105 protein-coding genes and 4 tRNA genes are annotated in these 112,980 nt (G+C 70.0%); 48 read left to right on the top strand and 61 right to left on the bottom strand.

Annotated elements, in window-relative coordinates:
- The first annotated feature begins 131 nt into the window (after positions 1-131).
- Positions 132-1,463, top strand: coding sequence for a nucleobase:cation symporter-2 family protein (locus AB0M30_RS29420; RefSeq protein WP_364589994.1), 1,332 nt, complete (start codon positions 132-134; stop codon positions 1,461-1,463).
- Here AB0M30_RS29420 and AB0M30_RS29415 read toward each other — a convergent pair.
- Positions 1,450-1,989, bottom strand: a complete 540-nt coding sequence (locus AB0M30_RS29415) for a TetR/AcrR family transcriptional regulator (RefSeq protein ID WP_364589991.1) — start codon at positions 1,987-1,989, stop codon at positions 1,450-1,452. The genes AB0M30_RS29420 and AB0M30_RS29415 overlap by 14 nt on opposite strands.
- Before the next feature lie 87 nt (positions 1,990-2,076).
- Here AB0M30_RS29415 and AB0M30_RS29410 point away from each other — a divergent pair, with 87 nt between their 5' ends.
- The gene (locus AB0M30_RS29410; RefSeq protein ID WP_364589988.1) at positions 2,077-2,523 is read left to right on the top strand and encodes a pyridoxamine 5'-phosphate oxidase family protein; all 447 of its coding nucleotides are present in this window, start codon (positions 2,077-2,079) and stop codon (positions 2,521-2,523) included.
- On the opposite strand, the gene AB0M30_RS29405 is transcribed toward AB0M30_RS29410, so the two are convergent.
- Positions 2,524-3,081: a hypothetical protein gene (locus tag AB0M30_RS29405; RefSeq protein WP_364589985.1), complete on the bottom strand. Its 558-nt coding sequence runs from the start codon at positions 3,079-3,081 to the stop codon at positions 2,524-2,526. It lies immediately after the preceding gene.
- Between the two features lie 168 nt (positions 3,082-3,249).
- Here AB0M30_RS29405 and AB0M30_RS29400 point away from each other — a divergent pair, with 168 nt between their 5' ends.
- Both AB0M30_RS29400 and AB0M30_RS29395 read left to right on the top strand, forming a co-directional pair.
- Entirely contained in the window at positions 3,250-3,975 is a 726-nt protein-coding gene (locus AB0M30_RS29400; RefSeq protein WP_364589982.1) for a rhomboid-like protein, read from the top strand.
- Between the two features lie 65 nt (positions 3,976-4,040).
- On the top strand, positions 4,041-6,362 hold the full coding sequence (locus tag AB0M30_RS29395; RefSeq protein WP_364589979.1) for an EAL domain-containing protein: 2,322 nt from the start codon (positions 4,041-4,043) through the stop codon (positions 6,360-6,362).
- Here AB0M30_RS29395 and AB0M30_RS29390 read toward each other — a convergent pair.
- The 4 genes from AB0M30_RS29390 to AB0M30_RS29375 all read right to left on the bottom strand — a co-directional run bounded on the left by AB0M30_RS29390 (position 6,356) and on the right by AB0M30_RS29375 (position 8,691).
- Positions 6,356-7,147: an arylamine N-acetyltransferase gene (locus AB0M30_RS29390; RefSeq protein ID WP_364589977.1), complete on the bottom strand. Its 792-nt coding sequence runs from the start codon at positions 7,145-7,147 to the stop codon at positions 6,356-6,358. The genes AB0M30_RS29395 and AB0M30_RS29390 overlap by 7 nt on opposite strands.
- A gap of 33 nt (positions 7,148-7,180) precedes the next feature.
- Positions 7,181-7,531 carry a YciI family protein gene (locus AB0M30_RS29385; protein WP_364589975.1) on the bottom strand — a complete coding sequence of 117 codons (351 nt, stop codon included), beginning with the start codon at positions 7,529-7,531 and terminating at the stop codon, positions 7,181-7,183.
- A 109-nt stretch (positions 7,532-7,640) separates the two neighbouring features.
- On the bottom strand, positions 7,641-8,108 hold the full coding sequence (locus AB0M30_RS29380; RefSeq protein WP_364589973.1) for a hypothetical protein: 468 nt from the start codon (positions 8,106-8,108) through the stop codon (positions 7,641-7,643).
- A gap of 4 nt (positions 8,109-8,112) precedes the next feature.
- Entirely contained in the window at positions 8,113-8,691 is a 579-nt protein-coding gene (locus tag AB0M30_RS29375; protein WP_364589971.1) for a class I SAM-dependent methyltransferase, read from the bottom strand.
- Between the two features lie 6 nt (positions 8,692-8,697).
- On the opposite strand from AB0M30_RS29375, the gene AB0M30_RS29370 reads away from it, so the two are divergent.
- A complete protein-coding gene (locus tag AB0M30_RS29370) occupies positions 8,698-9,174 on the top strand; it encodes a hypothetical protein (protein WP_364589969.1) in 477 nt (158 codons plus the stop codon).
- Positions 9,175-9,196: 22 nt separating this feature from the next.
- Here AB0M30_RS29370 and AB0M30_RS29365 read toward each other — a convergent pair.
- The 5 genes from AB0M30_RS29365 to AB0M30_RS29345 form a co-directional block, all read right to left on the bottom strand.
- Positions 9,197-9,270: transfer RNA gene (locus AB0M30_RS29365), tRNA-Phe, on the bottom strand.
- A 31-nt stretch (positions 9,271-9,301) separates the two neighbouring features.
- A tRNA-Asp gene (locus tag AB0M30_RS29360) sits at positions 9,302-9,375 on the bottom strand.
- A gap of 21 nt (positions 9,376-9,396) precedes the next feature.
- Positions 9,397-9,469 (bottom strand) — tRNA-Glu (locus tag AB0M30_RS29355).
- A gap of 117 nt (positions 9,470-9,586) precedes the next feature.
- The gene (locus AB0M30_RS29350) at positions 9,587-10,363 is read right to left on the bottom strand and encodes a hypothetical protein (RefSeq protein ID WP_364589967.1); all 777 of its coding nucleotides are present in this window, start codon (positions 10,361-10,363) and stop codon (positions 9,587-9,589) included.
- 160 nt (positions 10,364-10,523) lie between these two features.
- Positions 10,524-10,778 (bottom strand): hypothetical protein, encoded by a 255-nt coding sequence (locus AB0M30_RS29345; RefSeq protein WP_086838175.1) that lies wholly within the window; start codon positions 10,776-10,778, stop codon positions 10,524-10,526.
- Between the two features lie 652 nt (positions 10,779-11,430).
- Between AB0M30_RS29345 and AB0M30_RS29340 the strand changes: the two genes are divergently transcribed.
- A complete protein-coding gene (locus tag AB0M30_RS29340) occupies positions 11,431-11,883 on the top strand; it encodes a hypothetical protein (RefSeq protein WP_364589964.1) in 453 nt (150 codons plus the stop codon).
- Positions 11,884-11,994: 111 nt separating this feature from the next.
- On the opposite strand, the gene AB0M30_RS29335 is transcribed toward AB0M30_RS29340, so the two are convergent.
- Entirely contained in the window at positions 11,995-12,198 is a 204-nt protein-coding gene (locus tag AB0M30_RS29335; RefSeq protein ID WP_003097368.1) for a cold-shock protein, read from the bottom strand.
- 457 nt (positions 12,199-12,655) lie between these two features.
- Here AB0M30_RS29335 and AB0M30_RS29330 point away from each other — a divergent pair, with 457 nt between their 5' ends.
- From AB0M30_RS29330 to AB0M30_RS29315, 4 genes are all read left to right on the top strand, one after another.
- The gene (locus tag AB0M30_RS29330) at positions 12,656-13,867 is read left to right on the top strand and encodes an Ig-like domain-containing protein (protein WP_364589961.1); all 1,212 of its coding nucleotides are present in this window, start codon (positions 12,656-12,658) and stop codon (positions 13,865-13,867) included.
- 184 nt (positions 13,868-14,051) lie between these two features.
- The gene (locus tag AB0M30_RS29325; RefSeq protein WP_364589958.1) at positions 14,052-14,372 is read left to right on the top strand and encodes a hypothetical protein; all 321 of its coding nucleotides are present in this window, start codon (positions 14,052-14,054) and stop codon (positions 14,370-14,372) included.
- Between the two features lie 4 nt (positions 14,373-14,376).
- Positions 14,377-14,928, top strand: a complete 552-nt coding sequence (locus tag AB0M30_RS29320) for a SigE family RNA polymerase sigma factor (protein WP_364589955.1) — start codon at positions 14,377-14,379, stop codon at positions 14,926-14,928.
- A gap of 5 nt (positions 14,929-14,933) precedes the next feature.
- The gene (locus AB0M30_RS29315) at positions 14,934-15,419 is read left to right on the top strand and encodes a hypothetical protein (RefSeq protein ID WP_364589953.1); all 486 of its coding nucleotides are present in this window, start codon (positions 14,934-14,936) and stop codon (positions 15,417-15,419) included.
- Between the two features lie 81 nt (positions 15,420-15,500).
- Here the strand turns inward: AB0M30_RS29315 and AB0M30_RS29310 are convergent, their stop codons facing one another.
- Positions 15,501-16,835, bottom strand: coding sequence for an MFS transporter (locus AB0M30_RS29310; RefSeq protein WP_364590120.1), 1,335 nt, complete (start codon positions 16,833-16,835; stop codon positions 15,501-15,503).
- Positions 16,836-17,072: 237 nt separating this feature from the next.
- Here AB0M30_RS29310 and AB0M30_RS29305 point away from each other — a divergent pair, with 237 nt between their 5' ends.
- Entirely contained in the window at positions 17,073-17,666 is a 594-nt protein-coding gene (locus AB0M30_RS29305; protein WP_199191590.1) for a PaaI family thioesterase, read from the top strand.
- Here AB0M30_RS29305 and AB0M30_RS29300 read toward each other — a convergent pair whose 3' ends face one another.
- From AB0M30_RS29300 to AB0M30_RS29250, 11 genes are all read right to left on the bottom strand, one after another.
- Positions 17,667-20,315 carry a tetratricopeptide repeat protein gene (locus AB0M30_RS29300; protein WP_364589949.1) on the bottom strand — a complete coding sequence of 883 codons (2,649 nt, stop codon included), beginning with the start codon at positions 20,313-20,315 and terminating at the stop codon, positions 17,667-17,669.
- 70 nt (positions 20,316-20,385) lie between these two features.
- Positions 20,386-21,360: a glutamate ABC transporter substrate-binding protein gene (locus tag AB0M30_RS29295; protein ID WP_364589946.1), complete on the bottom strand. Its 975-nt coding sequence runs from the start codon at positions 21,358-21,360 to the stop codon at positions 20,386-20,388.
- A complete protein-coding gene (locus tag AB0M30_RS29290) occupies positions 21,357-22,775 on the bottom strand; it encodes a hypothetical protein (RefSeq protein ID WP_364589943.1) in 1,419 nt (472 codons plus the stop codon). Before AB0M30_RS29290 ends, AB0M30_RS29295 begins: the two co-directional genes overlap by 4 nt.
- Before the next feature lie 191 nt (positions 22,776-22,966).
- Complete coding sequence (locus AB0M30_RS29285) at positions 22,967-24,115, bottom strand: histidine kinase (RefSeq protein ID WP_364589941.1); 1,149 nt, start codon at positions 24,113-24,115, stop codon at positions 22,967-22,969.
- Positions 24,116-24,129: 14 nt separating this feature from the next.
- Positions 24,130-25,392: a GAF domain-containing protein gene (locus AB0M30_RS29280; RefSeq protein ID WP_364589938.1), complete on the bottom strand. Its 1,263-nt coding sequence runs from the start codon at positions 25,390-25,392 to the stop codon at positions 24,130-24,132.
- Positions 25,393-25,488: 96 nt separating this feature from the next.
- Complete coding sequence (locus AB0M30_RS29275) at positions 25,489-26,253, bottom strand: thiamine pyrophosphate-dependent enzyme (protein ID WP_364589935.1); 765 nt, start codon at positions 26,251-26,253, stop codon at positions 25,489-25,491.
- On the bottom strand, positions 26,250-27,284 hold the full coding sequence (locus tag AB0M30_RS29270; protein ID WP_364589932.1) for an NAD(+)/NADH kinase: 1,035 nt from the start codon (positions 27,282-27,284) through the stop codon (positions 26,250-26,252). The genes AB0M30_RS29275 and AB0M30_RS29270 overlap by 4 nt, the downstream gene beginning before the upstream one ends.
- 198 nt (positions 27,285-27,482) lie before the next feature.
- Positions 27,483-27,707: a heavy-metal-associated domain-containing protein gene (locus tag AB0M30_RS29265; RefSeq protein ID WP_364589929.1), complete on the bottom strand. Its 225-nt coding sequence runs from the start codon at positions 27,705-27,707 to the stop codon at positions 27,483-27,485.
- A gap of 64 nt (positions 27,708-27,771) precedes the next feature.
- Positions 27,772-27,975, bottom strand: a complete 204-nt coding sequence (locus AB0M30_RS29260; protein WP_013222289.1) for a cold-shock protein — start codon at positions 27,973-27,975, stop codon at positions 27,772-27,774.
- Between the two features lie 209 nt (positions 27,976-28,184).
- Positions 28,185-28,358, bottom strand: a complete 174-nt coding sequence (locus AB0M30_RS29255) for a hypothetical protein (protein WP_364589926.1) — start codon at positions 28,356-28,358, stop codon at positions 28,185-28,187.
- 203 nt (positions 28,359-28,561) lie between these two features.
- The gene (locus AB0M30_RS29250; RefSeq protein ID WP_071831721.1) at positions 28,562-30,220 is read right to left on the bottom strand and encodes a thiamine pyrophosphate-dependent enzyme; all 1,659 of its coding nucleotides are present in this window, start codon (positions 30,218-30,220) and stop codon (positions 28,562-28,564) included.
- Between the two features lie 135 nt (positions 30,221-30,355).
- On the opposite strand from AB0M30_RS29250, the gene AB0M30_RS29245 reads away from it, so the two are divergent.
- Together AB0M30_RS29245 and AB0M30_RS29240 are read left to right on the top strand one after the other, a co-directional pair.
- Positions 30,356-31,636: a hydroxyacid-oxoacid transhydrogenase gene (locus tag AB0M30_RS29245; RefSeq protein ID WP_364589923.1), complete on the top strand. Its 1,281-nt coding sequence runs from the start codon at positions 30,356-30,358 to the stop codon at positions 31,634-31,636.
- A complete protein-coding gene (locus AB0M30_RS29240) occupies positions 31,630-32,043 on the top strand; it encodes a thioesterase family protein (protein ID WP_360166478.1) in 414 nt (137 codons plus the stop codon). The genes AB0M30_RS29245 and AB0M30_RS29240 overlap by 7 nt, the downstream gene beginning before the upstream one ends.
- A 907-nt stretch (positions 32,044-32,950) precedes the next feature.
- On the opposite strand, the gene lanKC is transcribed toward AB0M30_RS29240, so the two are convergent.
- A complete protein-coding gene (lanKC, locus tag AB0M30_RS29235; RefSeq protein ID WP_364589920.1) occupies positions 32,951-35,518 on the bottom strand; it encodes a class III lanthionine synthetase LanKC in 2,568 nt (855 codons plus the stop codon).
- Positions 35,519-36,170: 652 nt separating this feature from the next.
- On the opposite strand from lanKC, the gene AB0M30_RS29230 reads away from it, so the two are divergent.
- The 3 genes from AB0M30_RS29230 (at position 36,171) to AB0M30_RS29220 (ending at position 37,817) form a co-directional block, all read left to right on the top strand.
- Entirely contained in the window at positions 36,171-36,536 is a 366-nt protein-coding gene (locus AB0M30_RS29230) for a hypothetical protein (protein WP_013222284.1), read from the top strand.
- 22 nt (positions 36,537-36,558) lie between these two features.
- Complete coding sequence (locus AB0M30_RS29225; RefSeq protein ID WP_103341744.1) at positions 36,559-36,930, top strand: hypothetical protein; 372 nt, start codon at positions 36,559-36,561, stop codon at positions 36,928-36,930.
- Between the two features lie 170 nt (positions 36,931-37,100).
- The gene (locus AB0M30_RS29220; RefSeq protein ID WP_364589917.1) at positions 37,101-37,817 is read left to right on the top strand and encodes a trypsin-like serine protease; all 717 of its coding nucleotides are present in this window, start codon (positions 37,101-37,103) and stop codon (positions 37,815-37,817) included.
- Positions 37,818-37,865: 48 nt separating this feature from the next.
- On the opposite strand, the gene AB0M30_RS29215 is transcribed toward AB0M30_RS29220, so the two are convergent.
- The 3 genes from AB0M30_RS29215 to AB0M30_RS29205 all read right to left on the bottom strand — a co-directional run bounded on the left by AB0M30_RS29215 (position 37,866) and on the right by AB0M30_RS29205 (position 43,493).
- A complete protein-coding gene (locus AB0M30_RS29215; RefSeq protein ID WP_364589914.1) occupies positions 37,866-39,167 on the bottom strand; it encodes an alginate lyase family protein in 1,302 nt (433 codons plus the stop codon).
- Between the two features lie 99 nt (positions 39,168-39,266).
- Entirely contained in the window at positions 39,267-39,776 is a 510-nt protein-coding gene (locus AB0M30_RS29210) for a histidine phosphatase family protein (RefSeq protein WP_364589911.1), read from the bottom strand.
- A gap of 69 nt (positions 39,777-39,845) precedes the next feature.
- Positions 39,846-43,493 (bottom strand): hypothetical protein, encoded by a 3,648-nt coding sequence (locus tag AB0M30_RS29205; RefSeq protein ID WP_364589909.1) that lies wholly within the window; start codon positions 43,491-43,493, stop codon positions 39,846-39,848.
- Positions 43,494-44,047: 554 nt separating this feature from the next.
- Here AB0M30_RS29205 and AB0M30_RS29200 point away from each other — a divergent pair.
- Both AB0M30_RS29200 and AB0M30_RS29195 read left to right on the top strand, forming a co-directional pair.
- Positions 44,048-45,415: a glycosyltransferase family 2 protein gene (locus tag AB0M30_RS29200; RefSeq protein ID WP_364589906.1), complete on the top strand. Its 1,368-nt coding sequence runs from the start codon at positions 44,048-44,050 to the stop codon at positions 45,413-45,415.
- Positions 45,416-45,580: 165 nt separating this feature from the next.
- Positions 45,581-46,441: a hypothetical protein gene (locus AB0M30_RS29195; RefSeq protein ID WP_364589903.1), complete on the top strand. Its 861-nt coding sequence runs from the start codon at positions 45,581-45,583 to the stop codon at positions 46,439-46,441.
- A gap of 78 nt (positions 46,442-46,519) precedes the next feature.
- On the opposite strand, the gene AB0M30_RS29190 is transcribed toward AB0M30_RS29195, so the two are convergent.
- Positions 46,520-46,945: a hypothetical protein gene (locus AB0M30_RS29190; protein WP_364589900.1), complete on the bottom strand. Its 426-nt coding sequence runs from the start codon at positions 46,943-46,945 to the stop codon at positions 46,520-46,522.
- A gap of 50 nt (positions 46,946-46,995) precedes the next feature.
- Positions 46,996-51,825 carry an RHS repeat-associated core domain-containing protein gene (locus AB0M30_RS29185; protein WP_364589897.1) on the bottom strand — a complete coding sequence of 1,610 codons (4,830 nt, stop codon included), beginning with the start codon at positions 51,823-51,825 and terminating at the stop codon, positions 46,996-46,998.
- A gap of 379 nt (positions 51,826-52,204) precedes the next feature.
- Here AB0M30_RS29185 and AB0M30_RS29180 point away from each other — a divergent pair, with 379 nt between their 5' ends.
- On the top strand, positions 52,205-52,630 hold the full coding sequence (locus tag AB0M30_RS29180; protein ID WP_364589894.1) for a contact-dependent growth inhibition system immunity protein: 426 nt from the start codon (positions 52,205-52,207) through the stop codon (positions 52,628-52,630).
- 311 nt (positions 52,631-52,941) lie between these two features.
- Here AB0M30_RS29180 and AB0M30_RS29175 read toward each other — a convergent pair whose 3' ends face one another.
- Entirely contained in the window at positions 52,942-53,304 is a 363-nt protein-coding gene (locus AB0M30_RS29175; RefSeq protein ID WP_364589891.1) for a hypothetical protein, read from the bottom strand.
- A 34-nt stretch (positions 53,305-53,338) separates the two neighbouring features.
- Between AB0M30_RS29175 and AB0M30_RS29170 the strand changes: the two genes are divergently transcribed.
- From AB0M30_RS29170 to AB0M30_RS29155, 4 genes are all read left to right on the top strand, one after another.
- Positions 53,339-53,854 carry an SbcC/MukB-like Walker B domain-containing protein gene (locus tag AB0M30_RS29170; protein WP_364589888.1) on the top strand — a complete coding sequence of 172 codons (516 nt, stop codon included), beginning with the start codon at positions 53,339-53,341 and terminating at the stop codon, positions 53,852-53,854.
- The gene (locus tag AB0M30_RS29165) at positions 53,826-54,998 is read left to right on the top strand and encodes a Wadjet anti-phage system protein JetD domain-containing protein (RefSeq protein ID WP_364589885.1); all 1,173 of its coding nucleotides are present in this window, start codon (positions 53,826-53,828) and stop codon (positions 54,996-54,998) included. The genes AB0M30_RS29170 and AB0M30_RS29165 overlap by 29 nt, the downstream gene beginning before the upstream one ends.
- 10 nt (positions 54,999-55,008) lie before the next feature.
- Complete coding sequence (locus AB0M30_RS29160; protein ID WP_364589882.1) at positions 55,009-55,272, top strand: hypothetical protein; 264 nt, start codon at positions 55,009-55,011, stop codon at positions 55,270-55,272.
- Positions 55,273-55,397: 125 nt separating this feature from the next.
- Positions 55,398-56,084, top strand: a complete 687-nt coding sequence (locus tag AB0M30_RS29155) for a hypothetical protein (RefSeq protein WP_191315931.1) — start codon at positions 55,398-55,400, stop codon at positions 56,082-56,084.
- A gap of 71 nt (positions 56,085-56,155) precedes the next feature.
- On the opposite strand, the gene AB0M30_RS29150 is transcribed toward AB0M30_RS29155, so the two are convergent.
- The 4 genes from AB0M30_RS29150 to AB0M30_RS29135 all read right to left on the bottom strand — a co-directional run bounded on the left by AB0M30_RS29150 (position 56,156) and on the right by AB0M30_RS29135 (position 69,285).
- Entirely contained in the window at positions 56,156-56,803 is a 648-nt protein-coding gene (locus AB0M30_RS29150) for an SbcC/MukB-like Walker B domain-containing protein (protein WP_364589878.1), read from the bottom strand.
- A gap of 1,102 nt (positions 56,804-57,905) precedes the next feature.
- Positions 57,906-58,148 (bottom strand): hypothetical protein, encoded by a 243-nt coding sequence (locus tag AB0M30_RS29145; protein ID WP_364589875.1) that lies wholly within the window; start codon positions 58,146-58,148, stop codon positions 57,906-57,908.
- Entirely contained in the window at positions 58,145-65,023 is a 6,879-nt protein-coding gene (locus AB0M30_RS29140; RefSeq protein WP_364589872.1) for an RHS repeat-associated core domain-containing protein, read from the bottom strand. Before AB0M30_RS29140 ends, AB0M30_RS29145 begins: the two co-directional genes overlap by 4 nt.
- 116 nt (positions 65,024-65,139) lie before the next feature.
- Positions 65,140-69,285, bottom strand: coding sequence for a LamG domain-containing protein (locus AB0M30_RS29135; protein ID WP_364589869.1), 4,146 nt, complete (start codon positions 69,283-69,285; stop codon positions 65,140-65,142).
- 623 nt (positions 69,286-69,908) lie between these two features.
- On the opposite strand from AB0M30_RS29135, the gene AB0M30_RS29130 reads away from it, so the two are divergent.
- Positions 69,909-70,223 (top strand): hypothetical protein, encoded by a 315-nt coding sequence (locus AB0M30_RS29130; protein ID WP_364589866.1) that lies wholly within the window; start codon positions 69,909-69,911, stop codon positions 70,221-70,223.
- Positions 70,224-70,691: 468 nt separating this feature from the next.
- On the opposite strand, the gene AB0M30_RS29125 is transcribed toward AB0M30_RS29130, so the two are convergent.
- Positions 70,692-70,764 (bottom strand) — tRNA-Lys (locus AB0M30_RS29125).
- Positions 70,765-70,875: 111 nt separating this feature from the next.
- Here AB0M30_RS29125 and AB0M30_RS29120 point away from each other — a divergent pair.
- Complete coding sequence (locus AB0M30_RS29120) at positions 70,876-71,412, top strand: AAA family ATPase (protein ID WP_364589863.1); 537 nt, start codon at positions 70,876-70,878, stop codon at positions 71,410-71,412.
- 72 nt (positions 71,413-71,484) lie between these two features.
- Here the strand turns inward: AB0M30_RS29120 and AB0M30_RS29115 are convergent, their stop codons facing one another.
- On the bottom strand, positions 71,485-72,333 hold the full coding sequence (locus tag AB0M30_RS29115; RefSeq protein ID WP_364589860.1) for a hypothetical protein: 849 nt from the start codon (positions 72,331-72,333) through the stop codon (positions 71,485-71,487).
- Positions 72,334-72,545: 212 nt separating this feature from the next.
- Between AB0M30_RS29115 and AB0M30_RS29110 the strand changes: the two genes are divergently transcribed.
- Positions 72,546-73,088: a DinB family protein gene (locus tag AB0M30_RS29110; protein ID WP_364589857.1), complete on the top strand. Its 543-nt coding sequence runs from the start codon at positions 72,546-72,548 to the stop codon at positions 73,086-73,088.
- A gap of 4 nt (positions 73,089-73,092) precedes the next feature.
- Here the strand turns inward: AB0M30_RS29110 and AB0M30_RS29105 are convergent, their stop codons facing one another.
- Positions 73,093-73,734 (bottom strand): TMEM175 family protein, encoded by a 642-nt coding sequence (locus AB0M30_RS29105; protein ID WP_364589854.1) that lies wholly within the window; start codon positions 73,732-73,734, stop codon positions 73,093-73,095.
- Positions 73,735-73,802: 68 nt separating this feature from the next.
- Here AB0M30_RS29105 and pcaB point away from each other — a divergent pair, with 68 nt between their 5' ends.
- Both pcaB and AB0M30_RS29095 read left to right on the top strand, forming a co-directional pair.
- Positions 73,803-75,356 (top strand): 3-carboxy-cis,cis-muconate cycloisomerase, encoded by a 1,554-nt coding sequence (pcaB, locus tag AB0M30_RS29100; protein WP_364589851.1) that lies wholly within the window; start codon positions 73,803-73,805, stop codon positions 75,354-75,356.
- Positions 75,357-75,458: 102 nt separating this feature from the next.
- Positions 75,459-76,466 carry an SCO0930 family lipoprotein gene (locus AB0M30_RS29095; protein ID WP_364589848.1) on the top strand — a complete coding sequence of 336 codons (1,008 nt, stop codon included), beginning with the start codon at positions 75,459-75,461 and terminating at the stop codon, positions 76,464-76,466.
- Between the two features lie 15 nt (positions 76,467-76,481).
- Here AB0M30_RS29095 and AB0M30_RS29090 read toward each other — a convergent pair whose 3' ends face one another.
- Entirely contained in the window at positions 76,482-77,186 is a 705-nt protein-coding gene (locus AB0M30_RS29090) for a DUF4383 domain-containing protein (protein ID WP_364589845.1), read from the bottom strand.
- Between the two features lie 190 nt (positions 77,187-77,376).
- On the opposite strand from AB0M30_RS29090, the gene AB0M30_RS29085 reads away from it, so the two are divergent.
- A complete protein-coding gene (locus AB0M30_RS29085) occupies positions 77,377-78,261 on the top strand; it encodes a hypothetical protein (protein WP_364589842.1) in 885 nt (294 codons plus the stop codon).
- A 6-nt stretch (positions 78,262-78,267) separates the two neighbouring features.
- Here the strand turns inward: AB0M30_RS29085 and AB0M30_RS29080 are convergent, their stop codons facing one another.
- Together AB0M30_RS29080 and AB0M30_RS29075 are read right to left on the bottom strand one after the other, a co-directional pair.
- A complete protein-coding gene (locus tag AB0M30_RS29080; RefSeq protein WP_364589839.1) occupies positions 78,268-79,485 on the bottom strand; it encodes an alpha/beta hydrolase-fold protein in 1,218 nt (405 codons plus the stop codon).
- A 144-nt stretch (positions 79,486-79,629) separates the two neighbouring features.
- Entirely contained in the window at positions 79,630-80,592 is a 963-nt protein-coding gene (locus AB0M30_RS29075) for an alpha/beta hydrolase (RefSeq protein ID WP_364589836.1), read from the bottom strand.
- A 152-nt stretch (positions 80,593-80,744) separates the two neighbouring features.
- Here AB0M30_RS29075 and AB0M30_RS29070 point away from each other — a divergent pair, with 152 nt between their 5' ends.
- Complete coding sequence (locus AB0M30_RS29070; RefSeq protein ID WP_364589833.1) at positions 80,745-81,194, top strand: MarR family transcriptional regulator; 450 nt, start codon at positions 80,745-80,747, stop codon at positions 81,192-81,194.
- A 37-nt stretch (positions 81,195-81,231) separates the two neighbouring features.
- Positions 81,232-82,074, top strand: coding sequence for an SAM-dependent methyltransferase (locus AB0M30_RS29065; protein ID WP_364589830.1), 843 nt, complete (start codon positions 81,232-81,234; stop codon positions 82,072-82,074).
- On the opposite strand, the gene AB0M30_RS29060 is transcribed toward AB0M30_RS29065, so the two are convergent.
- Positions 82,071-83,000 (bottom strand): patatin family protein, encoded by a 930-nt coding sequence (locus tag AB0M30_RS29060; RefSeq protein ID WP_364589827.1) that lies wholly within the window; start codon positions 82,998-83,000, stop codon positions 82,071-82,073. The two genes, AB0M30_RS29065 and AB0M30_RS29060, sit on opposite strands and share 4 nt — an antisense overlap.
- Before the next feature lie 112 nt (positions 83,001-83,112).
- Here AB0M30_RS29060 and AB0M30_RS29055 point away from each other — a divergent pair, with 112 nt between their 5' ends.
- From AB0M30_RS29055 to AB0M30_RS29045, 3 genes are read left to right on the top strand one after another with little or no spacing between them, the layout of a single operon-like run.
- Positions 83,113-83,658, top strand: coding sequence for a PadR family transcriptional regulator (locus AB0M30_RS29055; protein WP_364589824.1), 546 nt, complete (start codon positions 83,113-83,115; stop codon positions 83,656-83,658).
- Complete coding sequence (locus tag AB0M30_RS29050) at positions 83,655-85,667, top strand: NADPH-dependent 2,4-dienoyl-CoA reductase (protein WP_364589821.1); 2,013 nt, start codon at positions 83,655-83,657, stop codon at positions 85,665-85,667. Before AB0M30_RS29055 ends, AB0M30_RS29050 begins: the two co-directional genes overlap by 4 nt.
- Before the next feature lie 50 nt (positions 85,668-85,717).
- Entirely contained in the window at positions 85,718-86,671 is a 954-nt protein-coding gene (locus AB0M30_RS29045; protein ID WP_364590115.1) for a prephenate dehydrogenase, read from the top strand.
- Here AB0M30_RS29045 and AB0M30_RS29040 read toward each other — a convergent pair whose 3' ends face one another.
- Complete coding sequence (locus tag AB0M30_RS29040; protein WP_103341725.1) at positions 86,672-86,881, bottom strand: antitoxin; 210 nt, start codon at positions 86,879-86,881, stop codon at positions 86,672-86,674. It lies immediately after the preceding gene.
- Positions 86,882-86,905: 24 nt separating this feature from the next.
- On the bottom strand, positions 86,906-88,873 hold the full coding sequence (locus AB0M30_RS29035) for an FUSC family protein (RefSeq protein WP_364589818.1): 1,968 nt from the start codon (positions 88,871-88,873) through the stop codon (positions 86,906-86,908).
- A gap of 68 nt (positions 88,874-88,941) precedes the next feature.
- Here AB0M30_RS29035 and AB0M30_RS29030 point away from each other — a divergent pair, with 68 nt between their 5' ends.
- Both AB0M30_RS29030 and AB0M30_RS29025 read left to right on the top strand, forming a co-directional pair.
- Positions 88,942-89,391: an SRPBCC family protein gene (locus AB0M30_RS29030; protein WP_364589815.1), complete on the top strand. Its 450-nt coding sequence runs from the start codon at positions 88,942-88,944 to the stop codon at positions 89,389-89,391.
- A 114-nt stretch (positions 89,392-89,505) separates the two neighbouring features.
- Entirely contained in the window at positions 89,506-90,255 is a 750-nt protein-coding gene (locus AB0M30_RS29025) for a polysaccharide deacetylase family protein (RefSeq protein WP_364590113.1), read from the top strand.
- Here the strand turns inward: AB0M30_RS29025 and AB0M30_RS29020 are convergent.
- The 4 genes from AB0M30_RS29020 to AB0M30_RS29005 all read right to left on the bottom strand — a co-directional run bounded on the left by AB0M30_RS29020 (position 90,252) and on the right by AB0M30_RS29005 (position 93,035).
- Positions 90,252-90,731, bottom strand: a complete 480-nt coding sequence (locus tag AB0M30_RS29020; protein ID WP_364589812.1) for a carboxypeptidase regulatory-like domain-containing protein — start codon at positions 90,729-90,731, stop codon at positions 90,252-90,254. The genes AB0M30_RS29025 and AB0M30_RS29020 overlap by 4 nt on opposite strands.
- Complete coding sequence (locus tag AB0M30_RS29015) at positions 90,728-91,333, bottom strand: sigma-70 family RNA polymerase sigma factor (RefSeq protein WP_364589809.1); 606 nt, start codon at positions 91,331-91,333, stop codon at positions 90,728-90,730. Before AB0M30_RS29015 ends, AB0M30_RS29020 begins: the two co-directional genes overlap by 4 nt.
- Before the next feature lie 417 nt (positions 91,334-91,750).
- Positions 91,751-92,416, bottom strand: coding sequence for an SGNH/GDSL hydrolase family protein (locus AB0M30_RS29010; RefSeq protein ID WP_364589806.1), 666 nt, complete (start codon positions 92,414-92,416; stop codon positions 91,751-91,753).
- Positions 92,417-92,426: 10 nt separating this feature from the next.
- Positions 92,427-93,035 (bottom strand): NAD(P)-binding oxidoreductase, encoded by a 609-nt coding sequence (locus AB0M30_RS29005; protein WP_364589803.1) that lies wholly within the window; start codon positions 93,033-93,035, stop codon positions 92,427-92,429.
- A gap of 84 nt (positions 93,036-93,119) precedes the next feature.
- On the opposite strand from AB0M30_RS29005, the gene AB0M30_RS29000 reads away from it, so the two are divergent.
- Positions 93,120-93,683 carry a helix-turn-helix domain-containing protein gene (locus AB0M30_RS29000; RefSeq protein ID WP_364589801.1) on the top strand — a complete coding sequence of 188 codons (564 nt, stop codon included), beginning with the start codon at positions 93,120-93,122 and terminating at the stop codon, positions 93,681-93,683.
- Here AB0M30_RS29000 and AB0M30_RS28995 read toward each other — a convergent pair.
- A complete protein-coding gene (locus tag AB0M30_RS28995; protein ID WP_364589798.1) occupies positions 93,680-94,168 on the bottom strand; it encodes a MarR family transcriptional regulator in 489 nt (162 codons plus the stop codon). The genes AB0M30_RS29000 and AB0M30_RS28995 overlap by 4 nt on opposite strands.
- Before the next feature lie 93 nt (positions 94,169-94,261).
- Here AB0M30_RS28995 and AB0M30_RS28990 point away from each other — a divergent pair, with 93 nt between their 5' ends.
- Both AB0M30_RS28990 and AB0M30_RS28985 read left to right on the top strand, forming a co-directional pair.
- Positions 94,262-95,158, top strand: a complete 897-nt coding sequence (locus AB0M30_RS28990; RefSeq protein ID WP_364589796.1) for an ABC transporter ATP-binding protein — start codon at positions 94,262-94,264, stop codon at positions 95,156-95,158.
- Positions 95,155-96,789, top strand: coding sequence for an ABC transporter permease (locus tag AB0M30_RS28985; RefSeq protein ID WP_364589793.1), 1,635 nt, complete (start codon positions 95,155-95,157; stop codon positions 96,787-96,789). The genes AB0M30_RS28990 and AB0M30_RS28985 overlap by 4 nt, the downstream gene beginning before the upstream one ends.
- Here the strand turns inward: AB0M30_RS28985 and AB0M30_RS28980 are convergent.
- Together AB0M30_RS28980 and AB0M30_RS28975 are read right to left on the bottom strand one after the other, a co-directional pair.
- Positions 96,786-97,253, bottom strand: coding sequence for a hypothetical protein (locus AB0M30_RS28980; protein WP_364589790.1), 468 nt, complete (start codon positions 97,251-97,253; stop codon positions 96,786-96,788). The two genes, AB0M30_RS28985 and AB0M30_RS28980, sit on opposite strands and share 4 nt — an antisense overlap.
- Before the next feature lie 39 nt (positions 97,254-97,292).
- On the bottom strand, positions 97,293-97,625 hold the full coding sequence (locus AB0M30_RS28975) for a hypothetical protein (RefSeq protein WP_364589787.1): 333 nt from the start codon (positions 97,623-97,625) through the stop codon (positions 97,293-97,295).
- A gap of 139 nt (positions 97,626-97,764) precedes the next feature.
- Here AB0M30_RS28975 and AB0M30_RS28970 point away from each other — a divergent pair, with 139 nt between their 5' ends.
- Entirely contained in the window at positions 97,765-98,991 is a 1,227-nt protein-coding gene (locus AB0M30_RS28970; RefSeq protein WP_364589784.1) for an MFS transporter, read from the top strand.
- Here AB0M30_RS28970 and AB0M30_RS28965 read toward each other — a convergent pair.
- Entirely contained in the window at positions 98,933-99,505 is a 573-nt protein-coding gene (locus AB0M30_RS28965; RefSeq protein ID WP_364589781.1) for a TetR/AcrR family transcriptional regulator, read from the bottom strand. The genes AB0M30_RS28970 and AB0M30_RS28965 overlap by 59 nt on opposite strands.
- A gap of 95 nt (positions 99,506-99,600) precedes the next feature.
- Here AB0M30_RS28965 and AB0M30_RS28960 point away from each other — a divergent pair, with 95 nt between their 5' ends.
- On the top strand, positions 99,601-100,374 hold the full coding sequence (locus AB0M30_RS28960; protein ID WP_364589778.1) for a nuclear transport factor 2 family protein: 774 nt from the start codon (positions 99,601-99,603) through the stop codon (positions 100,372-100,374).
- On the opposite strand, the gene AB0M30_RS28955 is transcribed toward AB0M30_RS28960, so the two are convergent.
- The 3 genes from AB0M30_RS28955 to AB0M30_RS28945 form a co-directional block, all read right to left on the bottom strand.
- Positions 100,337-101,125 (bottom strand): metal-dependent hydrolase, encoded by a 789-nt coding sequence (locus AB0M30_RS28955; protein ID WP_364590110.1) that lies wholly within the window; start codon positions 101,123-101,125, stop codon positions 100,337-100,339. The genes AB0M30_RS28960 and AB0M30_RS28955 overlap by 38 nt on opposite strands.
- A 57-nt stretch (positions 101,126-101,182) precedes the next feature.
- Entirely contained in the window at positions 101,183-101,536 is a 354-nt protein-coding gene (locus AB0M30_RS28950) for an STAS domain-containing protein (RefSeq protein ID WP_003078104.1), read from the bottom strand.
- Positions 101,537-101,754: 218 nt separating this feature from the next.
- The gene (locus AB0M30_RS28945; RefSeq protein ID WP_103341709.1) at positions 101,755-102,063 is read right to left on the bottom strand and encodes a WhiB family transcriptional regulator; all 309 of its coding nucleotides are present in this window, start codon (positions 102,061-102,063) and stop codon (positions 101,755-101,757) included.
- Positions 102,064-102,227: 164 nt separating this feature from the next.
- Between AB0M30_RS28945 and AB0M30_RS28940 the strand changes: the two genes are divergently transcribed.
- The 3 genes from AB0M30_RS28940 (at position 102,228) to AB0M30_RS28930 (ending at position 103,902) form a co-directional block, all read left to right on the top strand.
- The gene (locus AB0M30_RS28940; protein WP_013222240.1) at positions 102,228-102,644 is read left to right on the top strand and encodes an anti-sigma factor; all 417 of its coding nucleotides are present in this window, start codon (positions 102,228-102,230) and stop codon (positions 102,642-102,644) included.
- Complete coding sequence (locus AB0M30_RS28935) at positions 102,641-103,420, top strand: SigB/SigF/SigG family RNA polymerase sigma factor (RefSeq protein ID WP_364589774.1); 780 nt, start codon at positions 102,641-102,643, stop codon at positions 103,418-103,420. The genes AB0M30_RS28940 and AB0M30_RS28935 overlap by 4 nt, the downstream gene beginning before the upstream one ends.
- A 62-nt stretch (positions 103,421-103,482) precedes the next feature.
- A complete protein-coding gene (locus AB0M30_RS28930) occupies positions 103,483-103,902 on the top strand; it encodes an ATP-binding protein (protein WP_364589771.1) in 420 nt (139 codons plus the stop codon).
- Positions 103,903-103,946: 44 nt separating this feature from the next.
- Here the strand turns inward: AB0M30_RS28930 and AB0M30_RS28925 are convergent, their stop codons facing one another.
- A complete protein-coding gene (locus AB0M30_RS28925; RefSeq protein ID WP_364589768.1) occupies positions 103,947-104,432 on the bottom strand; it encodes a MarR family transcriptional regulator in 486 nt (161 codons plus the stop codon).
- Between the two features lie 42 nt (positions 104,433-104,474).
- Here AB0M30_RS28925 and AB0M30_RS28920 point away from each other — a divergent pair, with 42 nt between their 5' ends.
- Both AB0M30_RS28920 and AB0M30_RS28915 read left to right on the top strand, forming a co-directional pair.
- On the top strand, positions 104,475-105,452 hold the full coding sequence (locus tag AB0M30_RS28920) for an aldo/keto reductase (RefSeq protein ID WP_364589765.1): 978 nt from the start codon (positions 104,475-104,477) through the stop codon (positions 105,450-105,452).
- A gap of 18 nt (positions 105,453-105,470) precedes the next feature.
- Entirely contained in the window at positions 105,471-106,109 is a 639-nt protein-coding gene (locus AB0M30_RS28915; protein WP_103341704.1) for a nitroreductase family protein, read from the top strand.
- Between the two features lie 78 nt (positions 106,110-106,187).
- On the opposite strand, the gene AB0M30_RS28910 is transcribed toward AB0M30_RS28915, so the two are convergent.
- The 3 genes from AB0M30_RS28910 to AB0M30_RS28900 all read right to left on the bottom strand — a co-directional run bounded on the left by AB0M30_RS28910 (position 106,188) and on the right by AB0M30_RS28900 (position 108,377).
- Positions 106,188-106,931 carry a 3D domain-containing protein gene (locus AB0M30_RS28910; protein WP_364589762.1) on the bottom strand — a complete coding sequence of 248 codons (744 nt, stop codon included), beginning with the start codon at positions 106,929-106,931 and terminating at the stop codon, positions 106,188-106,190.
- 126 nt (positions 106,932-107,057) lie between these two features.
- Positions 107,058-107,696, bottom strand: a complete 639-nt coding sequence (locus AB0M30_RS28905; protein ID WP_364589759.1) for an alpha/beta fold hydrolase — start codon at positions 107,694-107,696, stop codon at positions 107,058-107,060.
- A 9-nt stretch (positions 107,697-107,705) separates the two neighbouring features.
- On the bottom strand, positions 107,706-108,377 hold the full coding sequence (locus tag AB0M30_RS28900) for an HNH endonuclease family protein (protein ID WP_360166297.1): 672 nt from the start codon (positions 108,375-108,377) through the stop codon (positions 107,706-107,708).
- Between the two features lie 178 nt (positions 108,378-108,555).
- Between AB0M30_RS28900 and AB0M30_RS28895 the strand changes: the two genes are divergently transcribed.
- Together AB0M30_RS28895 and AB0M30_RS28890 are read left to right on the top strand one after the other, a co-directional pair.
- Positions 108,556-109,599 carry a tetratricopeptide repeat protein gene (locus AB0M30_RS28895; RefSeq protein WP_364589756.1) on the top strand — a complete coding sequence of 348 codons (1,044 nt, stop codon included), beginning with the start codon at positions 108,556-108,558 and terminating at the stop codon, positions 109,597-109,599.
- A 78-nt stretch (positions 109,600-109,677) separates the two neighbouring features.
- Positions 109,678-110,145, top strand: a complete 468-nt coding sequence (locus tag AB0M30_RS28890; RefSeq protein ID WP_364589753.1) for a hydrogenase maturation protease — start codon at positions 109,678-109,680, stop codon at positions 110,143-110,145.
- A gap of 13 nt (positions 110,146-110,158) precedes the next feature.
- Here AB0M30_RS28890 and AB0M30_RS28885 read toward each other — a convergent pair whose 3' ends face one another.
- Positions 110,159-111,376 carry a hypothetical protein gene (locus tag AB0M30_RS28885; RefSeq protein ID WP_364589750.1) on the bottom strand — a complete coding sequence of 406 codons (1,218 nt, stop codon included), beginning with the start codon at positions 111,374-111,376 and terminating at the stop codon, positions 110,159-110,161.
- The gene (locus tag AB0M30_RS28880; RefSeq protein WP_364589747.1) at positions 111,373-112,839 is read right to left on the bottom strand and encodes an AAA family ATPase; all 1,467 of its coding nucleotides are present in this window, start codon (positions 112,837-112,839) and stop codon (positions 111,373-111,375) included. Before AB0M30_RS28880 ends, AB0M30_RS28885 begins: the two co-directional genes overlap by 4 nt.
- Between the last annotated feature and the right edge of the window lie 141 nt (positions 112,840-112,980).

Genomic DNA, 112,980 nt, shown 5'->3' with positions numbered 1-112,980 from the left:
TTCCCGGCCGTTGCGCCGCCCCCCGAAACATGATCATCACGGCCGGGACTTGCTACCGTCACCGGCACCGCGTTGGCTGTGACACCGGCCAGGCTGCTGCACCAGGGTCAATCCGAAAGACGGGGGCGCTCATGACGGAATCCGCGGTCCACCCGGTCGACCAGCGGCTGCCCGCCGGCCGGCTGGCGCTGCTCGGCCTGCAGCACATGTCGATCATGTACGCCGGCGCGGTCGCGGTACCGCTGATCGTCGGGAGCGCGTTGAAGCTGGACCCGGCGACGATCGGGCTGCTGGTCAACGCCGACCTGCTGGTGGCGGGCATCGCGACGCTGATCCAGGCGGTCGGCATCGGCAAGCTGCTGGGCATCCGGCTGCCGGTGGTCGCGGGTGCGACGTTCAGCGTCGTGAACCCGATGATCCTGATCGCGTCCCAGTACGGCCTGCCGGCGGTCTACGGCGCGATGCTGGCATCCGGCGTTTTCGGGCTGCTCATCGCCAAACCCTTTGCGCGGCTGATCCGGTTCTTCCCGCCGCTGGTCACCGGGACGCTGCTGCTCGTCATCGGCGTCTCGCTGCTCGGCCCGGGCGCGGGGCTGATCGCGGGCAACGACCCGACCGCGTCCGATTACGCGGCCCTGCCGCACCTCCTGCTCGCGTTCGGCGTGCTCGCGCTGCTGGTGCTGTTCACGCGGGTGCTGCGCGGGTTCGCCAACCAGATCGGGCCGCTGCTGGCGCTGGCGATCGGGCTGGTGATCGCGATCCCGATGGGGCTGGTGCACTGGGACGGTCTGGGCGCGGCGAGCTGGTTCGGGCTCGCGTCGCCGTTCCACTTCGGGGCGCCGACTTTCCCGGTCGCCGCGGTGCTGTCGATGTGCGTGGTCATGCTGGTGACGTTCACCGAGTCGACCGCCGACATGATCGCCGTCGGCGAGATCACCGGTCGCCCGCCGACGGACTCCGACCTCGCGCGCGGCCTGGCCACCGACGGCTTCTCCGCCGTGCTGGGCGGCGTGATGAACTCCTTCCCCGACACGGCGTTCGCGCAGAACGTCGGGCTGGTGCGGATGACCGGCGTGCGCAGCCGCTGGGTGGTCGCGGTGACCGGCGGCATCCTGGTGCTGATGGGCCTGGTGCCGAAGATCGGCGCGTTCATCGCGGCGATCCCGCAGCCGGTGGTCGGCGGGGTCGCGGTCGTCATGTTCGCGATGGTCGCCGCGGTCGGGGCGCAGAACCTTCGCACGGTCGAGTTTTCGGGCAACCACAACACTTTCATCGTCGCGGTCGCCCTCGGGGTCGGCCTCCTGCCGGCGTTCGCGCCGAAGATCTTCCAGCACTTCCCGGCGTGGCTGCAGACGATCTGCGGCAGCTCGATCACGGTGGCGGCAGTCCTCGCCTTCGCGCTGAACCTGCTGTTCAACCACCTCGGCCGGCGTGCGGAGCCGGATCTGCTCAACGCGCCTTGAGCAGCCGGTCGACGAGCACGGTGCCGGTGCCCGGCTCGACCGGGCGCCGGAACAGCACGCGCAGGTAGAGCGGGGCCAGGACGAAGTCGAGCACCTCGTCGACCGACGGCACCGGCTCACCGCGCGCCGCGGCCTTGTCGAGGGTGGCCTGCAGGTCGTCGCCGCGGGCCCGGAGGTACTCGATCGGCTTCTCGTCCGGGCGCAAGGTGGCGACGAGCGCGCGGAGCAGGATCTGGCCGTGCCGGTCGCGCATCGCGCGTTCGACGCCCTCGGCCCAGCCGAGCAGGTCACCGCGCAGCGAACCGGTGTCCGGGATCGGGGACGTCGAGCGCAGGCGCGTCACCGCCGCGTCGATCAGCAGCGCGTCGCGGCTGCCCCAGCGCCGGTAGATGCTGGTCGGGTTCACCCCCGCCCGCTCGGCGATCTTCGGGATCGCCGCGTCGATCTCGCCGGCGGCGAGCAGCTCGACGACGGCGTCGTGCACCGCGTCGCGGACACGGGCGCTGCGGCCGCCGGGTCGGGTCATCCGCCCATCTTAAAGCAAAGACGCTTGCCTTAGTGGCCGAGCTGTGGCTAGCCTTAAGTCAAATTCATTTGCCTTAAGGAGTTCTCGATGGCCCGGAAGATGACCAAGGACGAGCGCGAAGCGTTTCTCGCCGAGCCGCAGGTCGGCGTGCTGAGCGTCGCGGCCGAGCCCGGGCGGGCGCCGCTGACCACACCCATCTGGTACCGCTACGAGCCGGGTGGCGACATCGTCGTGATGACGTCACCCGGCCTCCGGAAGGCGCGGCTGATCGAGGCGGCCGGCCGGTTCGCGCTGTGCGTCCAGCAGCAGGACGGCGTCTACAAGTACGTCTCGGTCGAGGGACCGGTCGTGGAGTCGTGGCCGATGACGAAGGCGGAGCGGCACGAGATCGCGGCCCGCTACCTGCCGCCGGGCGTGAGCGAGGCCTACACCGACGCGACCGACGAAGCCCACGGGAACAACATCGCGATCGCGATGCGCCCGGAGCGCTGGAACACCTCGGACTTCAGCGACATCGCCGAACAGCTGGCCTGATCACCAGCAGATGATCCCCAGGATGCACGACGTCGGGGTCCGCGGCGTGGTGGTCGGGGCCGGAGTCGGTGAGTGCCCGCCGGCCGGGGGCGGGTTCCCCGTCGGCGTCACCGTCGAGGTGCCCGACGCGGAAGGGCCGGAGCCGGACGGTGTGGCGGTCGGCGTCACGGGTCCGTTTCCGGGACCGGGACCGGCGGTTTCGGTGGCCGGGTCGCGGCCCGGCACCTCGGTGACCGTGCCGCGGTGCTCGTTCGACGCCGTGACGACGTCTCCGCCGGTGCCACCACCGATCCCGCCGTCCGGCGGTGAGTCCGTGGCCTGGCCGGCGCCGCCCAGCCCGGTGGTGCGCTGCGGGAAGGGGATGACCTGGATCTGGTCGACCGGGGAGGCGTCCTCGCGCTCCTTGCCGCCGAAGGCGACCAGCGCCGCGGCGGCTCCGCAGCCCACGATGACGGCGAGCATCACCGCGACCACGCGCCAGCGTGACTGGCCCGATCCCGGACGGTCGCCCCAGCCCTCGCGCACGAGCAGCTCGGCGACCGATACCTCGTCGTTCACCCCGACTGACCTTCCCGAGGGGCCTTTCGGCCGTATCGTGGCCGTATTCTTACCGTAAAAGCCCCCCGAACGGGTGAAGGTCCGGCAAAAATTCGTCACGTAACGCAAAGTCTGACAGTGAGTGACATCCACAGCGTTTTCTAAGCTGGCACTCGTGATACTCCCAGCATGACCACCGAAGCTCAGTCCATGCTGCTGAGAGCCGAACGGCCGATCCCCTCGATCGCCGTTGCGCGCCGCAGTCCGTGGGCGTTGCTCCGGTACGTCCCCAACCCGAAGACGACGCCGTTCACCTTCGGCTACCTGGTCGTCCTGCTGGCCACGACCCTGCTGCTCGAATTCGCCGACCCGGCGGTGACGGACCGGCTGCTCCAGCTGTCCAGCACGGACGCCCACAACCTGTGGCGGCGCCCGCTCACCTCCCTGCTGAGCAGCGCGATCTGGCTGCCCGGCGAAAGCTGGCTCATCTACGCCCTGATCTTCGCGATCGCCGTCGCGCCGCTGGAACGCCGGTTCGGCGCCCGCCGCACGGCGCTGGTGTTCTTCTCCGGCCACATCGTGGCCACCCTCGCCACCGAACTGCCGGTGATGGCCCTGATCAGCGCGCACGTGCTGCCGACCTCGGCCGGGCACTGGCTCGACATCGGCGTCAGCTACGGCTTCTTCACCACCGCCGGCGCGCTGGTGTTCCTCCTGCCCGGCCGCGCGCGGCTGCTGGCGCTGGCCGCGATGGAGGCGTTCATCGCGGCGATCTGGCTCAGCGACGACCCGGCGGCCCTCGACTCGGTCGTCACGCTGCTCGGGCACGCGTTCGCCGCCCACTTCGGGCTGCTGGTCTGCGGGCCGTGGCTGCGGGAGCGCATCCGCAGGCCGAGCCCGGATTCCGCCGGGTAGGCACGGGCCGGAGTCGGTGGTGTAATCGACGAGCCACACGCCGACTTCACGGGGGACGGACGCACATGCAGGCCGACTCGCTCGCCGAACTGGTCGAGCTGAGTCCGGACGCGATCTGCGTCCACGAGCACGGGGTGCTCACCTACGCCAACCGCGCGGCCCTGGAAGCCTTCGCCGCGCGCTCCGCCGACGAGGTGGTCGGCCGCCGGTTCACCGACTTCGTCGCCGAGGACGCGCGAGCCGCGCTCGCCGGGAAGCTCGCCCAGCTGACGGCGCCGGGGCAGGCCAGCGAGCCCGTCGAAGCCCTGATGTCCCGGCTGGACGGCAGCAAGTTCGCCGTCGAGACGGTCCTGGTGTGCCTCGGGGAGGCCGCGTACCAGGTCGTCATGCGCGACATCACGGCGAAGAAGGCGGCCGCCGACGCCCTCCGCTACCAGGCCGCGCTGGTGTCGCACGTCAGCGACGCGCTGATCGCGACCACCGGCGACGGCGTCGTGACCAGCTGGAACCCGGCCGCCGAGGCGGTGTACGGCTGGACGGCGGCCGAAGCCGTCGGGCGGTGCGCGAGCGAGCTCGTCGGCGCGCCGCTGGACCTGCCGGCCATCCGGCGCGGCGGCGGCGTCGCGGAAGCGGTGCACCGGCGGCGGGACGGCGCTCCCCTGGCGGTCCGCGTCTCGGCAGCCGAGATGAACGACGGTTACGTGCTCGTCTGCGCCGACGAAACCGCGCGGCGGCGAGCCGAGCAGAACTACCGCACAGTCGTCGCGTCGCTCGACGAAGGCGTCCTCGTGATGGGCCCCGGCGGGCTCATCGAAGCGGCGAACCCGGCGGCCTGCCGCATCCTCGGCGTCGCCGAAGCCGACCTGATCGGCGTCCCGTGCCACTCGCTGACGCTGTTCACCGAGGCCGGGCAGTGGATCCCGCCGGACGAGATGCCGTCGGTGCAGACCCGGCGGACCGGGGTCACGCACAACGGCCTGGTCGTCCGCCTGCGCCGGCCGGACGGCCGCGACGTCTGGGTGTCGCTCACCTCGCGGCTGCTGGCCCCGGACGACCCGGCGGCGATGGCCGTGGTCACGTCGTTCACCGACATCACCGAGACCCGCGCGATCAGCGCGCAGCTCGCCTACGACGCCACCCACGACCCCCTGACCCGGCTGGCGAACCGGACCCTGGTGCTCGGCGGGCTCGACGCCCGCGAGCGGGGCGCCGTCACCGTGCTGTTCCTCGACCTGGACAAGTTCAAGGTCATCAACGACTCGCTCGGGCACTCGGTCGGCGACCAGGTGCTGCGGATCGTCGGGGAACGCCTGCGCCGCAGCTCGGGCCGCGACGACCTGGTCGGCCGGCTGGGCGGCGACGAGTTCGTCGTCGTCACCGCCGAGGTCACCGACCCCGCCGAGGTCCGCGCGCTGGCCGAGCACCTGCGGTCCGCGCTGGCCGAGCCGATCGGCGTGCTCGGCCGGCAGCTGCACCTCGACGCGAGCATCGGCGTCGTGCTCGTCGGCCGCGAAGACCGCCGCAGTGCCGAAGACCTGCTGCGCGACGCGGATGTCGCCATGTACCAGGCAAAAGCGCTCGGGCGGGGGCGGCACCACTTCTTCGACGTCGGCCTGCGCGAGCGGATGCAGCGGCGGCTGCGGATGGAGCAGGACCTGCGCTACGCGGTCCACGACGGCCAGCTCTGGCCCGCCTACCAGCCGGTCGTCGACCTGCGGACCGGCGAGATGGTCGCGGTGGAGGCGCTGCTGCGGTGGACGCACCCCCGGCACGGCGCGATCTCGCCGGCGGAGTTCATCCCGCTCGCCGAAGAAAGCGACCTGATCAACATCATCGGCAAGGAGATGCTGCGCGCGACGACCCGCGAGCTGGCGGCGCGGCGCGTTCAGCAGGGCCTGAACCTGACGCTGAAGGTCAACCTCTCCGCCCGCCAGCTCGACGACCCGCACCTGGTGCCCGCGGTCCAGGACGCGCTGGCGGTCACCGGGCTGCCGGCCGGCGCGCTCTGCCTGGAGGTCACCGAAAGCGCGTTGATGCGCGATCAGGAAGCGGCCGCGGAAGTGCTGGCGTCCCTGCGTGCCCTGGGCGTGCTGCTGGCGATCGACGACTTCGGCACGGGGTACTCGTCGCTGGCGCAACTGCGCCGGCTGACGCTGGACACGCTCAAGATCGACCGCTCGTTCATCACCGGGATCGCCGAGTCGCGCGACGCGGAGGCGATCGTCACGAGCATCATCGCGATGGCCCACGCGGTCGACCTGACGGTGATCGCCGAGGGCGTCGAGTCGGCGGAGCAGCTGGACCTGCTCCGCGCGCTCGGCTGCGACCAGGCGCAGGGCTACCACCTCGGCCGCCCGGTCCCGGCGGCCGAGCTGTTCGGTCAGTAGACGTTCTTCAGCCGCTCCAGTTCGTCCGCGGTCAGCTCGAGGCCGAGCTCCTTGAGGGTGGCGTCGAGCTCGTCGGGTGCGACGGTGGTGGTTTCGCTGCTGCCACCGGGTTTTTCGACGGTGAGCTCCCGGCCGAGGAGCCTGCGGCTGAGACCCGGCTCGATCGTCATGATCACCAGGCGCCCGGTGAACGGCGACTTCGGGTGGGTCGACGTGTAGTGGTGGTACACCTCGTAGTCGATGGCGTGCATCTCGTTGAGGCGGAATTCGAGAATGTCCTCGTCCCCCTTCTGCAGCGTCCACCAGCCGTTGTTTTCGGTGAGGCGATGCGGCCACCCGGCTTGGTCGACCTCGTGGCCGTCGACGAGCGGCATGGGCGCGAGGATCCCGGCCCCGAACCCGACGTCGGCGAGGAACTGCCGGCCGTCCACGTCGACGACGAGCGTCATGTGCGTGTAGGGACCGGGCCGGCGCGGCTGCACGCGCGCGGAAAGCCGGTGCACGGTGTAGCCGAGCTGCTCGAGGACGGCGGCGAAGAGGCCGCTCTGCTCGTAGCAGTAGCCGCCCCGCCGCCGTCCGACGAGTTTCGCGCTCACGACGTCGAGCGAAATCCCTTGGTGCTGCCCGAGAACGACGTCGATGTTCTCGAACGGGATGGCGTTCACGTGGGCCCGCATGAGTTCGGTGAGCGCGGCTTCGGACGGCGCCCGCCGCGGTTGCCCGACACGCGCGAGGTAGGCGCCGAGATCGACGGCGCCGATGCCCCATTCCCCTTCGGTGGTCATGAGTCCAGGATGGACCCTCGACCGCACTGGAGGTCAACCTTCGTGGACGACCTGCCGCACCTCGACGGCGGTGTACCGGGCGTCCGGGATCTTCGCGGCGAGCTCGACGGCCCGCGCTTCGCTCTCGACGTCGACGACGTAGTAGCCGCAGAGGAAGGCGTCGGACTCGACGAAACCACCGGTTTTGGTGTGTGCCACACCATCCTTGACCTGGACGGTCTTGGTCTCGCCGGGTTCGGCGAGCGCTTTGGTCTCGACCATTTCCCCGGACTCGGTGATGAGCTGGATGAAGGCCCCGTGCCCTTCGTAGACGCCGTTCTTCTGCTCGTCGGTCAGCGTGGCCCAGAGGGTCGGGTTCATGTGGAGGGTAAGGAGGTAACGCATGATCGGCTCCCCGTGTTCGGGCGGCGGCCCCTGGTGGGCTGCCTTACGCCGGTGGGTCGAGGCTGACGTCGTGGACCGGACACGCGCTCCAGCGGTTCACTCGTTCGGCCTAGTCGACCCACTCCTCAGTGCGGCGGTGGCGGCCGAGGCCCGCGGCGTCGAACTCGTCGACGTGCCGGCCACGGCGGACGCCGAGCGCGGACAGGGCCCGCGAAATCGGCCCGCCCGACGGCGGTGGACGCTCACCGACAGCCAGCAGGAGTGGACCGAGGACCACGCTGCCGCGGTCCCACACCTGAGCCGCCTGCGTCCCGGCGCCGCCGAAGTAGTCCGCTTCGACGTAGGCCACCGGGCCCAGCACCGAGCAGTTCCGGAGCGAGCTGCCGAAACCACCGGGCGCCTTCCAGAACCCTTCGAGCCCGGGGCCGCCCGGGTCGGCGACCGCGTCGAAGTACTCGTCGGTCATCAGCAGCATCGACAGGGGGCCGTGGAGCGGAACGATCCGCGCCTCCTCGACGGAGCCGGCGAGCCGCTGGAGCACGGCAGCACCGCCGATGACCGATTCCAGGCAGTACACGCCCTCAGCTCCGGCTGACGACGAGGTACCGCTCGTCCTCGATTTCGGCGCCCCACAGCGCCGGATCGGTCAGCTGCCGGACAGCCGCTTCCTCCCGGTGCGCGAGCACCAGCTCCCGGCATTCGGCCGCGGTGAGCCCGGCCCCGGTGGACCACCGGCCTTCGACGAGCAGCAGCAAGCCACCCGGTTTCAAAAGCCGCACCCACCGCCCGACGGCGGCGCCCGGGTCCGGCAGAGACCACAGCACGTGCCGCACCAGGACGACGTCACAGGAGTGGTCCGGGCAGGGCGGATCGGCGGCGTCACCCTGCCGCAGCTCGACCCGGAGGCCCGCGGTCTTCGCCCTGGCCTCGTCGAGCATCCGCGCGGAGAGGTCCACCCCGCAGACGTCGTGCCCCGCCTCGGCCAGGAGCAGGGCGAGACTGCCTGTCCCGCACCCGAGATCGGCGACCACGGCGGGCGCGGGCGGCAGCAGCGGCAGGAGCAGCTCCGCCCACGCGGCGCGGACCACGGGATCCCGCAGGCCGTGGTCGGGCTGCTCGTCGAAGGTGGCCGCCTCGGCGTCCCAGACGTTCTGCGTCATGGGGACATGGTGCCCGGGGGCGAGCCCGACACCGAGGGCCGCCACCCGGGCTTCTTCGGCTTGATCAACGGCTTGAGCAAGGCCGGCGAACTCACCGCGGACCAGGAGGAGTTCCGCCGGAGCAACCACGCGTGGTACGAGGCGCACTACACGAACCCCACCTCGGTCGACCCGGCGGTGTACGACCACACAATCAACCCGGGCGCGACGGCGTGGTTCAAGGACTCGGCCGGAGCACTCATCGCCCGAGCCGACGGTTACCTCGAAATCCTCGGCGCGCACGGCATCCGCTGCGTCAGGCTGCGTTCCGAGGAGCCACCCGGACGGATCGTCTACGAGGACGCGGACCAGATCGTCGTCGTCCCGCATCAGACCCGCCGTGCAACCCCCGTGCAACCAGCGACGGCCAACGGCGGCCCACCAAGGTCGGCAGCAGCCGCGGCCAAGACCGACCCAGGAAACGAGGAAACCGCCCTGACCTGAGTCAAGGCGGTTTCTACCAGCGTGGCCAGGGCCGGGGTCGAACCGGCGACCTTCCGCTTTTCAGGCGGACGCTCGTACCAACTGAGCTACCTGGCCGGGAACGCCGGCAAGGAGCCGAACGATCTTGCGACCCTGACGGGACTCGAACCCGCGACCTTCGCCGTGACAGGGCGACGCGCTAACCAACTGCGCCACAGGGCCTTGCGTTACTACTGTACTGCGTACTCCCAACGGGATTCGAACCCGCGTTGCCGCCTTGAAAGGGCGGAGTCCTAGGCCACTGAACGATGGGAGCCCGGTCGGTTTCGGGTGACCGACCGACCGCGCTCTCAGGTTCCCCTGGGAGCGATTACAAGCATAGGGCACGCCGCCACCCCTTTGCACAGGGGGTTCCTTAAGCCTTCGGCGAGGCTCAGACCTGCGCAAACTCCGCCAGTTCCGCCAGACGGCGAGCGAACTCGGCCCGCTCCGGCTCGGACAGCGCCGACACGAGCAGCTCGCCGATCCGGTCGTCGGTCAGGGCCTCGGCGCGGTGCCAGCGGTCGCACAGGTCCGGCTTGCGCTCCGCCGCGGCGGCCAGCTCGTCGGCCGCGTCCTCGGGCCACGCCGTGCGCAGCAGGCGCCCGCGTCCGCCCTCGGGGTCCGCGATCACCGCCTCCGGGACCGACAGACCCACCGCGCGCAGGGCCGCGAAGTGGAGGCCACCACGCAGCTCGCGAAAGACCATCAGCGCGAAGCCGAGGCGCTCGACGTCGCCCTCGGGACGCTCGGCGTTCTTCCACCCCGCGAAGAGCGCGAGCCCGCTGGCGTCCGCGGCGTCGACGACGCGGAACAGCAGCTCCGCCAAGCGGCCGGGCTCCGATACGGCCGAAAGGCTGACGCGTGACCACCGAGCCGATGACTCCGCGTAGGCGCGAACCGCGGCGGGTGCGTCGAGAGCCGCCGTTGCCGGCGGGAGGACGAACTCGAACAGCCAGTGCGGGAAGATGCCGAACAGCTCCGCGGCCACCTTCGGCGGGACATCGCCGAGCACCGCCGACCGGCCCCGCACGTACAGCGAACGCGGCGGCAGGCCGACCTCCGCCTCGACCTCGGCCAGCTCCGGCGACGTCATGAACTTCCCGCCCAGCACCTGCACCACCGGCCGGATCCGGTTCGCCAGATCCGCCACACCCTCGATCGCCGTCATGTTCGACCCCTTTCGACGCGGCAACCGTAACACCGTTATTAAACCCGCGTCAAACAGCCGTCCAGACCTTGCCAATTACTTCCCGGAAACCGGCACAACCAGCGGAGATATCACCGGACGGGCCCAGCGGAACACACCGGACCCGCCCGCCACCACACCCTCAACGCTGAACCGGCGCCTGCCCGTCCTCATCCAGGTTCAAGCCCAGCATCTCCAGCAACTGGACACAGTCCTCGACCCCCAGCGCCCCATTCGCCACCGCCAGCCGAGCCCGCCGGACCTGATCATCCGACACCCGCTGCGCATCCGCCGCCCCACTCCGCTGCGCCGGCAACGCCCCGGCAAACGGCGCACTCCCCCCATCGGCACCTTCGTACCGAAGGAGGAACTGCCGCACTTCAACAGACCCGCTCATAGCCCCTCCACACGGCTCACAACAACTTGGCCGCGAGGCTAACCAGCGCCGGCCACCACACACAGCCCCCCGGAGAGTGAACCTCAGACCACCCTCCGCTCAACGCAGCGCAATCGGCACCACCGAAGAAGAACCCCACCCGAACGAACGTCACCCCGACAGCAAAGTGACACCACACGGGGAAATTTCCCGCTCTCCACTCGCCCAACCACCCAACTCGTGCAACAATCGAGGTGCTGACACACCCCCGGTCAGCGCCTGTGGAGATCCCCTCCGACCCCCGCGTTCCTCCCCCTGGCGCGGGGGTCCTCCATTTCTTGGCCCGCTTCGGGCTTCGCCCTTCGCCTGGGCCAACATTTCGGCGTGCTGACCCGGGGGGCCGAGCCCCCCGGACCCCCACGGTGCCTCGCGCTCAGCTCCCAGCGTGGTCCGGTCTCCGCCTCGGGCGCTGTGCGCCCTGGCGGGTCTGCCGCTGGTTCGTCGGAAGTCGCGTGAGGGTCCGGGTGATCGACTCGCTGGGTTATTGGGGGGTTGCTTTGGGTTGTGGGGGGTTGGTCTTTTTGGGTGGGGGTTGGGCTGAATGGGGAATGTTTTCGGCGTGTTGTAGCTCACAGTGGTTTGTGTGGCGAGATGCAAACGTTATCGTGGCGTTGTGCCTCTTCCCTCCCTTGGCCGCTTGAGCAGCCGCACGAACCTGAAAGCCGTCGCGTCTTCCGGGCGTCATCGTGGTGCCGCGAAGCCTGCGGACGACGGTGTTGTCGAGGACACCGAGCTCACGTCGTACCTCGCCGCCCTCGCTCCCGACAACGATCTGGAGAGCACCGGGTCCGGCAAGCGGTTCGGCGAGGCTCAGGTCATTCAGCTGCGGATGAGCCTTGTCGCCAACCAGCAGCTCAAGGACATCGCCGCCGAGCGGGAGATCTCGCCGCAGGCGCTCGCGCAGGAATGGATCCTCGAGCGGCTCAACTGGGAGGGGCAGGCCTCCTCCGTGCAGGACCAGCGGCAGCAGCAGGCCGTCGCCGAGGTCAGCGACCTCAGTGACCTCACCGACGAGTTCCACTTCCCCGCCGACGCCTTCGAGGCGCCGGTCGTCGCCCGGCACTGAGCCGGCGCGCACCCACAGACGTCATGAGAAAGGGCCCCCGGCACTGCCGGGGGCCCTTCACTCAGGCCTTAAGACGCGCAAAGGGCCTGTGAGGCTTGTTCAGCCTCAGTTTCAGATCGCGCGAACCTTCTGGGCCTGCGGACCCTTCTGGCCCTGGCCGACCTCGAACTCCACTCGCTGGTTCTCCTCGAGGGTGCGGAAGCCGCGGCCCTCGATCTCCGAGTAGTGAACGAACACGTCGCCTTCGCCGCCGTCCTGCGCGATGAAGCCGAAGCCCTTCTCCGCGTTGAACCACTTCACAGTGCCTTGCGCCACCGCTGTACTCCTCGTTACACAGATCCGCTTCGAATGCCACCGAAGCGGCACCCCGACCGTCCCGGGCGGTTCCAACGAGACGAGTCAAGAGCGGGTCGGCTCCATGGCTCGCGTCAGAAGTTCCGCGAGTGTGAAGCCACGAACACGCAAAACGACGGCCTGAGAGCAGACTACCGGGATCTGGCCAAAGTTGAACCCCGTGATCGAGGCGAAAACCGGCTGTGCGCACCAAGGTCACCGGAACGTCGTAGGGCTCCGGCCCGGTTCTGTCGGACCCAACGGCTAGTCTGGCGCCGCACTGCGACACCGTGATCACCGGATACGGCTCGGAGTCGGCTGTGCCCCCTCCGTGAAAGCTTCCGCCGACCAATGTGACGCTCGTCACATCAATGTTGCTCAACGTACACGGTCCACGGCGCGTCTCGAAGAGGGGAAGCACCAAAGGGGCAAAAAGGGGATGGGTGTGACGGTGAGGATTTCCACGCGGCGCCGCGGCGCTGCCGTGGCATTGGGCTTGGTCGCCGTGCTGACGCTGGGGGCGTGCAGCAGCGAACCGACGGTCTCGGCGAGCGGGACGTCGGGCGGGGGCCCGACGAGCTCGCCGGCCCCCACCGCGCAGCCCGCGAAGCTGACGGTGACGCCGGCGGGCGGCGCCCAGGACGTCGCGCCCGGCGAACCGGTCGTCGTCCAGGTCGCCGACGGCACGATCACGTCGGTCACGCTGACCAACCCGGACGGCAAGCAGGTCCAGGGGCAGGCGTCGGCGGACAAGAAGAGCTGGACCACCACCGAGCAGCTCGGCTACGGCAAGACCTACACCTGGTCCGGCCAGGCGCAGGGCGCCGACGGCAAGAACGTGCCCATCGGCGGCGCGTTCACCACGGTCAAGCCGAAGCGTCAGCTGTCGGCCAGCCTGAACGTCGGCGACGGCCAGACGTACGGCATCGCGATGCCGATCGCCCTGTCCTTCCCCAGCCGTGTCACCGACAAGGCCTCCGTCGAGAAGGCTCTGTCGGTCGAGACCACGCCGAAGACCGAGGGCTCGTGGGCCTGGCTGGACGGCGACACCACGGTGCACTGGCGGCCGAAGGAGTACTACAAGCCCAATACGCAGGTGAAGGTCAACGCCAAGATCTACGGCGTCAAGATCGGTGACGGCGTGTACGGCAAGCAGGACGTCTCGGCCAGCTTCGCCATCGGGCGCTCGCAGATCGTCAAGGGCAACACCACGCAGCACACCATGCAGGTGATCCGCGACGGCCAGCAGATCGCCGACTACCCGGTGAGCTACGGCCTCGACTCCGACCCCGGCCGCGTCACCCACAGCGGCGTGCACGTCGTCATGGGCAAGCAGGCCACGTACGCGATGAGCAACCCGAAGTACCACTACGAAAACGTCGTCGTGCCGTGGGCGGTCCGGATCTCCAACAACGGCGAGTTCATCCACGGCCTGGCCGCGTCGGTCTGGGCGCAGGGCAAGAAGAACGTCTCGCACGGCTGCCTGAACCTCTCGCCCGCGCGCGCCAAGGAGTACTACGACGGCGTGCTCCCCGGCGACCCGGTCGAGATCACCGGCAGCACGCAGACGCTGAGCGCGAAGGACGGCGACTACAGCGACTGGACCTACGACTGGGCGAGCTGGCAGAAACTGTCGGCGCTGGCCCACTGAACCACCGGGGCTGAGACACCGGGAAACAGCCGGGCGGCCGGGAAGTCCACTGCGGGCTTCCCGGCCGTTCGCGTTTCTCCCCGGAAATCCGCGAAATCCGGTGCAACCCCGGTGATCACCCGCCGCATGACTAAGGGCAGAGGCGCGGCGATCCCCTGCCGCGCCACGAGAATGAGGAGCTGTCTTGCGTATCCGCATCGCCCTGACCCTCGGCGCGCTCGTGCTCGCCGGTGGCGCCCTGACCGGTGGCATCGCGCTGGCTTCGGAGGCGCAGGCGCCGGCCGCCCCGACCACGACCCAGGCGACCCGGCCGGGCGAGCCGACCGTGGCCCCCGTCCCGACCACCAGCCGTCCCCGTCCCCAGTCGCAGGCGCCGTCCGCCGTTCCCGCGCCGCGCGAGACGACCCGGCCCGCCCGCACGGGCCCGGCTCCGCGCGTCCCGCGCGCCGTCCCGGCCGGGCCGACCGGCGACCTGCACCTGCCGGCCGTGTGGGAGACCCGGTAACCAGGTGATCTCCCGCTCCCGTCCGTCGACCGGGCCGGGCTCGCCGTGGGACGGCGAGTTCGCCCGGTACTTCGGCGAGCGCGCGCACAGCCTGCGATCGACCGCCTTCCTGCTCTGCGGGGACTGGCACCAGGCCGAAGACCTCACGCAGGCCGCGCTGCTCAAGATCTACCTCGCCTGGCCGAGGCTGTCGCGGCACGACGCGCTGGACGCCTACGCGCGCAAGGTCGTCCTGCGCACGTTCCTCGCCGAGCACCGGCGCAGCAGGTGGAAACGGGAGCGGCTCACCGACACCCCGCCGGAACTCCCGGCGGAACCCACGAGCGACCAGGACCTGCTGGTCCGGCAGGCACTGGCGGTCCTGGCCCCGAAGCAGCGCGCCGTGCTGGTGCTGCGGTACTTCGAAGACCTGAGCGTCGAAGAGACGGCTCAGGCGCTCGGCTGCAGCGCCGGCACGGTGAAGAGCCAGGCCTCCCGCGGCCTGGCCACGCTGCGAAACCGGCTCGGCCCGCACTACGGTGCGCTGACCTTCAGCGCACCCACGGAGGGGAGGTGACGAACATGGACCACGAAGACGACGTCCGCGCGATCCTGACCGGCGCGGCCGGCGGCCCGCAGCCGGCGATGCGCCTCGAGGCCGCCGACGTGATCGAGCGTGGCGGCCGGGTCAGGCGACGACGCAAGCGTTTCGCCGTCGCGGGCACTTCGACCGCGACGGCGGTCGTCCTCGCGGTGGCCGGTTTCCTGGCCGGCCACCGCGCCGGCCCGCCGGAGCCGGTGCAGCCCGCCGGCCCCGGCCTGTCCACGATCGGCACCACTTCTCCGGCTCCTCGATCGACGTCGCCGACCGAGGTCCCGGCGACCTCGATCGCGCCGCCGACGGCCGAGCCGGGCCAGACCCGGCCCCGCAGCTCGCGGACGACCCCGCAGGCGCCGTCCGCGGGCCCGCGGACGGTCGCCCGCCCGGGGCCGGCGACCTCCCTGACCACCTCGATTCCGGTCGAGACCCGGCCGGAATCGCCGACGGTGAGAACGACGACACGCTAGCCGGTGGCGCGGATCCGGCCCACGACACGCGGGTGCCCCGCCCGGTGATCCGGACGGGGCACCCGCATTTCCGGCAACCGCTCAGCGTCGAGCGGCCGCGGAGGCCAGCTTGCCGGTGTTGTCTTCGGTGTCGATCTGCTCCATCGGCACCTGCGACGTCTCCGGGATCTTGATGATCGGAATGATCGCGATCAGCGCCGCCGCCATCAGGTAGTACGCCGGCCAGTCCTCGTTGCCGGTGCTCTTGATCAGCGCCGTCACGATGACGCCACAGGTCCCGCCGAACAGCGACGTCGAAATGTTGTAGCCGATCGCGAACGAGCCGTAGCGCACCCGGGTCGGGAACATCGCCGGGAACGTCGAGCCGATCACCGCGAGCATGAGCACCAGCAGGAGCGCCACGATCAGGAAGCCGACGAAGAGCCAGAAGATGCTGCCGGACTGCATCAGCTTGAGACTCGGCCAGCTCAGCACCAGGAACCCGATGGCCGCGGTGAGCAGCAGCGGTTTCCGGCCGATCCGGTCGGACAGGGCGCCGAGCGGGATGATGATCGCCATCTGGATGACCTCGACCGCGATGATGATCAACGTCGAGGTGTTGTCGTTGATCTTCAGCGTGTCCGTGAAGTACGTCGGCATCGTGGTCAGCAGCAGGTAGTCCGCCACGTTCAGCAGCAGCACGATGCCGATCAGGTTGAGGATCATCCGCCAGTTGCGGACGAAGATCTCCTTCAGCGGCGCCTTCGTCGGCGCCTCGCCCGCGGCCTCCAGCCGGCGGAACTCGGGGGTGTCCTCGAGCTTGTTCCGCAGGTAGAGCCCGATCAGGCCGAGCGGCAGCGCGACGAAGAACGGGATCCGCCAGCCCCAGGCGTCGACCTGGTCCGACGACAGGGACAGCGTCACCGACAGCACGACCAGGTTGCCGAGCACGTAACCGGCCAGCGTGCCGAGTTCGAGGAAGCTGCCGAAGAAGCCACGGCGTTTCGTCGGGGAGTACTCGGCGATGAACGTCGCCGCGCCGCCGTACTCACCGCCGGTGGAGAAGCCCTGGATGATCCGCAGCAGCAGGATCGCGATCGGCGCCGCGATGCCCATGCTGTAACTGCCGGCGTACGTCGGCAGGACGCCGACCAGGAACGTGCACCCGGACATCAGCAGGATCGTGATGGCGAGGACCCGCTTGCGGCCGATCTTGTCGCCGAGCGGGCCGAAGAACGCGCCGCCGAACGGCCGCACGATGAACCCGACCGCGAGCAGCGCCAGCGACTTCAGCACGGCGTTCCCCTCACCGGGGAAGAACTGCGTACCGATGCTCACCGCGATCGCGCCCGAGGTGAAGACGCCGTAGTCGTACCACTCGGTGGCGTTGCCCATCGCGGACGCCCACACCGCGCGCTTGACGGTTCTCTCGTCCACTGACGGTTTGCCCGTCGTTGCTGCTGGTTCGCTCATGCCGGCGACGACTCCTCCCGTGCAGTGCCCATCGGGCCGTTCGAGCTCATCGGCCCAGTCTCGACCGGTTGTCGCAGGTCGGCAGTCTGAGCCGCGAATTGTCTACGGTGGGGAACTTTCCGGCTACCGAGAGACGTTGTCGGCGCGCCGACGTCCCGGGTCGCGCGCGGCGGCCGGCTACCCGCCGGTTAACGTCAGCGCATGAGTCGTGTTTCTCAACCCTGGCCGCCGGTGGCGGTGGAGCCCGCGATCCCGCACCCCAAGGCGCCGGAGCCGGGCACCGAGCTCGGCGTGCACTTCGCGGAGTGCTTCGGGTGCGGCGACGAGGCCGACGCCGGGCTGCACCTGCGTTCGACCGTCGGCGAGGGCCAGGTCGTCCACTCGCGGTTCACCGTCACCGCGGCCCACCAGGGCGCGCCCGGGCTCGCCCACGGCGGCCTGCTGGCCTGCGCGTTCGACGAGGCGCTGGGCTCGACGGTCGGCAACCTGATGCGCCGCCCGGCGGTGACCGGCAAGCTCGAGACGGACTTCCGGCGGCCCGTCCCGGTCGGTTCGACGCTGTTCATCGCCGCCCGGCTGGACGGCATCGCGGGCCGCAAGATCTACGTCAGCGCGGACGGCCGCCTCGACGCCGAGGACGGCCCGATCGCGGTCAGCGCGCGGGCGTTGTTCGTCGTCGTCGGCTTCGAGCACTTCAACACCCACGGCGACCCGCAGGCGCTGGAGAAGCTGGCCGCGCAGCACGAGAAGAACCAGCGTGAGCGCAGCGAACGCGACTGGGAGATCAACCCTTGATCAGGTGAGCGTCCGGGGCCGGATCGCGTTCGCCCGGTCCACCAGCTCGATGCGCTGCTCGAGCGTGCCCGCCAGCCGGGCCATCGCCCGGTAGCACCGCTCGAGGCCGAACCGCAGTTCGCGTTCCTCGAGCCGGCACCCCAGCACGCGCGCGCCCGGCGTCGGCTTGCCCTGCCTGAGCCATTCGTGCGCGGCTTCGAGCACACCGGCGGACAGGCGCGTCTGGCGTTCGACGTCCAGCCGGAGCCGCTCGAGCCGGGCGGACGCGTCGAGCAGGTCGTGCTCGGTGACCGGGGTCTCGCGGCCCTTGGCCTTGGTCGCCGTCGTCTTGATCTTGATCGCCGCGACCTGCGCGTCGACGTAGTGGGTCGACGACGGCGGCACGGTCTCCAGCACCTCGACCGCGCTCGCCCGCGCGCCCTGCGCCAGGTACACGCGGGCGAGGCCGAAGGCGGCGCTGACGTAGGTGCGGTCGGTGCGCCAGACCAGTTCGTAGAACCGCGCGGCGGCGAAGTAGTCGCCGACGCCTTCGGCGCTGACGCCCAGAGCGAGCTTCGGGGCGATTTCGCCCGGCAGATCGTCGTACACCGCTTCGAAGGCGACGTGCGCGACCCGCGAACGGCCGCCCGCGAGTTCGATCAGGCCGCGGTACCAGTCGATCCGCCAGTCGTGCGGGAAGCCGTTCTTGATGGCCAGGTACTGCGCGGCCTGCAGCTGCCGCTGCGCCTCCGCGAACTCGCCCAGCTCGACCCGGGCGCGCACGATCCGCAGCCGCACCTCGATCGACTCCCGCGGTGCACCGGCCAGGGCCTCGATCGCGGCCCGCGGGTCGAGCGCGGTCGTGGTGGCGAGCACGCCCGCCGCCGGGTCGTCCGTGTCCACCTGCGGGATCGGCAGGCCGGCGACGACCTCGTCCGCGCCGGGCAGCGGCACGCTGGCGCCGGTTTCGGGCACCACCAGCTGCACGCCGAACGTGCGGCTCTCCGGGCCGAACACCGTGGACGCACCGGGCCGCGGCTTGCCGGTGCCGAGCGCCATGATCTCGCGCAGCACCCCGGTGAGCTGGTCGGCCATCTCCTCGGCGGAGAGGAACCGGCGGTCGGGGTCCGTGTGCGTCGCGCGCCGCAAGAACCGGTAGTACGAACCGAACAGCGTGAACAGCGGGACGGCGTCCGGGCCGGGCAGGGTCGTCTTGTACTTGGTGGTGTAGCCGGTGAACTCGAAGCTGAGCACGGCGAGCGTGCGCCCGACGGTGAACAGGTCCGAGGCCACCGACGCGCCCTGCGTCGGCAGTTCCGGCGCACTGTAGCCGGTGGTGAAGAACAGCGGGCTCTCGTAGTCGTCGGTGCGGCGGACCGCGCCGAGGTCGATCAGCTTCAGCTGCTCGTTGGTCTGGATGACGTTGTCGGGCTTGAGGTCGCAGTAGAGCAGGCCCTGGCTGTGCAGGTAGCCGAGCGCGGGCAGGATCTCCAGCCCGTACGCGATGACCTGGCCGATCGGCAGCGGCTCCGGACGGCGGCTTTCCCGGTGGTGCGCCAGCGCGAGCTGCCGCAGCGACTGGCCGCCGACGTACTCCATGACGATGTAGCCGGTGGTCGTGCCGCTCTGGGCGTCCGGGTGCTGCACGAAGTTGTGGATCTTGACGATGTTGGGGTGTTCGACCTCGGCGAGGAACCGCTGCTCGTTGGCCGCGGCCGCCATCGCCGTCGCGTCACCGGTGTCGATCAGTCCTTTGAGGACGACCCAGCGGTCGCTGACGTTGTGGTCCTGCGCGAGGTAGATCCAGCCGAGGCCGCCGTAGGCGATCGTGCCGAGGACCTCGTACTGGCCGCCGACGAGCTCGTGCGGCTGCAGCTTCGGGACGAACGAGAACGGCGTGCCGCAGTTGTCGCACTTGCCTTCCGGCGAACCGGGTTGCCCGTCCTTGCCGCGTCCGACCTTCGCGTTGCAGCTGCTGCAGAACCGCTTTTCCTCCGACACCACCGGGTTCGTCAGCACCGCGGACGCGGGGTCGCGCGCGGGCACCGGCGGAACGTCGACCAGCCCCGCGCCGAGCCGGCCGCGACGCGACCGGGACGTCCGCGACGACGTCCGCCGCGAAGTGCCGGGGAACGAACCGGAGACCGAGCCGGACCCGCTGCCGGTCCCCGCTCCGGTGCCGGTTCCCGTGTGCCGCCCTTCGCTGGTGCGCTCGGGCAGCACGCTTTCGGTACCGGGATCCGGCAACGGCGTGCCCGGCCCGGTGTCCGGGCGCGGCACCGGCGGCATGATGCTCTGGGTCTCCGGCGCCGGCGCGGCGAGCACGCTCGTGGGCTGCGGCGCGTCCGGGTCCGGGCGGACGGCCTGCGTCGGCTCGACCGGCGGCGCGACGGGGTTCATGCTGCCCGGCGGGCGCGTCGGGTCGTCCGCGCCGGGGATCGGGCCGCGGACGGGAGCCGGCTGGCCGCGCGGCGGCGTCGGCGGACGGCGCACGGGCGCGTGGAAGACGGTCTCTTCGCCGCCGGACGGCTCGCCGTCGTCGAGACGGCCGGAGATCGACGGCTCCGGCGTGTCCCACCGCACCGGTGGCGGCGGCTGCCAGCTCGGCGGCGCCACCTGCTGCTGGTCGTCCGGCGCGGCGTGCCGAGGACGGCGCGGCTCCTCCGACACTGCTACCTCCCGGATCCCCTGCGACGTGCGGAGATCGATTCTAGTCGCGCTGCGTCCTTCGGTACTGCGTTCACTGGTACTGCGGCGCCGGTGGCGAAGCCGCTCCGAGGCGGGCCTCCACCCAGCGGCGGTAGCTGTCCTGCCACACGCCGTTGCCGCGGATCTGGTCGAGCACCGCGTTGACGTACCGGACCAGGTCCGGGCGGTCCTTCGGCACGCCGATGCCGTAGTTCTCCTGCGTCAACGGCTCGCCGCGGACCTCGAGCGTCGAGTCCTGCGCGGCCATCCCGGCGAGGATCGTGTCGTCGGTCGAGACCGCGTCGACCTGGCCCTGCTGGAGCATCACCAGGCAGTCCGACCAGTTGTCCACCGAGACCGGCACCGGCTTGGCGGAGTCCGTCGCGATCTTCGCCAGCGACGTCGACTTCTTGGTCGCGCACACCCGCTTGCCGCTCAGGTCCGACAGCTTCTGCGCCTTCGACTCCTTGGTGACCAGGATCTTCTGGCCCGCCACGTAGTACACGGAGGAGAACTCGACCTCCTTCTTGCGCGCGCAGGTGATGCTGTAGGTCCGGACCACGATGTCGACCTGGTGCTTCTTCAGGACTTCTTCGCGCTGCGACGACGGGATCGCGCGGAACTGGACGTGGCCGTCGGCCGAACCGAAGATCGCCTTGGCGACCGCGTTGACCATGTCGATGTCGAAGCCCTCGAGGTTGCCCGAGGTGGGGTTGCGGAACCCGAACAGGTAGGTGGTCTGGTCGACCCCGGCGATCAGCTTGCCGCGCTTCTTGATCTCGGACATCGTCGAGCCGTCGGGGACGGTCGTACCGGACGCGGGCGCCGGGCTGGCCAGGGGGTTGCAGCTGGTGTCGGAGCCGCCGCCGGCCGTCGCGTCCGGGCCGCCGACGTGCGCGGGCTGCGGCCAGGCCGCGTTGCTGACCGGCGCCGGGTCGACCGGTTTCCCCGGGCTGCCGCAGGACGCCGCCAGCAGCGCGACGACCGCCAGCACGCCCGCCCGGACCGTGTTCCGCCGCCTGCTCACCGGTACTCCCTCAGTCGCTCCCGGATCCCCATGGTGACACCGCCCGCGGCGACGATCGCCAGCACGGCCAAGCCGGGTGCGAGGAGCGTCAGCGCGCGGTCGCCGTGGTGGGTGTCGTCGAGGAAGGCCTGCCTGCCGACGTCGATCGCGGCCTGGAGGCTGTCGTCGAGCTGCCGGAACGCCGGCGCCGAGCCGTCTTTCGCGTCTTCCTGCACCGCGGAGTCGACGGCTTCCTGGTACGCCCCGGCGTTGTCCTGGTCGCGGACCTGCCCGTGTGCCTTCATCCAGTCGGCCGCGGCCTTCGACGCGGCATCCACCTTCGCGGCGCCGTCGCCGTCCTTGATCAGGCCGCGGGCTTCGCCGAGGAGACCGCCCTGGCCGTCTTGGCCGACCAGCTGGGCCGCCTTGGCGGCGAAGTCCGTCTCGTACGCGCCACCGTCGCCCCGGGCGACCAGCGTCAGCGTTTCGTCGGCGCGGGCCTGCAGCGCGGCGATCCGCGCGCGGACGAGCACGTCGACGCGGTGCGAACCGTCGTCCTGGCCGCTGCCGACCAGGCTGCCCTGGAGGATCAGCGCGACCGCGCCCCACAGCAGCGACACCACGACGGCGGCCGTCGCGACGACGAGCCCGACGTTGAGCAGCCGGTTGGTGCGCCGGGTCAGGTAGACCTGGGTGACGATCAGCGCGGCCAGCAACGCCACCACCAGGATCGTGGCGAGCCACGGGAAACCGGTGGCGCTGTCCTGCTCTTCGATGAGCCGCTCGGTGTCGACCCGGTAGAGGTCCTGGGCGGCGGGCAGGAGCTTCGCCCGCATCAGCTCGGACGCCTCGCGCAGGTAGGACGCGCCGACCGGGTAGCCGAGGCGGTTGTTCGCCCGCGCCGTCTCGACGAGCCCGGTGTAGACGGGCAGTTGCTGGTTCAGCATGTCGACCGGGGTGGCGGCGTCGGCGACGTCCGCGGCGTCGGAAGCGGCCTTCGCGAGCGCGGCGCCGGCTTCGGCGATGTCCCGCTCGTAGCGCTGGCGGAGCTGAGGCGGCTCGGTGCCGATGGAGAGGAACGCGCTCGCTGCGGTCGCGTCCGCGTCCGAAAGCGAGCGGTAGACCTGCTGCGACGCGGCGGCGAGCGGCTCGCGGTGGTCGATGACGCCGGAGATCGTGTCGTCGCGGTTCTGCACCGACAGCGTCGCGACGAGCCCGGCGACGAGCGCCAGCAGCACCAGCCCGACGGCGATCACGGTGAGCCGGCCGGGGGTGGTCGCGGCCGACCGGACGATCGCGCGGATCCCCTGGCCCGGCAGGTCGAGCAGCCCCAGCAGGCCGCTGCGGCCGCCGGTGCGGTCACGGCCCTCCGGTGGCGACGGTGGGGGTCCGGGCGCGGGCGCCGCAGGCCCCGGGGCCGTCGCAGTGCTGGTCATCCCCGAAATTCCTCCCCCTGCCATCCGGGGCCGCGCCCAGGCCGGGGGCGTGGCCACCCGGAGCCCCCGAAAGAGATCGCTGTGAGCCTTACTCGCAGAAGGTAGCCGAGTCGCCGCGCGCACAGCCACCGGCACCGCCCGCTGTCATCAGCACGTGATCTGGGCGGATGTGGTCCGGCGCACACCGGTGATCAGGTCCGGACTTCCGCCAGGACGCGCCAGTGGCCGTCTTCGGGACCCGATGTCAGCGTGCCACCGGCGAGGGCGAGTCGTTCGCGCATGCCGGCCAGGCCGAATCCTTCACCTGTCCGGGTGAAGGCCGCGAGGGCGTTGCGGACGTCGAGCCGGACGACGCCGGGCGCGTGGCTCAGCCGCATCCGGATGTCCTCGCCCGGGGCGTGCTTGCCGGCGTTCGTCAGGGCTTCCCGCGCGATGCCGGCCAAGGCGACGACCGCCGCGGACGTGAGCGGCCGGGTGTCGCCGTCCGCGTCGAAAGCGACGCTGACGCCGTGGTCGCGGGCGTGCGCGGCGGCGGCCGCGGCGAGGGTTTCGGTGAGCGGCGGGACATCCTGGCGGAGCGCGGCGACGGCGTCGCGCGCCTCGGCCAGCCCGTCCTTTGCGAGCCGCCGCGAGCGCCGGACCGACCGCAGCGCGCCGTCCACATCGGACCGTTCGGTCAGCAGCGCCTCGGCGAGTTCGAGCTGCACCCCCAGTGCGCCGAGGGAATGCGCCAGGACGTCGTGGAGCTCGCGGGCGAGCCGGGTGCGTTCGTCGAGCGCGGCGGCGCGGGCGTGTTCGGCCTGGGCGAGCCGCGTCTGCGCCAGCAGCGCCTCGCTCTGGGCCGCCTGCACCTCGTACTGGCGGCGGTTGAGCCCGAGCAGCACCAGCAGCAGCATCACCCCGGCGTCGGCGAGCGACTCGCCGAGGGACTGGCGGGCGAGCACGTGCGACGTCACCGCCAGGGCGACGTCCAGGAGGCCGGTGGCGAGGATCGCGCCGACGCCGGCCGAGGTGAGCGTCGCGAGCCGGCCGAGGGCGATGACGGACAGCAGGATCGCCGACGAATCCCCGGCCCAGCCGACGATCGCCGCCGGCAGCGCGCTGGCCGCGGCGAGCAGCGCGGCCGCCGTCTTCGGCCGGCGGGACGCGAGGAGGACGAACCCCAGCCAGCAGGCGGTGGCGACGCCGTAGGCGGTCCAGATGCGCGGGTCCGCCTCGCGCGCGGTGAGCAGGGTCGCCGCGAAGAAGAGCGTGCCGAGCAGCTGCACCACGAGCCAGCTCGGGGCGATGGTGTCGGGCAGGCGTTTCGGCACGGCGTCCATGATCCCGGTCCGGGTCATGTCCTGCCGGGAGGTCAGCCGCGGATGGCCGGGGCGAGCGAGTGCGGGAGCACGGCTTCGGGGTCCGGTGGCCGCCGGACCACCACCTCGACGTCGTCGGCGAAGCGGTACGGCTTCGCGCCGAGGATGCCGCCGAAGTGCCGTCGCAGCCGGGACATCTCGGCGCGGACGGTCACCGTCCGGCCGGCGTCGCCGAACAGGTCGGCCGACAGTTCGGACGCCGACCGGCCGTCGCGCCGGCTGGCCAGCACGTACAGCACCTCGGCGTGGCGCGGGCTGAGCCGGTGCGTCCAGGTCCCGGCCGCGCTGGCCACGGTGAGCTCGGGCTCGCGCGGCGACCGGACGTCGAGCACGACGCGGGTGGGCGGGGCGGCGTCGTTTTCGGTCAGCCGGAGCAGCCAGCCGCCGGGCACCGGCTCGACCGAGCAGCCGCCGTACGCGGGCAGCCAGGCTCGCCCGGGCCCGAGGCCGGTGGGCAGCGCGACCCGGTCGACCGGCGCGAGCCCGGCGGCCGCGGCGACCCAGCCGTGTTCGTCGGCCACCATCGCCCGGCCACCGACCTTCGCGAGGACCGGGACGGCGAAACCGCGAAGCCGTTCGAGCTCGGTGCGGTGGGTGGTGCGCAGCTGCGCCTCCGCGAGCCGCGTCACGGCGTCGACCAGCGCCAACGTCGTCGCGTGGACGGTCGAGGCAGGCCCGGAGAGGTCGACGACGCCGAGCAGCCTGCCGTCACGCGGATCGTGCAGCGGCGCGGCCGCACACGTCCAGGAGTGCTGGGCCCGGACGTAGTGCTCGGCGGAGTACACCTGGATCGGGCTGCGCGCGACGAGCGCGGTGCCGATCGCGTTGGTGCCGACGGACTCCTCCTGCCAGTCGACGCCTTCGACGAACCCGAGCCCGTCGGCGCGGCGGCGGACCGCGGCACTGCCGTCACGCCAGAGGACGGCCCCGCCCGCGTCGGCGATCACCATGATGTGCGCGGCCTGCTCGGCGAGGCTGATCAGGCCGCCGCGCAGGATCGGCATCGCCTCGGCCAGCCCGCTCGCGCGGCGGCGCGCTTCCAGCTGTTCGAAGGTCAGCACGGGCGCGGCGGCCCGGCCGTCCGGGTCCACGCCGAGGCGGCGCATCCGCTGCCAGGACGCGCCGATGACCGGCCGCAGCCGGCTGGGCAGCGCCCGGCCGGTGAGGGCCGCTTCGTGCACTTGCGCGAGGACGCGCGCGTGCCGCCGTGGATCCGCCCCGGCCGGCAACGCCGCCTCGAGGTCTCGCTGCCCCAACCGCCGCTCCTTGTGCTGTGCCTCCTCGGAGTCTGCCGTTTCGGCCGGGTGATCGGTAGGTGGCGCACGTCGCGGTCGGGCCGGGTTTGCCCCGCTTCAGTACGAGACGTAGACGTCGGTGCCCCGGTCGTCCAGGTCGTCCGGGGCGGATTTCGGTGCGGCGGCCGAGTCTTGGACGAGCTGGGCGACTTCGGCGTCGATGGCGTCGAGGACCTGTTCGCGCAGCTCACCGGTGTCGGTGACGCGGGTCCGGAACCGTTGGAGGCAGTCGTCGACGTGCCGCGGGAAGCCGGCCTCGAGCAGCGTCGGGCCACCGCCGTCGCGGGCACGGCCGACCGCTTCGCCGGCCGCTTCGTGCACGGCGAAGAAGTCGGATCCGTCGATGACGACCCCCGGCACACCGAGCCCGGCCACCCGATCGGCGTAACCGGGGTTCTCCGTGACGAAGATGACGGGAAGGTCCCAAGCCGACGCGAGGGTCAGCGCCTCCAGCGTCGTCCCCGGCCCGTCCCCGAGGAAGGCCACGCCGACGCCGCCGGTGTGCTGCTGTTTCGCGGCGATCGCGGCGCCGCAGATCAGCAGCGGGACGCCGCCGAGCGTGTCCGTCGTGACCAGCCGGTGGTGCCGGATCTCGGCCAGCACGGCCCTGACGTCGACGCCCTTGGCGATGCGGTGCCCGTGCCGACGGTGGGTGCCGGCGATGGCGTCACGGCGGTCGAGGTGGAGGCAGATCCCCGCGGCCAAGGCCTCCTCGCCGGCGTACTGGGTGCCGCAGGCCGGTTCGCCGGTCGCGCGCACCCGCTCCTCGACGGCCCGGATGGTCCGCATCACGCGATACGCACCTCTGAGGGCGTCCGTCATCTTCGGCGCTCCTTCCCCGGTTCGGTGTCCGCGCGCAACAGCCCTTTCCGCGCCGCCTCCGCCATCGCCGCCCGGACGTCGACGACCCACGGCCCGTCCGGCTTGAGCTCGACGAACGCGCTCTCCCCGGTCTTCAGCTCGAGTTCGCGCTCGCCGTCGAGCGCGATGACGCCGCCCGCGGCAGCGAGCTCGACACGCACGCCGGGCCGCAGGAGTCCCCAGCCGCGCACGCCGACCGGCCGCACGAGCCCGGGCGCGATCGGCGCGTGCACGACGTACGGCGTCTCCCCGACCGGCCCGAGCTGCAGCGCAACGCCGTCCGGGCTCGACCGCGGGCTCGGGCAGAGTTGGCCAGGAACGCTCGAGAGGCCGATGCCGTCCGGCTCGGCGAAGGTGCAGTACAGCTCGGTGAGCGAGGACGGGTCCCACAGCGCCCGTGCCCCGATGTGCCTGCTCAGCGACACGCAGACGTCGACGAGCGCGATCTCCCTGCGTGCTTTCGTGACGACCTCGAGCAGGCTGACGCGGTGGGTGACGAGGTCGGGATCGATCTGCCCGGTGGCGATCAGCCCGGCGGCCAGGCCGGCGACGGTGGCTTCCCGCATCTGCGGGAAGGCGTTGTTGGTCCCGGTGGAGAGGGCGAGGAGGGGCACGTCCTCGCAGGCCGCGGCGGCGACCCGGGCGGTCCCGTCCCCGCCGAGGACGACGATGACCCCGGCGCCGGCCTCGACCATGCGCCGCACCGCGTTGGTCGTGTCGGCGGCGGTGCCGGTGAGGGCGTCGTCCTCGCAGAAGTCGACCTTCGGCCAGGAGCCGCCACGGCCGAGCGCGCGCAGGACCGCGGCGGAAATCCCGCCCAGATCGGTCGAGACGAGGGCCCGGTCGAGCCCGGTGACGGCGAACGCCGCCAGCAGCCGCTGGACCATGTTCGCCTTCTCCGCGGTGGGGAACACCGACGCCTGCGCGACCAGCCGGCGGATGTCCCGCCCCGAAGCGGGGTTCGCGACGATCCCCGCCACCGTTTCGCCCACCTGACCTCCCGTTCTTTCGCCCGGGAACAGGAGACTCCGCAAACGGGCGGAACGGAAGGGTTGCAGAGCGTTGCAGTACCGGTGTGAAGCGCAACTGAAGCGACGTAGATCACACAGCGCGTCTCACCCAGTGATCTCCAGTGGACTGTCCACCCTGGAGCAGCAGGAGGAGAACCGAGACGAAGGCCCGGCAGCGGACTACGGGACCAGGTCGGCGACGCCCTCGTAGCTGAAGCCGGCTTCTTCGACCGCGGCCCGGACGTCGTCCTCCGCCAGCGCGGCTTCGGCACGCACGACCACGCGGCCGGCCGCGACGTCGACGTCCACTTCGGCCACTCCGGGCAGCACGGTGATTTCTTCGGTCACCGACTGGGCGCAGTGCCCGCAGCTCATCCCGGAAACGGTGTAACCATGCTCGATCATGGTGCTTAGCGTACGAAAAGGGCCGCCACCCCGTACGGGTGACGGCCCTTTCCCAAGATCAAAGTCAGATCACGGTGACCGACGTGGCCTGCGGGCCCTTCTGGCCCTGGCCGATCTCGAACTCGACGCGAGCGTTCTCTTCCAGGCTCTTGAAGCCGTTACCCTGGATCTCGCTGTAGTGAACGAAGACGTCGCCGCCACCGTTGTCGGGGGTGATGAAGCCGAACCCCTTCTCGGAGTTGAACCACTTCACAGTGCCCTGAGTCATAAAAAAATCTCCATGTGTAACACCAAAAAACAGGAAGCCACTTCAGCGACCCGGGTCATCACCCGGACGGTTTGCTTCCTCGGTGAGGAGACACTACGCCCGCTGAGTTCTGCGAGCGTGAGGCATCACGAACACAAAAATCGAGACCGTAAGTAGTAAAGCACACCTCGAGCAGGGCGGACAAGCCATCTTCACCCGGCAGGGGTGAGCTATTCGCCACTCGCCGGGCGCAGCCCCTCGGAGGTGAACGGCGAACGCCACGTCGTGTCGTGCTCAAGGGCGACCACGGCGTCGTCGTGCGTCTCGGCACTGGCGCTGAACAGCACCGGTACGACGCCGGAGGACTTCCGCGCTGCTTCGGATGCGTGCTGGTGATCGGTCACGTCGAAACTCCCCTCGTTCCCTGCCCGCTTCGGCGCGGGTCATGACCGTGATGGTGCCATGGGGCACCGACAGAAACCGGTTGTTTCCCGCCGGGACCCGGCCGGGAAGGTTCAGCGGCGAACCACCACCGGAACACCGTCAGGTTACCCGAGCCAACGCCCTGCTACCACACGACATTCCCAGCTTTTCCGGAACGAAACCGTTACTGGGCGGGAGGTTGCGGACGCGCCTGTCCGAGCAGGGCCGAGATCCGCACGTCCGGCGTCACGACGTCGGGATCCGTGCGCACGTCGATGACGCACGGCCGCTGCCGCACCAGCGCGCTGGCGATGATGGGCTCGAGCTCTTCACGATCGTCCACGGTGTACCCGGCCGCGCCCAGCCCACGCGCCCACGACGCGAAGTCCGTCAGCGGGATGGAGACCCCGGTGAGCCGGCCGTACGTGCGGGCCTGGTGCATGGCGAGCGCCCCGTGGACGCCGTTCTGGAAGACGACCACCATCACCGGCGCCCGGTACCGGACGGCCGTTTCGATCTCCTGGCCGGTCATGAGCGTCCCGGCGTCCCCGACCATGGCCACGACGGTCCGCCGCGGCTCGGTCAGCTTCGCCGCCACGGCGGCCGGCACGGCGTAGCCCATGGCGGCGTTGCTCGGACCGAGCTGGCTGCGCGGCGCCGTGAAGCACCAGTAGCGGTGCATGAACTGTGCGAAGTTGCCCGCGTCGCTGGTCACGATGGTGTCCTCGGGCGCCAGCTTCCGCAGCGCCCGGACGACGTCGACCGGGTGCACCCGGGTGTTCCCGCTGGTGTCGGGCGGGGTCATGAAGGTGTGCACGGCCGCGTTCGCCGCCGAAGCCCGCCGCGTCCGCGGCGACGCCACCTCCCGCAGCTCCCGCAGGAACGGCTCGACCTCGGAGTCGACGCGGAACGTCAGCCCCCGCCGCTTCGGGCTGACATCGATGCCGGTGCCGACCATGACCAGCGTCTGCTGCGCGGTCGGGTAGCGGTAGGCCTGCGTCGTCACCTCGTCGAGCTGGGTGCCGAGCGCGAGCACGAGGTCCGCGCGCTCGAGCGCGTCCAGCTGCCGGGCGGGGATGCCGAGCCCGAGGTGACCTGCGTAGCGGGCGTGGTTCTCCGGGAAGGCGTCCTGCCGCCGGAAGGCGTTGTAGACGGGCAGCGCGAGCTCATCGGCGACGGCGATCAGCTCGTCCCGCGCCGACCGCGCCCGCCCGCCGACGATGACCACCGGGTACTTGGCCTCGTCCACCAGCTGCGCCACGGCATCGGCCGAACGGCCCAGCGTCCCGGACGCCGGAGGCCGCACCCGCGCCATCGGCTTGGCCGCGTCGTAGGGCATGCCCCAGACGTCGCAGGGCACGCCGAGCACGACCGGCCCCGGCCGTCCTTCCTGCGAAGTCGTCAGCGCGTGCGCGAGCAACCCCGGCAGCCCGTCCGGGTCGGTCACCCGCAAGGTCGACTTGGCGATCGACTCGAACATGGCCGTGAGGTCCGACGTCGGCAGCTCCCCCGACGACGACGGCACCGGCTCGGCCGCCGGCGTCTCCAGCAGCACGACCATCGGCGTCTCGTCCTGGTACGCCGTTTGGACGCCGATGGCCAGGCTCGCCGCACTCGGCCCCCGGCTGGCGAGCAGCACGGCGGGACGTTCGGTGAGCTTCCCCTCGGCCTCCGCCATGAACGCCGCGCCCGCGTCGTGGCGCGCCGAGACCAGCGTGATCTCCCGCTCCCGCTGCAGGGCGTCGAGCAGTTCCAGGAAGGACTCACCGACCACCGCGTACACGCGGCGGACACGCGCCTCGGTCAGGATCCGCACGGCCGTCTGGGCGACGGTCGCTCCCAGTTGGTATCTAATGAGGAGAGCTTAGGCGGGCACCGTTCAGTGCAGTCAAGTGATCTTCACCGAAACCGGACAAGGATAGGCCGAATGTCCGCTTTGACCGACTGGTAGCCGATCAAGGGAGCGAGGACCGCAGACTTGGCCGCGACCGAACATGAAACTGTTTTTACTTATGGCGCACCGGCGTTGAAGTACGGCACCGGCGCCAGCGACGAGATCGGCTATGACCTGACCCAGTACGGCGCGCACCGCGTGCTCGTCGTGACGGATCCGCAGGTGGCCGCGACCGGCTGGCCCCGCCGCATAGCCGACGGCATCGCGGGCTACGGCATCGAGACCGAGATCTTCGACGGCGTACACGTCGAGCCCACCGATGTCAGCATGCAGAAGGCGGTTGACTTCGCCCGCGGAACCGGCCCGTACGACGCCTTCGTGGCCGTCGGCGGCGGGTCCGCCATCGACACCGCCAAGGCGGCCAACCTCCTGACGAGCAACGACGGCGAGTTGATGGACTACGTCAACGCCCCCGTCGGCGGCGGCCGCGCACCGGCCCGCCCGCTGAAGCCGCTGGTCGCCGTGCCGACCACCACCGGCACGGGCTCCGAGAGCACCACGGTCTGCGTCCTGGACGTGTTGTCGCTGCGCGTCAAGAGCGGGATCAGCCACCTGCGGCTGCGCCCGACCCTGGCCGTCGTCGACCCACGGCTCACCGTCAGCCAGCCGCCCGGGGTGACGGCCGCCAGCGGCATGGACATCCTGTGCCACGCCGCGGAGAGCTACACCGCCAAGCCGTACACCGAGTTCGAGCGCAAGCGCCCGGAGCAGCGCGTGCCGTACTGCGGCTCGAACCCGCTGGCCGACATGTTCGCCGAGCAGTCGCTGAGGCTGCTGTCGTGGGCCCTCCCGGCCGCGGTGCGCGATGGTGCCGACCTCAAGGCCCGCGAGGCCATGGCCTTGGCCGCGACGTTCGCCGGCCTCGGCTTCGGCAACGCAGGCGTGCACATCCCGCACGCGAACGCCTACCCGATCGCCGGCCAGGTCAGGGATTTCCACCCGGACGGCTATCCGGGCGAAGAACCCATGGTGCCGCACGGCATGGCCGTCTCCCTGACCGCGCCCGCGGCGTTCCGCTTCACCTTCGACGCGGCACCGGACCGCCACCTGCGCGTCGCCCGCCTGCTGGCTCCCGACTTCGAGTGGCCCGGCGACTTCGCCGACCACCTGCCCGCGGTGCTGATCGACCTGATGCGGCAGATCGGCATCCCGGACGGCATCGGTGCCGTCGGCTACACGGAGTCCGATGTGGACTCCCTCGTCGAGGGAACCCTCAAGCAGCAGCGCTTGCTGGCCACCGCGCCCCGCGAAGCGTCCGCGGACGATCTGTCCGGCATCCTGCGCGAGTCGGTGTCCCTGTGGTGAGCGGGTACCCGCACTGGCAGACGGTCCCGTTGCGCTGGAAGGACAACGACGTCTACGGGCACGTCAACAACGTCGTCCACTACTCCCTGATGGACACCGTGATCAACACGTGGCTCATCGAGCAGGGCGGCCTCGACATCGAAACCGGGGCGGTGATCGGGTTGTGCGTCGAGTCGCACTGCGGGTATCACTCATCGGTGTCCTTTCCTGGTTCGTTGAGGGTCGGGTTGCGGGTGGCGCACCTCGGGAAGTCCAGCGTCCGCTACGAGATCGGGATGTACGCAGCCGACGAGTCCCTGGTCGCGGAAGGGCACTTCGTGCACGTCTTCGTGGACCGTGAGTCCCGCCGGCCGCAACCGGTCTCCGGCAAGCTGCGCGAGGCACTGGAGGCACTGCAGCCCGGATGACGTGCACCGCCGCCGTGTCATCTCCTTTCCGACGGTGCCGATTCCAGGCCGTGTTCTTCTCGTCCTTCCGATCATGCACGAAGGCACCGACAGAACCGGCCGATCGGCCCGAGTTGTCCACAGGCGCCCCGAACACCGGCGAGTTGTCCACAGATTTGCCACGAGGGGTTCCGCACCCCCTCGACGGCGATAAGCTGGGAAGCACATGAGATCGGTCCACAGTGGACGAGCTGTTTCCTCACCGGATCGGCTAGTAACACGGATGGCGACCTAGGCGTCGATCCGGTTGCGGCGGCAGAAAGGTGAGCCGACGGCTCGGGAGTGGTCCCGGCCCGTCGCCGGCAGGCGTCCCGCCGACGGTCACGGCACCCGAACACAGAAGTGGACCAAACAGTGGTGGTCACGCGTCCGCTTCCGGCAGACGCCCCGAGAGCGGACGCGCCACTGCCCATGTGGCCAGGTGGAGGTCGCGGAGTCGCCGGAAGGCGTCCCGCCGACGACCGCGACCCCCACCCGCAGTCGGCCTGGTAGTTGATAGCGGACCGTCGCCGGAAGGCGCCCCGGCGGCGGCCCGCGCCACTACCGCAGGCAGCGGCCGCCCGGCACTGGGCGGCTGGTCCGGTACTGGGTGGCTGACCCGGTGGCTGGGCCAGCGGCCGGTAGCTGGGTCGGCGGCCCGGTAGCTGGCGCCTGGCCCGTCCGGCACTGGGCGGCTGACCCGGTGGCTGGCCCAGTACTGGGCCACTGGCCCGTCTGGCTCTGGGCGGCAGGTCCGGCTGGGCATGTCGACCTGGCCATCGAGCTCCTCGCTCCCGGACGCAGCTGGACGTGAAGCGCTGCTTCGCCTTCGTGGACGCGGTCTCAAGCAGACAGCGGATTCCCTCGTCGGCCGTCGTGGCGATTCCGGTCAGCGACCGGTAGCCGGATAGATCGGCGTGCCACCCAGGAAGGGCAACACTTCATTGCCGTCATAGAGCGAAGCCAGAGAAAGGAGGATCCCCGCGCTGCCGGTCTTGACGTCCATCGAGAGCCGCAGCAACCGGTTGCCCGGGAACGCGAGGCCGTTCTTGTACGGCACCGCGTACCAGGCCAGCCACGCCAGGTGCCGGTCGATCGCCGCCGCACGGCTCGGCTGCTCCACGCCTGGGTTCGCGGCCAGCGCGACCGCCAGCCCGCACCGGCCGTTGAGCAGACCCGGCTGGACGACGACCTCGCCGAGGCACGCCTCACGGAGAGCGGAAAGGCTGTCCACGGTCTCCGCGTCCGGGCGGTGCCGCGCCAGCTGCTCGGCGACCAGGAGGATTCCGGCGCTGCCGACGCCCGCGTAGGGCAACGTGCGGGCCGCACCGTCGCGGACCTGCAGCGAGCCGTCGTCGGCCTCGATGCATTCTTCGAGGTCGCGGCACAGCGCCTGGTCGGCGAAGGAGAGCCAGGCCGACTCGCCGGTGCGCTCGAAAAGCCGGATGAACAGCAACGCCGGCCCGGCCCACCCGGACAGCAGGCCGGCGCGGGCGGAGTTCCCCGGCGGCGCGGCGGTCTCCAGCGCCTCGCCCAGCCGGACGGCCGTGGTCAGTGCCTGGCGCCCGAACTCGTTGTCTTGGCGGACCGTCGCGAAGTGCAGCATCGTCAGCCCGATGCCGGCCAAGCCGCTCTCCAGGGAGTGGTCGGTCGTCTGCTCGACGAGCCGCGCGGACGTCGCCAGCAGCTTGCCGGCCACGTCGTGGTGCCCGAAGTTCTCCAGCACGTACGCGATGCCGGAGCTGCCGTCGTAGAAGCCGGGCCGGGTCGGCGGCTCACGATGGACCGCTTCGATCAGCCAGCGTTCGTGCTCGGGGAAGCGGCCGGCACCGGCGACGTCGAGAGCGTGCAGCACGCCGGCGGCCCCGACCCCGAAGCACGCACCGCCGACACTGAACTGTTCGATGTCCCCGGGGAACAGCCGGTCCTGACGCGCGGGAGTCGCGCTGGCGAGGATCGCTTCGGCGATCTGCTTGCGGACCAGCGACCAGTCCGGTTTGTCGTGGTCGAGCTCGGTGTGGACCGATGCCGGCTCCGCGGGGGCTTCACACGGGGCCAGCACCGCGACGGCGGTGTCGGCGTATCCCTCGGGCAAGGGGAATCGGCGTTCGACGAAGTCGGCGATACGACACAGCTTCGCCGGAGCGAGCTCGGCCAGGGGCGATAGCGGCAGGAAGAGCCACAGCCGCAATGCAGCGAGCGCGTGCTCGTCGACCGCGAAGCCGGTGCGGTCAGCCGGAGCGCGGAAGCCGGGCGTGCCCGGTGCCGGGCGGCCGGCGGACTCGGCGTCGAACGCCGTCCCGAAGTCGGTCAAGGAGATCCGGTCGTGGTGGTCTTCGTCGACCAGAATGCTCAGCGGGTGCAGGTCACCCAGGATGATGCCGCGGGCGTGGGCTTCCGCGACCACCTTCTCCACTCCCTCGACGATGTCCAGCGCGCGGCGCGCGTAGGCGGCGATGTCGACGGCCGTCGTGCTGCGCCTGGTCAGCGGGTAGTTGCGGGTCAGCCAGCCGGCCAGCGAAATACCCGGCAGGTACTCCGTGGCCAGGTAGTGGCGCTCGGAGACGGTGAACGACTCGACGACCCGCGGCACGCCCGGGATGCCGGCGAGCCGGCCGAGCACCTCGTGCTCTCGGTGCAGCCGTTCGACGGCGTCGACCCGCGCCTCGTCGAGACCTGCGTACGGACGGGCCTCCTTGAGGACGACCTGGTCACCGCCCGCCTTCGGGTCGGCGAGGTAGCTGCCACCGCCGTTCGAGACGTGGAGTGGCCGCACCATCCGGTAGGGAAACGGGGCCCGTGCATCCGCTTTGCCCGCGGTGATGCTGCTTCGCAAACAAGCCGGGAGTTTGACCCAGTCGGGCATGGAGAACGTCGGTTCCCGCTTCTCGGGGACCAGTCGGCCGTCCGGCTTGCGGACGGCCGGGACGCGGTTGCCGTCGTGCTCGACCCACTGTTCGGCGAATCCGCCGTAACGCACGTAGAGGGGTCCGTCGCCGTACCGCAAGGCGCTCGGAATTCCGGGGCCGTGCTCGCCTTCCAGCCGCGTTGACAGGTCGGCGAGGACTCGCTCGAGTTCGTTGTGGTCAGCCGGGTAAATGGTCGCCAGCTCGACCTCGCTGTCACCGGATGCGTATTTCGAATTCCGCGCGAGCAACGTCAGCGGCGAGCGGAGATGCCGGCAGGCGACCGCCTGCTCGGTACAGGAGCCGTACACCTGCGCGAGCACCCGGCTCGCGTTGTCCAGACCGGCCGAGACGTGGACCTGCCAGCCCTGGGCAGGGAGAACGCGACCGTCGGGATGCCTCGAGCGCCACACTCCACGGTCCGCAGTGATCCATCCTGCGGCCGGCGCGGGGAGCACCGGGGTGAAATCCTCGACCGGCGCGCCGTTTTCCTGCTGTTCGTCGTAGAACAACGGGTCGGCGAAGCAAAATGCTTCGTAGCGCAGGTCCATCCGAGATACCCCTCCGTGCGACCCCCGGGCATGACTGCCCCGGGACGAGGAATATTCCCCCATGCCGGACAGCTCTGCGCCAATCCGCCAACCCGGCGGTTCAACTGGGCTATCCGAGGTAGGCAAAAAGGGCGTCTACCGGCCGGTATACGAACCCAGGGTGATTTTGTCCAGTCCGGCCACCACACCATAGTGGAACAACGTGAAGATCTTTCCGACATTTCCGCAGGTCCACCAAAGGATCCGGCTGAAAATCCCACCGAATTGGCGAATTGCCATCAAGGCTGGCCGGTGATCAATTTTCGCGTTAGGCGTCCGTCGCGTGAGGACGCGTCGCCTACGCCGGATCACGTGGTGGTCCGCGCCGCGCCCGCGGCATCCCGGCGTGGTGGTCCGGCCCACGCCCGCGGCACCGACAGTGGTGGTCCGCGCCACGCCCGCCGCACCCCGACGGCGGTGGTCCGGCCCACGCCCGCCGCACCCCGACGGCGGTGGTCCGGCCCACGCCCGCCGCACCCCGACGGCGGTGGTCCGCGCCGCGCCCGCCGCACCCCGACGGTGGTGGTCCGCGCCACGCCCGCGGCACCTCGGCGGACAGGCCCGCCAGTACCACGGAGTAAGTTGGCGGCCGGCGGACCGGAAGGAGGAACGGGTGATCTTCGGATTCGCCGTGACGGTCGCCGTGGCTGCCACGCTCGTCGCGCTCTGGAGCTTCGTCCAGTCGGCTCGGAACCGGCTTCCGGACAACCCGCTCCTGGTCGCGCTCGCGGTCATCGAACTGCTGCTGGTCGTGCAGCTGGTGATCGGGATCGTGCTGCTCGCCGGCGGTGACCGGCCCGGCAGCCTGGCTACCTACCTGGCCTATCTGATCGGCTGCCTGGTCGTGCTGCCCGTCGGCGCCGCCTGGGCGCTGGCCGAGCGGAGCCGGTCGAGTACCGCCGTGCTCGGTATCGCCTGCCTGGCCATCCCGGTGATGGTGCTGCGACTGAACGAGGTGTGGAGTGGAGCAACAGCGTAGGACGGCCAGCGGCCCCGGACGGGTGCTCGTCGCCGTGTACGCGATCTTCGCGCTGGCCGCCACGTCGCGGGCCGGCGTCCAGATCGGCACGAAGTTCCACGAAGCCCCGCTCGCCTACCTGCTCTCGGCGTTCGCCGCGGCCGTCTACATCGTCGCGACGATCGCGCTGGCCCGCCGGGGTGACGGCTGGTGGCGCGTGGCGCTCGTCGCCTGCTCGATCGAACTGCTGGGCGTGCTGACGATCGGCACGCTGAGCCTCGTCGACGCGGCCGCCTTCCGGCACCCGACCGTCTGGTCCGTCTACGGCGAGGGATACCTGTTCATCCCGCTCGTGCTGCCGGTCGTCGGGCTGTACTGGCTGCGGAAGACCGCCCCGGTGAAGATCGCCGCCTGAGCGCGCCGAACAGTACGGGAACTGCACGTAGCCCACTCCGGGAAATAAATACGGATTCGACCGGCGACTTTCGTCGGTTCCGGACATTCGCCGGAAACTCGGACAATCTTCGAGTTCGGTCCCCACCGGCTTTCCCCCACGCGGTTCTCCCCGCGTGAAAAGGAGTGAGCGTGAAATTCGGCAAGTTCGTCCTGCTGGCCGCGAGCACCGCACTGGCCGTCGTCGGCCTCGGCGGTCCGGCGGCCGCCGACAGCACCCCGCAGGCCCAGCCGTCGATCATCGGCGGCAGCACCGCCGGCAGCGGCCCCTGGGCGGCCCGCCTGTTCGTCAACGGTCAGCAGAACTGCACCTCGACGATCATCGCCCCGCAGTACATCCTCACCGCCAAGCACTGCGTCAGCAGCTCCGGCACCTACACGTTCCGCATCGGCAGCCTCGACCAGTCGAGCGGCGGGACGATGGCCACCGGCTCCACCATCACGCGGTACCCCGGGTCCGCCGACCTGGCGATCGTCCGGCTCACCACCTCGGTGAACGCCACCTACTCGCCGCTCGGCAGCGTCGGTGACGTCTCGGTCGGCCAGAACGTCTCGGTCTACGGCTGGGGCGCGACCAGCCAGTGCGGCTCCGAGATCAACTGCCAGTCGCGGTACCTGAAAGTCGCGACCGTGCGGGTGAACTCGATCGGCTGCAGCGACTACACCGGCGGCGTCGCCGTGTGCGCGAACCGCGTCAACGGCATCACCGCCGGCGGCGATTCCGGTGGCCCGATGTTCGCTTCCGGCCGCCAGGTCGGCGTCGCGTCGACCAGCGACCGGTCGAACAACACCGCGTACACGAACATCACGCGTTATCGCAGCTGGATTTCGCAGGTGGCGGGCGTCTGATTCCGCCGGAAAAGGGCCCGGTCGCGAACGGCCGGGCCCTTTTTGCCGTCAGGACGTCGAAATGTCGTCCAGCTGTTCCGCGGCCGGCCGCACCGGGTAGAGGTCGCCGCCCGGCTCCACCGGCACCCGGGGCAGCGCCGTGCGCGCCGCCCGGTCGCCCGCGTCGGCCGCCGCGTGCAGGACGTCCAGCGCCGCGTACGGCCGGAAGTCCAGCTCGGGGTACGGCCACGCCGCCTGCCCCTGCGTGGCGCCCGGGATCAGGAGGTCGACCGCGCCGAACAGCGTCGCGCCGCTCGGTGCCGTGTAGTGCCACAGGTCGACGCCGACGTGCTTGCCGATCTGCGCGAGCCGGGTCAGGGCGACCAGGTTGAACGCCGAGTAGTGCCAGCTGCGCGTCCGGCTCGTCTCCTGGGGTTGCAAGCCACCGGTCTGGATCTGCGGCGCGATCCGCTGCGGACCGGCGTCCCGCGCGATGGCCGCGGCCAGGTCCCGCTGCCCCGTGCCGAGAGCCAGCGCGGCGACGAGCATGTCGTAGAAGCTGCCGTGGTTGTTCTGGGCCTTGGCTTCGTCGGTCCCGTTCTTGCTGGTGCGCAGCCAGCCCAGGAACTGCGTGTACCAGCCGGTCATGCCGGCCTGGTCGGTCCTCGTCCAGCCGGGCGCGCCGGTGGCCAGGATCGCGGTGGCGTCGACGACCTGGCTCAGCGTGTAGGAGAACTCGATGATGCCGATGCCGCGGCCGTCCACCTTGCACGGGATGCCCTGGGCGAAGTTCATGTTCGGGTTCATCTTCGTGGCCGTGTCGAGGAACCACGTGCGCAGGTCGAGCGCCGCGCGCTGGGCGTACCGCGCGTCCCCGGTGTAGTACCAGGCGAGCGCGAGCCGGTAGATCGCGGCGAACGCCTCTCCGCGGTAGGCGTGGTCGGTGATCTCGTCGACGATCGGGTTGCGCTGGCCGTCGCGCTGCACGAACGGGCAGCCCCACGGGTTTTGGGCGGTCGGCTCCGTCGTCGGCCACCAGTAGGGCGCCAGGCTCAGGTAGTCGTGCTTGTCCCCGCTGGGCGGGACCTGTTTCTTCGCCGTGACGCTCCACGGGCCCGCCGTGAGGTCGGTTTTCGCGGCCGTGAGCAGGTTGTTCAGCGCGGTGCGAGACGTCTTTTCGCCGACGAGCGCGGCGAACTTCGTGCGAAGCAGCTGATTGCCGTCGAGAACGGCGGTTGCGGGGGCGCACACCGGCCCGATGATCGGGACGGCGCAGCCGGTGGGTCGCGACGCGGCCTCGGCCGGTGCGGCGAAAGAAGCGACGAGGCCGAGCGCGGCGAGCGCGGCCACGACGGTGTGGCGGAAAACCATGTCCGCTCCATTCACAAATATGAACATCAGACCTGTGAGTGAATGGAGAGTACACATGTGAACATGAGAGAAGCAATGTTTGGTCCGAACCAAGGACCGTCAGGCGGTGAAGTCGCGCGGCCGGAAGAAGGCGACGAGCCGGGCGGTGCGCAGGGCGTCCCAGGGATCCGTGGTCGCGAGCACGGCCGCGGCGCCGGTGGGGAACTTGGTCTGGACCGGCAACGTCTCTTCCCCGTGCCCGGCGAGGTGCAGCGTCACGTCGCTGACGCCGGGCTCGTGCCCGACCAGCGCGAGCGTGGTCACCTCGGGCGGCGTCCGGTGGGCGGCGTTCAGCAGCTCGGGGACGTCGGCGCCGTAGAGGTCTTCGTCGTACTCGACGGGCGGCGGCGCGGGGAGTTCGTCGCTCACGCGCAGCCAGGTTTCCCGGGTGCGACGCGCGGTGGAGCAGACGACCAGTTCGGGAACGTGCCCCTCGGCGGCGAGCCACTGGCCGAGCCGAGGCGCGTCACGAAGGCCACGAGGCGCGAGCGGCCGCTCGTGGTCGGGCAGGCCCTCCGACCAGTCCGACTTCGCGTGCCGGACAACGATGAGCCACCTGGTCGCGTCCATGCCCGCCACCCTAACGGCGAAGGGGCCCTGGAGCGGTTCGCTCCAGGGCCCCGGTTCCCGCTCAGCCGATCACTGCCGGGTCGGCACACCCGGCAGCGCGACCTGCGGCTGCTTCACCGCCGACAGCAGGCTGCTGCCGGCCAGACCGGACACGACCGGAACCACCGGAACCGAAGGGACAGACGGCACCGGGCTCTCCGCCCGCGGCGCGCTGGGCACACCCGGCAGCGCGACGTGAGGCGGCTTGAGCTGCGGCAGCAGACCGCCACCGAGCAGGTCCGGCAGCGACGGGACGTCGCTGCGCGCCTGGTGACCGGTGGCTCCGGCGACACCGGCGGGCAGACCGCCGAGCGTCCGGCCCGAAACCGAGCCCAGGGCACCGGTGGCCTTGCCGATGGCGTCGGCCGACCCGCTGCCGAGCAGGCTCATCGCTCCCCCGATGCCGTCGGCGCCGAGACCCGGCGGGTCGGTCCGCGACGAGACGTCGTCGCGGGCCAGCGGCGACACCCCGCCGAGCACGCCGGTCAGGTCGAGCTCCACCGGGATGTGCGCGGCCTCGGTCCGGCCGACCACGACCTCGGTCGTGTCGGTGCCCGTGTTGAGCACCTCGGCCAGGATCGGGATCGTCACGTTCTTCACCTGCGGCACCAGGCCCACCGGGATCTGCACCGCCGGCTTCGCCGTCGGCGTCCCGCTGACGTGGCTGTCCACCGTGCTGTCGACGTGGTTGTGCACGATCGACAGCGCGCCGACGCCCCAGCGGAACACCTCCGGGTCGGCCGCGACCGGCACGTCGAGCAGGGCGCCGCTGAGCGCACCGCTGCCGGCCGTGGTCTCGTCGCCGCCGTCGGTCGCCGTGAGGTCGTTCTGGACGTCGTTCGTCGCGGACCCGACGGCCGAGATGCCCAGGCCGTAGACCTGCGGCATCGCCTGCGGGTCGGCCGAGAGGATGTCGCCCGAGAGCGCGCCGGCCGTGCCGTCGGTGACGATCGGGCCACCGGAGACGAGGTCGTAGGTGTTCTCGGTGTGGTTGGCCGTGTTGGCCATCAGCGAGATCGACTGACCGGTCGCCTGGACCAGCGGCTGGATCGGCGCCGCGACCGCGTCACCGGCGATCGCACCGGCCACACCGGACGTGTACGTCGTGCCACCGGCGTGCGAGCTGACGTCGTTGTCCGCGTCGGTGACCGCGCCACCGATCCAGGACACCGCCCAGCTGCTGACCTGGCCGGCGCCACCGATCGGGGCTTCGACGACATTGCCGGCCACCGCACCCTGGTCACCGTCGGCGTAGTTCGGGCCGCCGGAGGTGAACTCGGTGATGTTGGTGCCGATCGCCTCGGCGTTGCCGCCCCAGGTGGCACCGATCGTGTTGACCTGCACCGGCAGCGAGCTCGCCTGGTCGACGATGTTGCCGGAGACGGCGCCGCCCTTGCCGGTCGCCGAGTCGGCGCCGCCCGCGTGGACGTGAGTGAGGAAGTCGCCGTGGCTGGTCGGGTTGCCGCCCCACGCCCCGGCGATGTTCATCACCTGGGCGCCGATGGCTTCCGGCGCGGTGACGATGTTGCTGGAGACCACACCGCCGTCGTCGTCGGTGTTGTTGTCCCCGCCCGAGGTGAGGCACTTGTGCTCGGTCATCGTCGAGGTCGGGATGCCGCCCCACGCGTAGGCGCCGTTGAGCACCTCGACCGGCGTCGCCAGCGGCGCGTCGACGATGTTGCCCGCCGCGACCGCGTTGTTGCCCGAGGTGCCCTGGAAGCCACCCGCGACGACGTTTTCGGCGTTGGAGCACGACGAGGTCGGGATGCCACCCCACGCGCCGGCGTTGCAGATGACGTCGGCGTCGCCGGCCAGCGACGGGCCCACGATGTTGCCGCCGCCCACGGAGTTGTCGCCGTGGTCGTAGGTGTTGCCGCCGACGACCGAGTCGACCGTGGTGTAGCACTCGGCGGTGGAGATGCCGCCCCAGTCGCCCGCGGTGCCGCAGACCTGGGCCGGGAGCGTCGCCGGCACGTCGGCGACGGTGCCGCCGACGATCGAGTTTTCGCCGTCGGTCACCTGGCCGCCACCGGCGTGGGCGCTGTTCTCGTGCGTGCAGTGCGTGGAGGTGATGCCGCCCCACGCGCCGGTGTTGCAAGAAGCCACGACGGGCTCCGCCACCTGCGGGTGCGCGACCGTCCCACCGGCGAGCGAGCCCGCGCCGCCGCTGTAGACGTCACCGCCCGCCGTCGAGTCGACGAAGCTCGCGCCCATCGCGTCGGCCAGGCCGCCCCACGCGGCGGAGTTGTGGTTGCCGGTCACCGGCACCGCGACCGGCGCGTCGGCGACCGTGCCGCTCGCGACCGACTTGGTGCCGTCGGTCGCGTCGCCGCCACCGGCCTGCACGGAGTAGTCGTTGGTGCAGGTGGTGCCGGTGATGCCGCCCCACGGACCGGTCGTGCAGTTGACCTCGGCGGGGCCGGCCACCTGCGGGTGGACGACGCTGCCGGCGGCCAGCGCGCCGGCGCCGTCGGTGACGAGCTCGCCGCCCGCGACCGAGCCGACGTTGTTCTCCGACGTCGCGAAGGACTCGCCGCCCCACGCGCCGGCGGTGCCGAGCACGTTGACCGGCAAGGCGACCGGGGCTCCGGCGGCGGTGCCACCGCCCACGGACTTGACGCCGTCGGTGACCGTGCCACCGCCGGCGTTCGCGTCGAGGTTGTTCACCGAGTCGGCGTGGGTGAGGCCGCCCCAGGGACCCGAGGTGCCGTTCACCGCGACCGGAGCCGCCACGCCCGGGGTGAGCGCGGTGCCACCGACCAGCGAGCCGGCGCCGGCCGTGGTCACGTACGGCGCGCTCGCGGAGGTGTCCCGCACGACGGACCCGGGCGTGCCGGCCTCCGCGAGCACGGTGTTGACCGTGTTCGCGGTGGCCTTGCCACCCCAGGCGGCCGCGGTCCCGTCGACCTGGGCCGGCACCGCGACCGGAACGCCGGCGACGGTGCCCGAGACGACGCCGTCCTTGCCGCTGGTCGTCAGCTGACCGGGCGAGTGGGCGCCCTGGGTCGTGGTGGTGTTGACCGTGCCGGTGCCGCCCCAGCCGGCGGCGGTGTTGTTGACGCCGATCGGCAGCGCGCCCTGGACCGCGGCGATGGTGCCCGAGACGACGCCGTTGTCGCCGTTGGTGGTGACCGGGCCGCCGACCGTGCTGTCCTGGTTGGCGAAGCCGTCGACCGTCGCGTTGGACAGCGTGCCGAAGGCCAGGTTGTTGACCCCGATCGGCGCCGTCACCGGCGCGGTGACGACGTTGCCGCCGGCCGGCTTGCCCGCACCGGTCGTGGTGATCGGGCCGCCCTGCTGGTGGACCTGCTCCGAGTCGTTGACGACGTGGGAGTCACCGCCCGCGCCGACCGCCCAGCCCGTGATCTGGACCGGGACCGACACGTCGGGCTTGACGACGTTGCCCAGCAGCGCACCCGCGAGCGGCTTGCTCGTGTCGTGGAGCACCGCGCCGGTGTTGACGTCGGCGTCGGTGTCGAGCGGCAGCGGCGCTTCACCGGCGGGAGTGCCGAGGTTGATCTTGCGGAGCTGGATCGGCACGGAGACGCCGCCGTCCAGTGGCGACGGAGCGAGGTCGGGGTTGACCTGCTCCTCGGCGGATGCGATGCCGGTGCCCAGCATCATCAGGCCGCCGGCCAACATCGCGGACTGCAGCCCGCGTTTGGCCCAAGGGTGCATTACCTGTTCTCCTGTTCGTGTTCTTCACGGCTTCTGCCGGGAGAGGGGTTGGCTGGGGAAGAAGAGGGACGATCAGTCACCGGACTCCTGCGCGCGGCGCCGGGCGGACCGGATGAGGACGACACCCAAAACGAGACTGACGACACCGAAGACAATCCACCACGTCAGGTTCGCTCCGGTCGTCGCGAGCAGTCCGCCGCCCCCGACGACACCACCGATTCCAGGTCGATACACGATTTTCTCCGATTTTCCACATGACCGCGTCGCGCGCGCCGGCTCACCAAAAAGCACGGCGCAGCGCAGGAACCGCGAATGAATTGATCAAGACAGTATCCGCCTGTTGACATAGGGTGCAAATGGAGCTGCCGGACAGCACCTGATAGTGGGGTTTGAGTCGATCGTTAGTGGATAAGGAACCCCGCTGATCACCGGTTACGGCGGTCGGCACCCTGAACAACGGACACCTGAACGAGTGATCAACCCCGCCGGGAACTTCGCAGAGCAACGCCGTTATCGTGCGGCCGACACTCGATTTCTTCCCCCGGAGCGACGCAATGAGCCTGTCGTTATTGCTGAGCTGTGCGCAGGCGTTCGCGATTGTCATGAGCGCGGCGTTCGTCCTCTACGTTTGCGGGATCATCGTGCCGTACCTGCGGCACCGGCCCACCTGGCCCGGCGATCCGACGCTCTTTCAGTGGCATTTTTTCGTGCCCTGCCGCGATGAGGAACTCGTCATCGGCGAGACCGTCCGGTACCTGCGGACGCGGTTCCGCGCCGCGCACGTCTGGGTGATCGACGACCATTCCGACGATCGCACCCTCGACGTCGTCCGCCGGCTGCAGGGCCGGGGGGACCCTCGGCTGCACGTCGTGGCCCGCCGCCGTCCCGACGCCCGCACGGGCAAGAGCGACGCGCTCAACGCCGCTTACCAGGCCCTGCGCACGTGGGTCGGGCGCCACGACGACGGCACGAACACGATCGTCGTCGTGGTCGACGCGGACGGCAGGCCGGCGGGGAACTGCATGTACGTCTGCACGGCGCCCCACCTCTTCGGCGATCCGGCGGTGGGGGCGGTGCAGATCGACGTCCGGATGGGCAACCGGGGCACGGCGCCCGGGTCGGGCAACCGGATTCGCCGCGGGTTCGGCCGCGCTCTGGTGCGCATGCAGGACCTGGAGTTCCGCACGGCGATCGCGGCGATCCAGATGTCCCGCGGCCACACGGGAACGATCGCCATGGGCGGCAACGGCCAGTTCACCAGGCTGTCCGCCCTCGATTCGATCGCCGGCCCGCAACGCCGCCCCTGGCGCGGCTCGCTGCTCGAGGACTTCGAGCTCGGCGTCCACCTGCTGACGGAGGGCTGGAAGACGGGCTTCAGCGTCGACACGCACGTCGACCAGGAAGGCCTGTACAGCATGCGGCGGTTCCTGGCGCAGCGAACCCGCTGGAGCCAGGGCACGATGCAGTGCGCTCGGTACGCCCGCAGGATCTGGAAGTCCCCGCACCTGACGACGTTCGGCGCGGCGGAGATGCTGTATTACCTGGCCCAGCCGTGGATGCAGCTGCTGGGCAGCGTGGTGTACCCGATCCCGTTGGTGCTGTTGACGATCCACGCGTTCACCGAACCGGCGGTGGCGTGGGCGTGGTTCACGGGCGGCGCGTGGAAATACCTGCTGGGGTACGGCGTGGCGGGGATGCTGCCGTTCCTGATCTGGGGCCCGGTTTACCGCAAGCACTGCGAGCCGAGATCCGGGCCGTGGCGCGGAATCGCGTACGGGCTGGGCTACGCGTGCTACATCTACACGTTCTACATCACGGTGTGGCGGGCGGTGTTCCGGCTGGCCCGGGGGCGCAACGGGTGGGCCAAGACGCGTCGCAACACCGAGCGGGCGAAGACCGAGGTGGTGGCGTTGGACCGGTGAACGCGGCCGTTCGACCGGCTCCGTCACGAAGATTTCCTGACACCAGCGCGATTAACCCGATAGGGTGGGCCCCCGGACGAAGTTGATCTAGAAAACTGGGTGGTAAAAGTGGGGAAAATCCGACGTCTGGCAACGATCGCGACCGGTGTCGTGGCAAGTGTGGCGATGGCGGCCGCACCGGCTTCGGCGGCGACGTCTTCGGTGGACCTGCCCGAGGGGATGACCGCCAGCTACATCGTCGTCGATCAGGAGACCGGCACCGCCTCCGACGAGCACAAGCAGTACCGTTCGGCCTCGCTGGTCAAGCTGTTCATCGCGCTCGACTACCTCGAATCGCACGGCCCCGACTACGAAATCCCGGCCGATGACCTGGCGCTGCTCGAGCCGATGCTGCGCTCCAGCAACGACGACGCCGCCAGCACGCTGTGGGTCCGCGACGGCTGGGACGAGATCGTCAAGCGGATGGTCACCAAGCTCGGTCTCACCGACACCGCACCGCCCGCCGCCCGCGGCAAGTGGGGGTACACCGCGATCAGTGCCGCGGACATCGCCAAGACCTACCAGTACATCCTGCACGACGCGAACCCGAAGTACCGCGACTTCATCATGGGCAACCTGGCGCAGTCGACCAAGTGCGGTTCCGACGGCTTCGACCAGTCGTTCGGCCTCCCGAGCGCGGTGCCCGGGCCGAAGGCGGTCAAGCAGGGCTGGTCCGGTTTCGGCGCCGCGCCGGCGCCTGGCCAGGAATGCACGGAGACCAACGCCCGCACGCTGCGCGTGCTGAATTCGCCGGAGGTCAAGGCGGCCACCGCGGTCGCGTCCAGCGGCGAGGGCACGCTCGGCACGTTCAGCGCCCAGGACATCGACCTGACCAGCCGCGCCATGCACACGAGCGGCACGGTGGGCGCGAACAACTGCAAGATCGTGGTGGTGCTGACGCTGGAGCCGACCACGCTGTCCTGGCAGGACTCCGCCGGCCGGATCACCCAGCTCACCCAGGACGTCTTCTTCCAGTCCGCACTCTGAAAGCGCTTGACTGAAGCACCGGTGGCGGCGGCCACGCGGCCGTCGCCACCGGATGCGGTACGGAAATGATCGACCGTTTCACTGCCAGCCGAGCTCGGCCAGCTGTTTTGCGGCTTTGCCCCGGGACCAGAAGGTCACCTTGTCCAACCGGCCCGACTCAGTCCGGAACTTGAACCCGCGGCTGAACGGGCCACGCACCCGGCGCACGCCGGTCACCTCGGCGCGGGCGATCCGGATCGACACAACGGCAGAGACGCGCAGCTCGACCTGGCCACGACTGACCAACAGACTGGCCAAGGGCCGCGTCACGTTGACGCCATTGACCCAGGCCCCGCCCCGCAGGACGGCGTCATAGTCCTCGTCCCTCAGCGCGACGATCAGACGCGCGTATTCCGGGTCCGGCGGCGGAACCTGACCCAATCCTCCGGTCTTCTCCCGCCGCCGGACCCCGACGATCACCGACGTCACGGAAAGAGCTCCGAAAACCAGCAGGAAGATTCCCATTTCCACACCGGGACTCATCGACGCTTCTCCCGCATCACCAGCGAAGTATCTCAGTCGAACAGACCCGTCAGCCAGTGCCAAGCCTTGGGGATGCTGAACGACGCCGACCACGTGTCGGACAAGCCGCCGTGTGCCTCGGCCGGAAGTGGAAAGCCCTCGGCACCCACGCCGCCGCTGAGCTCACCGACGTACACCGGACGCCCCTGACTGTCGGTGCCCCACGAGAAGTCAGCCCCTCCGAAGTACTCGTCGCCGACGCTGGCGCCCACCGTGCAGAACGGGCCGTTCAAGTCCTTGATCTGGTCGGCGTTGCTGCCCTGCAGTCCCACGCCGGCGCCGAACGAGGGGGTGGAAACGCCGCCGGCCGCCGTGGCGGTGACGCCCAGATCGCCGTGACCGTCGATCTGGATGCACACCTGACCGGACCAGAAGACGATACCTGCGAGGTGTGAGGTGAGGCAGATGCCACCGGTCCACAGGCCGGATGGATCCTTCCTGCCGATCGGATCGCCGTCGGCGTACGCGTAGACCGAACCGGACAGCGACGACGCCGGGTCGCGGGTGAGGAACTGCCCGGTCGCCGGGTCGTAGTAGCGGGCTCGTAGGTAGAGCAGGCCGCTCTCGGCGTCGGTGTATTGGCCGGCGAAGCCGAATGGCGTCGTCGTGCCGCCGGCGTTGGCGAACGTTCGCACGCCGTAGGCGGTATAGGTGGCTGTGTTGGCAACCGTCCCGTCCGCCGCGGTCAGCATCCGGACGCTGCCGAGCTGGTCGGCGTGCAGGTAGGTGGGCGTACCGGAGGTGGCGCCGATCTGCTCGATCGGGGTGCCGCCGGGACCGTAGAGGTAGAAGTTCGTGCCGTCCGCGAGCAATAGCGGCAGCCCGTCCACCGTGTCGTAGGCGAACGTACTGGTGGTCGTGCCGACCTTCTTGGTCGTGCGCAGACCGTCGCCGTTGTAGCCGTAGCCGGCGGTGGTCGCGCCGGAGGTGTACGAGGTGAGCCGGTTGGCTTGGTCGTAGGAGTAGGTGGTGGTCCCGGCCGCGGTCCGGTTGCCTCGCGGATCGAAGGTGTACGACCCGGTCAGCTGGCCCGCCGCGTCGTACGCCTGGGTGGTCCCCGCGTTCGAAGTGAGCTGGCCGGCGTTGTCGTAGGCGTACGTGGTGCCGGTGTCGGTGGTGAGCCGCCCGTCCGGGTCGTAGCCGAAGCCGCGGTCAGGCCCGAGCCCGGCCGACGTCTCGCCGCTGAGCTGCCCGGCCGCGTCCCACGTGTCGGTCAGGCCGGCCAGCGTCGTGCCGCCGTTCGCCACCGTGATGCCGGTGGTCCGGCCGGGGGCGTCGTGGCCGATCGTCGAGGTCACGCCGTTGGGAGCGGTCAGCGTGGCGAGCCGGCCGCCGCCGTCGTAGCCGAAGGTGCTGGCGCCGCCGAGCCAGTCGGTCACGCCGGTCAGCGAGCCGTCCCCGTCGTAGGCGCGGGTCACGTTCTTGCCGTTGGGGTAGGTCAAGGTGGTGACCCGGCCGGCCAGGTCGTAGCCGTATCCGACGGTCTGGCCGGCCATCGACTGGCTGGTGAGCCGGCCGAGGCTGTCGTACGCCGAGGTGGTGGTGCCGCTGCCGTCGACGGTCGTGGCCGCGAGCCCGGCCCCGGTGTACGTGCGGGTCACCTTGGGCGTGACGCCGTCCGAGTAGGTCGTGGTCAACAGCTGCCCGGCGTCGTCGTAGGTGTTGGTGGTGACCTGGTTCTGCGGGTCGGTGGTGGTCAGCACCGCGTCGACCGCGTCGTAGGTGTACGTCGTGACGCGGTTGAGCGGGTCGGTGACCGAGGCGACCCGGCCCAGCGTGTCGGCCCCGTACGAGGTGACCTTGCCGAGTCCGTCGACCCGGGTCTTGACCGTGCCGTCGGGCCAGTAGGTGGTCTGCCGGGTGCTGCCGTCCGGCTGGGTCGCCGTGCTCAGCTCGCCGGCCAGGTCGTAGGTGTTGTGGCTGACGCGGCCGAGCGGATCGGTGCTGCTGGTGAGCCGGCCGTCGAGGTCATACCCCTGGCTGGTGACCAGCGGACCGCCGGGCGCGGCGACGCTGGTCGACGTGAGCCGGCCGTTGGGGTCGTAGCCGAAGGTGGTCGTGTACGCGGCGGGGTCGGCGCCGCTGACGGTTCCCTGCGGGGCGATCGTCGTTTTCCGGTGCCCGTCCGCGTCGTAGGTGTAGGTGGTGGTGCGGCCCTGCGGCGTCGTGACGGTGGCGGCGTTGCCGGCGCTGTCGTAGGTCGTCGTGGTGACCTTGCCCAGCGGGTCGACGACGCTGGTCACGTCGCCGGGATGCGCGCTGTCGTCGTGCCGGTAGGTCACCGTCTGGTTGGTGGAGGCCGTCGCCGAGGTGTAGAGCGGCCGGCTCCGGCTCAGCAGATTGCCCTTGCTGTCGTAGGCGTAGGTGGTGGTGATCCGGGCCGGTCCGACGGACGACGGGTTGGGCTCGGTCTTGGTGAGCGGCTCGTTGAACGCGTTGTAGGTCGTGTCGGCTTCCCGGCCGAGGCCGTCGACCTGGGCGGTCGGGTTGCCCTTGGTGTCGTAGGTCGCGGTGGTCCGGTGGGCGTTCGGGTCGCCCGCGGTGGTCCGGGTGACCTCGGTCGGCGCGAGGGTTGCCTTGTCGTAGGCGTAGGTGGTGGTGACGGCGGCCGCGGTGCCGAAACCGCGGACGTTCGAGACGCGGATGCCGTACTGGTAGGTGTCGGCGGTCTGATGGCCAGCGGGATCGAGGACGACGGTCGTGCCACCGGCGGAGCTGTACGGGTCGCCGGTGTAGGCGAAGGTGGTCACCCGGCCCAGCGCGTCCGTCTGGCTCGTGACGCGGCCCTTGGCGTCGTACACGTTGGTGGTGGGGTGTTTGGTCGTCGCGCTTTGCTGCGCCGGGTCCAGCACCGAGGTGACCCGGTGCGCGCTGTCGTACGCGAACGTCGTGACGCCGCCGTCGGGCGCGGTCACGGTGGTGAGGTTGCCGGCCGAGTCGTAGGCGTAGGTGTACGCGTTTCCGAGCGGGTCGGACACCTTGGTGATGTGCGTGCCGGTGTAGGTCACCGACAGCGCCCGGCCGGCGCTGTCGGTCACCTTCGACAGCAGGGCGCCGGCATAGGACAGCGTGGTCTTTTCGCCGTTGGGGTCGGCGATCGCGGTGAGGTGGCCCGCCGAGTCGAAGCGCAGGATCTGGGTGGCGTGCCGGGTGAAGGTGTATGTGCCGTCGGCGTTCTTGACCAGCGTCGCCTGGACGAACGCGGGAGCGGTGTAGGCGCCCGAAGAGCTGGTGAACACCACCTCGGCGCCGTTCTCCTGGCTCACCGTGACGGCGCCGGTGGTCGCGTTGACGACCAGGCGGGCACCGTAGCCGGTGTGCCAGCCGTAGCCGAGCGGCCCGTCGTCGGCGGCCATCACGGAGTTGTACGAGCGAGCCCAGACGAGGCCGGGACCGCGGCCGGAGACCGACAGGTCGTTGTACCTCTCGTGGAACGCCCCGGACGAGGTGTCCACCGGGTCACCGCCCGAGCCGGTGCCGGACTGCACGAGCGGGCACGGCAGGCACGGGTTGCCATCGCCGGGCAGCTGCCGGGGCGGCACCGAACCCGCGACCGGGATCGTGCCGCCGGCCAGCGCGTAGCTGCTTTCGTAGTTGGCGGCCACCGCGATCACCGAAGTCAGCGTGCTGACCACCACCGGCGTCTTCGCGTTCGTCGTGGTGCCGTTGCCCAGCTGGCCGTGGGAGTTGTTGCCCCAGGAGCGCGCGGTGCCGTCGGCGCGGGTCGCATAAGCCGAATGGCCGCCCGCGGCGATCGCGGCGATGCCGGTCAGGCCACCGACCTGAACCGGGACGGCGCTCTGGGTGGTGCCGCCGGTGCCCAGCTGACCGTAGTAGCCGTCGCCCCAGCTCCACACCGTGCCGTCGGACTTGAGGGCGTAGCCGTCGGAAACCCCGGCGGCGATCGCGGTCGCCCCGGTGAAGTTCTTCACCTGCACGGCGGTGCCGGTGCTGGCGGCGGTGGACCCGTTGCCGAGCTGGCCGCTGCTGTTGTCGCCCCACGACCACACCGTGCCGTCGGACTTCATCGCGTAGGCCGTCTCGGAGCCACTCGCCGCGGCGATGGCACTGACGCCGGTCAGGTTCTTGACCTGGACGGGCGAGAGGCGCGTGGTCGTCGTGCCGTCCCCGATCTGGCCGCTGGGGTTGAGGCCCCATGACCAAACGGTGCCGTCGGACTTCAGTGCGTAGCCGTTGCCGCCCGAACCCGCGATCGCCGTGACGCCGGTCAGCGACCCCACCCGCACCGGGGTGTGGCTGTCCGCTGTGCCGCCGTTGCCGAGCTCGCCGTCGTAGCCGTTGCCCCAGGCCCACACCGTGCCGTCGGACTTGAGCGCGTACCCCGTGAACGAGCCGCCGGCGACCGCGATCACGTTGGCCAGCGTGCCGACGCGGACCGGTGTCGAGCGGTCGGTGGTGGTGCCGTCGCCGAGGCCGCCGTAGGTGTTGTAACCCCACGCCCAGGCGGTGCCGTCGGACTTGACGGCGTAACCGGTGTACAGGCCGGACGCGATCGCGGTGCCCGCGGTCAGCCCGCTGACCTGGGCCGGCGTCTTGGCATCGGAGGTGCTGCCGTTGCCCAGCTGCCCCATGGTGTTGGAGCCCCAGGACGCGACGGTACCGGTGCCGTTGAGGGCGACGGGAGCCGCGGGAGCCACCGGGATGGCGGGCCCGCGCTGCGGCGCACTGCGCGGCCGGCCGTCGTCTGCCGGCCGCAACGGGCCGGCCTGCGCCGATGCGGGCACAACAGCAACACTCACCGCGGCAGCGACGACCGCCACCAGGGCACGGCGCAGCAGGAATGGCTTGACAGGACGAAACATGTGATTCCCCCGTGTGAGGAGCAAAACGTTGTCGCTCCGAAAGCGTCGACTGTGAGGAGTCGACGGCATCACACTAAAGTGCGGGGTTTGTCCACGAAATGGTCATGACCATGGGTCACTCGAAGAGCGCAGCGTGACTGACTCTGCGTGCATCACCCGACTTGGGACTCCACCCGTTTGCCTTGTACTGCAAGGCATGGACGCAGACGGCGACCTTGCACGGCATGCCATGCCGACAACCACGTCAAACCGTCAAACCACGCATCAATCCGACCAAAACGGACTGACAGAATGGCGTCTCCCGAATCAAACCAATCGGCTGGAACGCCAGCTCAGCGTATCCTCACGCCCATAACCACGACACCCGGCGCGAGGAGCCATGAGAACCAGACCCGACGTCGACGAATCACTTACGCTCGAGCAGATCGAGGACCGCCGCTGGGGCAACCCACCAGCCGACGCCACACGGCTGATCAAGACCGTCTACGAGCTGCGTCAGAAGCCAGTCGGCTCGATGGACATCGAAGACCTCCGCGTGCTCCTGCTCCAGCACGAGGGCATCGACGTACTGGTTCCCATCGCACTGACCCAACTCGAGCAGAACCCACTCGCCGAAGGCGACTTCTACCCCGGCGACCTGCTCACAGCCGTGTTGAAGCTCCCGCAGGCATACTGGCAGCGGCAACCTGACCAACGTCGTCGCACTTCAGCCGTGATCACAGCGGCCGAAGCCCTTGGAAACCTCGACGACCACAACGCACCACACGACACCATCTGGCAGCAGATCAACATGTTTCGCGCTTGACAACCGCCAATGGCCAGCCTTTCCGTCGCAACCGCAGGCCGCGTCATCGCCGATCCTGGTCCATTGCGGACCACCGTGAACTACGAAAAAGACTTGATCGCCGCCACCAATCGGCTCAGCGAATGCCGAGTGAACCAACTCGACGAAAGACCGCCGGCCACCCCTCCTACCGGCGACCCGGGCTCGAGTCCAAGGGCTTGCCATTCTGGCTAATTTGAATCCGGCGTCACCAACGTCAAGGTCTCATACAGCTAGCAGGTTGGCGCTCGTACCCATCACCGATTCCGCTCAGCGTCGCGAACTACCAGCGATCAGCCGAAGAAGTTCCTCAGCTCGCTCATCGATACCGTCCACTCGGAGATCTCGATGCCGTCTTCGTTCACGGTACGACGAGACCCCAAAGATGCCCACGGCTCTTCGACGTCGAAGGCAACTTCCAACTCGTCGAGGAAGATCAGTGAATTCTGAACTCGAACTTCTTCACCCTCCCGATACAACGGCCAACAAGTCAGAAAATTACTGTTCTCCGGATCGGTCATGGCGACCATCAAGCAAGATTTAGAATACGGATATTCCTTGATCACATCGTACGCTTTCCGCCAACTCCGCCGGTAATCAAATAAGGCCCAGAAGGCAAGTGTAATCGGGAACGTCTCCTCGAAGTCGCCGATCACGATCCGCTCAGTTGCCGACACGGGGCCGCCGCCAGTGTCACTGAAACACATTCGCACCGACGTCCCCGGCAAGTCCCATCGCGACTATTTCCTCGACGTGCGCAAGCACATCGAGATCACCGCGGTGTCCTACGACGATGAAGGTCGCGAACGGTCGACCTACGCGGCTCTCGGGGGCAAGTCCGGCGGGGAGACCCAGGAGCTGGTCGCCTTCATTGTCGGAGCCGCGCTCCGGTTCCAGCTGGGTGACGAAGCCCATGCCCGTCCCCGGTTCGCGCCGGTGTTCCTGGACGAAGGGTTCGTCAAGGCCGACAGTGAGTTCGCTGGCCGGGCCGTCGACGCGTGGAAGGGGCTCGGTTTCCAGCTGATCATCGGAGCCTCGTACGGCCAGTTCACCGCACTCGAACCGCACGCCGACCACGTGCTCTACATGGCGAAGAGCGCCAGCGGCTACTCGTCGGTGAAGCCACTGCCACCGACGACCCGCCGGCCGTGCGGGCGCTGGCGGCGGAGGAGTCCGCGTGAAGGCGCCCGCGGCCGTCGCAGCTGACATCCGCAGGAGGCTCGGCAACACGTGGGCCACCGACCTCATGGGGACAACCGTGTCCTGGCCGCACCGCTTCTCCCTAGGGACGACTACAAAGACCGCACTGGAGAACGAGTGGCAAACCACGTACGAACCGCTGCGGCGAGAATGGCGCGAATGGGTGAGCGGTCGCCCGGCTCGGCTGCTCACGGCTCCGAAGCGCGTGTACAGCACCACGCAGGACATCCCCACCCACGTCGAAATCGACTCGATCGAGGCGGCGGCCTCCTTTTCCGGGGACGGCTGGGACGTCAAGCTACGCCGGGCTCGAGAACGGCTTGCGCGCTTGACCGACGCGTTCCCAGCGGCGGAGAACCTCGCCACCGTGATCCGGGCCGTACACGAATACAGTGACGTCGACTTCGACCTGCTCCAGACCGTCGCTCGCTGGTTCCAGGTGAACGACGCGGCGGGGCTCACGCCGCGGCAAGTGCCCGTGCCCGGGGTGCATGCCAAATGGTTGAACGCTCATCAGTCCTTCATTGCGGCGCTCAGCTGCCAGGAGGGACTTGGCCTGCTGCCTCCGCATCCGGCTCGCATCCACTTCACCTACCTGGGCCCGGAGTACCGCAAGTCCGACCGGCGCCACCACGACAGCGCTACGGTCGGCGACGCTTTCGCGCCGCCCTACCGCCCCGAGGTCGTCGTGATCTCCGAGAACAAGGACACCGCCCTCCACTTCCCGCCGGTCGAGGGCGGTATCGCGGTAGAGGGCGACGGCTTCGGCGGCAAGACGGCGGCCGCGTTCCCATGGCTGACCGGCGCGCCCCGCCTCTGCTACTGGGGTGACATCGACACTCACGGCTACGAGATCCTGAACGGCTGGCGCGAGGATGGCGTCGAGGTCGACAGCATCCTGATGGACCGGGCGGCTTACGAGACCTACGAACGATTCGGCACCGACACAGACCAGAAGGGCGTGCCGCTGAAACCGGCCACCCCCAAAGCCCTGCCGTTGCTCACGCCGGGGGAACGCGACGTGTACAACTTGCTGTTGCGACCCGACCTGCGCGGTCATCGGCGGGTCGAGCAGGAACGCCTACCGCTGTCGTTGGCTGCTGACGCGGTAGCGGCGCTGCGTAAGATAGCCCGGATGCGAGCGACCTAGACCCGCCATCATGCATGCCCGACGAACACCGAGCTGGCACCGGACCGCGCGGGACTTCGCCGAGGAGGTGGTGCAGCTTCGGTGCCGCTTGGCGCGACGCGCCCAGCGCAAAATCAACCAGCTCCGGCCAGTTCACCACGACTCGGCGCGCTCGCTGATCCAGCCGTCGGAGGAGTTCAAGGCGCTGGTCGAGTTCTCGGTGCTTGAATCGCTTGTCTATGCGGCATCGACCCGGCCGAAGTTCGATGGATCACGTCGATCGTCCCCGACGTAGTCAGGATCACTTCACGCGAAAACACACCGAAGGTCCTAGGGTCGCGACCGATACCTTGTGGTTGGGACAACTCGTGTAGCGTGAATCCGCCTTGGCATGAGGCGACATTCGAGAGGCGGGCATCGTTGTTCTCACCTGACCTGCAAGCAACGGCGGAGAAGTACTTCAGGTCGCTGGAGGTGTCGCAGCGTCTCATCGCCTTGCATCCCCGGGACGCAGGCGGTTCGGGCAACTCTGCCGCGCTTGCTCCAGCCGTGACGCTCTCGGTGATCGCCGCGTTTGAGGGCTTCGTTGAGGAGTTCCTCGCGGTTGTTCTTCTGTTGCAGGGGCACGGGTTCGCCCAAGTGGCCAAGAAAGTCACGATGAACAACCCCACCGTGCGGTTGTTCAGCTCGAAAGTTGCCGCTGAGGTCCCGGCGTTGAAACCAAAGCTGGGGCGGGACTTTTCCCTTCAGGTGTGGAACATCCCGGGCGTCAGCGGTCGCCCCGCAACCGAGACGATCGGCTGGGATGAGACCGTGTCCCGAGCAGACGGCTGGATGGAGGTGCGTCACTGCCTTACGCACGGCCTGGTCAGCGGCTGGCGTAGTGAAGTGTGGCCGGGCCCGGTGAAGGGAACCGGCGTCGCGACGGCCAGCAGTGTCTTGCGTGCCAAGCCTGGTGGGAAGCACTCCATCGGGTTGACCGGCGCGCTCTCCTGCGCACGTATCCATTTTTACGCGGCTCGCCACATCGCCACTCTTGCCGCGGAGGAGCTGAACGAAGAGATCAACTGGTCGAACGGTCCGCTGTACCCGCTCAAGAAGGAGTGACCGGGTGACGTGTCGACCGCCGATCGCATCCCGCTGCGGCACCGGGCGATCCGGTCCACGAGCCTCGGCGTTCAGCTCAGCAGCCCGGCCGCCAGTTCGTTGGTGACGAGCTGGTCGCGCTCGGCGGGGTCGAGCCAGCGCGCCTGGCTGCCGCCTGGGGTGCGGGTGACCAGCAAGACGTCGTCGAAGTTCTCTGCGACGTCGCGCATGTGGCTGATCACGGCGACCAGCCGGCCGTAGTCGGCTTGACGGGCGAGCGCGTCGAGGGCATCTCCCAGGACGGTGGGGTCCAGGGATCCGAACCCTTCGTCGAGGAACAGGGCCTCGATGCGCCCGCCGCCCCGGGAGGTAAGTTCCACCAGCCCCAAGGCCAAAGCGAGGCTCGCCAGGAACGTTTCTCCGCCGGAGAGCGTCCGGACGTCGCGAGGCTGTCCGGTGTGGCCATCAACGATGCGGAAGTCGGCGGAGAACGTGAACCGGTCCCTCGTCATCGATCGGAGCAGCCTCGACGCGTGTTCCAGCAACGCCCGCTGTCGCCGCTTGACGACCATCGCGGGGAACTTCCCGTCGGCGAGGAGCCCGTCCAGCTCGTGCAAGCTTTCGACGACGGGCTTGGCGGTGGCGATCCTGCTGCCCAGTTCGGCGCACAGTGGTTGCAGGCCGATGGCGGCTTCCCGGTCCCGCGTGGCCTCGCGGGCGTCCGTTCGAGCGTTGGTCAACCGCTCTTCGAGTTGGGCATCGCAAAATACCGCGCCAACGCCGGCATCGAACCACCGATCGCGACCGCCGCAGCACCGCCGACACCCAAGACCCGACGATCACGCAAGTCCGCCAAGTAGCGACACGGCTGGCCCACGCGCCACCGCCTGGCTAAGAAACGCTATACAGAATCAAGAACGGCCCGGCCTACGGCCGGGCCGCGTGCACGCGCTACGGCCTACGGCCCCGCGCGCACGCCCACCAACACAGGGGACCGGCATACAAAGCCACCTGACAGGTCAGCGCCAATTGGCCGTGACGATCGCTCCGCCAGCCGACCACTGACACGCTTCCGGCGACCGACGCCGCGACCGCGGCGGCACCGTGATAACTGCCGACTGGCACTCGCTCGAAGCCGGTCGCACCGCAGCCGCCAGGCGGGCAACATAGATGCTTATGTATTTCTTTGACCGGGTGACATCAGCGGTGACAGCAACGTGGACGCACAGCGACGTACTTCGGCGCATAGTGGAGCACCATCGCCGCTGACAGTAATGCACACATTACCGCGCTCTACCCTATCCATGCACGGTTTCCGACGTCCGTCGATCGAGCTCCTCCACAACGCGCTCAACGTCGGCCGCGCTGAACCTCAATGGACGGAGCCTGGCTTTTAGAAGCCTCCTGCTTGACCCGAACAGACGGCAAGTGCAACCAGGCCTGCGCAAGAGAACCCATTATTAATGGCGGTTCTATCTTTCGCCTGGAAAAGTCTTCCCACCGCGCCAGGTCGCCACTTCTCCATCTCGTCCAGATGCTCTGAAGTTTCTTGAGTTTGCCGATCACGCGCTCAGAGCGATTACACAGCAAGAAACTTCCCGGGCAGCGTTGTCCATTTCGCCCAAGGTATCTAACCTCCATCAGAACCCCGTTGAGCGCTAGGAGTTCTCGGCGATCATCAACTTGTAGGGCCTTACCTGCCACGCAAGAAAACGATAGTGGATAGACTCCAAACAAATTAGCGCTCTCACCACACGACCACCGTCCATCGTCAGCCTGTCCCTTCGGACCGATGCCGTCCTGCGACACTCGCAGCCACAGACGCGCAGCTCACGACCAATGTCAGTACGGTCTGGCGATGCCGCTCTCCCTCAAGACAGCCTCGTAGTATTGCAAAAACTCGACGACGCGGTCTCTGGCTTCCTGTATCTCCTCCGGCAATTCATCGATTCCGCCAACCTCCTCGAAAAGGTCTCGGAACGTAGCCATTGTATCACCCTGAATGAAGATTCCCGGAAACTTCCTATCAGGCATACGAAGAACCGTCACGTTACCTTCGCGCCCCAGGAGCTCAACTTCGATCATCCGCATCCACATAGCCCTTTCGGATAGAAGGTGATGTACGGCAAATCCTCGTTGAGAGGGCCAGTAAAGATATCCAATCCCTTACCCTGGCCCGTCCGAACACCGGAGGGCGCAATCCATTTAATCTTGTCCTTGATCTTACTATTAGCCCCTGTAACCACGTAATCCCAGTCCGATTCAGGGCCAGCCGTGCCGCTGGCCCTACTGCCCACCAGATGCACCGGCTTACCAATCCGATCAGCAGTTGCCTGGATCTTCGCAGCGTCACCCCCGCTAATGTTTTCGAGGCTCGCACCATTTGCTGCAGTCGGCGTGCAGTTGTGTACGAGCACCGGCGTGGTGCCGACCATCACATAGTACGTGTGAACTATCTCGACAGTAAGGTTATAGGTGCGATCGCTCCTACTGTATCTATGAACGACACGAACAGCGACCCGGCCATCACCCGGCGTAGCGAGCAGGTCACCGACTTCGAGGTCAGCCGCGTCAGCCCAGGTGTGGTTTGTGGCGTTCCAGAAGGGGTGGTGTGCCGTCGTGGCGATGGTCTTCAGGCCATCCGATGTCAGGACTGCGATGTCAACAAAGTCACGGTCGTCGTCGGTTACGTGCAGCGCCGTCACGACGTGACGCTGCACGACGCTGTCATCGGGTTCGGCGTTCTCGACTTCGTCACCGACCTCGACCTGCGCGATCGGCTTGGTGCTCCCATCCGCCATGAGCACCGGAGTTGAGCCAGCGAAACTGTTCGGGCATCCCGTGCGCGAGCTCAGTGGCGTCCTCATCGAACTGCCGTCGGCGGCAGCCGTGGCGCCGGCGGTCTCCTCGCCCACCGCCCCGGCAGCCGACCCGAATCCCATCGCGCCGAGCATCAGCAGGCTGGTGAGGTCGTCCATGACCATGTCGTTGAAGTTCTTCTCGTCCACGCACTCGTCGAAGTGCTCGACGCAGTACGTCGCCGCGATCACCTTGGCGCCCGCCGTGTCCTGGCCGTGCTCCAAGAGGTAGATCCACGCCATCCGGCAACCGCGCTGGCCGAAGCACGCCATTTCGTTGCCGGTGCCGGTGGCGGTGTTCCAGAACGGGCGCGGCCCGTCGATCTGCTGCGCAAGCGACGACCAGAGACTGATCAAACGCTGGGGATCGTCGGTGACCGGAGAGTACTTCTTGACGTGCCCCCGGGCGATCTCCCGTTGATTGCTGCAGGCTGAGCCGCGTTTGCAGCCGCTGTTGGCGGCGATATGACGGAAGCTGTCGATCGACTGCTGGCTGTACCCGCGCTGCTTCATGAAGAAGGCACGATTGTCGACGTAGTTCGGGTCCGACATCGCCTCGCCGGTCCCGCACAGCACCCCGTCCGGGCCGCAAGCGGCGCCCCACATCATGCCGAGCGGGTCGCTGAACGACACGGGACTGTTGTTGCCGTAGCTGTAGGCGTTCAGTGCCTGCGGGTTGCCGGTGTCCAGCATCGGGTCGGCAGTCAGGAACCGGCCGGACAACGGGTCGTAGTCGCGGGCGCCCAGGTGGGTCAACCCGGTTGTGTTCTGGTAGCCGCCGACGAAGCCGTGTTTGTCCGGCCACGTCGACGGCGGAGTCCCGCGGCTGATGCCGTACGGGTCCTGCCAGCGCTTGGTCACCGCCAGATTGCCGGCATCCACCGTCGCGTACGTGGACCCTTGGTGATCGGACAGCTTCCAGCTCAAGCCACCCGACGACGCGCGAGTCGCGATGACCTGGCCGTTGTAGCTGTAGAACCGGGTGCCCGTGGCGAAGATGCCCCCGGTCGGGACGAACAGCTCCATGTCGCCGACCGACAACGTCGTGCCGCTCGGGTCCTTGGTGATGAGGAGGTTGCCGTCGGCGTCGTAGAGGTAACTGCTGTCCCCTCCATTGGCCTCCTTCGCCGTCGCGACCCGGCCCTCGGCGTCATAGGTGAACGTCTGCGCCGCACCAGCCGGACCACGCGACTCCGTGCTACCCGTCTTCGTATAGCCGTAGCTCGTCTGAGTCGTTCCTGACGAGCCCGTGGTCGTGACAGCCTCGACAGCATGCGGACGCGAAGCCCCCGGCGCCGGGTACGTCGAGGCCGTCGTGACGTCCCCCGACGGTGTGTGCTGGACCTGGGTCTTGCGGTTGCCGGTGTCGTCGAAGGTCCAGGACGTCCAGTACGGCGCTGCCCCGTCGATACCTGCCGTGGTCGGCTGGGCCGTGCAGTCGGCCGAGGACGGCGTCCAGGCTTCGGTGAGCCGCTGCAGGTAGTCCTGGCGGAAGCACTGGACGTCGGCCTTCGTTCCCGGTGGGGTGTCGGCGATCTTCGTGAGGTTGCCGACCTGGTCGTAGGTGTAGACGCGGTTGGCGATCCAGTAGTCCGACGACGTCGAACGCTGCGCCTGAACCGTCTCGAGCCGATTGGTGCCGTCGGTGTAGGTGCTGGTGACCGAGACCTGGTAGGGACTCTGGTCATCGTTGAAGTTGGTCCGCAGGACCTGCCCCAGCGGGTTGTACGCCGTCGACGAGACCAGGATCGTGCCGCCGCCCGAACCATTGGCGGCCAGCATTGTCTTCGGGGCGCCGTTGTCGTAGTAGCCGAACGAGAGTTCCTCGGGCGGCAGACCGCCCTCCTCGGGCGTGTTCATGGTGCGTACCGCACCCGAATTCGGGTCGTAGGTGATCCCGAACCGGTAGCTGCCGGAAAGACCCTTGTCGCCCGGCGGGATGGTGACCTTGCTGCCGGTGGGCCGGCCCGCGGTGTCGTAGCCGCTGGTTTCCTTGGTGTAAGCCTTGTCGCCGACGTAGCGGGTGGAGCTGGTCGGCTGCCCGGGAAGCAAGGTGTCGTAGGTCCAGCCGGCGATCTTCGTGCCGGTCAGCGCCGGGCCGTCGTATTCGGCGGTCTTGCGGCTGAGGTTGTCGTAGGTGTAGCTGATCAACCGGCTGCGCGCGTCCGTCGTGGTCAGCAGCCGGCCGGCCGCGTCGTAGGTGAACGTCGTCCGGCCCGTGTCCGGGTCGGTCGAGGCGATCTTGCGGTCCTTCAGGTCGTACTCGAAGGACCAGACGTTCTTGCCGGTCGTGTCGGTGACCGTGGCCTGCTTGCCGCTGCGGGTATAGGCGTAGGTCGTCGTGTCGGCCGGTGACCCCGGGGTGTATTTCGTGGGGTCCTTGTACTGCAGCAGCTGGACGGTCTGGCCGAGCCCGTTGGTGATGGTGGTCGACCCGGTGCCACCGGCCGGCGGGATAGTGGTCGTGCGGTCGCCGTCCGGGATCGTCGTGGTGCGCCACTGCTCGACGGCGTGCAGCAGGTACGCGCTGGTCCGCGGGCTCCCCGCACTGTCGAAGGTCGTCAACGTCGTGTTCGGGACCGACGCGTCATCGGTGACGTACAGCGTCGACGATGGGGCCGCGCTGTTCCAGTAGGCGTTGTGGGTCTTGTACGTCCGCCCCTGCGAGTCGTAGAAGGTGTCGGTGATGATCCGGCCGGGCCCGTCGTCGGCCCGCGGCGCCTGGGTCTGAACGGTGCGGCCCAGACCGTCGACGAGCGTGTACGACGTCGCGTACTGCCCGTTCGCCAGCAGGGTCTGGGTGGTGACATTGCTGACGCCACCGGCGTTGCGGACGCTGTAGCTGTAGAGGACGTCCGCCGGCCAGTTCGCCGCCTTGCTGTGGCCCGGTTTCCACACCGACACCACGCGGCCGAGAGCGTCCTGCGTGGCGTCGGTGCGCAGCCCGCTCGCATCCTTGCTCGCGACGGTGATGCCGGAGACCGGGTCGAGGTACTTGGTCGAGGTGAACTTGGGTGCGTTCGCGGCGGCGGTGACCGGCGGTGTGGTGGTGTCGACCTGGGTGACCGGGCCGCCTTCGGCCGGGGTGTAGGCCGTGGTGCTGGTCAGGCCGAGTGCGTCGGTGGCACTGACCGCCCGCCCGTACTTGTCGTACACGGTCGTCGCGGCCGGCGACTTGATCTTCTCCGTACCGCCCGCCGGCCAGTCGTCGAGGCTGTCGATCTGGGTGATGTTGCCTTCGCTGGGCGCCGCGCCGAAGGCCAGCTTGTCGTAGTAGGTCCGGGTGTCACTGATGATGTTGCCGGACCCGGGTGGGTTGGCGGTGGCGTCGCAGACCCCGGAGATCTTCTGCACCTGGCTCGAGGAGTTCAGCAGCCAGGCGGTGGCGTTTTCCAGGTAGGTGGTGAGGGTGCAACTGGTCTGCTTGGGGTCGCTGGTGTCGCCTTCGGTCTGCACGGCGGTCGCGAGCCCGTACTTGCCGTGGGTGGTGTGCGTGCGCGACACCCGCCACGTGCTCTTCGTGTCCAGCCAGGTACGGGTCCGGGTCGTGTCCGTATCGGTGTAGGCCGCCGTGCGGCCGTCGGCATCGGTGGCCGTCGCGTTTGATACCCACGGCTCGGTCAGGCTGCCACCGACGACCTGACCGTCGCGGTAGGTGACGGTCTCGCGGGTGAAGCCGGCGACCTCCTTGCGGTCGGTGAACGACTCGTGCCAGTTCGGGCTGGTGACCGTCGTGCCTTCCATGCCGCGCAGGTAGAACGTCTCGGTGGTCACCGGCGGCCCGGACGGGTCACCGCCCGCGGGGCCGAGCCCGGTGGTCGTCTTGACGTCGCCGTAGCCGCGCCACTGCGACCACGTACGGTACTTCGGATCGGAGAAGGGGTCGTCGTCGTAGTGCCAGGCCGCGCCGCCGAGGTAGTCGTAATGAGTGACCTTCTGCTGCGGCTGCTGCGTCGTGTTGGCATCTTCGATGACGTCGGTGACCCTGAACTTGTTGAAGTAGTCCAGCACCGGATCGGTCGCTCCCGGCGGGGACCAGTACACCGGGTAGCACGACAGCGTGTTGTTCTTCAGGTTCGCCGGATCGGGCATCGGGCCGCCGGGTTTGCACTCGGGGTCGGCGTAGTTGACGGTGGTCAGGCCGCCCTGCGGTGTGGTGATGGCGTCGATCCGGTTGCGGGTCAGCGCGGTGTACTGGATGTTGGCGTTGACCCGGTTGGCCATCGACTTCGCGTGGAACGTCGTCGCGGGCAGCGTGATCGCCGAGCCGACGGTGTTCGGGCTCGAAATCCGGCCCGTCTCCGTGATCGAGTCCAGCCACAACGCCGTCTTGTTCCCGTCCGTGGTCGGCGGGAACGACTGCGCCAGCGCCCACTCACGAACCGGCTTCCACCCCGCGCCGCCGTCGGACACCTGGGTGGTGATCTTGGTGTAGCGCTTGCGGGAGAAGAACGACGGCGAGTTGTACACGCACACCGCGCCCTGGGCGCAGATCGCCTCCGACGGCACATCCGGCCACGACGTCGCCGTTCCCGAATTCAGCTGACCGGGATCACAGGTGATCGTGCCGCTGGGAAAGCAGCGCTCGGCCGTGTCGAACAGCACCTGCGCCGGCGCGTGGCTGAAGGTGTCGGCGACCTTGGTGTTGAACCCGTACTCGATCCTCTGCAGGTAACCGCTGCGCGTGTACTGCGTGCCGGGGTTGTTCGCGGTGGCAGCGTTGCGGTTGAGCCCGTAGTAGTTCGTCTCGGGCTGGTAGTAGTACGCGATCGCGTTGCCGTGCGGGTCGACAACGTAGTCCAGGTTCCAGCGCCACGCGCGGTTGCACCAGGACGCGGCATAGGTCGCGGCGTTGCAGGGTTCGTTGGTGTTGTTGCCGAAGACGGGAGCGGTCCAGGTCGACTGGGTCTCCGCCTTACCGGACGACCAGCCGGGCAAGTGGTTGAGGCCGAAGAAGTACTGGACACCGTCAGGCGTAGTGACCTTCCAGTACTCGCCGAACCTGTCGCCGTTGGCGCCGCCGGTGAGACGTTCGACGCGCGTGCCGTCATCGTCCTTCGGGTGCCACGTCTGGGTGTTCTTGTCCAGGATCAGGTCGCCGTTGGCGCCGGCGAAGGAGATCGTGGCATTGTCGTTGAACCAGCAGAGGTCACCGGTCTTGGTCTGGCCGTTGTTGCCGCCCAAGTCCTGGCTGCAGCCCTTGTAGCGGCGTTCGATGAACCCGCCGCCCGACAGGCTCCAGCCGTCGCCAACGCCCGAGGCCTGGTTGTTCGTGGCCGACGTCAGCCCGTCCACCGAGCTCGAGGAGTAGTTCAGGCTGACCGACGGAGCGGTACCTCCGAGCGCAGCAGGCGTGCCGATCGGATACGAGTAAGTGAAGTCCGCCGACGAGCCCCCCGCCGACCAGGACCCGGCCGGCTTCAAGTCGGTCGCGCCGAAGTCACCGCCACCGCTCTTGGTGCCAGCCTCTGCGGCCACCAGCATCGAAGTGCCAGCCTGCTTGTCCACCGAGGTAACGTCGGCCGAAACGTGCCGGGATTTGGTGTTGTTGTCCGAGGCCAGCGGCGTACCGACGTGACATTCGGGCTTGTCCGGCGTCGTCAGCAGGCACGACGGGTACTGCACGAGGTGCAGGCGCCCGCCGAAGTCGCCGCCGTAGGCGTCGCCGAACGACCGGTAGTCGACGTCGACGTTCACCGGCCCGCTCGTGTCACCGAGCACCGGCTCCACCTTGACCAGCACGCCCTTGATGCCGGTCTTGGCCGTCGTGGCCTGGTCCAGCGTGCTGACCCGGACCTTGCCCGGTGTGTGCCGGGCCTCGGCCGTCTTCGCCTGCGACCGCGCCACGGCGACCGCCTGCCCCGCAGGCGCCTTTGCCGCGCCGGCGTCAACGGGGAGGTCGACCTCGGTGCTGGTGGCCGCCGGCCAGCTGACCTTCGCGGGACCGCCGGATCCGGCCGGAACCACCGGTTTCGCACGGAAGCCGCCGTCGACGCCGTCCACGGAGCTGGTCTGCTGCAACGGAGGCAAGTCCCAGCCCAGCCCGTGCCAGCCGCGAGCCGCCGCTTCCGCCGCCGCGGTCTGCGCCGAACCCAGCAGCACGACGGCGAGACCAAGGGCCAATGCCCGTCTGCATCTGGGGAAGCGCACGAAGCCACGCGAGTGAGTCATCTCTGCCTACCTAGGTCTGGTGGGCGCTCGACGCGCCGAAGCCGGTGCTAGTGGGTGACGCCGAAAAGGCTGCCGGGGTCGTCGGCCTGTCTGTCGAAGTTGATCCCGGCGATGCCGCGGAGCCCGGAATAGGCCCGCACGCCCGCCAGGCCTCCATACCAGGTGTCGCTGCGCCGTCCCGTCCACACCCCGTGGCCGAGAACGAGACCGCCGCTGGAATCCCGGGCCACGACTCCACCACCGTCGGGCGTGTTGACGTAGAAGTTCTGCTTCGCCCCATCCACGTAGAGCGCGATATAGCCGGTGGCGGCATCATAGGTGGCAGCAAGATGCGTCCACGTGTTGTCGGCCGCGACGGCGTCGCTCAACACGATCCGGCTGTCATTGCCGGTCGCGGACGGGGAAACCAGGAAACTCCACCTGCCGTGCTGGGCACCCGATGCGTCGGCCCACGGCCGGTAACCGAGCAGCAATGGCGAGAACTGGGCGTCGGTCGTGCTGACGACAGCCCGGGGAGAGGGGTCGACCGGACCGTTCACGGATGCGTCCGACGCCGTCCAGGTGTGCTTGACCCACGCTTCGAACGTGAACGACTTGTCGGTCCGCAGGGTCGCGGGCCTGGTGGTCGCGACTTCGCCGCCGTCGACGGTGAACTGCGCCGCACACGCCGCGGGGTTCCCTGCGGTGTCGGTGTCCGTGCCCAGTGAAACCCCGCCCGATGGCGTGCCCGCACTCTGGGTGACGTTGTCGACGTACCGCAGGCTGTTCATCCCCGCGATCTGGTCGTCGGTTAGTGCGTGTGACCACACCTGACCTTGGTCGAGCACTCCCTTGAACAGATTCTTCCCACCGGGCTCGGCTCCGAGCATGAGCGGCCCGTTCGCTGTCCACGCCGCGGCCACCGTGGCATCGGCTTCGTGCTTCCCGTTCACCGACAGCCGGAGTTGCCGGGTCGTCTTGTCGAACGTCGCGGTCAGCATGGTCCACGTCCCCGCCTGCGGAACCGAGGTACTCATCGCCCAGGTCATCGCCGCCGCTGTGTTGTCGGCCGGGGACATCCCGAACGCCCAGCGGTTGGCTGTCTTGTCATAACGCAGAACGAAGTTGGCGGCTTGGGTGCCGGCTTGCGAAAAGACGGTGTGGTCGGCGTTGAGATCGGCGGGGTTGACCCAGGCCGAGACGGTGAAGGACCTGGCGGTGTCCACCACCGGGCCAGGGGTGGATCCGTAGCCGCTCGAACCGTCCAGCTGCAGGCCGCCGCCATCGTGGCCGGGTACCCAGGTATGCCCGCCGGTGAGGGTGACGGTGTTGCCGCGGCCGGTGCTGTCGGCGGCGGTGTTCCCGCTGGTCTCCCCAAGCGCCCAGCTCGCCTGCAGCGACGGGACCCGTGAGGTCGCCGACGTCAGCTCCGATGCGCAGCCCTCGGCGAGGCCGTAGTTCGCGAGCGGCACGGCCACGCCGGCCAGGTCGTGGACGTCCTGCCCGGACAGGGCCCGCTGCCACACCTGCAGGTCGTCGAGCGAACCGTGGAAATAGTCGGCGCGGACCCCGGCCCATTTCGCCGCGCCCAGGACCGCCGGTGCGGTTGCGGCCGTTGGTTGGGCGATCACCGTGCTTTGTTTCGCGCCGTCGACGTAGAGGGTCGCGGCATGGGTCGACGCGTCATACGTCCCCGCCACATGGGTCCACACCCCGGTCTGGGGTGGTCCGCTCGAGAAGGCCCAGGCGGCCGCCGGTGTGACCGAATCATCGACCGAGACGCGTAGCGCCCAGGAGTTGGTTTCCTTGTTGTACTGCAGGGCCAGCGCCATCGCCTGGGTGCCGTCTTGGGCGATGATGGTTTGCGAATGCGTGGTGTCGGTGAGCTTCGCCCAGGCCGCCACCGTGAACGACTTCGTCGGATCGAGCACCCGATCACCGGTCTCGGCGTAGCCGCTGGTGCCGTCGAGGTTGATCGCGCCCTTCACGCCGTCGCTGTAGCCGCTGGTGTCGGGGTGGGTCCAGCTGGTGCCGTGGTTGTAACCCGCACCTCGGGTGACGCCGCCGGACGCGGTGGCCGGGTGAGTGGGCAGGGTCGCGTTGTCCGGCGTCGACGACGCGGCGTCGACCAACGTGGTGCCGGACGGTTCGTCGGCGCTCCAGGCGGCGACCAGGTTCTTGCCGGGGGTGAGCGGCTGGACGTGGTAGGAGCAGGACGGCCCGTCCAACGCCGGATTCGATTCGGCGAGCACCACGCAGGTGGCGTCGGGGCTGGGCATGCCGGCCTTGTTCACCGACTTGACCTTGATCAGGTTCTGGTTGCCGTTGGCCGCCACCACTTTGAGCGCCGTCGTGGCGACCATCTTGCCGTCGGCGTCGACACCCTGGGTGGCCGGCGCGGTCGGCGAGCCCTGGGTCTGGGGTTCGGAACCGTCGGTGGTGTAGATGAAGTGGTCGATGTCGTAGAGGTTCTCGGTGGCCATGCCGGTCCACACGGAGAACTCCACCGCGTCACCCTGGACCTTCGGGTCGGTCCAGGACGCCATCGCCACCACGGGCGGCGCCGGTACCTTGGTGTCCACGGTGAACTCGCAGTTGCCGACCCAGTTCGACCACAGCTCACCGTCGTAGGCCTGCATCGACCAGTTGTAGATACCGTCTTCGTTGATCCACCCCGGCGGGACCGCCGCCAGCTGCGCGGTCGACTCCTGGTTCGACCCGCCCGTGCCCACCGACACGAGATTGTCGCCGTTGTCGTGAACGTAGACGTTGTGACCGAGCGCACCGTACGCGAGGGCGAACTTGCCGTAGAGCGTGCCACCGTCCGGATCGGACAGCCGGCCCGCGAGCTGCGGCGTCTTCGTGTACACCCACGGCCGGTCCGACCCCGACGCGCACGGCAGCGTCCCGTTCTGCATCGACAGGGCCGCCGGCGAGTTGGGGTAGGAATCGTAGTTCACCGCGAAGTAGGGGTTCAGGTCGAACCGCCGCCACGCCGCCACCCCATCGCCTTCGTTGGCGGCCGCGAGCACGAACCACGTGCTCTGCCAACGGTTCGCCGCCGCGTCCTTGGCCGCCGCGGTGGCATTGAACACCCCATCCACGTTGGGTGTGTCGTGGCAGTTCGCGACGTTCATCGTGGACACCTGGTAACTCCAGCCGGGCTGCGCGGCCCAGGTCGTGTCGGGCGAGGCGGGGTTCGACAACCACAACCCGGTCGGCTTGGCGTCCCCATCGCACTTGGCGCTGTGCTGGACCTTGGTGTTCAGCGACGCGCTGTGCACCACCGTGCCGCCCAAGCGCTCACTGTTCATCTGGATGTAGGACCGCGACGTCCCGGCGCTGTCGAAGTTTTCGTAACCCGCCTTCAGGTTCGACAGGTCCCCGTCCGTGGCGTTCCAGTTGCGCGCGCCCGGGTGTCCGGACTGGACCACCACATGCGCTTGGTTCCAGCACGAATTGCAGTCGTAGCCCGGGTCCAGCGACACCGGGTACCGGGTGGCCGGGTCGTTCAGGAACGTTTGGTCCGGAGTGATGGTCACCTTGTCCGGGGTGAGGGCGACATCCATCACGGCCTCCCGCCGGCCGCCGCCCTCGCCCAGCTCCCGTTCGGCCGGTGAGCCGTCACCGGAAGAATCCCACATCCGCGAGGCGTTCCCGGAGAAAACGACTCGCCCAGCCGCGTCCTTGACCTCGAGCCCATCGGTCGGAGCAGCCTGCGCCGGCGTACCAGGCCCCTGACCTTCGGCAACGCTGACAGTCGTATTGCGCGTGTGCAGGCCGAACGGGATCTCCCGCAGCTTGGGGTTCTTCGCCGCCTCCGCCGTCTTGACGACCAAGTTCTCCGTGAAGCCTTCGGGAGCCGCCTTCACCGTCAAGTCAACGCCCGGAAGCACTTCCGCGTAAGTGGCCGTGTCACCAGTCAGCGCCGGCGCCGGCAGATCGGCCGTCCACTTCAGACCGACCTCTTTGCCGTCCTGCCCCGCTTGCACGATCGGCACGCCCGCGGAGCCCGTCCCACCAGGGTTGAGCTTGACGTCGATCGTGACCGCCTTCGGCCCCACCGACCCGTCCGCCCGCCGCACCAGCGTGGTGTCCACCGGCGCCCACGCCCCGGCCTGCTTCACCCGGACCGGGTGGACGTACTGCGTCATCGTCCACGAACCATCCGGATTCGCCATGGTCTGCGACGTCTCCGTGGTCTCCGAGCTCACTTCGACCGGCTTACCACCCGCACGGGCGTAAGCGGTCGCCGTGGCCTTGTCCGGAGCCGAACCCGGAACAACCCTGGGTGTATCGGCATGAGCCGGCGCGACCATCCCAACAGTCCCCACGCCGACGGCAGCGCACACCAAAAGAGCGCGCCAACGCGCACCACAAAAACGCACGAGATCCCCCTCGCCCAAGAGCACCAGCACACAGCCGGGCCCCCGACGAACCCAAGATCACCCTGACCGATCAGACTACGAAAGAAAAGAGACCAACCGGTGTATTCACCGCACAGTAACCAGCTTGACAAAACCTCCCATAGCTAATAAAAGCACTATTTCGCCCGAATAAGACATGACTTGACCGCGCCACCACTTGAGTTGCGTCATGCCTGTTCAGCGGGTCCCGCGAGGCACTCGAAGCGCATGCTTAAGCCATCCGATGCACATGTGGGCGGTGAAGCCGGATGGAGAAAATTTCGGGTCTCTACAAGCGGTGTGAGTGCCGCGACGGCGCCCGACGACGGATTCGCCTCACAACAAGCAGCGCGACAGGCCCGCGACTACACCTGCAACCTGGTAGCAGCGACCCGGCCCCCACGATGATCACCACCGCGCAGTGGCTGCAAATGCGACTGGACATCCGGCTCGGACCAGGCGAGTCAACGCTGCGGGGCTACCGCCAGCACATCCACGCTTACCTCATCCCTTACCTCGGCGGGCACCTGCTCAAGGAACTGACGAACGCCCACGTCCAGGCGATGTTCACCGCGATCATCCGCACCTGCGGCTGTGCAGGCCTGCCGGTCACCGCCGGCACGTTGCGGCGCATCCACGCCACCGTGCGCGCTGCGCTCAACGCCGCTGTCCGGCGCGGGCTCATCGACCGCAACCCCGCCCGTTACGTCGAACTCCCCCACGGACGATCCGGCCCGACGCACTGACCCGCCTCTTCCGCCTGTTGAACACTCGCTCAGGGCTGCCGCCGATCCGGTTGCACGACCTGCGCCCACGGCGCCGCCAGCCTCTTCCTCGCCACCGGCAACGACCTCAAAACCGTCCAAGACAAGCTCGGCCACGCCGGCATCGTTCTCACCGCCGACACGCACCACCACCACCCGCCTCCGCACACCACGCCGACGGCACCGCGCAGATGCTCGCCGGCCCGTGACCGCTGGCAGGCGAACCAGCCACACAACCATCGCCGCCTGAGAACCAGGAACCGAAAGACCTATCGACCGATCAGAAAGGGCAAAATCAACCGCGGCGAAGGACGCCCTCAACCGACCCACTTGCCATGCCGTCACATATTCGCTGTTCAGGGCCCTACAAGGGCCCACCCAAGATCACGTCAAGCTCGCAAGGCCCGCAGACACGAACATCCCCACTGGTCAGCAGGGATGTCGATCGAGTGGGCCGCCTGGGGCTCGAACCCAGAACCTACGGATTAAAAGTCCGCAGCTCTACCAATTGAGCTAACGGCCCGTGCCACCAGTTTAGCCAGGCCCCGGTCGGGCCCTCGCACGCCGGGTGCGGCTGAGGGTGCCGGGAAGGTCAAGACTGGTTCTTCGCCAGCTCGCTGGCCATGATGCGTCCATGCCTGGATCCCTGCTGATCCTCACCGGGCCGCCCGGTGCCGGGAAGTCGACCGTTGCCCGGATGGTGGCTGCCGATGGCGTGCGGCCTGCCGTTCACCTGCACACCGACAGCTTCTACGTCTGGATCCGGACCGGGTTCGTGCCGCCTTACCTGCCTGAGGCCGCCCGGCAGAACGAGGTCGTGCTCGGGGTGATCGCCGAGGCCGCCTGTGGGTATGCGCGTGGGGACTACGACGTGGTGCTCGATGGCATCGTGGGCCCCTGGGCGCTGCAGCCCTTCCGGGACGCCGCGCGGCGCGACGGTCTGGACCTCTACTACGTCGTGCTCCGGCCCAGCCTCGAAGTCACCCTCGCCCGGGGGATGGCCCGCGACGCGCCTCAGCTCACCGACGTCGAACCGCTCAAGGGGATGTACGGCGCGTTCGCCGGGCTCGGCGAGCTGGAACGGCACGTCATCGACACCACCGGACAGGCCGCCGACGAGACCGCCGATGCCGTGCGACGCCGGGGGTGCTCGGCCGCGTTCGCGCTCTGATCCTCTGTGGACGAACGTGGACGAACGAAAGCGGACGCGCGGGACCCGATCCAGGTCCCGCGCGTCACGCCGTCAACACTGGACGAACAGGCCCGTGTAGGCAGTGCACTTCTTCGACGCCTTGTCGTTGGCCGCCTCCGGGTCGGCCGGTGCGCTCGCTGCTCGCTGAGCCGTTGTCGTGAACGCTCCCCAGGCGAAGAAGCCGCCTTCCGAGGTGAACTTCGCCGTGGCCGAGGCGCCCGGGGCCAGGGTGCCGATCGCGCAGGTCAGCGTCGCGCCCGAGCGGGTGCAGCCCGTCATCGAAACGACCGTGCGGCCGGTGCCCGGGGTGGCCGTCACGCGGACGCCGGTCGCCGTGGCCGGGCCGGTGTTCGACACCTTGATCACGTACTCGACCTGGGCCACCAGGCCGGGGCGCGGGGTGGCCGTCAGCGCCACCTTGACGTCGGCCTCGTCCGGCGGGGCGATCGTGACGGCCGGGCCGTCTTCGACGGCGAACGCGTAGTTGTCGCCGGCGAACTGGTGCTGGAGCGTGAACTGGCCGGGCGCGACGTCGTCCTTGACGCGCAGGGTGAACGTCACCGTCCGGCTCTCCCCCGCGTTCAGGTCGCCGACGCCGCCGCGGAAGCTGCTGAGGTACGGCGCGCACGGCGCGATCGCCCCGTCGCAGGAGACCAGGTCCACCACGTCGGCGATCGGCTTCTCCTTGACGTAGAGCGCCGCCTTCGCGCCCGTGACCGTGAAGTCCGCCGGGTTGGTCAGCTGCTCGGTGACCGTGAACGTGGTGCCCGCGCGCACGGTGGTCGCGCTGACGTCGATCGTGCTCGCGGGCGGGGCCGCGGACGCGACGGCGGGCGACGCGCCCAGGGCCGCGGCCGCCAGCGCGGCCAGCACGGCGGCTCTTCGTCCGGTTCGCTGCATAGTGTGATCTCCTGGTTCCGAACCGAGGGGTGCCGCTCCGACCGGTGAAACTGGCGTGCGCAGCAGGGGTGACGAAGATCAGATCGGCGCACCCCGAAATTCGTTACCGGGTTCGTGAAACCGTGCTTGAACTGGGGTTTCGCGGCGGTTGCCCGATCACCGACCGCGACGGCGAACCGAAAATTGTCGGACCCCTGTGGCACGCTCCGCGCATGACCGAACACACCACCCCGGTGGCGGCTCCGCTCCGCCTGACCGGCCCCAGAACCGACCCGGCGCCGGTCGCTGACGAGCGCCGGGCGCTCACCGAAAGCCTCGAGTACTACCGGCGCACCTTCGAGCTGAAGTGCGCCGGCCTGAACCCGGCGCAGCTGTCCGAACGCTCGGTACCACCGTCCACATTGACCCTGCACGGGCTGCTGCGGCACCTCACGGGCTGCGAACGCTGGTGGTTCCGGATCCAGTTCGCGGGCGAGGACCTCCCGAACCTCTACTACTCCGACGACGACCCGGAGCAGGACTTCACGGACCTGGGCGGCGACGTCGACGAGGCGTTCTCGTTGTGGCACGCCGAATGCGCGCGTTCCCGCGAGATCGTCGCGGCCGCCTCACTGGAGCAGACCGGCATTCGCCGCAGCACCGGCGAACCGTTCACCCTGCGCTGGGTGATGCTGCGGATGATCGGCGAGTACGCGCGCCACATCGGCCAGGCCGACCTGATCCGCGAGCGGATCGACGGCGAAACCGGCGAATGACGGCTCAGGCAGCTGCCGTCCGGCGGCGGAAGCGGGAAAGGAGGTTGACCACCAGCGGAACGACGATCCAGCACGCGTAGGCCCAGTGCGTGAAGAAGGCGACCGGGATCGAGATGGCGAACGCGGCGATCATCGCGCCGATTCCGCGGTAGACCGTGCCGAAGAGCTCCGGCGGGGTGTCCGCGCGGTAGAGGTGGTTCCGCTTGATCTGCCAGGCCATGAGGAGGAACAGCGTCAGCGCGACGACCTGCACGACGGCGTAGAAGACGAAGCGGAATTCGAACCCGCCGTCTTCGGCGATCACCTTCGTGGCGAAGGGCATGATCACCTGCATCAAGAGCCAGCCGAAGGTGAGGCGGGCGAGCCCGCCGCCGAGCGTGGTGACGTAGTTGAACAGGCGGTGGTGGGCGCGCCAGTGGCCGCCGATGACGATGAAGCTGATCAGGAAGGAGACGTATTCGGACTGGTGATGACCGAGTGACCGCAGCAGCTCGGCGCTGGTGGCGCCCTCCGGCAGCGGCAGCTCGAGCGCGAGCAGCGTGATCGCGATGGCGACGACGGCGTCCGAAAAGAAGGTCAGCCGCTCGGCGGCGATGGCCCGGGTTTCGGAGCCGGCGGTGTCCTCGGCGGACGGAGCGCTGGTCATGGCGGATGAGCGTGCCAGACCCGATCGTGCGGCCGTCGGTGAGGGCGGCCGCGTGCGATGCTGACGCCATGACCGTCGACCCCGATTCCGGACTCCTGTCCCCGGTGCGGGCCGGTACGCCGGCCGAAGCGTCGACCGGTGACGAGGCGTGGTTGCGCGCGATGCTCGACGCCGAGGCGGCGCTCGCGAGGGCGCAGGCGCGGCTCGGGACGGTGCCGCCGGAGGCGGCCGACGCGATCACGGAAGCCGCGGGCAAGGCGCGGATCGACGTCGCCGAGCTGGCGCGCGGGTCGCGGGCGACCGCGAACCCGGTCGTCGGCCTGGTGAAGGCGCTGACGTCGGCGGTCGACGAGCTCGCGCCCGGTGCCGCCGAGTACGTGCACCGCGGCTCGACCAGCCAGGACGTCTTCGACACCGCGATGATGCTGGTCGCCGACCGGACGCTGCGGCCGCTCGCCGCCGACCTCGACGCCACGGCCGAGGCGCTGGCCGGGCTGGCCCGCGCGCACCGGGACACGACCATGGCCGGGCGGACGCTGACGGCCCACGCGGTGCCGACGACGTTCGGGCTCAAGGCCGCGGGCTGGCGGCAGCTGGTGCTGGACGCGGCCGTCCGCATCCGCCGCGTGCTCGACGGCGGGCTGCCGGTCTCGCTGGGCGGAGCGGCCGGAACGCTGGCGGCGTACGTCGAGTACGCGCGCCTCGCCGACGAGACGGCCGCCGGCCTGGACGTCGGCGACTACGTGGTGCGGCTGACCGCTGCGTTCGCCGAGGAGACCGGGCTGGCCGCTCCGGTGCTTCCGTGGCACTCGCTGCGGACGCCGGTGGCCGACCTCGCCGGTGCGCTCGCGTTCACCGCCGGGGCGCTGGGGAAGCTGGCCGTCGACGTCGAGACGCTCAGCCGGACCGAGCTGGGCGAGGTCGCCGAACCGGCCGCCGATGGGCGGGGCGGTTCCTCGGCGATGCCGCACAAGCGGAACCCGGTGCTCGCGACGCTGATCCGGTCGGCCGCGCTGCAGGTGCCCGTGCTGGCCGCCGGGGTCACGCAGTCGATGCTCGCCGAGGACGAGCGGTCGGCCGGGGTCTGGCACGCCGAGTGGCAACTGGTCCGCGAGTGCCTGCGGCTGACCGGTGGTGCCGCGTACACCGCCGCCGAGCTGGCGCGCGGGCTCAGCGCGGTGCCCGAGCGAATGGGGGCGAACCTGGCGTCGACGCACGGGCTGATCGTCTCCGAACGGCTCTCCGCCGTGCTCGCGCCGCTGCTCGGCAAGGCGAAGGCCAAAGAGCTGCTGGGCGAGGCGTCCCGGCGGGCGGTGCGCGAAGACCGGCCGCTCCGGGACGTGCTGGACGAGCTGCCCGCCATCACCGGCGTGCTGACGGCGGCCGCGCTGGACGAACTGCTCGACCCCGCCGGCTACACCGGCGCGGCGGGCGCCCTGGTCGACCGCGCCCTCGACGACCGCGCACTCGACGGCCCCCTCCTCGGTGACCGCGCCCTCGGCGACCCCATCTCCGGCGACCGCGTCTTCGGCGACCCCCTCCCCGGCGACCGTGCGCTTGGCGACCCCATCCCCGGCGACCGCGGCCTCGGCGACGGACCGGAGCCGGGCCGTTCGGAGTAGCCGGAAATTCCTTTGAACCGTCCTCGGCGGGGGTCCGTGTAGTGGGTATCAAGCAGCCGCACCGAGCGGCGGGAAACCCCAACGGATACAAGGAGAACTTCCATGCTTCGCATGCGCATCGCCGTCTCCGTCGCCGCGGCGGCAGCCGGGCTGGCAGTGCTCACCGCTTGCTCGGGTGCCGAGACCGCTTCTCAGCCGGTTGTCGCTCCCGCGGCGGCCGGTGGCACCGGAGGCGGCCAGGCCGCCAACGGCCAGGTAGGAAACGCTGCTCCGGCGTCGAACGAAGGCAAACTGGTCGTCGCGGACGTCGCCGACCTCGGGCAGGTGCTCACCGACCAGAACGGTATGACCCTCTACCGGTTCGACAAGGACACCGCGAAGCCCCCGAAGTCCAACTGCGACGGTGACTGCGCCAAGGCCTGGCCGCCGATGCTGGCGACCGGGGACGTGCAAGTCCAAGGCGTCGACAAGAACATGGTCGGGAAGGTGACACGCTCCGACGGGACCGAGCAGATCACCGTCGGCGGGTGGGCGCTCTACCGCTACGCCAAGGACACCAAGCCCGGCGACGCGAGCGGCCAGGGCGTCAGTGGCGCCTGGTACGCGGCGAACGCCAAGGGCGGGAAGGCCGGCCAGGCCGCGGCGACCGGCTCTCAGGCCGGTGGCGTCAAGCTCAGCGCCAGCAAGATCGACGGCCTCGGCGACGCGATCGTCGACCAGAACGGCATGACGCTCTACCTGTTCCAGAAGGACACCAAGAAGAAGGCCTCCGCCTGCAACGGTGACTGCGCCAAGACCTGGCCGCCGGTCCTCTCCAACGGCAAGGTCGAACTGCAGGGCATCGACTCGAAGCTGCTCGGCAGCATCAAGCGCCAGGACGGCTCGGAGCAGGTGACCGTCGGCGGCTGGCCCGTCTACACCTTCTCGAAGGACACCAAGCCGGGCGACGCGAACGGCCAGGGCGTCAACGGCACCTGGTTCGTCATCGAGCCCGCCGGCTGCAAGCTCGGCAGCAACCCGAACACCGCCGCCAGCCAGCAGCAGCAAGCTCCGGCCGGCAGCGGTGCGGGCACCAATGACACCTCGGGTTCCGGTGGCACCACCTACTGAACCACCCCGAACCTGCTAGTGGGCGAGGCCCGGCGGACGCTCTTCGTGAGTGACCTCCGGGCCTCGCCCCTTGTGGTCACGACGCAGGAACGACCGGCGACGCGGCTCCTCGGTGACCCCGTCGGTCTGGACGCGGTCGGTGTGGACCCGGTCGGCGTCGACGCGGTCGACCGGCTCGACGTAGTCGGTCCGGTCCGTGCGGCCGGTCCGGTCGATCACCTCGGTGCGCTGCTCGGCGACCGCCGGCTCGTCGACCGTCTCGTCTTCGGGCAGCAGGATGGTGCGGCGGGCCGGCAGGACCGCGATCAGCAGGCCGAGCGCGGCGACACCGAGGTGCAGCCACGTGTCGGCGCGCCCGATGTCCAGCGGGTTGCCGGCGTTGGCGAAGGGGTTGGTCGAAATGAGGCCGTCGATCATGAGGCCCCACACGAACAGCAGGCCGTAACCGATGAACAGCAGCCAGCCGAACGTCCGCGCGCGGCCCGAGCCGAACGCGAACAGCAGGCCGACGACCCCGGTCACGACGCGGACCAAGCTCATCAGCGGGTTGGCGGAGAACCGCCAGAACCCGGCGTCGTGGTGCCCGGCGAAGTTGCCGAAGCCGGTCCTTGTGAATCCGATGATGCCGACGACGAGGAACGCGATCCCGGCCAGTCCGGCCAGCACCTGCGCCGGCTGCAGGCCTCGGACCCGGATGCGTGCGCCTTTCGCGTGAACCATGACTCCAGTCCTTCCCAGCGGGTGGTGACGACCGTCACCGCCCTCAGGTACCCCGCGAACACGGTGAGCGAAACGATCCTGCTTGCCCGCAGGGCCCCGGTGCGTTCCCGGATCGGGCCTGGTTCGAGAGCTATCCCACAAACCGGCCCGTTCCGGCGAACAGCGCACGGCCGTTCCGGCAATCCGGATCATGCGCAAGCTGAGCGGCATCTTCCTGGTGGGGCTGTGCCTGGGGGCGATCGGCGCGGTGGTGGTGACGGCACGTCACAGCTCCGCCGAGGCGCCTCGGCCCATCGCGGTCACCGAATTCGTCACACCGACGTCCGAGACGCCGGCGCCGGCTTCGACGCCGTCCCCGGCACCCAAGAGTGAACCGTCCGCCACGCCGGCGCCCGCGGCCAAGGCGGAGCCGGTCAAGGTGACCGCCGCCGCGCTCGACAAGATCGTGCGCGACGGCGAAGTCAGCGCCGTGGTCTTCGACCGGGAGCGCGGCGCGGCGATCACCTCCGTGCGCGCGGACCGCGCGTACACCTCCGCCTCGCTCGTGAAGCTGCTGATCGCGCTTTCCGTCCTCGAGCGGGGCGGTCCCGTGGCGGACGTCCAGCGGATGCTGTCCCGCAGCGACGACGACCTCGCGAGCCGGTTCTGGTCGGCCTACGGCGGCCCGGCGATCGTGACGCGCTGGGCCACGAAGCTCGGCCTCACCGGCACCCGGCCGCCGGAGGATCCCGGTCGCTGGGGCGACACGCGCATCACCGCGGCGGACATCGTGCGGATCTACCAGTACCTGCTCGACCACAAGTCGGCCGCGATCTTGAACGCGCTGCGGGACGCGACCGAGCGGGGGTCCGACGGGTTCCGGCAGTACTTCGGCATCCCGGACGCCGCCGCCGGGCAGCAGTGGGCGGTGAAGCAGGGCTGGTCGTGCTGCCGGCCGACGCGGGTGCTGCACACCTCGGGCGTGGTCGGCCGCTACATCGTCGTGGTGCTGACCGAGCACCCCGCCAAAGTCGACTACGCGACCGGCTCGAGGCGGGTCACGGAGATCGTCTCGGCGCTGCTCGGCGGCGGCTGAGGCGGCTCAGCCGGCTCCCTGGTCGGTGTCCGCCAGCCCGCCCGCCGCGCCCGACCGGGGCAGCGGCCACGGCTGCACCCCGCCGGTGGTCTCGACCGGCCGGCCCGCCGTGGCGGGAGGTGTCGTGTGGGCACCGATCCAGGTGAGGATTTCGGGGATCTGGGACTTGAAGGTGTTCATGTTGTGGCCCGCGTCCGGCACCTTCCACGCCGAAAACCGGACCGGGGACCGGACGCCGGCGCGGATCAGCTCGGCCGCCGCGCTCTCGAACTTCTCGTTCTCACCCCAGATGGCCAGGATGTCCACCGGGGACGGGTGGAGGCGGACCGTGATGCCGACGTTGTTGGCGTCGTCAACGTCCTGACGGCCCTTGTACAAGTTCTCCGTCTCGGCGTCCATCTGGGCGCGGTCGTAGCCGCTGACGCTGACCGCTTGGCCGTACCACTGCGGGTGCCGGGTCACCAGGTTCATCGCGCAGTAGCCGCCGGAGGACCAGCCGGCGAAGGTCCAGGCCTTCCGGTCCGCCGACACGCCCAGCTTCTGCAGCGCCCACTCCCGCAGGTCCGCCGTCAGGTACGTGTCGTTCGCGGTGCCGTTGACCTCGTCGACGCACTCGGTGTCGTGACCGATCTTCGGGACGCCCGTGGGGTCCGGCATGATCACCACGACCGGGGGCAGCACGCGCTTGGCGATCGCCGCGTCGAGGTGTTCCGGGAGCTTGTACCCGTCGGTGACGACCTCGGGCCCGGACGGGTAGTTCGGGATCCACTCGATGACCGGGAACCGGAGATTCTTGTAGGCCGGTTCGAACTGCTGCGGCGGGAGGTACACCGTCACGTCGCGGGTGAGCTTGGTGCGCCGGCCGGTCACCTTCATGTGGGCGACGGTTCCCTTGCCCTCCCTGGCGTGCGCCGCACCCACCTCCCGGACGACCTCGAGGTTCTCGCCGTTCGCGCTCGTCTCGGCGTCGATGGTGTTGGCCGCGTAGGCGCCGGTGCCGAGCAGCGAGCCGAGGGTCGGGAAGAAGCCGCCGATCATGTTGCCGGCCAGGCCGGTGGTGACGACGATGGCGACGACCGCGCAGAGGATGGTGGCGGTGCGCCACAGCAGCTTGCGCTTCCACCGCTCCCAGAACAACGGGATCGCGATGATCGCCAGCAGCGTCACGACGATCACGATGCCCATCGTGATCGGCGAGTCGAGCCGGATGCTGCTGAGGTGCATGACAACGGTCCTTCCGGGCGGGCAGAAATGCGCGCCCGGATCGCGGGACTCGCGTATATATCACGTTTGAGCCCCCTCGCACGTTGCGACCTTGTGACCTCCGCCATAGGGCCGCAACGTGCGGTGGGCTCAGCGCTTTCTCAACTACGCGGCCAGAGCGCGCGCCAGCACGGTGACGGCCTGGGTGATCGCGGCCTCGGCGGCGTGGGTCTCGCGCAGCGCGTTCACCATCACGAAGTCGTGGATGATCCCCTGGTACCGGACGGCGGTGACGGGCACACCGGCCTGGCGCAGCTTCGCCGCGTACGCCTCACCTTCGTCGCGAAGGACGTCGGCTTCGCCGGTGATCACCAAAGCCGGCGGCAGCCCGGCGAGCTCGTCGAGCGACGCGCGCAGCGGCGACGCCGTGATTTCCGCACGCTGGGCGGGATCCGTCGTGTACTGGTCCCAGAACCACTTCATGCCTTCGCGCCCGAGGAAGTAGCCCTCGGCGAACTGCCGGTACGACCCGGTGTCGAAGTTCGCGTCGGTGACCGGGTAGAAGAGCACCTGCTGCTTGAAGGTGACGTCGCCGCGCTGCTTGGCCAGGATGGTCAGCGCCGCGGTCATGTTCCCGCCGACGGAGTCGCCGGCGATGGCGATGCGCGAGGTGTCGAGGCCCTTTTCCGCGCCGTGCTGGGCGACCCACTTGGCCACCGCGTAGTTCTCCTCGATGGCAATCGGGTAGCGCGCCTCGGGCGAACGGCTGTACTCGGGGAACACGACGGCGGCGCCCACTCCGGCCGCCAGTTCGCGCACCAGCCGCTCGTGGGTGTGGAAGTCGCCGAACACCCAGCCGGCGCCGTGGATGTAGACGATCACCGGCAGCGGGCCCTCGACCCCGGCCGGGCGCACGATCCGCGTCTCGACGTCGCCGTTCGGGCCGCCCGGGACGGTCAGCACCTCGATCTCGGCGGGAGCCATGGCGATTTCGCCGTCCTGGACGCCGTCGACGGCCTTGCGGCCTTCCTCCGGCGCCAGCTGGAACAGGTACGGCGGCTGGTCGGTGGCCTCGGCGAACGCCTGCGCGGCCGGTTCGAGGGCCAGGTTGTGCGGGTTGGCGGTCATGTCGTCCTCCTCGGGGTGGAAGCTGATGTCATGAAGGTAGCTCGCAATTCAGTTGTGCACAACTAATTTGAGTTCAATGAGATGCGGGGCACTTAAGTTGCCGCCCAGCCGGATCGCGCGCACCATGGACAGCCAAGGAAGAGGAGGCCGCCATGGCATCGCTGCGGCTGGACGACCAGCTCTGCTTCGGGCTGTACTCGGCGTCGCGCGCGGTGACGTCGCTGTACCGGGTCGTCCTGGAAGACCTCGATCTGACCTACCCCCAGTACCTGGTCATGCTGGCGCTCTGGGACCAGGACCACCGGCTGGTGAAGGAGCTCGGCGCCGAGCTGAACCTCGACTCGGGCACGCTTTCGCCGTTGCTCAAGCGGCTGCAGACCGCGGGCCTGGTGGTCCGGAACCGGCAGGCCGACGACGAGCGCTCGGTCCGCGTCAGCCTGACCGAAAGCGGCAAGGCGCTGCACGAGAAGGCGCGGGGCATCCCCGACGTGATCGGCGCGGCGATGAGCTTGGACGAAGCCGGGCTCGCCCGGATGCGCGCCGAACTGGACCGGTTGACGGAGTCCGTCAACGCCTATCGGGAGGCGTTGTCGCCGGCGTGATCGTTCCCGTGGCAGCATGGGCCGCGAAGGGGTGGTCATGATCAACCACGACGACGCGCTCAAGGCCGTCGCAAGCAGTCTCGACCGGCCGTCCGCCGCGCGGATCTACGACTACTTCATCGGCGGGAACACGCACTACGCGATCGATCGCGACTTCGCCGAGAAGGTCCGCGCCCGGCTGCCGCTCATGGGCGAGTACTGCCTCACGAGCCGGCAGTTCCTCGGCCGCGCGGTCCGGCAGTGCGTCCGCGAAGGCATCCGGCAGTTCGTCGACGTCGGCTCCGGCCTGCCGACCGCGGGCAACGTGCACGAGGTCGCCGACGAAACCCGCCCCGAGCTGGACACGCGGGTGCTCTACATCGACAACGAGCCCATCGCGCTGGCCCACTCGACGCTGCTGCTCGCCGACACCGCCGACCCGGAGCGCCACCACGCCATCGCCGCGGACTTCCTGCAGCCGGACGACCTCTGGGAGCGGGTGAAGGCGTCGGACCTCATCGACGTGCGCGAGCCGATCGCCCTGGTGATCAACGCGGTCATGCACTTCGTCAAGGACGAGCAGGACCCCGATCGGCTGCTCGAGTTCTACCGCGCCCGGCTCGCCCCCGGGTCGCTGCTGGTGCTGTCGCAGATGACCAACGAGAACCCGGTGAACGAAGACGAGCGGCAGGCGCTGCTCGACCTGCTCGAGTACTACGAGACCACGACGAACCCGGGTTTCCTGCGGACGATGGCCGAGTTCGAACGCTTCTTCGGCGGCTGGCCGATGCTGGAGCCGGGGCTCGTCTACGCCCCGGCGTGGCACCCCGACGAGCACACGGTGTTCGCCGGTTCGCCGTCCGAGTCGCGGGTGATCGGCGGCGTCGCGCGCAAGCCTTAGGACGCCTCGCGCAGTCCGTCCAGCACGTCGAGGACGGCGCTTTTACCGAGGTCGACGGCCTTGCGCAGGACCTCGGGGTCGCGCTCCAGCACCGCCACGTCCGGTGCACCGGCCGGCGGGCGGACGGTCAGGATGCGCGGGTCGGTGGTCACCGTTTCTTCGTCCTCGACGTCCCGCCGGTAGGTGTCCTGCCAGGCCGGGATCGCGCCGGGGGCCTGGCGCCGCAGGAACCGCGGCACGACGACGTCGTGCATCCGCGGCGGCGGCACCGGCAGCTCGTCGGCGCGGCGGGTGCGCAGCACCAGGACGTCGGTGGCGCCCTGGGCGAGCGCGGTGCGGTACGGGATCGGCTCGGCCACGCCGGCGTCGACGAACCGGCGGCCGGCCATCGGGATCGGCGGCCCGGCCAGCACCGGCATGCACGACGACGCGGCGAGCGCGACCTTGACCGCGTCGACGTCGTCGAGGAAGGGGTGCAGGTCGGTCGACTCCCCCGTGTCGGCGTCGGTGGCCAGCGGGTGGAAGGTGACCGGGTTGGCCAGGATCGCCGGGAAGTCCATCGGCTCGAGCACCGAATAGACCTGGTGGACCAGGTATTCGAGGTCGATCACCGCGCGGCCGCGCAGGGTGTGCAGCGGGTTGATGATCCGGCGCATCACCACCGGGTTCCACCACGTCCGGACGCCGGTGGAGGATCGGCCGCAGAGCAGCCAGGCGCCGTTCAGCGCGCCGGCCGACGAGCCGTAGACGGCGTCGAACGCCGGTGTCACGCCGAGTTCGTCCAGCGCCAGGACCATGCCGCTGGAGTACGTGCCGCGGCTGCTGCCGCCCTCGATGGCGAGCGCGAGGCGCCTGCCGTCAGTGCGCTCTCCCGGGACACTAGCCGACGCCATCCGTTCGGAGATCAGTTCGAGTACCGGGTGCACCCCTCCATCCTGGTCTTTTCGATCGATTAGTCGACCCGTTTTGTGCCACCCGGGTGGGTGAAGTGATGCGCGCCTCGTTGCACTGCAACTAGTTGCATAGCACGCTCCAAGCATGGCACTGGAGCACGCGATCCTCGTTTCGCTGTCCGAGCGCGCCGGTTCGGGCTACGAGCTCACGCGCCGCTTCGAGAAGTCGATCGGGCTCTTCTGGAGCGCCACCCACCAGCAGATCTACCGCGTGCTGAAGCGGATGGAAGAGGCCGGCTGGGTGGCCGTCGACGTCGTCGCGCAGTCGGGCCGCCCGGACAAGAAGGTCTACACGGTGAGCGACAGCGGACGCGCCGAACTCGTCCGCTGGCTGGCCGAGCCGGATCCGTCCGCCGGGCCGGTCGAGCTGGCCGTGAAGATCCGCGGCGCGACCTTCGGCGATCCGGCGAAGGTGGCCGAGGAGATCGTCCGGCACCGCGCGAAGCACGCCGAACGCCTCGACGTCTACCGCCAGATCGAGAAGCGCGACTTCCCCGCGCCGGCGGCCCTGACCGGCCGGCACCTGCACCAGTACCTGGTCCTGCGCGGCGGCATCCGCGTCGAAGAGGGCCAGGTCGAGTGGTTCGACGAAGTCCTGACCGCCCTCCACCACCCCGAGGACGCCCGATGAGCCCGTACCCGCACCTGCTCAGCCCGCTCAACCTCGGCTTCACGACGCTGCGCAACCGCGTCCTGATGGGCTCGATGCACACCGGCCTCGAAGACAAGGCATCGCACTTCCCCGAACTGGCCGAGTACTACGCCGAACGCGCCCGCGGCGGCGTCGGGCTCATCGTCACCGGCGGGTTCGCGCCGAACCGCACCGGCTGGCTGCTGCCGCTCGCCTCCAAACTGACGACGTCCGCCGAAGCCAAGCAGCACCGGCAGCTCACCGCGCCGGTCCACGAAGCCGGCGGCAAGATCGCGCTGCAGGTCCTGCACGCCGGCCGGTACGCCTACCACCCGCTGAGCGTGTCCGCGTCGAGCATCAAGGCGCCGATCAACCCGTTCCGGCCGCGCGCGCTCACGAGCCGAGGCGTCCGTCAGCAGATCAACGCCTTCGCCGACTGCGCCGCTCTCGCGCGCGAAGCGGGCTACGACGGCGTCGAGATCATGGGTTCCGAGGGCTACCTGATCAACCAGTTCCTGGCCGAACGCACCAACAAGCGCACCGACGCCTGGGGCGGCACGGCGGAGAAGCGCCGCCGGTTCGCCGTCGAGATCGTCAAGCGCACCAGGGAAAAGGCCGGCGGCGACTTCATCATCATCTACCGGCTTTCGATGCTCGACCTCGTCCCGGGCGGCCAGCGCTGGGAAGACGTCGTCGCGCTCGCGCAAGAGGTCGAGGCCGCCGGCGCCACGATCATCAACACCGGCATCGGCTGGCACGAGGCCCGTGTGCCGACGATCGTCACGTCGGTGCCGCGCGCCGCCTTCACCTGGGTGACGGGGAAGCTCAAGCCGCACGTGACCATCCCGGTCGTCACCTCGAACCGGATCAACATGCCGCAGGTCGCCGAGGAAGCCTTGAGCAGCGGCGACGCCGATCTCGTGTCGATGGCCCGGCCGTTCCTCGCCGATCCCGAATGGATCCGGAAGGCCGAGACCGGCCGCGAGGACGAGATCAACACCTGCATCGCCTGCAACCAGGCCTGTCTGGACCACGCCTTCAAGCGCAAGCTGGTGTCCTGCATGGTGAATCCGCGGGCCGGCCACGAAACGACGTTGACGCTCGCGCCGGCGCGGCGGTCGAAGCACGTCGCCGTCGTCGGGGCCGGCCCGGCCGGGCTGGCGGCGGCGACCGCGCTGGCCGAACGCGGGCACGGTGTCGAACTGTTCGAGGCCGACGCCGAAGTCGGCGGCCAGTTCGGCATCGCGCGGAAGATCCCCGGCAAGGAGGAGTTCGCCGAGACCATCCGCTACTACCGGCGGCGGCTCGAAGTGACCGGGGTGAAGCTGCACCTCGGAAAGCGCGTGGCCGCGGCCGAACTCACCGGCTTCGACGAAGTCGTGCTGGCCACCGGGGTCGCGCCACGCGTGCTGTCGCTGCCCGGGATCGACCACCCGAAGGTGCTGTCCTACGTCGACGTCGTCAAGCTCGGCAAGCCGGTCGGCGAGCGGGTCGCGGTGATCGGGGCCGGCGGCATCGGCGTCGACGTCAGCGAGTTCCTCACGCACACCGATTCGCCCACGCTCGACCTCGACGCGTGGCTGGCCGAATGGGGTGTCACCGACCCGGAACAGGCGGCGGGCGGGCTCGGCACGCCGCGGCCCGAGCCGTCGCCGCGGCAGGTGTTCCTGTTGCAGCGCAAGAAGTCCGGCATCGGGGCCGGGCTCGGCAAGACGTCCGGCTGGGTGCACCGGGCCGCGCTCAAGGCCAAGCGCGTCGAGCAGCTCACCGGCGTCACCTACGAGCGGATCGACGACGACGGCCTGCACATCACCGTCGACGGCGTGCCCCGGCTCCTGGAAGTCGACACGGTCGTCGTCTGCGCCGGTCAGGAGCCGGTGCGGGACCTCGCCGACGACCTGCGGGCGGCCGGGCTGCCGGTGCACCTGATCGGCGGGGCCGACGTCGCCGCGGAACTCGACGCGAAGCGCGCGATCGACCAGGGGACGAGGCTCGCCGCCGCGCTGTAGCCACAGAAGCGTCCGGCACTGGCAGGATGGGGCCCGTGCGAGACGTATGCGTGATCGGGCTCGGGCTGATCGGCGGGTCACTGCTGCGCGCGGCGGCCGCCAACGGCCGCACAGCGTGGGGTGCCGCGGTATCCGAAGTGGACGCCGACGCGGCGAGCAGAGCGGGCTACGACGTCACGACGGACGTCGAAGCGGCCCTGCACCGGGCCGCGGCCGAGGACGCGATGGTCGTGCTCGCCGTGCCGCTCCCGGCCGTCGAAGACCTGCTGCGCCTGGTCAACCAACACGCTTCGCACTGCCTGCTCACCGACGTGACCAGCGTGAAAGCGCCGGTGCTGGACGCGGTCCGCCGTCGCGTGCCGTACACGCGGTACGTCGGCGGGCACCCGATGGCGGGGACGTCGAACTCCGGCTGGCCGGCCGGGGACGCCGCGCTGTTCCAGGGCGCCCCGTGGGTGGTCGCCGTCGAGGAGGACACCGACCTCGAAGCCTGGGCCGAGGTGGCGGAGCTCGTGCTGGCCATCGGGGCGCACGTCGTCCCGCTGCCCGCGGAGTCGCACGACGAAGCCGTCGCCCGGATTTCGCACCTGCCGCACCTGCTGGCGGCGATCCTGGCCACGATCGGCGCCGCGGGCGGTCCGCTGGCGATGTCGCTGGCCGCCGGGTCCTACCGCGACGGCACGCGCGTGGCCGGCTCGAACCCGCAGCTCGTCCGCGCGATGACCGAAGGCAACCGGGACGCGCTGCTGCCGATCGTCGACGAGGCGCTCGGCCGGCTCGGCGCCGCCCGCGGCTCGCTCGCCTCGACCGGTGGGCTCGCGGCCACGATCAACGCGGGATACGAAGGCGCGCAAGCGCTTGCGGCCAGCCTCGACATCGAACGGGCCGGGGTCCGGATCAGCCTGGCCGCGCCGGACGCGCGGCAAGGACTGATCGCGCTGGGCGAACGCGGCGGCCGGATCACCGGCCTCGCGGACGGGATCGCGACCGGCGAAGTCCAATAGCTACCGCGCCGGCGGGTTGTCCGGCGTGTCGTCGAACTTGTTGAGGAAGTCCTTCGCCTTCTCGACACCGGTGTCGATCTGGCCGTCGTGGCCGGCGAACTTCGACTTCGCGAAGTCGGCGGCCTTGTCGAGGCCCTCCTCGATCTTGTCGTTGTGCTCGCGCAGGGCCTCTTCGGCCTTGCCCTTCAACGCTTCGAAGTCGATTCCCATGGGTGCATTGAACCGCACAAGTGCTCAGGTGCGCCGCTGGTGGGGCAGGAACCGCCGGACGAGCCCCAGGGGTGGGCGTTCGGCCAGGTCGGGGCCGCGGACGGCGTCGAACGCCGACTCCAGCTGGTCGACCACGCCGGACAGCTGCGGGGCGTCCGGCAGCGGCATCGACCGCGGCGCCCGCTGCTCCCGGACCGCCGAAGCGAGTTCCCCCAGTGCGGCCGTCAGCAGCTCGATGTCGGCCGGGTCCGGCGGCGGCACACCGCGCCCGATCGTCACGCCGACCTCGGTGACGGCGTCCGCGACGCGCTCCTGCGCGGCGATCACCGGCCACCACGCCACCGCCTGGCGGCCGTGCGCGGACGGCTCGACGACGGCCTGCTGGAACGCCGTCCGCAGGTCGGCCAGGGCCCGGTAGGCCCCGCGCCGCGCTCGCGACCGCGCCAGCCGCGCCTCCCCCGATGACGCTTCGACCAGCGCGTGCGAGACGTACTTCGCGACGGCGTCCAGGCCGTCGGCCAGCCGCCCGCCCACCCGCGGGCGCCGGCTGCCGGGCCACAGCAGGTAGCCGAAGACGAGCACGATCACGCAGCCCAGCACGGTGTCGACCAGCCGCGCCAGCACCACGCTCCAGTTCCCGGTGTGGGCCAGGCCCATCTGCAGGATGATCAACGGCGTCACGAAGGCGCTCTGGATGCCGTAGTTGCGCACCTTCCCCACCGCGATGCCGCCGGCGAAGACCGCGCTGAGCACCACCAGGACCCAGCCGTTCGCGCCGAGACCGAGCACCGCGGCACCGATCCCGACGCCGATGACCGTGCCGATGCCGCGCAGCACCGCGCGGCCGAAGACGGAGCCGAAGTCGGGCTTGAGCACGATGCCGACGGTCAGGGTGATCCAGTACGAGCGTTCCAGCGGCACGAGCAGGCCGACGATCTCGGCGATCGCGACGCACAGCGTCAGCCGCAGCGCGGCGATCCAGGTGAGCGGGCCGGACGCGAGCGAGCCCGCCCACTCCCGCAGGCGGCGGTGCCACGGCGTCGGCTGCCGGCGCTTGCGGTCGTCGCCCTTGCCGATCCGGACCAGCCCCGCGTAGAGCGCGGCGAGCACCGGGTCGGCGTCACCGGGCGGCACCGGCGGCGGGGGCGGCAGCGGCTGGCCGGCCAGCACCGCCGCCGAAAGCGCGACGAAGTGGTCGACGACCTCCGCGGCCGGCCGGCGACCCGCGTTGACCATCGCCACCGACGCTTCGACGGCGGGCGTCGTCGCCGAAAGCAGGTTGAGCAGGTGCCGGTAAGCGGCGTCGCGGCCGGACAGCCAGGAGCGCGCGGTGAGCAGCTGGTCGTAGGCGGTGTTCATCGCCGTGGTCAGCCGGTGGCGAGCGACCCGCGAGACGGCTTCGTCAGTCGCGGACAGCATCGCGGCCAGCTCGACGTAGACGTGCGCGACGGCGGTGCGTTCGGGGCTGGTCGCCCGGACCGTCCAGGTGACGAGCGCGACCAGCAGGCTCCAGGCGGCGCCGAGGCAGAAGCAGCCGAAGAGGACCTCGACGCGGACGCCGGTCGCGTGCTGCCCGGTGGCGATCACGCAGAACACGAGCATCTGCAGCCCGGCGACCGAGGCGTTGCTCCCGGCCGCGCTGATCACCGCGGACACCGCGGCGACCAGGATCACGGTGGGCATGGACAGCGCCGGGGTGCCGCCGGTGAGCAGCCCGGCGAGGTAGCCCGCGGTCGCGGCGAGGGTCGCGCCGCCGAGCCGCCGGGCGCGGTAGCGGTAGGGCCCGGCCGATTCGGACAGCACGGCGGGCAGGGCCCCGGTCGAGATGAGCGCGCCGACGCCGATGTCGCCCGCCGCGTACGCGATCGCGAGCGGCACGGCCAGCGCGACCACGGCCCGGGTGACCATGTTCCACGGCACCGGCACCGGCGTGCTGCGCAGGAGCTGGACGAGCCAGTGCGGCGCGGCGAGGTCGGGGCGCGGCGTGCTCACCCCCTCATCTTGACCTACGCTCCCGGAGACGATTAATTATCAACCTGTCAACAACGTGGGAGGTTCCGGTGGCTCGCAAGTACTCGTACGAGGTCAACCGCACGAGCACCGCGCCGCCGGAGGCGCTGTTCGCGCTCGAAGCGGACGGCCCGCGCTGGGCGGAGTGGGGAAGGCCACTGATCGTCCAGGCCCGCTGGGCGCGGCGCGGCACCACCGAACCCGACGGCGTCGGCGCCGTCCGCGAGGTCGGGCTGTGGCCGGTGCTGATCCGCGAGGAGACCCTCGAGTACGAGCCCGGCCGCAAGCACGTCTACGCCTTCGCCGGCGGCAAGCCGATCAAGGACTACCGCGCCGAAGTGCTGTTCACGCCGACCGGCGGCGGCGGCACGCACCTGCGGTGGACCGGCTCGTTCACCGAGCCGGTCAAGGGCACCGGGCCCGTGCTCGCGGCCACGCTCCGGATCGTGATCCGGCTCTTCTCGGCCAAGCTGGTCAAGGCGGCCGAAACCGGGCGCTGAGCTGGGTGGCCCGGACCACACAAGATCACCCGGCGCAACGTTTCTCCACCCTCCCGCGTCACTCTTTCGGGTAGTACACGAAAGGGGGAAGGCGTGCGGAAGCGCTTGACAGCCGTGGTCGCCGCGGCGGCACTGGCCTTGACCGGGTGTTCGGGCCACGAGCCGGATCAGCCGGAGTCCGGCACGAGCCAGCCGAACCCCGCACCCCAAGGCCTGAACCCCGACGTGAAGACGTCCGGTCCCTACCCGTTCGGCACGGTCCAGCAAAAGGCGCCCCCGGTCGAAAACGGCCAGGTCCCGCTGATCCGCCGGATCACCACCGACAAGCCGTACGTCTTCCTCACGATGGACGACGGCGCGGTGCAGGACCCCGACGCGCTGAAGCTGATGCAGCAGAACGGGACCCACCCGGTGCTGTTTCTGAACCAGAAGTACGTGAAGGGCCACGAGGCCTACTTCAAGCAGATCCTCGACGCCACCGGCGCCACGCTCGGCGACCACACGGTCGACCACCCGAACCTCAAGGGCAAGCCGTACGAGTTCCAGCGCAAGGAGATCTGCGACGACGCCGACGACTTCCAGCGCGACCTCGGCGTGCGCCCGTCGCTGTTCCGGCCGCCGTTCGGCAACTACGACCAGAACACCCTGCGCGCGGCGGCCGCCTGCGGGATGCGCGCGTCGGTGCTGTGGACGGCCGCGGTCAACGACGGCGTCGTCCAGTTCCAGTCAGGCGACAAGCTCAAAGCGGGTGACATCGTGCTGATGCACTTCCGGAAGACCTTCAAAGAGGACTACACGGCGTTCGTGGAGCGGGCCAGGAAGGACGGGCTCACGCCCGTCCCCCTGGCCGACTTCCTGGGTTAAAGCACGACCGTCGGCGTCACGACGGTCCGGCGGCACGACACGTCACCGAGGTGCACGAGGATCTGCGTCGTCCCGCACGGCACGTTGTCCAGCACGAACCGGCCGCCTTCGTCGGCCGTCGTCGACGACGTGCCGTGCTCGGCGACCCGGACCTCGACGCCGTACTGTCCGGCCGGGACCAGCCAGCCGTCGATGCGGTGCAGCTTGCCCATCTTGGTCAGGTTGATCATCACCGTCAGATCGCTGACCGTGAACGTGATCGTGCCGGTGCCGCCACCGCGGACCCCGGCGAGGTTGTCCAGCCGCTCCCAGCGGGCGACCTCGACGTCGAGGTCCTCGAGGGCGAGCGCGAATTGGACCCGCTGCACCAGGTCACCCGGTGGCGGGTCCAGTTCGTCGAGAAAACGGCCGATGTCGGCCAGCAGTACGTCGTCACCGAAGGAGGCTTGGCCCCCCGGCGTCCCGAGGTCGTTCATCGGCTTCCCCCTTCACTGGCGAGGAGATCGCGCATCTGGTCGAGGCAGCGACCCCTGGTCGGGCCGACACTGCCGCGCGGCATGCGCAGCGCCTCGGCGACGAGCTGGTACTCCGCCCGACCCGCGAGCACGGTCAGCCGGAGCAGTTCCTGACAGCGGTGGGGCAGCCGGACGAAGGCGCGCCAGACCCGGCGGTCGCGGTCGGCGCGGATGGCTTCGTCTTCGGGTGCCGGTTGGGTGCTCGGCATGGCCTCGGCGACCTCGTCGCTCAGCGGCACCGGCTGCATGCGACGGCCGAACGGGTGGGTGGCCTCGCGGCGGGCGGTGGTGATCAGCCAGGCGGCGAGGGCCTTGGGGTCGCGGAGCTTGCCGAGCTGGCTGAACAGCGCCAGCCAGACGGTCTGGACGACGTCTTCGGCGACCGCGCGGTCGAGCCCGTTGGCCCGGGCGACGTGCCAGACGAGCGGGGTCAGCTCTTCGACGAGGCGGGCCATCGCCCGGCGGTCACCGTCTCTGGCGGCCTGCATGCACGCGGCGTGCAGTTCGGCGCCGGTCAGGCCCTCCCAAGGCGGGTCTACCTCTGTGGTTTGCACGTCGGTCACCGTATCTGCCCCTCTTCGGAAGAGTCTTCGAGTCGGCAATGGCAGTATCGCGGGTCCTTCGGGGGGAAGGAGCGTGCAGGTGGATCTCGGATGCATCAAGGTCACTTACTTCGTCGGTCGTGCACTACCGGTCAAGGACGGTTGCGGGAGGTACCGGCCGGCACGCGTGGCACGCACCGGCCGGCACTCCCCTCCCTCAAGGGCCCGCTCCCCAACGGGCCCCGCCGGATGTCCCCTCCCCCGAAGGGCACCCGGCCGACGGTGTCCGGCAGCCCCCTCGGCTCCCGGCCACCGCGTTCACTCCGAACGCGACACCCCCTGTCGTGTTCCTCCGTGCTTGGCTGCTCCACAGGACGCAGTGGGGGCCCCGCCAGATACCGGATCCGGCGAATTTTTTTGAGAATCGACGCAGGGCGGCTAACTGATCACGGCGTGTGCCAGCGTCCCGGCCCAGCGGGCGTAGCCGGCGGGCCCCGGGTGGAACCGGTCGCTCGCGAAGGCGGCCGGGTCGAGCAGGGCGGGATCCATCGGGAGGTGCCGGACGCCGGGGATCCTCTCGAGCGTCGCGGCCGCCTGGTCGAGAATGGTCGAGCGGGCCGAAAGGACGTCACGCAGCGGGCGCGGCAGGGCCGGGAAGCGGGCCATCGGCGGCACCCCGGCCAGCAGGACGTCGACCGGGCCGAGCCGCCGGCGCAGGTCGAGGACCAGGCGCAGGAGGTCACGGCGGTAGCCCGCGGCCGTCCGGAGCTCGATGGTGTCGTTGACGCCGAGGGCGATCACGACCAGATCGGCCGGGCGGACCAGCGGGAGGAGCTCGGCGCGGACCACCCGGGCGTTGGCGCCGGTCCGGCCGACCGCCTGCCAGCGCACCGCCCGGCCGTCGCGGGCCAGCTCGCGGGCGAGGCAGCCGGTGAGCGCTTCCTCGTGGTCCGCCGCGCCGACCCCGTCCACCGTGGATTCCCCGAGCACGGCCAGCCGGAAGGGCTCGCCGTGGCCCGGGACGAGCCCTTCGGTGGGACCGGCCGCGCCCGGGAGCCGCGGAGTCTTGCGCTTGACGTACAGAGCCTGAGCGAGGAGCACCATGGGTTCGACGTTATCCGTGGGCGATCGAAACCTTCTGCCTGATCAGGGTGGGGTCCGCCACGGCGTCGAGCAGGTACGCGGCGACGTCGGCGCGCCGGATGGTGAACGTGCGGACGTTGCCGTCGAGCCGGCTCGCGACCTTGCCCGTGCGCGGCCCGTCGAGCAGCATCGGCGGCCGGACGATCGTCCAGTCCAGGTCGCTGGCTTCGACCACGGCCTCCATCGCGAGCATGTCCGCCCAGCCGTGCTTGAGGAAGGTGTTGAGCAGCGGTTTCACGAGTGAGCGCGTGAAGAAGCCGTCTCCCTCGGTGTGCATGCCGCTGGCGCTGACGACCAGCAGGCGCTTCGCCCCGGCCCCGATCGCCGCGCGGGCACCGTCCACGCAGACCGTGGTCGGCCCGCGGTCGCGGGAACCGACCGCCGAAATCACCGCGTCCCGGCCTTCGACGGCGGCCGCCAGCTTGTCGTGGTCCGGGAACCCCGCGACCACGACCCGGGCGGGCAGCTGCAGCTTGGCCGGGTCGCGGACCACGGCCGTGACGTCCCAGCCGCGGTCCAGGGCCTGCTTGACGACCTCCCCGCCGACGCCGCCGGTCGCCCCCAGAACGGTGATCTTCATGCGGTCTCCTCCTCGGTTAGTGAACACTCACCAGGTAGGGTGAGTGTTCACTAACCACGCTGAGAACGCACTCAGGGAGCAGCCATGGGAAGCCGCGAAGAGATAGTCGCCGCGGCCGCGAAGGTGATGCGCGAGCAGGGCTACGCCCACGCGACGACCAAGGTCATCGCGCGGACCGCGGGCTACTCGGAAGCGATGCTCTACAAGCACTTCCGCGACAAGACCGACCTGTTCCGCAGCGTGCTGGCCGAAGAACTGCCCGCGCTGGGCGCCACCTTGGCCGAACTGACCGCGGACCCCGGCCAGGCGCCGCTGCGGGACAACCTCGTCCGCGTGGCCCGGCTCGGCCTGGCGTTCTACGTCGACAGCTTCCCGATCGCCGTCTCGATGTTCTCGTCACGGGAACTGCTGCGCTCCCACCGGGAGCGGCTGCGCGGGCACGGTCCCCACTTGCCCGTGCGGGGGGTCGCGGACTACCTGCGCGCCGAGCGGGCTCTGGGCCGGATCAAGGCGGCCACGGACGTCGAGGCGGCCGCGGCCCTGCTCCTCGGCGCGTGCTTCCAGCAGGCTTTCCTGGCCACCTTCGAAGAGATCGAGCCGGTCGATCACGCCGAGCAGCTCGCGGACGTCCTGCTCGCCGGCCTCTAGGCGTTCTTCTGCTCGCGGAGCTGGTGCCAGCGCTCGTACATGTTGTTGAGCTCGTCCAGCATGAACGACAGGAAGTCCCGCATCTCGGCCAGCCGCTTGCCCGAAGGGGTGTCCTCACCCAGGGCGTCGATACCGTTCTCGGCCGCGTCGCGCCACATGATGATCATGCGGTCGCGCTTCATGAACGTGGCGTACCAGAGGTCGTCGTAGAGGCGGTAGTGGTCGCGGCGCTCGCCGGGCTCACGTTCCTTGGCGACCAGGCCGATCTGCTCGAGGTAGCGCACCGCGCCGGAGACGGCGGCCGGGCTGACCTGCAGCTGCGAGGCGAGGTCGGCGGCGGTCAAGCGGCCTTCGTCGGTGGTCATCAGCGCGGCGAACACCCGCGCGGGCATGCGCTGCATCCCGATCTGCGAAAGCACGAGCCCGAGGCTCTCGACGTACCGGCGGACGGCGTCTTCATCTCGCTTCGTGTCAGGCGTCGTCATCGGCCCATCCTCCCGTACCCGTCCCCCGTGATCACTCGATCTAGACATTTTCTTAACTTCACAACTTCGTGAAGCGAGTGTAGCTTCCGAACCATGGAAAACGCCATTTCGGTCACCGGCCTGCACAAGTCGTTCGGCCGGACCAAGGCCCTCGACGGCCTTGACCTGCAGGTACCCGCTGGGGAGGTGCACGGCTTCCTCGGCCCGAACGGCGCCGGGAAGTCGACCACCGTCCGGGTCCTGCTCGGCCTGCTCCACGCGGACTCGGGGGACGTCCGGCTGCTCGGCGGCGACCCCTGGAAGGACGCGGCGAGCCTGCACCGCCGCCTGGCCTACGTGCCCGGCGACGTCAACCTCTGGCCCAATCTCTCCGGCGGCGAGGTGATCGACCTGCTCGGGCGCCTGCGCGGCGGCCTGGACGAGAAGCGCCGGGCCGAGCTCATCGAGCGCTTCGACCTCGACCCGAAGAAGAAGGGGCGGACGTACTCGAAGGGCAACCGGCAGAAGGTCGCCATCGTCGCCGCCCTCGCCTCCCGCGTGGACCTGCTGATCCTCGACGAACCGACGTCCGGCCTCGACCCGCTGATGGAAGCGACGTTCCAGTACGCCATCCAGGAGGAGCGCGAGCAGGGCCGGACCGTGCTGCTCTCCAGCCACATCCTCGCCGAGGTCGAGGCGCTGTGCGACAAGGTCAGCATCATCCGCAACGGCCGCACGGTCGAGTCCGGCACACTGGCCGAGCTGCGGCACCTGACCCGGACGTCGATCACCGCCGAGCTCGCCGGGCCGCCGAACGGACTCACCCGGCTGGCCAACATCCACGACCTCAAGGTGGACGGCAACCGCGTCCGCTTCGACGTCGAGACGCGCTCGCTCGACGAAGCGCTGCGGCAGCTCACCGAGGTCGGCGTGCGGAGCCTGGTCAGCCAGCCGCCCACGCTGGAGGAGCTGTTCCTGCGCCACTACACCACCGAAGCGAGCGCGAAATGACCGCGACGCTCTCCCGCACCGAAGCCGAGGCGCCCGCCCACGAACTGGCCGGCACCGGGCACCTCGCCCGGCTCGCGCTGCGCCGCGACCGTGTCATCCTGCCGATCTGGATCGTGCTGCTCAGCGTCGTCCCGGCGAGCACGGTCAAGACGTTCACGCAGTTCTACCCGACCGCCGCCGACCGGCTCTCCCTGCAGGCGGGCGCGAACGCCAACCCGTCCTACGCGCTGCTCTACGGCCCGCCATTCGACCTCACCACGGCCGGCGGGTTCATCGCCTGGCGCATGTGCGGTTTCCTCGCGCTGCTCACCGGGTTGATGGTGGTCTTCACGGTCACCCGGCACACCCGCGCCGAGGAGGACACGGGCCGCGCGGAGCTGCTCGCGTCCGCGGTGGTCGGCCGGTACGCGGCGCTGACGGCGGCGCTGCTGGTGGCCGGCGGCGCGAGCGTGCTGACCGGGCTGATCCAGGCGGTGACGATGATCGGTGCCGGCCTGCCCGCGGCCGGCTCGCTGGCCTTCGGCGCCTCCGAAGCGCTGGTGGGACTGGTGTTCACCGCGGTCGCGGCGGTCGCCGTCCAGCTGGCCGAGTACTCCCGGACCGCCAACGGCATCGGGACCGCCGTGGTCGGCGCCGCCTTCCTGCTGCGTGGCGCCGGCGACTCCACTGTGGACGCTCGCTGGCTGTCCTGGCTGTCGCCGATCGGCTGGGTGCAGCAGGTCCGGGCGTTCGCCGGGGAGCGCTGGTGGGTGCTCCTGCTGCCGGTGGTGTTCGCGCTCGTCGTCGGCGGGACCGGGTACTGGCTGCTGCCTCGCCGCGACGTCGGCGTCGGGTTCCTGCCGCCGCGTCCAGGGCCGGCTCGCGCCGCGGCGAGCCTGCGGTCGCCGTTCGCGCTCGCCTGGCGGCTGCACCGGGGTCCGTTGCTCGGCTGGATGATCGGCACCGCCGTGGTCGGCGCGGTGTTCGGCTCGATCGCCAGCGGCATCGGCGGCCTGGTCGGCTCGAGCCCGCAGGCGCAGCAGATCATGGCGCGGCTGGGCGGCAGCCAGGCGCTGACGCAGGCCTTCCTCGCCGCGATGGCCGGGATGTTCGCCATGGTCGCGTCGCTGTACGGCGTCCAGGCCGTGCTGCGGATGCGCGGCGAGGAGACCGCGATCCGGCTCGAGCCGGTGCTGGCCACCAGCGTCGGCCGGCTGCGCTGGGCGGGCAGCCACCTGGTGTTCGCCTTCTTCGGCACGGCGGCGCTGCTGCTGTCCGGCGGGGTGTTCATGGGCCTGGCCAACGGCCTGCGCACCGGCGACGTCGGCGGCTCGCTCGCGGACACCCTCGCCGGGATGCTGGTCCAGCTGCCCGCGGTCTGGGTGGTCGTCGCGCTCGCGGTGGCGATCTTCGGGCTGCTGCCGGGCTTTTCGGCCGCGGCGTGGGCCGTCGGTGCGCTGGCGCTGCTGCTCAGCCTGTTCGGCCCGGTCCTCGACCTGCCGCAGGCGGTGCTGGACGTCTCGCCGTTCCAGCACCCGCCGAAGATCCCCGGCCAGGCGTTCACCGCGACACCGCTCGCGTGGCTGCTGGCGGTGGCCGTCGTCGCGTCGGTGGCCGGCCTGGCCGGCTGGAAACGCCGGGACGTCGGCTAACGCACCCGCAGCTCGTGGTCGGCACCGGCCACGAGCTGCGCCTGCGGCCCGGCCTTCCCGCAGGCCGGGCCGTTCGGCTCGGCGAAGGACGGCGTCACCTCGGCGGTGTGCGGTTTCCCGTCGTCGAACCGGACGGTGACCCGCACCGGCTCGGCGGGCAGGCCGGGGATGGCCGCGAAGCCGTGGAGGCCGCCGGTGGGGATCATCGACGTGCCGCACGAGCCGTCCGGGCCGGTGCCCGTGCAGGTCGTCGCCCCGGCCGACGTCTCGGGGTAGAGGCCGACTTCGGGCGTGACGCACTGGCCACGCCAGCAGGCTTCGAGCGTCGCTTTCGAGATGCCGTTCGGCGACGGGATCGACAGGCTGATGCCGACGGGGACACCGATCGCCGTGCAGGCGACCTCCGGCCCGGTACAACCGGCCGCCGCGGCGGCGAGCATCGCGAACCCCAGTACGTAACGCATGCCGACCAGACGGGCACCGGCGGCCGCCGGGTTGCACCGTCAGTCGCGCCAGATGGACGTCAGCGGCAACGGGGACGAAGTCGAGGTCGGCGCGACGGAGGTGGCCGAGGTCGCCGGCGGCACGGTGACCTCGACGACGCTGGTGGTGGTCGTGGCCGGCGGCGTCTCGACCGAGGTGACGGTGGTGGGCGGCGCGGACTCGGTGACCGTGACGGGCACCGCGGACACGGTCCGGGTCGGCGGCGGATCGGGGGTCTCGGCGGTGCGCGGGGCGGGCCGCCCGGCGACGAGCGTGGCGGCCACCAGCAATCCGGTGGCGAAGCCCGCGAGGCCGGTGACCGCGGCGGAGCCCCAGGTAGGTCGGCTGGTCATCCGGCACCCCCTCGCCACGCGCAGCGCAGGTACAAGGACTAACTCGCGTTGATCTTACGTCGTGTTACCCGATGTGCACCTGGAGCGTGGAAGACTCAACTTTCTTGCGCCGAACACGCGCACGTGCCAGCTTGGAACGATGAGAGTACTGGGGAACCGGGACTTCCGGCGCCTCTGGCTCGCCGACCTCGTCAGCCAGCTCGGCAGCCGGATCGACGTCCTGGCCGTGCCGTTGCTCGCGGTCACCGCGCTCGGTGCGCCGGTCTTCGAGGTCTCGCTGCTGCGGACCGCGGCCACGCTGCCGTACCTGGTGCTCGGCCTGCAGGTCGGCGTCTGGTGCGATCGGATCCGCCACCGCCCGGTGCTCATCGCCGCGGACGCCGGGCGGGCCGTGCTGATCGCGTCGATCCCGGTGGCCGCCCTGTTCGGCGTGCTCGGCATGGCCCAGCTGCTCGCCGTGGTCCTCGCCGTCGGCCTGCTCGGCGTCTTCTTCGACGTCGCCCACCAGACCTACGTCCCGCAGCTGGTCCGGCGCGAGCAGCTGCCGGAAGCCAACACCCGGCTGCAGACGAACCGGTCGCTGGCGGCGGTCGCCGGTCCCGGCCTCGCCGGGCTGCTCGTCCAAGCGCTCGGTACCGCGGCGGCGCTGGCGGCCGACGCCGTCAGCTACCTGTGGTCGGCCCTCTGGCTGCGCCGGATCGAGACGCCGGACGCGCGGCCCGAACCGCGGGAACGGCAGTTGCTGCGCGAGATCGGCGAAGGGCTGCGGCTCGTTCGCGGCGACCGCGTCCTGCTGGCGATCAGCGCGCACGGCGCCGTGTCGAGCTTCTTCCAGTCGGCCCACCTGGCGATCGTGGTCGTGTTCCTCGCGCGAGACGTGGGGCTTTCGCCGTGGGTGATCGGGGTGCTCGGCACGGCGTCGCTGACCGGCGCCCTCACCGCCGGGCTGACCGCGCGGTGGCTCGGGGACCGGATCGGCCAGGCGCGGGCTCTGTGGGGTGCGGCGGTGCTGTTCGGCCTGGCGTACCAGCTCTATCCGTTCACCGGACGCGGCTGGGCGCTCGCCTGCTACGTCGCCGCCGGGTTCTTCACCAGCTACAGCGTGATCGTGCTGAGCGTCTTCGGCGTGAGCTTCCAGCAAGCCGTCACGCCGCCGGAGCTGCTGGGCCGGGTCAACGCCATCTCGCAGACGCTGGTGTTCGGCGTCGTGCCGCTCGGCAGCCTGCTCGGCGGCGCACTGGCCGGCACGGCCGGGATGCGGACGACGCTGCACATCGCGGCGGCCGGCGTGCTGGCCTCGGCGGCGATCATGGTGTGGTCGCCGCTGCGGAAGCTGCGTGATCTGACGCCCGCAGACCGTCGATGACCACGCGAACCAGGTGCGCACTCCCCGGCGCGTACCGCTCGACGGCGAGGCAGCCGACGATGAGCGCGCGCAGGTCGTCGCCGTCGATGTCGGGGCGGACGGCGCCGGCGGCCTGTGCGCGGGCGAGCAGTTCGGCCAGCGCGGCGCGGAACTCGTCGCCCGCGCCGGCCTTGAAGGCGTGCCCGCCGGACTCGGCGAGGGCGTCGCAGATGGCCCGGTTGAGGGACGCCTGCTTGATGACGCGGACGAAGTAGTCGACGAAGACCTCGCCGGGGTCCTCGGCGGTGGCGAGCGCGCGGGCTTCCTCGGCGAACTGCTGGATCCGTTCGAGGACGACGGCCTGGAACAGGGCTTCCTTGCTGGGGAAGTGGCGGTAGACAGTGCCGGCACCGACCCCGGCGAGCCGCGCGATGTCGTCGAGCGGCACGGCGAGGCCGTCGAGCGCGAAGGCCTCCTCGGCGGCGGCCAGCACCTTGGCGCGGTTGCGCCGCGCGTCGGCGCGCATCTTCTCCATCACGTCTCCTCGTTGACAACCGGAGCGAGTGCTCCGTATCGTCCTAAGCGGGCCCACCGTTCCGATTCAACGTCCAGTCTTCCAGGAGAATTCCGATGTCGCGCACCGTGTCCGAAATCGCCGCCTTGGTTCGTTCGGGGTTGTCCACCTTGGACGCCACGCCGTTCGCTTCGCTCTTCGCCGCCGACGCGGTGTACGAGATGCCGTTCCTGGGGCAGCGGATCGAAGGCCGCGACGCGGTGGTGGCGACGCTGATGGCCGGAGGTGCCCGGGCGCGGGCGGCAGGGCTGACGAAGGCGCAGGTCACGACGACCCCGGCGGACTCGGGCTTCGTGGTGGAGCTGGTGGTCTCCGGTCCGGGAATCGAGTTCCCGTCGTCGGTGGGGCTCATCACCGTCGTCGACGGTGAGATCACCTCCTACCGCGACTACCCCAACACTTCGGCGGCTTCGAAGTTCACGCGTTCGGTGTTCGACCGGTTCCTCGCCGCCTCGGTCGAGAACCGCTGGGACGACCTCGCCGATCTCTACGCCGAGGACGTCGTCCTCGAAATGCCGTTCACGCTCCCGGGCATGGCCCGCGTCACGAAGGGCCGCGAAGAGCTCCGCCGCCGCTTCCGCGTGGCCGCCGGGTCACGGCGGATCACCAAGGCCGACAACGTCGTGGTCCACGAGACGGCCGACCCCGCGGTGCTGGTGGCGGAGTTCGACCTGCACCAGGAAGTCCGCGGGACGACGTTCGCCGCCTCCTACGTCCTGGTCCTGACCATCCGGGACGGCCTGATCACCCACTCGCGCGACTACACCGACACCGCCGCGGCCGCCGAACGGATCAAGGCGTGGTCGCCTGCTGGCTCGACGGCGGGATGAACAGCCGCTCGAAGGTGCTCACCGCGTGCTCCCACACCCCCGGGACCAGCAGCACCCCGAGCAGCGCGAACACCGGGAAGATCAGCCGCTTCTCGACCTTTTTGCCGGTCCGGAAGCGCAACACCCGCGGCGGCCGGATCTCGTACCACGTCTCGCCGGCGATCGGGATCGGGAACAGGAACGGGCACCCGGCCTCCGTCAGCGCGTCACCCAGGCAGTGGGTCAGGCAGCCGGCCGCGACCGCGATCCCGAGCCAGCCCGAAATGGACGCCAGTTCGCCCGCACGATCGGGTGGCGCCGTGAAGAACCACCACGCCACCGCGGCTCCGCTCACCGGGAGGAGCCAGTCGCCCAGGGCGCCTTCGGCGAGCATCAGCCCGAAGACGACGACGCCCACCACGGCCCAGGGGCCGCCTTCGGTGGTACCCCACGACGTCAGCAGGCCCAGGCCGGCGGCGAACAGGACCGTGTGGGACAGGTGGCGGTGCTTGCCGGAGACCTTCTCGTCCCGCGGGCCCTTCGTCAGGGCGTAGAACCCGGCCGAGACACGGCGCAGCAGCCAGGACAACGCGCCGGTCAGCCAGCCGAGGAGGCGGGACGCGCTCGCTCCGGGGTGGTCGAGGTCCGGCAGCAGGGCGAAGCCCGCCGTGGTCGCCGCGAAGACGACCGCCTGGTGCACCGAACCCGCCCCCACCGCGGGCGCCAGGGCCAAGCCCGCGCACCAGCCGGTCAGGGCATGCGTCCGCCCCATCATCGTGCCGCCCCCAGGTCCGCGAACGAAATCGGTCCGCGGAACCGTAGCGGGCGGTCAGGCTTGGGGATCCTCCGACACGCTCAGGTGTTCGGCCACGCCGGTGAGCTCGATCACGCGGCTCACCGCGGGGCTGGGGACGACCGCGAGTTCGACGTCCTGCTCGCCGGCCTGGCGTTGTGCGCGGAGCACCACGTTCAGCGCGGAGGAATCGAAGAAGGTCACCCCGGTCAGATCGGCCACGACCCGCTGCGCGCGCTTGTCCGCGATCAGCCCCGCCAGGGCCTCCTGCAGCTGCGGACTGGTCAGCAGGTCGAGCTCGCCGGTGACCACCACCCGGGGTTCCGTCGCGTCGGTGTCCAGCGTGATGCCGAACCCGGGCGGGGTGGCGTTCTGGTCGGCTGCGGGCATGCAGTTTCTCCTCGTCAGGCGCTGCTCCTGCGCCGGGTACGCGCCTGCTGTCTCAAGCGGCAACCGTGTCACCGTGCCTTTCCAAAGCTCTCGCCCGGCACGGTCAAGGCAACTCCGGGGCCAACCCTAACCCAGGAAGCGACCGCGCCCGCCACGGCCGCCGCCCTTTCGCGTGTACTGCTCACCGGGGATCAAATCCTGCCTGCTCAGCGCTCTGCTCAGTGCGCACTCATGGTCTTCCGCGCCGCCCTGCGCTGGCGCAGGAAGAGCTGCCGCCGCTCGATCTCACCGAGGCCGCCCCAGATGCCGTAGGGCTCCTGTACGGTCATCGCGTGCTTGCGGCACTGGGCCAGCACCGGGCAGGCCTGGCAGATGGCCTTGGCCCGCGCTTCCCGCCGTTCCCGCGCCGAACCCCGCTCGTTGTCCGTGTGGAAGAAGAGACTGCTGTCCGCACCCCGGCACGAGCCGTGCAGCTGCCATTCCCACTCTTCGGCAACCACGTTGGGCAGCCGGCTCACGTCAGCCATGTCGTCCCCGCCTTTCCCAGGATCTCCCGTGTCGAGCGCTACATGCCCGCCGGTGGAGCGGATCAAACGCGGGTTTGGTTTGCTCACACCACGGGCATCTCGCTGACCGGGCGTGGCAGACACCGCCGATCCCCGGCAGCGCGAGTGCGGAGAAAGGAACAAACGTGGAGGACAACGCCCCGCTCGTCCCGGAAGGCGCGCAGGTGATCGAGGTGCGGACAGCCGCGATACCGCACGTCGTGCCCACGCTGCGGACCATCGTGGCCGACATCGCGATGCGCCAGGACTTCGACCTCGACGCCGTCGAAGACCTCCGGATGGCCGTGGACGAAGCTTGCTCGCTGCTGCTCCCCGCCAGCTCGGACGGCAGGTTGACCTGCGTCTTCTCCTGGAACGGGCCGCGCATCGAGGTCTCCGTGTCGGTGCTGGCCGACAGCGCCGACCACGAGGACGACGCCGGCCTGTCGTGGCAGCTGCTGACCGCCCTCGCGACGACGGCCGAGCGCACGATCACCCCGGAGAACGGCCGTTACCTGTCGCGGGTGGACCTCGTCCGGGAGAGCCAGGCGGCGGACTCGTGAGCGATCCCGCCGGGAGCAGCGGGGACGACCTCGACGTCGGCGCGCTGTTCACCCGACTCGCCGCCCTGCCGGCGGACTCGCCGGAGCGCGAACGCATCCGCGACACCCTCGTGCGCACGCACCTGGAGCTGGCGCGGAACCTGGCCCGGAAGTTCCGCAACCGCGACGAGGCGATGGAGGACCTGGTCCAGATCGCCACGGTCGGGCTCATCCACGCCGTCGACCGGTTCGACCCCTCGCACGGAACGGACTTCCTGGCGTTCGCGGTGCCCACCATCTCCGGCGAGCTGCGCCACCACTTCCGGGACAACAGCTGGTCGGTGCGGGTGCCGCGGCGGCTCAAGGAGCTGAACGCGAACATCTCCGCCGCGCGCGAAGAGCTCACCGTGCAGCTTTCGCGCGCCCCGAAGCCGAGTGAGATCGCGGCGCGGGTCGGGGTGCCCGTCGAGGACGTCTACGAGGGACTCCGCGCCGGCCAAGGCCGCTACGGCGCCTCGCTGGACCACCTGCTGGAGAACGCGGCGCACACGCGGTTCGGGGCGCCGGACGCCGAGCTGGGCCAAGCCGAGCTGCGCGAGGCGCTGCGCCCGATGCTGGAGAGCCTGCCGGAGCGGGAGCGCAAGATCGTGGCGCTGCGGTTCGGCTCGGGGATGAGCCAGTCGGACATCGCCCGCCGCGTCGGGGTGTCCCAGATGCAGGTGTCGCGGCTGCTGGCCGCGACGCTGAAGAAGCTGCGGTCCGGCTTGGACGAATCCGAGCTGGCCGACGGCACCTGATTAGCCGCTGATCCGCTTGGGTACTTGCCGGGCGGTACCGAACTCACTGGGAGGGGGACCGGATGACGAGGTCGAAGACGCCGCCGTGCACGGACACGGCCGTCGCCCCGCTGAGGGTGCTCCTCCCCGCCGACGTGACGGCGCCGGCGCTGGCCCGGCACGAGGTCCGGGCGGCGCTGCTCCGGCTCGGCGTGGGCGAACGGCAGGTCGAAGACATCCTGCTGGCCACCTCGGAGCTGGTCACCAACGCCTTCGAGCACGGCGAACGGCCCCAGCGGCTCGAGTTGGAGTGCGCCGACGGGCGGCTGACGCTGCGGGTGCACGACACCGGCCGGATGCTGCCCGCGCTGCGGGCGCCGTCCCCGGCCGAGGCGCGCAGCCGCGGGCTCGTCCTGGTGCAGGCGCTGTCGCTGGACTGGGGCTTCGAACGCTGCCCCGGCGGCAAGTACGTCTGGGCGGTCTTCCAGCTACCGGACACCTGACCGCCGCCCGTTCGATCAACCGCTCTTGCTCAGCACGCTCTTGCTCAGCACAGTTCCCGCGCGGCGCCGGTCTCACCGATCCGCTGCCGGAACGGCTTGCGCTCCAGGGCTTCGACGATGGCGTCCAGCAGGGCGCGCAGCGAGTACGGCAGCTCGCCTTCCAGGGCCTCCATCGCTTCGGTCGTCGCCGTCCACTCCGCCTCGATCAGCGGCAGCAGCTCGCGCGTCCGCGCGGTGAGCGACACGATCCGCTGCCGCGCGTCGGCGCCCGGCTCGAGGCTCACGAACCCGGCCCGGTGCATCTGCGCGACGGTCTGGCTGGCCGCCGAGTGCGTCACGCGCATCTCTCCGGCGAGTTCGCGGATGGCCAGCGGGCCCCGCGCGAGCAGCGCCCGCACCACCGGCGAGTAGCGCGGCCGGTAGTCGTCGAGGCCGAGGTCGGCGAGGAAGCGCGCGACGTCGCCGTCGAGGATCTCGAGGACGTGCCGCATCCGGGTCCCCAGCCCCTCCGGACCCGAAGTCATCGCCATGACGGCCGATCATAGGCGCCGGTCGTGTGCTTGGATCGCGACATGGAGAACCGGAAGATCGCCCGCCTGGGCCGCGAGGTGTCCGTCGTCGGGCTCGGCTGCTGGCAGCTCGGGGCGGACTGGGGCGAGGTCGACGAGAACGACGCGCTGGCCGTGCTGCACGCGGCGGCCGACAACGGTGTCACCTTCTTCGACACCGCCGACGTCTACGGCGACGGCCGCAGCGAGCGGCTGGTCGGCCGGTTCCTCGCCGAGCGCGGGGACGTCTTCGTGGCGACCAAGATGGGCCGCCGGGTCGAGCAGGTGCCGGAGAACTACGTCGCCGCGAACTTCCGCGAGTGGAACGACCGGTCGCGCCGCAACCTCGGCGTCGACACGCTCGACCTGGTCCAGCTGCACTGCCCGCCGACGCCGGTGTACTCCTCCGACGCGGTGTACGACGCCCTCGACGCGATGGTCGGCGAAGGCCGCATCAAGGCGTACGGCGTGAGCGTCGAGACCTGCGAAGAGGCCCTGACGGCGTTGGCGCGGCCGAACGTCGCCTCGGTGCAGATCATCCTCAACTGCCTGCGGCTCAAGCCGCTCGAGCGCGTGCTGCCCGCGGCGGCGGAGGCGGGCGCCGGGATCATCGCGCGGGTGCCGCTGGCCTCCGGCCTGCTGTCCGGGCGCTACACCGCGCAGACGACGTTCGCCGAGAACGACCACCGCAACTACAACCGCCACGGCGACGCGTTCGACGTCGGCGAGACGTTCTCCGGCGTGCCGTACGAGGTCGGGCTGGAGGCCGTCGAGCGGCTGCGCGGGCTCGTGCCGTCCGGTCAGACGCTCGCCCAGTTCGCGCTGCGCTGGATCATCGACCAGCCGGGCGTCAGCACGGTGATCCCGGGCGCCCGCAACGCCGGGCAGGCGGCGGCGAACACCGCGGCGGCCGCGCTCCCGCCGCTGCCGGCCGAGGCGGCCGCCGCCGTCCGCGAAACCTACGACGAGCTCATCCGGCCGCTGGTGCACGACCGCTGGTGAGCCCGGCATGATGGGCCGATGATGACGCCCGAAGAGCTCCTGACCACCACGAGGACCGTCCGCAAGCGCCTCGACCTCGAGCGCCCGGTACCGCTCGACCTGGTCAAGCACTGTGTTCAGGTCGCGCTCCAGGCGCCGAGCGGTTCGAACACCCAGCGGTGGCAGTGGCTGCTCGTCACCGACGCGGACCAGCGGGCCGCGCTCGGCGAGATCTACCGCCGGGCGTGCGAGGAGTACCTGGCGTCCCCGAACGCCGCGGGCAAGCTGTTCGCCGACGACCCGGGCCGGGCCCCGGTCCAGCAGCGCGTCGGCGACAGCGTCGCGTACCTGGCCGACCGGATGGGTGACGTCCCGGTGCTGGTGGTCCCCTGCCTGGAGACGCCGTCCTCCGAGCTGCCGGCCGGGAACCAGGCGGGGCTGTGGGCGTCGCTGCTGCCGGCGGTGTGGAGCTACATGCTGGCGGCCCGCTCGGTGACGCTGGGCACGGCGTGGACGACGCTGCACCTGAAGTACGAGCAGGAGGCGGCGGAGGTGCTGGGCCTGCCGAAGAACGTCCACCAGGCGGCCCTGATCCCGACGGCGTTCTACACGGGCGACACGTTCAAGCCGGCCGCGCGGCAGCCGCTCGAGGAGGTCCTGCACCTCGACCGCTGGTGACCCGCGAAGGCCTCCTTGCCGGGGCAGTTGGGGGACGTCGGCAAGGAGGCCGTCACGGCCTTTCGGCGGCCAGGTGGTCTACCGCACGGTGAGGGTGAGCCGCTGGATGCCCCAGGCGTCGGCCTGGGAGCCGGGCAGCCAGACATCGACGATGTCGCCGGAGATCCAGCTGCCGATGTCGGCCGCGTAGCACTCGCCGTAGCCCGGCACGGAGAACCGCGTGCCCCACGGGACGAGCCGGGCGTCGACGGCGCAGAAGCCCGGCCCGGCCTGGTAGCCGAGCGCGGTCTGGGCGACGTCGTTGTACGCCGTGACGCGGTAGTTCAGCGTGGTGCCCGCCGGGATTCGGTAGGCCGCGAGCCGGTTCGCGCCGTCGAGGCGGTAGGCCGTCGAGATCTGCCCGAGCGAGCCCGGGGAGTTGTCCTCCGCCGTCATCGCGTAGAGCTGATAGTTCGCGTTCTGGCACGGGCTCGCGTCGGTGACGGTGAGCGTCGGCTGCCCCCAGTCGCTGATCCACTGCAGGGCTTGACCGTTGCGGAAAGCCCGGTAGGCCTTCGCGCCGGGGACCCGGGCGAAGGTGAAGGCGACCTTGCCGTCGGTGCCCAGTCCCCCGCTGACCGAGCCGGGCGCGGGCAGGCGGCTGCCGACGTCCACGGCGCCGACGAGGGTGCCGGGGCCGTGCCCGCCGGTGACCGGGCGGTCGGGGATCGGGCCGGTGTAGAAGTGCCGGCACGCGGGCAGCGTCGCGGCCGAGGCCGCAGGAGCGGTGAGGAGACTGCCGGCGGCGATGGCCGTCAGCGCGAGGACGTGGGCGAAACGCATGACGGGGAACCTCCGTGGTGGGGACCGGGTGGAGGTGACGCGAGCGGGTTCGCCGCTGGTCAAGACCGTAAGTGGCCTGGACCACACAGTCAATAGGTCTAGACCTTTAACCGCCCAACGGCCCAGTCAGAGGTAGCTCACCAGCCGGTCGGCCAGCGCGCCCGGGTGGCTGAGCGGCACGCAGTGCGGGCCGTCGAGCTCGTCCGGCTCGAGCCCGAGGCGCTCCCGCGCGACCCGCCGCTGGAAGTCCGGGACGAAGAACCGGTCGTCGCGGGCGAGGAGCACCTTGGTCGGGACGTCCGGGTGGGCCGGCAGGGGCCACGGCTCGTCCCACTCCTTGCTCACCTGCTCGCGCCCGTGCGCCTGGCACGCCTCGGCGAGCGCCGCCGGGACGCCGTTGAAGAACTGCTCGGTCTCGGTCAGGCCCTTCGGCGACGCGAAGCCCGTGTTGCCCCACCACCGGCCCGGCGGCTCCCCCGGCGCCGGGATCATCCCGGCCAGGTACACCAGCAGCCGCGCCCGGAGCTTCGCCGCGACCAGCGGCGCGGTGAACCCGCCGTACGAATGGCCGACGACGGCGACGTCCGTGCGGTCGCCCAGCGCGTCCAGCACCGTCTCGGTGAACTCGGCCAGCCCGGCCGAGGAGTCGGTGATCGGCAGGTCCGGGGCGACCGCGTCGTGCCCGCGGGCAGCCAGCTCCGGCACGAGCAGGTGGAAGTCCCAGCCGCTGCCGCCGCCTCCGTGGATCAGCGCGAAAGTCGTCACACGCCCAGCTCAGCAGCGACGCAACATGTCGGTCAAGGCGGTTTTCTCGCCCTGCGTGACGGTGAGCCCGTAGTAGTGCTTCACGACGATCCAGTCGGTCGCGTAGGTGCACCAGAACGCCACCAGCGGCGGCTTCCACTGGTCGGGCGCCTTGTCGCTCTTCTGCTGGTTGAGGTTGTCGGTGACGGCGAACAGCTGCGGCCGGGTGAGGTCGTTGGCGAACTGCTCGCGCTTCTCGGTCGTCCACGACTTCGCGCCGCTCGCCCAGGCCTGGCCGAGCGGGACCATGTGGTCGATGTCGACGTCGGTGGCCTTCGTCCAGGTCTCCTCGTCGTAGACGCTGGTCCACGTCCCGGACGTCGGCCTGCAGTCCTTGTCGGTCTGGACGTCCTTGCCGTCGCGCTTGAGGACGACTTCGCGGGTGTCGCAGCCGGAACCCTGGCTGTCCCAATGGGGGAACTTCTCGCGCGAATAGCCGTCCATGGACGTCCGCGCGGCGATGGCGAGCTCGTCGAGCTGCTTCTGCGCGTCGGCCGCGCTCACCGGTACCGGCGCACCCGACGTCGGCGGCGCCGCGCCCGCACCTCTCGTCGCCCAGTACCCGAAGAGCGCGACGGCCAAGATCGCGACTACCAGCAGGGTTCGCTGCGTCACGCTCAGCCGAAAGCTTCGGGCTGCCACGATTTTCCCCTCTCACCTGCACGGTCGCGCGGCGTAGTGTCACCTCTGCCGACGCGGGACAACCGCGCCGACACGATGACCTGGCGCGAATGTGACGTCGCCCACCCACGGCGGAGCTGTCACACGGAGCCGATCTTCTGCGACTACCGGAGCAGGACCCATCCGGAGGGAGCAGCCGATGCCCGGCCGGCTCAAGAAGTTCGACGAGTTTTTCCAGCGCAAAGCCGCGGAAGGCGGCAACGTCGTCGCCATGGCCCGGATGGGTGCGGCGATGCGCGAGCGCGGAGAGCTGCCCGAGGCCGAGTCGTGGTACCGCAAGGCCGCCATGGGCGGCGACCGCGTTTCGATGACGGCGCTGGCCCACCTCCTCGCCGAGCGCGGCGCGCCGGAGGAGGCCGAGCGCTGGTACCACGAGGCCGCCCTGGCCGGCGAGCCGCACGGGATGCAGCACCTCGCCAAGTCCTGCGAGCGGCGCGGCAAGCGCGACGACGCCCGGCACTGGTACGGCGAGGCGGCCCGGACCGGCGACCTGCCGTCGATGGCCGCGCTCGGACGTCTGCTGCGGGAAGACGGGAAGGGCGACGAGGCCGAGGCGTGGCTGCGCCAGGCCGCCGAAGCGGGCTTCACCGGCGCGATGATCGACCTGGGCGTCGTGCTGCGCGACCGCGGCCAGGCCGCCGAGGCGGCCCGCTGGTGGCGCTCCGCCGTGCAGGCCGGCGACCTCGCGGCCACCTGCCAGCTCGGCAGGCAGGCCGAACGGCTCGGCCGGCCGGGCGACGCCGAATCGTGGTACCGCCGGGGCGCGAGCGGCGGCCACGTCGAGGCGATCACCCGGCTGGGGCTGCTGCTGCACCGCCGCGGCGACGTCGAAGAGGCCGAGACGTGGTACCTCGACGCCGCCGAGCGCGGCGACCCGGCGGCGATGACCAACCTGGGCGTGCTGGCCCGCAACCGTGGCGACGAGGGAGAGGCCGCTGCTTGGTACCGCAAGGCCGCCGAGCACGGCAGCATCCCGGCGCTCACCAACCTCGGCCACCTCGCCGAGCACCGCGACGACCTGGCGACGGCCGAGCAGTGGTTCCGCCGGGCCGCCGAGACGGGCGACGTCCAGGGCATGTTGAGCCTGGCGCGCATGCTGCGGGCGCGCGGTGCCGCCCACGAGGCCGAGCTGTGGCTGGCCCGCGCGGAGACCGTGCAGGACGAGCGGGAGCACCAGCACTGACCGTCTTGTGAGGGTCACAACTATTGTGTGATCCATTTCACAGTTCTAGCCTGAGAGCGCACCCCTGGAGGTCGCGCAATGAGGCCACGTGTCCTGGTCGCGAGTATCGGCAACGTCTTCCTGCACGACGACGGCTTCGGTGTCGAAGTGCTCAGGGAACTGGACCGGGCGGGCTTGCCCCCGTGGGTGCAGATCGCCGACTACGACATCGCCACGGTCCACCTGGCGTACGACCTGACCGGCGGCTACGACACGACGATCCTGCTCGACGCGACCCCGCACGGCGGGCCACCGGGCACGCTGTCCCTGACGGAGGCAACCGAGGCGCACGACCTGCCCGGCGACGCGGTCGTCCGCCTCCTCCGCCTCTTGGGCGGCGACGCGGGCCGGGTCCTGGTCCTGGGCTGCGAACCGGCGTGCGTCGACGGCGGGATCGGGCTGTCCCCCGCCGTCGGGGCCGCGGTTCCGGCCGCGGTGCGGGTGGTCACCGAACTGGCGTGGGGCGCGAGCCCGGAACTGCCGGTCAGGGAGAAGACCGAAGTGTGACGGCAGCCGCAAGCTATCGGCAAAGCTCGGCAAATGCGGCCATGAACGCACCCTTGAGTTGCTCGGGAGCGCAGAAGGAGACAGGTCCCACCAAGGTGTCGCCTGTACTCAGGGTCGAAACCATCTCGCTCGGGGCCACCACGAACGCGACACCGAGGTCGATCATGCTTGTCCGCGCTTCGGTCAGGTAAGCCAGTGCTTGACTGTAACCACTTCGGATGTACTTGTGATCCCTGCTGTACTTGCATTCGATGATGAGCGCGCGGCGACTTTCTTCGTTGATGAGCATGATGTCGGGGCTCTTCGTCTGGCCTGGGCGCAGCAGTCCGCTCGTCGCCTCCACGTACGGCTCGACCTGGCCGTACTTCGGCCACAGGCCCCCGGCTTCGAACCACAGGTACCAAGTCTGCCCGGCGAACTCCACCTCGTAGGCAGCTCCGCTGGCGCCGCCGTGGAGCGGACGCAAACTGACCGGTCGATAGCCGTCCGCTCTCAGTGAGGTGAGGACGAGACCGAAGACGCCGAGGTGGAAGAGCGCCGACGCCAGATCTTCGTCCGGCATGATCTGCGCTTTGGCCAGCGCGATCAGATCAGGACCTTCTTCTTGACGCAGGAGGTCGGCGAGATCGGCAACGATCCGCCAGTTCGGCCCGGATCGGCGGAGATCCTTGATCACAGCCGAGTCCGGCAGAGCCGAGGCGACCTGTTGCAATTCGGGCCGCTTCACGAGCTGGTCAAGCGCTTCCAACTGCTCGTCGACGAGTGGCTTCTTCCGGCGCAAATCCCTGAAGGACGCATCGCGGTACACGAGGAGCATGCGTTCGACGGTCCACCGCAGCGCACCCAGCAACGCCTCGTCGGACGTCCGCTGCCGAGTACGTCCCACGAACTCTCGGGGTGGCCAGCCGGTCTGCCGGGTAGCCGCCCAATCGATCCGACCTTGCGGCGCAGGACTCGCCACTCGGGACACCCGCGAGTGAACCGGGATGATGGCCAACCAATCACGCACCCGGACGGGCATGCGCTGCAGGCTCTGGCAGCAATTCTCGAAGAGCACCCGGTGGGCACGCCGTTCTACTTCGCGCTTCGTCCACCGGCTGAATTCGTCGTTCCGCAGTACGGCAGCCAACCCGGCGAAAAGGTCACCCTTTCCCGACCAGCTGTGGAAGAGTTCCCGTACGCCCTCCCACGGGATCGACAAAGTCGGCTTTTCGACGTTTGGCGCCGTCACTGCAGTTCACGCAGCCGACTGCTGACCCAGCCCCACTCCCCGCCGAGGACCTCTGTTCGACTCAGGTCTTCCCCCAATCGATCCAGGTCATCGCCGAGCACGGCCAGCCAGGTACCCATGCTGCTCAAGTAGGCTTCCGCGACGAGTTGCGTCAGCGGCACCGCACTGTCGTCTCGCCTCCCGGCCGCAACGTAGAATGGAATCGACAGCAGCGCGGCCGGCCCCATCGCCTCGCTCCGCACCTCGGTGTGAGAGCGGTAGATTGCGGAAAGGATCGACGCCAACGTCGCCTTTTCGGATGCGTCCAGTGCCGGCCCGAGTTCGTCCAGACGTGTCTGAAGCGCCCGTGTGAAGGCCTCGACTTCCGGGATCGGCACGGGAATGTGATCGAACCGCCGCCCCAACGCCTGCCCGAAGCGGAAGACCCGCTGCGCGTCCACGGCGTTGTACGTCCCCAGAAGTCGCCAGTCGGTGCCGGCCAGGTAGCTGATCGGCCCGCCACCCGCGCCACCGCGCCGCAGGCGGCTCGCTCCGATGACCTGGCTGTGCGGCGTCTCGGCCCAGCCCAACATGATCTTGCTGGCTCCCGGCTCAGCGCTTGCGCGGCCCACTTCGACCGTTTGGCCGGACAACCAGGTGAACAAACCCGCGAAGATGCGATCGAGATCCGCGCGGTTCGCCTCGTCCAAGATCAGCCACCGATCTCGGTGGATGGCCTCCAGCACGTGCCCGGGGCTGAAGCGGAGCCGCCCCTGGTCGTCCACGGTGTCGCCACCGACCAGTTCCCGGACGGTCCAAGACTCATCGGGGGTGACCAGCATCGGTTTTCGAAGCCGAGTCAGCCCGTGAGCTGACGGATTCTTGCTGATGGCGGCGACCAACTCCGTGAGCAAGTGCGTCTTTCCAGTACCGGGTGGGCCCACGAGCATCACGGCGGGACGCGACCGAACGGACACCTTGAGCATGCGTCGAACGCGTTCGTCGAGCTCGAGCCGGTACTTGGGGGCAGCGATCGGTGAGACCTTTTCAGCCTCGATACCGAGGAACTCGCTCAGTACCGATGCCGTGCTCTCACTCTCTGCTCGGTAGCCCAGCCACACAGCCTCCCATCCGGTCGTCCTCCACCCGAAAACCAGACCGACGGAAACGCGCTCAGGAGGTGGCGCGACCAACAACTCCCAGAACTCCTCGGACACCGCCGTGACCCTGTCGTCGGCGCGCAAGTCCACCAATGCGACCCCCAGCACGGTGTCCGTCAGCTGCCCGGTTTTCCGGAACTGCTCGACGAGCTCGCCGTCACCGGCGACACGGACAGCGACGACCTTGTCGATCGGCAACGAGCCGGCGTTCGTCGCGAGAAGCACTTCGAGCTGGCGGAGTCCCTCGCCAGGCTCGTCGTGGTCAACATCAGCCAGCCCGATTTCCGCGAGCTCGTCCACCAGCCGCTGCGGCAGTCCCGTCATGGCAGACAACCGTACTGGCGCGGTGACACCGAAGGCTGCAGACACACTAGTGACCCGCACCTGAAATTCGTCGGCAATATCGTGCGAGTGAGTCGATGATCTCTTCGGCGGTCTTGGTCCACACGAACGGCTTGGGGTTCT

This window comes from Amycolatopsis sp. NPDC051716, assembly GCF_040681595.1.
Lineage (GTDB): Bacteria > Actinomycetota > Actinomycetes > Mycobacteriales > Pseudonocardiaceae > Amycolatopsis.
Note: the sequence above shows the minus strand (reverse complement) of the source record. Positions and strands in the feature narration are given on the sequence as shown.

Bases quoted from the DNA above. Each gene is read 5' to 3' on its own strand.
- AB0M30_RS29095 (WP_364589848.1), top strand. From the start codon at position 75,459: ATGCTTCGCATGCGCATCGCCGTCTCCGTCGCCGCGGCGGCAGCCGGG.
- AB0M30_RS29010 (WP_364589806.1), bottom strand. From the start codon at position 92,416: ATGGTGCTCCTCGCTCAGGCTCTGTACGTCAAGCGCAAGACTCCGCGG.
- AB0M30_RS29260 (WP_013222289.1), bottom strand. From the start codon at position 27,975: ATGACTCAGGGCACTGTGAAGTGGTTCAACTCCGAGAAGGGGTTCGGC.
- pcaB (WP_364589851.1), top strand. From the start codon at position 73,803: ATGACCGTCGACCCCGATTCCGGACTCCTGTCCCCGGTGCGGGCCGGT.
- AB0M30_RS29375 (WP_364589971.1), bottom strand. From the start codon at position 8,691: ATGACGCAGAACGTCTGGGACGCCGAGGCGGCCACCTTCGACGAGCAG.
- AB0M30_RS29180 (WP_364589894.1), top strand. From the start codon at position 52,205: ATGAGAACCAGACCCGACGTCGACGAATCACTTACGCTCGAGCAGATC.
- AB0M30_RS29085 (WP_364589842.1), top strand. From the start codon at position 77,377: ATGCGCAAGCTGAGCGGCATCTTCCTGGTGGGGCTGTGCCTGGGGGCG.
- AB0M30_RS29205 (WP_364589909.1), bottom strand. From the start codon at position 43,493: ATGCACCCTTGGGCCAAACGCGGGCTGCAGTCCGCGATGTTGGCCGGC.
- AB0M30_RS29415 (WP_364589991.1), bottom strand. From the start codon at position 1,989: ATGACCCGACCCGGCGGCCGCAGCGCCCGTGTCCGCGACGCGGTGCAC.
- AB0M30_RS29305 (WP_199191590.1), top strand. From the start codon at position 17,073: ATGAGTCGTGTTTCTCAACCCTGGCCGCCGGTGGCGGTGGAGCCCGCG.
- AB0M30_RS29105 (WP_364589854.1), bottom strand. From the start codon at position 73,734: ATGACCAGCGCTCCGTCCGCCGAGGACACCGCCGGCTCCGAAACCCGG.
- AB0M30_RS29285 (WP_364589941.1), bottom strand. From the start codon at position 24,115: ATGACCCGGACCGGGATCATGGACGCCGTGCCGAAACGCCTGCCCGAC.
- AB0M30_RS29055 (WP_364589824.1), top strand. From the start codon at position 83,113: ATGGCACTGGAGCACGCGATCCTCGTTTCGCTGTCCGAGCGCGCCGGT.
- AB0M30_RS28995 (WP_364589798.1), bottom strand. From the start codon at position 94,168: ATGACGACGCCTGACACGAAGCGAGATGAAGACGCCGTCCGCCGGTAC.
- AB0M30_RS29350 (WP_364589967.1), bottom strand. From the start codon at position 10,363: ATGACGGCGATCGAGGGTGTGGCGGATCTGGCGAACCGGATCCGGCCG.
- AB0M30_RS29275 (WP_364589935.1), bottom strand. From the start codon at position 26,253: ATGACGGACGCCCTCAGAGGTGCGTATCGCGTGATGCGGACCATCCGG.
- AB0M30_RS29145 (WP_364589875.1), bottom strand. From the start codon at position 58,148: ATGATCGAAGTTGAGCTCCTGGGGCGCGAAGGTAACGTGACGGTTCTT.
- AB0M30_RS28955 (WP_364590110.1), bottom strand. From the start codon at position 101,125: ATGGGGCGGACGCATGCCCTGACCGGCTGGTGCGCGGGCTTGGCCCTG.
- AB0M30_RS28930 (WP_364589771.1), top strand. From the start codon at position 103,483: ATGACGAGGTCGAAGACGCCGCCGTGCACGGACACGGCCGTCGCCCCG.
- AB0M30_RS29210 (WP_364589911.1), bottom strand. From the start codon at position 39,776: ATGGACGCGACCAGGTGGCTCATCGTTGTCCGGCACGCGAAGTCGGAC.
- AB0M30_RS28920 (WP_364589765.1), top strand. From the start codon at position 104,475: ATGGAGAACCGGAAGATCGCCCGCCTGGGCCGCGAGGTGTCCGTCGTC.
- AB0M30_RS29190 (WP_364589900.1), bottom strand. From the start codon at position 46,945: ATGGGAATCTTCCTGCTGGTTTTCGGAGCTCTTTCCGTGACGTCGGTG.
- AB0M30_RS29000 (WP_364589801.1), top strand. From the start codon at position 93,120: ATGGGAAGCCGCGAAGAGATAGTCGCCGCGGCCGCGAAGGTGATGCGC.
- AB0M30_RS29330 (WP_364589961.1), top strand. From the start codon at position 12,656: ATGGGTGTGACGGTGAGGATTTCCACGCGGCGCCGCGGCGCTGCCGTG.
- AB0M30_RS28910 (WP_364589762.1), bottom strand. From the start codon at position 106,931: ATGCGTTTCGCCCACGTCCTCGCGCTGACGGCCATCGCCGCCGGCAGT.
- AB0M30_RS28975 (WP_364589787.1), bottom strand. From the start codon at position 97,625: ATGACCAGCCGACCTACCTGGGGCTCCGCCGCGGTCACCGGCCTCGCG.
- AB0M30_RS29160 (WP_364589882.1), top strand. From the start codon at position 55,009: ATGCATGCCCGACGAACACCGAGCTGGCACCGGACCGCGCGGGACTTC.
- AB0M30_RS28970 (WP_364589784.1), top strand. From the start codon at position 97,765: ATGAGAGTACTGGGGAACCGGGACTTCCGGCGCCTCTGGCTCGCCGAC.
- AB0M30_RS29315 (WP_364589953.1), top strand. From the start codon at position 14,934: ATGGACCACGAAGACGACGTCCGCGCGATCCTGACCGGCGCGGCCGGC.
- AB0M30_RS29200 (WP_364589906.1), top strand. From the start codon at position 44,048: ATGAGCCTGTCGTTATTGCTGAGCTGTGCGCAGGCGTTCGCGATTGTC.
- AB0M30_RS29075 (WP_364589836.1), bottom strand. From the start codon at position 80,592: ATGACCGCCAACCCGCACAACCTGGCCCTCGAACCGGCCGCGCAGGCG.
- AB0M30_RS28965 (WP_364589781.1), bottom strand. From the start codon at position 99,505: ATGGAGAAGATGCGCGCCGACGCGCGGCGCAACCGCGCCAAGGTGCTG.
- AB0M30_RS28950 (WP_003078104.1), bottom strand. From the start codon at position 101,536: ATGCCCGCAGCCGACCAGAACGCCACCCCGCCCGGGTTCGGCATCACG.
- AB0M30_RS28945 (WP_103341709.1), bottom strand. From the start codon at position 102,063: ATGGCTGACGTGAGCCGGCTGCCCAACGTGGTTGCCGAAGAGTGGGAA.
- AB0M30_RS29065 (WP_364589830.1), top strand. From the start codon at position 81,232: ATGATCAACCACGACGACGCGCTCAAGGCCGTCGCAAGCAGTCTCGAC.
- lanKC (WP_364589920.1), bottom strand. From the start codon at position 35,518: ATGGACCTGCGCTACGAAGCATTTTGCTTCGCCGACCCGTTGTTCTAC.
- AB0M30_RS29185 (WP_364589897.1), bottom strand. From the start codon at position 51,825: ATGTTTCGTCCTGTCAAGCCATTCCTGCTGCGCCGTGCCCTGGTGGCG.
- AB0M30_RS29090 (WP_364589845.1), bottom strand. From the start codon at position 77,186: ATGGTTCACGCGAAAGGCGCACGCATCCGGGTCCGAGGCCTGCAGCCG.
- AB0M30_RS29110 (WP_364589857.1), top strand. From the start codon at position 72,546: ATGACCGAACACACCACCCCGGTGGCGGCTCCGCTCCGCCTGACCGGC.
- AB0M30_RS29050 (WP_364589821.1), top strand. From the start codon at position 83,655: ATGAGCCCGTACCCGCACCTGCTCAGCCCGCTCAACCTCGGCTTCACG.
- AB0M30_RS28990 (WP_364589796.1), top strand. From the start codon at position 94,262: ATGGAAAACGCCATTTCGGTCACCGGCCTGCACAAGTCGTTCGGCCGG.
- AB0M30_RS28960 (WP_364589778.1), top strand. From the start codon at position 99,601: ATGTCGCGCACCGTGTCCGAAATCGCCGCCTTGGTTCGTTCGGGGTTG.
- AB0M30_RS28880 (WP_364589747.1), bottom strand. From the start codon at position 112,839: ATGACGGGACTGCCGCAGCGGCTGGTGGACGAGCTCGCGGAAATCGGG.
- AB0M30_RS29080 (WP_364589839.1), bottom strand. From the start codon at position 79,485: ATGCACCTCAGCAGCATCCGGCTCGACTCGCCGATCACGATGGGCATC.
- AB0M30_RS29395 (WP_364589979.1), top strand. From the start codon at position 4,041: ATGCAGGCCGACTCGCTCGCCGAACTGGTCGAGCTGAGTCCGGACGCG.
- AB0M30_RS29040 (WP_103341725.1), bottom strand. From the start codon at position 86,881: ATGGGAATCGACTTCGAAGCGTTGAAGGGCAAGGCCGAAGAGGCCCTG.
- AB0M30_RS29130 (WP_364589866.1), top strand. From the start codon at position 69,909: ATGCGACTGGACATCCGGCTCGGACCAGGCGAGTCAACGCTGCGGGGC.
- AB0M30_RS29385 (WP_364589975.1), bottom strand. From the start codon at position 7,531: ATGCGTTACCTCCTTACCCTCCACATGAACCCGACCCTCTGGGCCACG.
- AB0M30_RS29005 (WP_364589803.1), bottom strand. From the start codon at position 93,035: ATGAAGATCACCGTTCTGGGGGCGACCGGCGGCGTCGGCGGGGAGGTC.
- AB0M30_RS28915 (WP_103341704.1), top strand. From the start codon at position 105,471: ATGATGACGCCCGAAGAGCTCCTGACCACCACGAGGACCGTCCGCAAG.
- AB0M30_RS28980 (WP_364589790.1), bottom strand. From the start codon at position 97,253: ATGCGTTACGTACTGGGGTTCGCGATGCTCGCCGCCGCGGCGGCCGGT.
- AB0M30_RS29410 (WP_364589988.1), top strand. From the start codon at position 2,077: ATGGCCCGGAAGATGACCAAGGACGAGCGCGAAGCGTTTCTCGCCGAG.
- AB0M30_RS28895 (WP_364589756.1), top strand. From the start codon at position 108,556: ATGCCCGGCCGGCTCAAGAAGTTCGACGAGTTTTTCCAGCGCAAAGCC.
- AB0M30_RS28985 (WP_364589793.1), top strand. From the start codon at position 95,155: ATGACCGCGACGCTCTCCCGCACCGAAGCCGAGGCGCCCGCCCACGAA.
- AB0M30_RS29120 (WP_364589863.1), top strand. From the start codon at position 70,876: ATGCCTGGATCCCTGCTGATCCTCACCGGGCCGCCCGGTGCCGGGAAG.
- AB0M30_RS29420 (WP_364589994.1), top strand. From the start codon at position 132: ATGACGGAATCCGCGGTCCACCCGGTCGACCAGCGGCTGCCCGCCGGC.
- AB0M30_RS29115 (WP_364589860.1), bottom strand. From the start codon at position 72,333: ATGCAGCGAACCGGACGAAGAGCCGCCGTGCTGGCCGCGCTGGCGGCC.
- AB0M30_RS29290 (WP_364589943.1), bottom strand. From the start codon at position 22,775: ATGACCAGCACTGCGACGGCCCCGGGGCCTGCGGCGCCCGCGCCCGGA.
- AB0M30_RS29345 (WP_086838175.1), bottom strand. From the start codon at position 10,778: ATGAGCGGGTCTGTTGAAGTGCGGCAGTTCCTCCTTCGGTACGAAGGT.
- AB0M30_RS28925 (WP_364589768.1), bottom strand. From the start codon at position 104,432: ATGGCGATGACTTCGGGTCCGGAGGGGCTGGGGACCCGGATGCGGCAC.
- AB0M30_RS29400 (WP_364589982.1), top strand. From the start codon at position 3,250: ATGACCACCGAAGCTCAGTCCATGCTGCTGAGAGCCGAACGGCCGATC.
- AB0M30_RS28890 (WP_364589753.1), top strand. From the start codon at position 109,678: ATGAGGCCACGTGTCCTGGTCGCGAGTATCGGCAACGTCTTCCTGCAC.
- AB0M30_RS29265 (WP_364589929.1), bottom strand. From the start codon at position 27,707: ATGATCGAGCATGGTTACACCGTTTCCGGGATGAGCTGCGGGCACTGC.
- AB0M30_RS29070 (WP_364589833.1), top strand. From the start codon at position 80,745: ATGGCATCGCTGCGGCTGGACGACCAGCTCTGCTTCGGGCTGTACTCG.
- AB0M30_RS29370 (WP_364589969.1), top strand. From the start codon at position 8,698: ATGGTGCCCGGGGGCGAGCCCGACACCGAGGGCCGCCACCCGGGCTTC.
- AB0M30_RS29020 (WP_364589812.1), bottom strand. From the start codon at position 90,731: ATGAACGACCTCGGGACGCCGGGGGGCCAAGCCTCCTTCGGTGACGAC.
- AB0M30_RS29390 (WP_364589977.1), bottom strand. From the start codon at position 7,147: ATGACCACCGAAGGGGAATGGGGCATCGGCGCCGTCGATCTCGGCGCC.
- AB0M30_RS29195 (WP_364589903.1), top strand. From the start codon at position 45,581: ATGGCGGCCGCACCGGCTTCGGCGGCGACGTCTTCGGTGGACCTGCCC.
- AB0M30_RS29215 (WP_364589914.1), bottom strand. From the start codon at position 39,167: ATGGTTTTCCGCCACACCGTCGTGGCCGCGCTCGCCGCGCTCGGCCTC.